Annotated in this window: 107 protein-coding genes; 45 read left to right on the plus strand and 62 right to left on the minus strand. The window is 67.5% G+C overall.

Annotation, left to right across the window (positions count from 1 at the left end; translation table 11 throughout):
- From ABS88_RS11885 to aspS, 10 genes are all read right to left on the minus strand, one after another.
- Window positions 1–398 (minus strand): MipA/OmpV family protein (locus ABS88_RS11885; RefSeq protein ID WP_286749868.1); only part of this gene is annotated, 398 nt, incomplete at its 3' end.
- Between the two features lie 71 nt (window positions 399–469).
- The gene (obgE, locus tag ABS88_RS11890) at window positions 470–1,519 is read right to left on the minus strand and encodes a GTPase ObgE (protein ID WP_003042868.1); all 1,050 of its coding nucleotides are present in this window, start codon (window positions 1,517–1,519) and stop codon (window positions 470–472) included.
- 96 nt (window positions 1,520–1,615) lie between these two features.
- On the minus strand, window positions 1,616–2,020 hold the full coding sequence (locus ABS88_RS11895; protein ID WP_058811189.1) for a hypothetical protein: 405 nt from the start codon (window positions 2,018–2,020) through the stop codon (window positions 1,616–1,618).
- Window positions 1,996–2,865 carry a DUF1295 domain-containing protein gene (locus ABS88_RS11900; RefSeq protein ID WP_286749869.1) on the minus strand — a complete coding sequence of 290 codons (870 nt, stop codon included), beginning with the start codon at window positions 2,863–2,865 and terminating at the stop codon, window positions 1,996–1,998. Before ABS88_RS11900 ends, ABS88_RS11895 begins: the two co-directional genes overlap by 25 nt.
- The gene (locus ABS88_RS11905; protein ID WP_286749870.1) at window positions 2,862–3,521 is read right to left on the minus strand and encodes a lysophospholipid acyltransferase family protein; all 660 of its coding nucleotides are present in this window, start codon (window positions 3,519–3,521) and stop codon (window positions 2,862–2,864) included. Before ABS88_RS11905 ends, ABS88_RS11900 begins: the two co-directional genes overlap by 4 nt.
- 299 nt (window positions 3,522–3,820) lie before the next feature.
- Window positions 3,821–4,606, minus strand: a complete 786-nt coding sequence (locus ABS88_RS11910; protein WP_104959759.1) for a polyphosphate kinase 2 family protein — start codon at window positions 4,604–4,606, stop codon at window positions 3,821–3,823.
- Between the two features lie 92 nt (window positions 4,607–4,698).
- Complete coding sequence (locus ABS88_RS11915) at window positions 4,699–5,577, minus strand: alpha/beta fold hydrolase (protein WP_104959760.1); 879 nt, start codon at window positions 5,575–5,577, stop codon at window positions 4,699–4,701.
- Window positions 5,574–5,960 carry a type II toxin-antitoxin system VapC family toxin gene (locus tag ABS88_RS11920; protein WP_076076091.1) on the minus strand — a complete coding sequence of 129 codons (387 nt, stop codon included), beginning with the start codon at window positions 5,958–5,960 and terminating at the stop codon, window positions 5,574–5,576. Before ABS88_RS11920 ends, ABS88_RS11915 begins: the two co-directional genes overlap by 4 nt.
- Window positions 5,957–6,310, minus strand: a complete 354-nt coding sequence (locus ABS88_RS11925; protein WP_076076094.1) for a hypothetical protein — start codon at window positions 6,308–6,310, stop codon at window positions 5,957–5,959. Before ABS88_RS11925 ends, ABS88_RS11920 begins: the two co-directional genes overlap by 4 nt.
- A 62-nt stretch (window positions 6,311–6,372) precedes the next feature.
- Entirely contained in the window at window positions 6,373–8,154 is a 1,782-nt protein-coding gene (gene aspS, locus ABS88_RS11930) for an aspartate--tRNA ligase (protein ID WP_076076096.1), read from the minus strand.
- Window positions 8,155–8,603: 449 nt separating this feature from the next.
- Here aspS and rnd point away from each other — a divergent pair, with 449 nt between their 5' ends.
- Window positions 8,604–9,788, plus strand: coding sequence for a ribonuclease D (gene rnd, locus ABS88_RS11935; RefSeq protein WP_076076099.1), 1,185 nt, complete (start codon window positions 8,604–8,606; stop codon window positions 9,786–9,788).
- A gap of 129 nt (window positions 9,789–9,917) precedes the next feature.
- Here the strand turns inward: rnd and ABS88_RS11940 are convergent, their stop codons facing one another.
- From ABS88_RS11940 to ABS88_RS11955, 4 genes are read right to left on the minus strand one after another with little or no spacing between them, the layout of a single operon-like run.
- The gene (locus tag ABS88_RS11940) at window positions 9,918–11,378 is read right to left on the minus strand and encodes a Ppx/GppA family phosphatase (protein WP_234002441.1); all 1,461 of its coding nucleotides are present in this window, start codon (window positions 11,376–11,378) and stop codon (window positions 9,918–9,920) included.
- Window positions 11,379–11,382: 4 nt separating this feature from the next.
- The gene (locus ABS88_RS11945) at window positions 11,383–13,551 is read right to left on the minus strand and encodes an RNA degradosome polyphosphate kinase (RefSeq protein ID WP_104959762.1); all 2,169 of its coding nucleotides are present in this window, start codon (window positions 13,549–13,551) and stop codon (window positions 11,383–11,385) included.
- Window positions 13,542–14,198, minus strand: a complete 657-nt coding sequence (locus ABS88_RS11950; protein ID WP_067107553.1) for an HdaA/DnaA family protein — start codon at window positions 14,196–14,198, stop codon at window positions 13,542–13,544. Before ABS88_RS11950 ends, ABS88_RS11945 begins: the two co-directional genes overlap by 10 nt.
- Window positions 14,198–15,463 carry a hypothetical protein gene (locus tag ABS88_RS11955; RefSeq protein ID WP_067184926.1) on the minus strand — a complete coding sequence of 422 codons (1,266 nt, stop codon included), beginning with the start codon at window positions 15,461–15,463 and terminating at the stop codon, window positions 14,198–14,200. Before ABS88_RS11955 ends, ABS88_RS11950 begins: the two co-directional genes overlap by 1 nt.
- Window positions 15,464–15,612: 149 nt before the next feature.
- Here ABS88_RS11955 and purM point away from each other — a divergent pair, with 149 nt between their 5' ends.
- The 3 genes from purM to cls all read left to right on the plus strand — a co-directional run bounded on the left by purM (window position 15,613) and on the right by cls (window position 19,308).
- Window positions 15,613–16,719, plus strand: a complete 1,107-nt coding sequence (gene purM / locus ABS88_RS11960; RefSeq protein ID WP_104959763.1) for a phosphoribosylformylglycinamidine cyclo-ligase — start codon at window positions 15,613–15,615, stop codon at window positions 16,717–16,719.
- Window positions 16,720–16,857: 138 nt separating this feature from the next.
- Entirely contained in the window at window positions 16,858–17,808 is a 951-nt protein-coding gene (gene purN, locus ABS88_RS11965) for a phosphoribosylglycinamide formyltransferase (RefSeq protein ID WP_104959764.1), read from the plus strand.
- 54 nt (window positions 17,809–17,862) lie between these two features.
- Complete coding sequence (gene cls / locus ABS88_RS11970; protein WP_076076110.1) at window positions 17,863–19,308, plus strand: cardiolipin synthase; 1,446 nt, start codon at window positions 17,863–17,865, stop codon at window positions 19,306–19,308.
- A 63-nt stretch (window positions 19,309–19,371) separates the two neighbouring features.
- Here cls and ndk read toward each other — a convergent pair whose 3' ends face one another.
- The 4 genes from ndk to ABS88_RS11990 form a co-directional block, all read right to left on the minus strand.
- Complete coding sequence (ndk, locus tag ABS88_RS11975; protein ID WP_067107570.1) at window positions 19,372–19,794, minus strand: nucleoside-diphosphate kinase; 423 nt, start codon at window positions 19,792–19,794, stop codon at window positions 19,372–19,374.
- Window positions 19,795–19,894: 100 nt separating this feature from the next.
- Window positions 19,895–20,437, minus strand: coding sequence for a hypothetical protein (locus tag ABS88_RS11980; protein WP_286749871.1), 543 nt, complete (start codon window positions 20,435–20,437; stop codon window positions 19,895–19,897).
- Between the two features lie 120 nt (window positions 20,438–20,557).
- On the minus strand, window positions 20,558–21,007 hold the full coding sequence (locus tag ABS88_RS11985) for a DNA polymerase III subunit chi (protein WP_076076116.1): 450 nt from the start codon (window positions 21,005–21,007) through the stop codon (window positions 20,558–20,560).
- Between the two features lie 8 nt (window positions 21,008–21,015).
- Complete coding sequence (locus ABS88_RS11990) at window positions 21,016–22,461, minus strand: leucyl aminopeptidase (RefSeq protein WP_067107579.1); 1,446 nt, start codon at window positions 22,459–22,461, stop codon at window positions 21,016–21,018.
- A gap of 131 nt (window positions 22,462–22,592) precedes the next feature.
- Here ABS88_RS11990 and ABS88_RS11995 point away from each other — a divergent pair, with 131 nt between their 5' ends.
- The 4 genes from ABS88_RS11995 (at window position 22,593) to rsmA (ending at window position 28,227) form a co-directional block, all read left to right on the plus strand.
- On the plus strand, window positions 22,593–24,893 hold the full coding sequence (locus ABS88_RS11995) for an LPS-assembly protein LptD (RefSeq protein WP_076076119.1): 2,301 nt from the start codon (window positions 22,593–22,595) through the stop codon (window positions 24,891–24,893).
- 135 nt (window positions 24,894–25,028) lie between these two features.
- On the plus strand, window positions 25,029–26,366 hold the full coding sequence (locus ABS88_RS12000; protein WP_067107585.1) for a peptidylprolyl isomerase: 1,338 nt from the start codon (window positions 25,029–25,031) through the stop codon (window positions 26,364–26,366).
- The gene (gene pdxA / locus ABS88_RS12005) at window positions 26,366–27,385 is read left to right on the plus strand and encodes a 4-hydroxythreonine-4-phosphate dehydrogenase PdxA (protein ID WP_076076122.1); all 1,020 of its coding nucleotides are present in this window, start codon (window positions 26,366–26,368) and stop codon (window positions 27,383–27,385) included. Before ABS88_RS12000 ends, pdxA begins: the two co-directional genes overlap by 1 nt.
- A complete protein-coding gene (gene rsmA, locus ABS88_RS12010) occupies window positions 27,382–28,227 on the plus strand; it encodes a 16S rRNA (adenine(1518)-N(6)/adenine(1519)-N(6))-dimethyltransferase RsmA (RefSeq protein ID WP_234002443.1) in 846 nt (281 codons plus the stop codon). The genes pdxA and rsmA overlap by 4 nt, the downstream gene beginning before the upstream one ends.
- On the opposite strand, the gene ABS88_RS12015 is transcribed toward rsmA, so the two are convergent.
- The 3 genes from ABS88_RS12015 to guaB all read right to left on the minus strand — a co-directional run bounded on the left by ABS88_RS12015 (window position 28,224) and on the right by guaB (window position 31,559).
- Window positions 28,224–28,754 (minus strand): tetratricopeptide repeat protein, encoded by a 531-nt coding sequence (locus ABS88_RS12015; RefSeq protein WP_067107588.1) that lies wholly within the window; start codon window positions 28,752–28,754, stop codon window positions 28,224–28,226. The genes rsmA and ABS88_RS12015 overlap by 4 nt on opposite strands.
- A 32-nt stretch (window positions 28,755–28,786) precedes the next feature.
- Window positions 28,787–29,977, minus strand: coding sequence for an RsmB/NOP family class I SAM-dependent RNA methyltransferase (locus tag ABS88_RS12020; protein ID WP_104959765.1), 1,191 nt, complete (start codon window positions 29,975–29,977; stop codon window positions 28,787–28,789).
- A gap of 124 nt (window positions 29,978–30,101) precedes the next feature.
- Window positions 30,102–31,559 (minus strand): IMP dehydrogenase, encoded by a 1,458-nt coding sequence (gene guaB / locus ABS88_RS12025; protein WP_076076127.1) that lies wholly within the window; start codon window positions 31,557–31,559, stop codon window positions 30,102–30,104.
- Window positions 31,560–31,628: 69 nt separating this feature from the next.
- On the opposite strand from guaB, the gene ABS88_RS12030 reads away from it, so the two are divergent.
- Window positions 31,629–33,026, plus strand: coding sequence for an MFS transporter (locus ABS88_RS12030; protein ID WP_234002444.1), 1,398 nt, complete (start codon window positions 31,629–31,631; stop codon window positions 33,024–33,026).
- A gap of 138 nt (window positions 33,027–33,164) precedes the next feature.
- Here ABS88_RS12030 and ABS88_RS12035 read toward each other — a convergent pair whose 3' ends face one another.
- The 8 genes from ABS88_RS12035 to cyoA form a co-directional block, all read right to left on the minus strand.
- The gene (locus ABS88_RS12035; protein ID WP_076076130.1) at window positions 33,165–34,349 is read right to left on the minus strand and encodes an acyl-CoA dehydrogenase family protein; all 1,185 of its coding nucleotides are present in this window, start codon (window positions 34,347–34,349) and stop codon (window positions 33,165–33,167) included.
- Between the two features lie 118 nt (window positions 34,350–34,467).
- Window positions 34,468–35,001: a response regulator transcription factor gene (locus tag ABS88_RS12040; RefSeq protein ID WP_104959766.1), complete on the minus strand. Its 534-nt coding sequence runs from the start codon at window positions 34,999–35,001 to the stop codon at window positions 34,468–34,470.
- Window positions 35,001–36,305 (minus strand): ATP-binding protein, encoded by a 1,305-nt coding sequence (locus ABS88_RS12045; RefSeq protein ID WP_067107602.1) that lies wholly within the window; start codon window positions 36,303–36,305, stop codon window positions 35,001–35,003. Before ABS88_RS12045 ends, ABS88_RS12040 begins: the two co-directional genes overlap by 1 nt.
- A complete protein-coding gene (locus ABS88_RS12050; protein ID WP_104959767.1) occupies window positions 36,305–37,009 on the minus strand; it encodes an SURF1 family protein in 705 nt (234 codons plus the stop codon). Before ABS88_RS12050 ends, ABS88_RS12045 begins: the two co-directional genes overlap by 1 nt.
- Window positions 37,006–37,386: a cytochrome o ubiquinol oxidase subunit IV gene (gene cyoD / locus ABS88_RS12055; RefSeq protein WP_104959768.1), complete on the minus strand. Its 381-nt coding sequence runs from the start codon at window positions 37,384–37,386 to the stop codon at window positions 37,006–37,008. Before cyoD ends, ABS88_RS12050 begins: the two co-directional genes overlap by 4 nt.
- Window positions 37,383–38,012: a cytochrome o ubiquinol oxidase subunit III gene (cyoC, locus tag ABS88_RS12060; protein WP_067184969.1), complete on the minus strand. Its 630-nt coding sequence runs from the start codon at window positions 38,010–38,012 to the stop codon at window positions 37,383–37,385. The genes cyoD and cyoC overlap by 4 nt, the downstream gene beginning before the upstream one ends.
- Window positions 38,013–38,016: 4 nt before the next feature.
- The gene (gene cyoB, locus ABS88_RS12065; RefSeq protein WP_076076140.1) at window positions 38,017–40,026 is read right to left on the minus strand and encodes a cytochrome o ubiquinol oxidase subunit I; all 2,010 of its coding nucleotides are present in this window, start codon (window positions 40,024–40,026) and stop codon (window positions 38,017–38,019) included.
- Window positions 40,027–40,037: 11 nt separating this feature from the next.
- A complete protein-coding gene (gene cyoA, locus ABS88_RS12070; RefSeq protein ID WP_286749873.1) occupies window positions 40,038–41,216 on the minus strand; it encodes a ubiquinol oxidase subunit II in 1,179 nt (392 codons plus the stop codon).
- Window positions 41,217–41,373: 157 nt separating this feature from the next.
- Here cyoA and ABS88_RS12075 point away from each other — a divergent pair, with 157 nt between their 5' ends.
- Window positions 41,374–42,702 carry an MFS transporter gene (locus ABS88_RS12075; RefSeq protein ID WP_076076145.1) on the plus strand — a complete coding sequence of 443 codons (1,329 nt, stop codon included), beginning with the start codon at window positions 41,374–41,376 and terminating at the stop codon, window positions 42,700–42,702.
- 12 nt (window positions 42,703–42,714) lie between these two features.
- Here ABS88_RS12075 and ABS88_RS12080 read toward each other — a convergent pair whose 3' ends face one another.
- Complete coding sequence (locus ABS88_RS12080; RefSeq protein ID WP_067107621.1) at window positions 42,715–43,179, minus strand: Lrp/AsnC family transcriptional regulator; 465 nt, start codon at window positions 43,177–43,179, stop codon at window positions 42,715–42,717.
- Window positions 43,180–43,304: 125 nt separating this feature from the next.
- Between ABS88_RS12080 and ABS88_RS12085 the strand changes: the two genes are divergently transcribed.
- Complete coding sequence (locus tag ABS88_RS12085; protein ID WP_076077995.1) at window positions 43,305–44,360, plus strand: Leu/Phe/Val dehydrogenase; 1,056 nt, start codon at window positions 43,305–43,307, stop codon at window positions 44,358–44,360.
- On the plus strand, window positions 44,361–44,642 hold the full coding sequence (locus ABS88_RS12090; protein WP_067107624.1) for an ACT-like domain-containing protein: 282 nt from the start codon (window positions 44,361–44,363) through the stop codon (window positions 44,640–44,642).
- Between the two features lie 12 nt (window positions 44,643–44,654).
- Here ABS88_RS12090 and ABS88_RS12095 read toward each other — a convergent pair whose 3' ends face one another.
- Window positions 44,655–45,899 (minus strand): glycosyltransferase family 87 protein, encoded by a 1,245-nt coding sequence (locus ABS88_RS12095; protein ID WP_158682253.1) that lies wholly within the window; start codon window positions 45,897–45,899, stop codon window positions 44,655–44,657.
- A 171-nt stretch (window positions 45,900–46,070) separates the two neighbouring features.
- Between ABS88_RS12095 and ABS88_RS12100 the strand changes: the two genes are divergently transcribed.
- The 3 genes from ABS88_RS12100 to ABS88_RS12110 are packed head-to-tail and all read left to right on the plus strand — an operon-like array spanning window position 46,071 to window position 49,065.
- A complete protein-coding gene (locus ABS88_RS12100) occupies window positions 46,071–46,988 on the plus strand; it encodes an SDR family NAD(P)-dependent oxidoreductase (protein WP_076076154.1) in 918 nt (305 codons plus the stop codon).
- Window positions 46,989–47,000: 12 nt separating this feature from the next.
- Window positions 47,001–47,852 (plus strand): HTD2 family dehydratase, encoded by an 852-nt coding sequence (locus tag ABS88_RS12105; RefSeq protein WP_076076156.1) that lies wholly within the window; start codon window positions 47,001–47,003, stop codon window positions 47,850–47,852.
- A gap of 19 nt (window positions 47,853–47,871) precedes the next feature.
- Window positions 47,872–49,065 (plus strand): acyl-CoA dehydrogenase family protein, encoded by a 1,194-nt coding sequence (locus ABS88_RS12110; RefSeq protein WP_076076159.1) that lies wholly within the window; start codon window positions 47,872–47,874, stop codon window positions 49,063–49,065.
- Here ABS88_RS12110 and ABS88_RS12115 read toward each other — a convergent pair.
- Window positions 49,059–49,796: a helix-turn-helix domain-containing protein gene (locus tag ABS88_RS12115; protein ID WP_076077998.1), complete on the minus strand. Its 738-nt coding sequence runs from the start codon at window positions 49,794–49,796 to the stop codon at window positions 49,059–49,061. The two genes, ABS88_RS12110 and ABS88_RS12115, sit on opposite strands and share 7 nt — an antisense overlap.
- A 203-nt stretch (window positions 49,797–49,999) precedes the next feature.
- On the opposite strand from ABS88_RS12115, the gene ABS88_RS12120 reads away from it, so the two are divergent.
- From ABS88_RS12120 to ABS88_RS12150, 7 genes are all read left to right on the plus strand, one after another.
- Window positions 50,000–51,169: an acyl-CoA dehydrogenase family protein gene (locus tag ABS88_RS12120; RefSeq protein ID WP_076076162.1), complete on the plus strand. Its 1,170-nt coding sequence runs from the start codon at window positions 50,000–50,002 to the stop codon at window positions 51,167–51,169.
- Window positions 51,170–51,204: 35 nt separating this feature from the next.
- Window positions 51,205–52,401 (plus strand): CoA transferase, encoded by a 1,197-nt coding sequence (locus ABS88_RS12125; RefSeq protein ID WP_104959769.1) that lies wholly within the window; start codon window positions 51,205–51,207, stop codon window positions 52,399–52,401.
- A gap of 80 nt (window positions 52,402–52,481) precedes the next feature.
- Window positions 52,482–53,696, plus strand: a complete 1,215-nt coding sequence (locus tag ABS88_RS12130) for an acetyl-CoA C-acetyltransferase (RefSeq protein ID WP_104959770.1) — start codon at window positions 52,482–52,484, stop codon at window positions 53,694–53,696.
- Window positions 53,697–53,698: 2 nt separating this feature from the next.
- Window positions 53,699–55,288, plus strand: a complete 1,590-nt coding sequence (locus ABS88_RS12135) for an acyl-CoA dehydrogenase family protein (RefSeq protein ID WP_286749876.1) — start codon at window positions 53,699–53,701, stop codon at window positions 55,286–55,288.
- Between the two features lie 539 nt (window positions 55,289–55,827).
- Complete coding sequence (locus tag ABS88_RS12140) at window positions 55,828–56,211, plus strand: DMT family transporter (RefSeq protein WP_076076173.1); 384 nt, start codon at window positions 55,828–55,830, stop codon at window positions 56,209–56,211.
- The gene (locus ABS88_RS12145) at window positions 56,208–57,458 is read left to right on the plus strand and encodes a hypothetical protein (RefSeq protein ID WP_076076175.1); all 1,251 of its coding nucleotides are present in this window, start codon (window positions 56,208–56,210) and stop codon (window positions 57,456–57,458) included. Before ABS88_RS12140 ends, ABS88_RS12145 begins: the two co-directional genes overlap by 4 nt.
- Entirely contained in the window at window positions 57,445–58,878 is a 1,434-nt protein-coding gene (locus ABS88_RS12150; RefSeq protein ID WP_067108857.1) for a UbiA family prenyltransferase, read from the plus strand. Before ABS88_RS12145 ends, ABS88_RS12150 begins: the two co-directional genes overlap by 14 nt.
- A 24-nt stretch (window positions 58,879–58,902) precedes the next feature.
- Here ABS88_RS12150 and ABS88_RS12155 read toward each other — a convergent pair whose 3' ends face one another.
- Complete coding sequence (locus ABS88_RS12155; RefSeq protein ID WP_076076178.1) at window positions 58,903–61,368, minus strand: TonB-dependent receptor; 2,466 nt, start codon at window positions 61,366–61,368, stop codon at window positions 58,903–58,905.
- 140 nt (window positions 61,369–61,508) lie between these two features.
- Here ABS88_RS12155 and ABS88_RS12160 point away from each other — a divergent pair, with 140 nt between their 5' ends.
- Both ABS88_RS12160 and ABS88_RS12165 read left to right on the plus strand, forming a co-directional pair.
- Window positions 61,509–62,258, plus strand: a complete 750-nt coding sequence (locus ABS88_RS12160; protein ID WP_067108863.1) for a helix-turn-helix transcriptional regulator — start codon at window positions 61,509–61,511, stop codon at window positions 62,256–62,258.
- A 47-nt stretch (window positions 62,259–62,305) separates the two neighbouring features.
- Complete coding sequence (locus ABS88_RS12165) at window positions 62,306–63,436, plus strand: acyl-CoA dehydrogenase family protein (protein WP_076076179.1); 1,131 nt, start codon at window positions 62,306–62,308, stop codon at window positions 63,434–63,436.
- 9 nt (window positions 63,437–63,445) lie between these two features.
- On the opposite strand, the gene ABS88_RS12170 is transcribed toward ABS88_RS12165, so the two are convergent.
- On the minus strand, window positions 63,446–64,477 hold the full coding sequence (locus ABS88_RS12170; RefSeq protein WP_286749878.1) for an acyl-CoA dehydrogenase family protein: 1,032 nt from the start codon (window positions 64,475–64,477) through the stop codon (window positions 63,446–63,448).
- A gap of 211 nt (window positions 64,478–64,688) precedes the next feature.
- On the opposite strand from ABS88_RS12170, the gene ABS88_RS12175 reads away from it, so the two are divergent.
- Entirely contained in the window at window positions 64,689–65,819 is a 1,131-nt protein-coding gene (locus ABS88_RS12175; RefSeq protein ID WP_234002445.1) for a GGDEF domain-containing protein, read from the plus strand.
- 14 nt (window positions 65,820–65,833) lie between these two features.
- Here ABS88_RS12175 and ABS88_RS12180 read toward each other — a convergent pair whose 3' ends face one another.
- From ABS88_RS12180 to coxB, 10 genes are all read right to left on the minus strand, one after another.
- Window positions 65,834–66,718 carry a class I SAM-dependent methyltransferase gene (locus ABS88_RS12180; RefSeq protein ID WP_076078003.1) on the minus strand — a complete coding sequence of 295 codons (885 nt, stop codon included), beginning with the start codon at window positions 66,716–66,718 and terminating at the stop codon, window positions 65,834–65,836.
- A 4-nt stretch (window positions 66,719–66,722) separates the two neighbouring features.
- Window positions 66,723–68,120: a threonine synthase gene (thrC, locus tag ABS88_RS12185; protein WP_076078000.1), complete on the minus strand. Its 1,398-nt coding sequence runs from the start codon at window positions 68,118–68,120 to the stop codon at window positions 66,723–66,725.
- A 28-nt stretch (window positions 68,121–68,148) separates the two neighbouring features.
- Window positions 68,149–68,790, minus strand: a complete 642-nt coding sequence (locus tag ABS88_RS12190) for an SURF1 family protein (RefSeq protein WP_067108872.1) — start codon at window positions 68,788–68,790, stop codon at window positions 68,149–68,151.
- On the minus strand, window positions 68,783–69,178 hold the full coding sequence (locus ABS88_RS12195) for a DUF983 domain-containing protein (RefSeq protein ID WP_067108877.1): 396 nt from the start codon (window positions 69,176–69,178) through the stop codon (window positions 68,783–68,785). Before ABS88_RS12195 ends, ABS88_RS12190 begins: the two co-directional genes overlap by 8 nt.
- Before the next feature lies 1 nt (window position 69,179).
- A complete protein-coding gene (locus ABS88_RS12200) occupies window positions 69,180–70,055 on the minus strand; it encodes a cytochrome c oxidase subunit 3 (RefSeq protein ID WP_067108880.1) in 876 nt (291 codons plus the stop codon).
- Window positions 70,056–70,136: 81 nt separating this feature from the next.
- On the minus strand, window positions 70,137–70,691 hold the full coding sequence (locus ABS88_RS12205) for a cytochrome c oxidase assembly protein (protein ID WP_067108881.1): 555 nt from the start codon (window positions 70,689–70,691) through the stop codon (window positions 70,137–70,139).
- Window positions 70,688–70,828: a cytochrome c oxidase system small membrane protein gene (locus ABS88_RS12210; RefSeq protein WP_169799671.1), complete on the minus strand. Its 141-nt coding sequence runs from the start codon at window positions 70,826–70,828 to the stop codon at window positions 70,688–70,690. The genes ABS88_RS12205 and ABS88_RS12210 overlap by 4 nt, the downstream gene beginning before the upstream one ends.
- Window positions 70,825–71,736 carry a heme o synthase gene (locus tag ABS88_RS12215; RefSeq protein ID WP_076078006.1) on the minus strand — a complete coding sequence of 304 codons (912 nt, stop codon included), beginning with the start codon at window positions 71,734–71,736 and terminating at the stop codon, window positions 70,825–70,827. Before ABS88_RS12215 ends, ABS88_RS12210 begins: the two co-directional genes overlap by 4 nt.
- A 207-nt stretch (window positions 71,737–71,943) precedes the next feature.
- On the minus strand, window positions 71,944–73,611 hold the full coding sequence (ctaD, locus tag ABS88_RS12220) for a cytochrome c oxidase subunit I (protein ID WP_067108883.1): 1,668 nt from the start codon (window positions 73,609–73,611) through the stop codon (window positions 71,944–71,946).
- 17 nt (window positions 73,612–73,628) lie between these two features.
- Complete coding sequence (coxB, locus tag ABS88_RS12225) at window positions 73,629–74,690, minus strand: cytochrome c oxidase subunit II (protein ID WP_076076181.1); 1,062 nt, start codon at window positions 74,688–74,690, stop codon at window positions 73,629–73,631.
- Window positions 74,691–74,920: 230 nt separating this feature from the next.
- Between coxB and pyrE the strand changes: the two genes are divergently transcribed.
- The 5 genes from pyrE to ABS88_RS12250 all read left to right on the plus strand — a co-directional run bounded on the left by pyrE (window position 74,921) and on the right by ABS88_RS12250 (window position 78,652).
- Window positions 74,921–75,505, plus strand: a complete 585-nt coding sequence (pyrE, locus tag ABS88_RS12230) for an orotate phosphoribosyltransferase (RefSeq protein WP_067108887.1) — start codon at window positions 74,921–74,923, stop codon at window positions 75,503–75,505.
- Window positions 75,502–76,245: a pyridoxine 5'-phosphate synthase gene (locus ABS88_RS12235; protein WP_076076183.1), complete on the plus strand. Its 744-nt coding sequence runs from the start codon at window positions 75,502–75,504 to the stop codon at window positions 76,243–76,245. Before pyrE ends, ABS88_RS12235 begins: the two co-directional genes overlap by 4 nt.
- A gap of 66 nt (window positions 76,246–76,311) precedes the next feature.
- Entirely contained in the window at window positions 76,312–76,719 is a 408-nt protein-coding gene (gene acpS / locus ABS88_RS12240; protein ID WP_067108890.1) for a holo-ACP synthase, read from the plus strand.
- Window positions 76,716–77,564: a signal peptidase I gene (lepB, locus tag ABS88_RS12245; protein WP_067108893.1), complete on the plus strand. Its 849-nt coding sequence runs from the start codon at window positions 76,716–76,718 to the stop codon at window positions 77,562–77,564. The genes acpS and lepB overlap by 4 nt, the downstream gene beginning before the upstream one ends.
- A gap of 5 nt (window positions 77,565–77,569) precedes the next feature.
- Complete coding sequence (locus tag ABS88_RS12250) at window positions 77,570–78,652, plus strand: AI-2E family transporter (protein ID WP_067108896.1); 1,083 nt, start codon at window positions 77,570–77,572, stop codon at window positions 78,650–78,652.
- A gap of 418 nt (window positions 78,653–79,070) precedes the next feature.
- Here the strand turns inward: ABS88_RS12250 and ABS88_RS12255 are convergent, their stop codons facing one another.
- A complete protein-coding gene (locus ABS88_RS12255; protein ID WP_104959772.1) occupies window positions 79,071–79,586 on the minus strand; it encodes an FKBP-type peptidyl-prolyl cis-trans isomerase in 516 nt (171 codons plus the stop codon).
- A 372-nt stretch (window positions 79,587–79,958) separates the two neighbouring features.
- Window positions 79,959–80,165, minus strand: a complete 207-nt coding sequence (gene rpsU / locus ABS88_RS12260) for a 30S ribosomal protein S21 (RefSeq protein ID WP_003047635.1) — start codon at window positions 80,163–80,165, stop codon at window positions 79,959–79,961.
- Between the two features lie 263 nt (window positions 80,166–80,428).
- On the opposite strand from rpsU, the gene ABS88_RS12265 reads away from it, so the two are divergent.
- From ABS88_RS12265 to ABS88_RS12280, 4 genes are all read left to right on the plus strand, one after another.
- Window positions 80,429–81,193 carry a class II aldolase/adducin family protein gene (locus tag ABS88_RS12265; RefSeq protein WP_076076186.1) on the plus strand — a complete coding sequence of 255 codons (765 nt, stop codon included), beginning with the start codon at window positions 80,429–80,431 and terminating at the stop codon, window positions 81,191–81,193.
- 27 nt (window positions 81,194–81,220) lie between these two features.
- Window positions 81,221–81,766 carry a (2Fe-2S)-binding protein gene (locus tag ABS88_RS12270; RefSeq protein ID WP_067108905.1) on the plus strand — a complete coding sequence of 182 codons (546 nt, stop codon included), beginning with the start codon at window positions 81,221–81,223 and terminating at the stop codon, window positions 81,764–81,766.
- 124 nt (window positions 81,767–81,890) lie between these two features.
- The gene (locus ABS88_RS12275; protein WP_076078008.1) at window positions 81,891–82,742 is read left to right on the plus strand and encodes an RcnB family protein; all 852 of its coding nucleotides are present in this window, start codon (window positions 81,891–81,893) and stop codon (window positions 82,740–82,742) included.
- A gap of 118 nt (window positions 82,743–82,860) precedes the next feature.
- The gene (locus tag ABS88_RS12280) at window positions 82,861–84,132 is read left to right on the plus strand and encodes a metal-dependent hydrolase family protein (RefSeq protein WP_076076187.1); all 1,272 of its coding nucleotides are present in this window, start codon (window positions 82,861–82,863) and stop codon (window positions 84,130–84,132) included.
- 7 nt (window positions 84,133–84,139) lie between these two features.
- Here ABS88_RS12280 and ABS88_RS12285 read toward each other — a convergent pair whose 3' ends face one another.
- On the minus strand, window positions 84,140–86,782 hold the full coding sequence (locus ABS88_RS12285) for an EAL domain-containing protein (RefSeq protein WP_076076189.1): 2,643 nt from the start codon (window positions 86,780–86,782) through the stop codon (window positions 84,140–84,142).
- A gap of 145 nt (window positions 86,783–86,927) precedes the next feature.
- Here ABS88_RS12285 and ABS88_RS12290 point away from each other — a divergent pair, with 145 nt between their 5' ends.
- Window positions 86,928–87,959, plus strand: coding sequence for a fatty acid desaturase family protein (locus ABS88_RS12290; protein WP_286749881.1), 1,032 nt, complete (start codon window positions 86,928–86,930; stop codon window positions 87,957–87,959).
- An 11-nt stretch (window positions 87,960–87,970) separates the two neighbouring features.
- Here the strand turns inward: ABS88_RS12290 and ABS88_RS12295 are convergent, their stop codons facing one another.
- Together ABS88_RS12295 and ABS88_RS12300 are read right to left on the minus strand one after the other, a co-directional pair.
- Window positions 87,971–88,450: an asparaginase domain-containing protein gene (locus ABS88_RS12295; RefSeq protein ID WP_076076192.1), complete on the minus strand. Its 480-nt coding sequence runs from the start codon at window positions 88,448–88,450 to the stop codon at window positions 87,971–87,973.
- 29 nt (window positions 88,451–88,479) lie between these two features.
- On the minus strand, window positions 88,480–90,096 hold the full coding sequence (locus ABS88_RS12300; RefSeq protein ID WP_076076193.1) for a lysine--tRNA ligase: 1,617 nt from the start codon (window positions 90,094–90,096) through the stop codon (window positions 88,480–88,482).
- Window positions 90,097–90,401: 305 nt separating this feature from the next.
- On the opposite strand from ABS88_RS12300, the gene ABS88_RS12305 reads away from it, so the two are divergent.
- The 4 genes from ABS88_RS12305 (at window position 90,402) to ABS88_RS12320 (ending at window position 94,694) form a co-directional block, all read left to right on the plus strand.
- On the plus strand, window positions 90,402–90,767 hold the full coding sequence (locus ABS88_RS12305; protein ID WP_076076196.1) for a PilZ domain-containing protein: 366 nt from the start codon (window positions 90,402–90,404) through the stop codon (window positions 90,765–90,767).
- 108 nt (window positions 90,768–90,875) lie between these two features.
- A complete protein-coding gene (locus ABS88_RS12310; protein ID WP_234002446.1) occupies window positions 90,876–91,274 on the plus strand; it encodes a GIY-YIG nuclease family protein in 399 nt (132 codons plus the stop codon).
- Window positions 91,275–91,329: 55 nt separating this feature from the next.
- Window positions 91,330–94,080, plus strand: coding sequence for an ATP-dependent DNA helicase (locus ABS88_RS12315; protein ID WP_104959773.1), 2,751 nt, complete (start codon window positions 91,330–91,332; stop codon window positions 94,078–94,080).
- Window positions 94,081–94,142: 62 nt separating this feature from the next.
- The gene (locus ABS88_RS12320) at window positions 94,143–94,694 is read left to right on the plus strand and encodes a SixA phosphatase family protein (RefSeq protein WP_076076202.1); all 552 of its coding nucleotides are present in this window, start codon (window positions 94,143–94,145) and stop codon (window positions 94,692–94,694) included.
- 391 nt (window positions 94,695–95,085) lie between these two features.
- Here ABS88_RS12320 and ABS88_RS12325 read toward each other — a convergent pair whose 3' ends face one another.
- The 5 genes from ABS88_RS12325 to rpmF all read right to left on the minus strand — a co-directional run bounded on the left by ABS88_RS12325 (window position 95,086) and on the right by rpmF (window position 98,137).
- A complete protein-coding gene (locus ABS88_RS12325; protein WP_067112525.1) occupies window positions 95,086–95,424 on the minus strand; it encodes a MerR family transcriptional regulator in 339 nt (112 codons plus the stop codon).
- Between the two features lie 59 nt (window positions 95,425–95,483).
- Window positions 95,484–95,777: an integration host factor subunit alpha gene (locus ABS88_RS12330; RefSeq protein WP_067112480.1), complete on the minus strand. Its 294-nt coding sequence runs from the start codon at window positions 95,775–95,777 to the stop codon at window positions 95,484–95,486.
- Window positions 95,778–95,938: 161 nt separating this feature from the next.
- Window positions 95,939–96,904, minus strand: coding sequence for a beta-ketoacyl-ACP synthase III (locus tag ABS88_RS12335; RefSeq protein WP_076076206.1), 966 nt, complete (start codon window positions 96,902–96,904; stop codon window positions 95,939–95,941).
- On the minus strand, window positions 96,901–97,935 hold the full coding sequence (plsX, locus tag ABS88_RS12340; protein ID WP_067112487.1) for a phosphate acyltransferase PlsX: 1,035 nt from the start codon (window positions 97,933–97,935) through the stop codon (window positions 96,901–96,903). The genes ABS88_RS12335 and plsX overlap by 4 nt, the downstream gene beginning before the upstream one ends.
- Window positions 97,936–97,957: 22 nt before the next feature.
- Window positions 97,958–98,137, minus strand: coding sequence for a 50S ribosomal protein L32 (gene rpmF, locus ABS88_RS12345; RefSeq protein WP_056348227.1), 180 nt, complete (start codon window positions 98,135–98,137; stop codon window positions 97,958–97,960).
- A gap of 318 nt (window positions 98,138–98,455) precedes the next feature.
- Here rpmF and ABS88_RS12350 point away from each other — a divergent pair, with 318 nt between their 5' ends.
- On the plus strand, window positions 98,456–98,893 hold the full coding sequence (locus ABS88_RS12350) for an MAPEG family protein (RefSeq protein WP_199775001.1): 438 nt from the start codon (window positions 98,456–98,458) through the stop codon (window positions 98,891–98,893).
- 278 nt (window positions 98,894–99,171) lie between these two features.
- On the opposite strand, the gene ABS88_RS12355 is transcribed toward ABS88_RS12350, so the two are convergent.
- The 4 genes from ABS88_RS12355 to ygfZ all read right to left on the minus strand — a co-directional run bounded on the left by ABS88_RS12355 (window position 99,172) and on the right by ygfZ (window position 101,964).
- Window positions 99,172–99,849, minus strand: coding sequence for an MBL fold metallo-hydrolase (locus ABS88_RS12355; protein ID WP_076076209.1), 678 nt, complete (start codon window positions 99,847–99,849; stop codon window positions 99,172–99,174).
- A gap of 115 nt (window positions 99,850–99,964) precedes the next feature.
- Window positions 99,965–100,528: a retropepsin-like aspartic protease family protein gene (locus ABS88_RS12360; protein WP_076076211.1), complete on the minus strand. Its 564-nt coding sequence runs from the start codon at window positions 100,526–100,528 to the stop codon at window positions 99,965–99,967.
- Between the two features lie 46 nt (window positions 100,529–100,574).
- A complete protein-coding gene (locus ABS88_RS12365; protein ID WP_076076213.1) occupies window positions 100,575–101,198 on the minus strand; it encodes a hypothetical protein in 624 nt (207 codons plus the stop codon).
- Between the two features lie 31 nt (window positions 101,199–101,229).
- Window positions 101,230–101,964 carry a CAF17-like 4Fe-4S cluster assembly/insertion protein YgfZ gene (gene ygfZ, locus ABS88_RS12370; RefSeq protein ID WP_104959774.1) on the minus strand — a complete coding sequence of 245 codons (735 nt, stop codon included), beginning with the start codon at window positions 101,962–101,964 and terminating at the stop codon, window positions 101,230–101,232.
- 151 nt (window positions 101,965–102,115) lie between these two features.
- On the opposite strand from ygfZ, the gene pyrC reads away from it, so the two are divergent.
- Complete coding sequence (pyrC, locus tag ABS88_RS12375) at window positions 102,116–103,138, plus strand: dihydroorotase (RefSeq protein WP_076076218.1); 1,023 nt, start codon at window positions 102,116–102,118, stop codon at window positions 103,136–103,138.
- 16 nt (window positions 103,139–103,154) lie between these two features.
- Here pyrC and rarD read toward each other — a convergent pair whose 3' ends face one another.
- Window positions 103,155–104,072, minus strand: coding sequence for an EamA family transporter RarD (gene rarD, locus ABS88_RS12380; protein ID WP_076076221.1), 918 nt, complete (start codon window positions 104,070–104,072; stop codon window positions 103,155–103,157).
- Between the two features lie 25 nt (window positions 104,073–104,097).
- Window positions 104,098–104,319: a hypothetical protein gene (locus ABS88_RS12385; RefSeq protein WP_067185099.1), complete on the minus strand. Its 222-nt coding sequence runs from the start codon at window positions 104,317–104,319 to the stop codon at window positions 104,098–104,100.
- Between the two features lie 216 nt (window positions 104,320–104,535).
- Between ABS88_RS12385 and ABS88_RS12390 the strand changes: the two genes are divergently transcribed.
- The 4 genes from ABS88_RS12390 to ABS88_RS12405 all read left to right on the plus strand — a co-directional run bounded on the left by ABS88_RS12390 (window position 104,536) and on the right by ABS88_RS12405 (window position 107,242).
- On the plus strand, window positions 104,536–104,940 hold the full coding sequence (locus ABS88_RS12390; protein ID WP_324787668.1) for a glycine zipper 2TM domain-containing protein: 405 nt from the start codon (window positions 104,536–104,538) through the stop codon (window positions 104,938–104,940).
- A gap of 425 nt (window positions 104,941–105,365) precedes the next feature.
- Window positions 105,366–105,917 carry a GNAT family N-acetyltransferase gene (locus tag ABS88_RS12395; protein ID WP_067112511.1) on the plus strand — a complete coding sequence of 184 codons (552 nt, stop codon included), beginning with the start codon at window positions 105,366–105,368 and terminating at the stop codon, window positions 105,915–105,917.
- Entirely contained in the window at window positions 105,914–106,351 is a 438-nt protein-coding gene (locus tag ABS88_RS12400; RefSeq protein WP_076076223.1) for a DUF1330 domain-containing protein, read from the plus strand. The genes ABS88_RS12395 and ABS88_RS12400 overlap by 4 nt, the downstream gene beginning before the upstream one ends.
- Window positions 106,352–106,495: 144 nt before the next feature.
- Window positions 106,496–107,242: a hypothetical protein gene (locus ABS88_RS12405; protein WP_076076226.1), complete on the plus strand. Its 747-nt coding sequence runs from the start codon at window positions 106,496–106,498 to the stop codon at window positions 107,240–107,242.
- A 96-nt stretch (window positions 107,243–107,338) separates the two neighbouring features.
- Here ABS88_RS12405 and ABS88_RS12410 read toward each other — a convergent pair whose 3' ends face one another.
- Both ABS88_RS12410 and ABS88_RS12415 read right to left on the minus strand, forming a co-directional pair.
- Window positions 107,339–107,521, minus strand: a complete 183-nt coding sequence (locus ABS88_RS12410; protein ID WP_067112520.1) for a CsbD family protein — start codon at window positions 107,519–107,521, stop codon at window positions 107,339–107,341.
- A gap of 116 nt (window positions 107,522–107,637) precedes the next feature.
- Window positions 107,638–108,372 carry a Crp/Fnr family transcriptional regulator gene (locus tag ABS88_RS12415; protein ID WP_104959775.1) on the minus strand — a complete coding sequence of 245 codons (735 nt, stop codon included), beginning with the start codon at window positions 108,370–108,372 and terminating at the stop codon, window positions 107,638–107,640.
- Window positions 108,373–108,680 lie beyond the last annotated feature (308 nt).

Below are 108,680 nucleotides of genomic sequence, written 5' to 3' on the forward strand. Positions count from 1 at the left end.
AGCCAGGCTTGGGCGAAGGCGCCCGCTTCGACCGTCAGTCCGACCTTGGGCAGGTTGCCGCCGACGGCTTCGGGCTTGCGCTTGCGGATTATGCTGGCGGTCGGGCCGAAGTCGAATTTCTTGTCGTCGACAAGGTCGAAGCCAAAGCTCTGGTCGGGGGCCTCGAAGGCGAAATCCTCGCCAGGCTTCGCGCGCGAGAGGTCGACGAAGGGGCCGAGGACGAGCTTTTTGGATCCGGGGGTTTCGGGCCAGAATTGCGGCCCGGCGAAGACGCGGGTGCGCTTGCCGGTCGTTTCGCCTTCGTCCTGCGCGGTGGCCGGGACGGCGGTGAGCGCGGTGGCCGCGGCCAGGCAGAGCGAGAGAGGCGCGCGCAGGGCGCGGGACGCGTGGGGAGGCATGACGAACTCCTTGTTGTTCCGCGATCAAATGCCCCGCGGGCGCGTTTCGTTCCGCGCCGGCCGCCGCGCCGTCAAAGCGGCGACCAAGCGCCTTCGTCGTCGGCGTCGTCGCGATGGTCGGCCGCGGGCGCAACCGGGCCGATGGCTTCGAGCAATTTGTCGAGCACCGCACCGACGCCTTCGCCGCTGGCGCCCGACAGCGCCATGACCGGATAGCCGCTTGCTTCTTCAAGCTCGGCCTTGAGCGCGGCGATCAATTCCTCGTCGAGCGTATCGACCTTGTTGAGCGCGACGACGACCGGCTTGTCGGTCAACCCCGCGCCATAGGCGTCGAGTTCGTCGCGCACGATGTGATAGCTGGTCGCGACATCGGCATCATTGGCATCGACCAGATGCAGCAGCACGCGGCAGCGTTCGATATGCCCCAGAAAACGGTCGCCGATCCCCGCGCCATCGGCGGCGCCTTCGATCAGGCCGGGAATATCGGCGATGACGAATTCGCGCCCCTTGTGGCTGACGACGCCGAGTTGCGGCCGCGTCGTCGTAAAGGCATAGGCGCCGACCTTGGCCTGCGCGTTGGAGACGGCGTTGATGAAGGTCGACTTGCCGGCATTGGGCAGCCCGACCAGACCCGCATCGGCGAGCAGCTTCAAGCGCAGCCACACCCACATTTCCTCGCCCGGCCAGCCGGGGCCGTGCTGACGCGGCGCGCGATTGGTCGAGCTTTTGTAGCTCGCATTGCCGCGCCCGCCGTCGCCGCCGCGCAGAAAGACGATGCGCTCGCCCTCCTTGGTCAGATCGGCGAGCAGGCTGCGATCTTCGTCATCGGCCAGAATCTGCGTGCCGATCGGCACCTGGATGACCAGATCGTCGCCGCCCGCGCCGGTGCGATCGCGGCCGGCCCCGGGGGTGCCGCGGCGGGCCTTGAAATGCTGGGTATAGCGAAAGTCGATCAGCGTGTTGAGTCCGCTCACCGCCTCGAACACGATGTCGCCGCCCTTGCCGCCGTTGCCGCCGTCGGGGCCGCCATATTCGACATATTTCTCACGGCGAAACGAAACGGCGCCGGGGCCGCCGTCGCCGGACTTCACGAAAATCTTTGCCTGATCGAGGAAATGCATCGGCGCTCTTTAGGGCGAAGGGGCGCATTTGGCTAGGTCGCGATGGCGTCGCTCAACATGCCGCTGCCTTTGCCGCGCGCCGCGTTATTTTCCGGCCTATCGCGACGCCCAATAATCGAACGCGATCTGTTGCTGTTCGCGGATGAAACGCGCCGCGGCGGCGCCTTCCCACGGGCCGTCGTAGCCGAGCAACAGCGCAGTGCCGCCGACCCACCAGCCTTGACCGGGCAGCCGGTCGCTCTCGCGCACCACAAGCACGGCGAGATCGGGTTCGCCATCGAGCGCGCACAGCCGGTCGACCTCGCCCAGCGTCTTGCACAGCGCGCGCATCTTGGGCCGCGTGAAGCGGAAACCCAGGTCGCCGAGTATTTCGGAATAGCTGACGCTGCGTCCGTCGCGCGCCGCGGCGGTCAGGATCGCGCGAATGCGCGGCGCATCGCCCAGCGCGCCGGCATCGGCGGCGGCCGCTTCGCCGCCTAGCCCCTGGTCTTTGGCGGCCATGGGAAAAAGCCCGAGGTGCGCTGGACATAGTCGGCATAGCCGGGACGCGTCTTGTGCAGGCCCTTTTCCAGCAGCGCCTTGCCCGACCAGCGCGTCAGGGTGAAGGTCAGGAAGATGGGACCGATAACGCTCGCGACGGCGGCCCACAGCCCGATGTCGGCAGCGATCAGCCAGATGCCCCACCAGGTCAGCGCATCGCCGAAATAATTGGGGTGCCGCGTATACCGCCACAGGCCGGTGTCGAGCACCTTGCCCTTGTTCGCCGGATTCTTGCGAAAGGCATCGAGCTGCGCGTCGCCGATGCTTTCGAAAGCGATGCCGGTGAGCGCCGCGGCAACGCCCGCCCAGCCGATGACGCCCAGCGAGGGTGGCGGAAATGCGCCGCCCATGCGGATCAAGCCAATTAGACCTTCAGCCGGCTTTGAATTCACTGCGCTGGCCCACATGCCGATCTGCGCGGGGAGGCAGGTGAGGAACAGGAGCGGCGCTTGCGTCAGAAAGACGGTGAGGAGCGCCGTCTGCGCCCAGCTCCAGCCGCGGCGTTCCATCGTCCGCGCCATGATCCGTGTGTAGCGTGGGTCTTCGCCATGCGCGCGCCAGCGCACGAAGAGATGGATCGACAGGCGCAGCCCCCACAGGGTCGTGAGCGCGAGGATCGCCGCCGCGTGCACGCCTTCGATACCGACCTGCGCCGCGCTTGCGAGTGCCAGCAGCACCATGCCGAAAGCCCAGAAGGCATCGATGAACGAGACGTCGCGGATCGCCACCGCGATACCCCAGAGGATGAGGATCGCCGCGATCAGTGCCGCGAAATTGATCGCCAGAAGCGTCACTATGTCGGTCATCGGCCCGGTGCCTCCTCGCCCTGTGCCTCCACGCCCTGCACCTCCTCGTCGCGGCCGACGATGTCGTCGATCGACCGGACGGCGCGTTCGGGTATTTTCGGAATACAGCTTTTATAGACGTCGAACACCTTCATCATGTCGGCCCGGAAATCGCCCGTCGGCCAGATCAGCGGCCCCAGGCCGCCGGTCTTGGTGCCATAATCCATCAGGCCGACGACCATCGGCACCTTCGCGGCGAGCGCAATCTGGTAAAAGCCGGTACGCCATTTCTTCGCCTTGCCCCGCGTCCCTTCGGGCGCGACGGTCAGCATGAACTCGCGCCGCCGCGCAAATTCCTGCACCATCTGCTGCACGACATTGCTGCTGTTCCGGCGATCGACGGCAATCCCGCCCATCTGCCGCATGAAGCCGCCGAGCGGCCATTTGAACAGCGACAGCTTGCCCATGAAATGGGCGCGCACGCCTAGGTCGGCGGTCAGGCCGAGATAGTTGACGAAATCCCAGTTGCTGGTGTGCGGCGCGGCGATGATGATGAAGCGGCGCGGTTCGGGCACCTCGCCCACCGCGGTCCAGCCGCGCAGCCGGTACAGCAACAGCAGCAGGCGGCGCACCGCGCGCGCGACCGGCCCGGGCTGATCGTCTTCGATCGGCGTCACGTCTCTCTCCCCATCCTTAGGGTCAGGACCCATTAATTCCGCGATCGAGGTTTGAAGCGATTTTGCTCAGGGCGAGGAGAAAAGGCGAAGGAATATGAATATATTTCAAGTCTTTTCGACGACGCCATGGGCAAAATCGGTCAAATCCCGCAGGGACGCCGAAATGGCTTCGATCTCAGGCCCGCGCGGCCTTGCGGGTAGCGATGCTACCCGCTGCATCCGCCCAAGCCCGATATCTTCGCCATTTCGACGCCTCGAACGCGGAATTAATGGATCCTGACCCTAAGGCTGCCGCCGCCTCAGTCCTTCACCTCATAGCCGAAGGCCTTGCGCGCCAGCTTGACCACCGCGGGATCGCGTTCGGGCGGCGTCATCGGCACCGCGGCCTCCAGCCGCTCGGCGACATGCGTCAGCGCGGCGATGCGCGCCGCCTTCTTGTTGTTGCCGTCGATCACCTTCCACGGCGCCCAGCGCGTGTCGGTCTGCTGGAACATCTCCTCGATCGCGGCGAGATAGTCCTGGCGCTTGGCCCGGTTGCGATAATCCTCGCCCCCCGTCTTCCACCGCTTCCACGGATCGTCGAGGCGGTCGGCGAAACGCCGGTCCTGTTCCTCCTGCGTGACGTGGACGAACAGTTTGACGAGGTTGGTCGCCGATCCGGTCAGCTGCGCCTCGAACTCGTTGATCTCGTCATAGCCCTTGCGCCACTCGGCCTCGGTCGCGAAACCCTCGACGCGTTCGACAAGGACGCGCCCGTACCAACTGCGGTCGAAGACGCAGATTTCGCGGTTTCCGGGCAGGCGCGTCCAGAAGCGCCACAGGAAATGCCGCGCCTTTTCCGCATCGTTCGGCGCGCCGATCGGCCAGACCTCGTAGAAGCGCGGGTCGAGCGAGGCGGTCATCCGCTGGATGATCCCGCCCTTGCCCGCCGCGTCCCAGCCTTCGAGCATGATGACGCTGCGCTGGCCATAGGCGATATGCGCGGCCTGGATGCGTTCGAGCCGGTCCTGCAGCGCGGCGAGGTCCTTGCCATAATCGCCCTCGTATCGGGCGCCGGTTTCATGATCGGAGAGCGAGATGGTCATGCCGCCACCCTAGCCCAGCCCGACGCGCGCGACCAAGGGGGTGATCGCATATGTCGCTATCTGATACAGCCGCGGACGCCTTTCCCGAGCGGTCAGATCAGTCCGGCGAGCAGGTCCGCGACGCGCCCGGGCACTTCCATCGGGATGAAATGGCTGTTCTGAGCCCACAGCTCGTCGCGCACCGCGCCGAGGTGCGGGCCGAGTTCGGTCCATGTCGGGCTTTGCGAGAAATCAAGCGCGCCGTCGCGCGTTCCCGCCGGGGCGCGGATCAGCGTGACAGACGCCGCGAGGGCGCCGAGCCACGCATGGGGATCGTTCCGCAGCGCATTCTGATACATCGACGCTTCCAGCGCCGGCGGGCACGCCAGCTCAAACCCCTCGCCCGAAGCGGCCGGAAGCAGCCCGTGGGCGCAATAATCGGCGAGCACCCGCGGGTCCCACCGGCTGTAGGGCAGGCGATCGGCGAAGCGCGCGCGCATCTCGTCCGCATCCGCCCACTGGTTGCGGCGGCGCGACACCGGAAATTCGGCCGGATCGGGCACCGGCGCATCGCCGCCGCCGGCATAGAGTTCCGGCGCCATGATCACTGGATCGATCAGGACGAGATGGCGAAAGGCCTCGCGCCGCTCGGCGGCAAGGCGGGTGAGGACATAGCCGCCCATGCTGTGGCCGCAGCCGACGAGCGGCCGCCCGGCAAAGCGGTCGACCAGCGGCAGCAGCGCCGCGGCATTGCCGGTCCAGTCGGACAGCGACGCCGGCCGAAAGCTGCGTCCATGGCCACGATGATCGGGCGCGACGACATGCGTGCCGGACGGCAGCGCCGCGACCACCCGGTCCCAGCACCGCGCATGAAAACCCGTCGCGTGGAGCAGGAGCAGCGTCGCCCCTTCCCCCGGCTGCCCCCATTCGAACCAGCAGATGTCGCCGTCCGGCGTGGCGAGGCTGTGCGTGGCGGGACCCTGCTCCGTCATTTCGCCGCCTCGATGCAAGGAACACCATAAAGCGCCATCTGCCGGTCGCTCGTCACGACCATCAACCGCTCCCGCTCCGCCTGCGCCAGAATCAGATGATCGAACGGGTCGCCGTGATGAAAGGCGAGCGTATCGAGCGCGCGGATATGCTCCGCCGTCACGGGCAACAAGTCGATGCGTTGATCGTCAAGCAGCTCGGCGAAATGGCTTCCCGATTGCGCCAATTTGCCGACCCACCATTTTATCGTGATTTCCCAAAGCGACACGATACTGACCAGCACGTCATTGTCCGCATCGGCGATCAACGCGCGCGACACGGGGCCGAGGTGCGGCGAATCCTCCAGCCACCAGATCAGCGCATGGGTGTCGAGCAGCAGCCTCATTTATACCAGTTGCGCGCGGCCTCGGTATCTTCGCCATAGAGGGCGTCGAGGAAGCCTTCGGGCCATTCGTCGAAATGGTCGGCGACCCCGGTCTTCCCCCGCAGCGCCCCCGGCTGCCGCGGCTTGGCGTTCCGCGGCGCGGGCTTGATCGTCGGCGGGCCGGCCGCATAAGCGGGCGCGGCGGTAAAGGGCATGGGCATTTCCCGCACTCCGGCTTCGGGCGACGGCGCATCGGCCAATTGCCGCAGATAATCCTTCACCAGCGCCGACAGCGACGTCCCCAGTTCCGCCGCGCGAATACGCGCGCGGCGATGCGTTTCGTCGTCGAGGGCGATAGTGACATTCTTCATGTGAAACTGCGTATCACAGTTTCACAACCATCGCAAGAAAAAGCCCGAACGGAGCGTGTCCGTCAGCCCTTCGGCCCGTCCACCAGCCGGATATGAAGTTCGCGAAGCTGCTTTTCGGTGACCGGCGCGGGGGCGCCCATCATCAGGTCCTCGGCCTTCTGGTTCATCGGGAAGACGACGACCTCGCGGATGTTCGGTTCGTCGGCGAGCAACATCACGATGCGGTCGACCCCCGGCGCCGACCCGCCGTGCGGCGGTGCGCCGAACTTGAAGGCGTTGATCATGCCGCTGAAATTGGCATCGACGTCGGCCTGCGAATAGCCGGCGATCTCGAACGCCTTGTACATGATGTCGGGGCGATGGTTCCGGATCGCGCCCGACGACAGTTCGACGCCGTTGCAGACGATGTCATATTGCCAGGCGAGGATATCGAGCGGGTCCTTGGTCTCCAGCGCCTCCAGCTCGCCCTGCGGCATGCTGAACGGGTTGTGGCTGAAATCGATCTTGCCCGTGTCCTCGTCGGCCTCGAACATCGGGAAATCGACGATCCAGCACAGGTCGAAGCGGTTCTGGTCGATCAGGCCCAGCTGTTCGGCGACGCGCGTGCGCGCGAGGCCCGCGAGCTTCGCCGCGACGGCTTCCTTGCCCGCCGCGAAGAACAGGCCGTCGTCGGGACCGAGGCCGAGTTCGGCGGCGAGCGCGTCCATCTTGTCCGGTCCGTGGTTCTTGGCGATCGGGCCGCCCCATTCGCCGCCCTTGCGCGTCGCATAGCCGAGCCCCGCAAAGCCTTCGCCCTGCGCCCAGGCGTTCATGTCGTCGAAGAATTTACGGCTCTTTTCCGCCGTCCCCGGCGCCGGCACCGCGCGCACCACGTCGCCCGCCGCGACGATGTCGGCGAAGCGGCCGAAGCCCGATCCGGTGAAATGCGCCGACACGTCGGTGATGATCAGCGGGTTGCGCAGGTCGGGCTTGTCATTGCCGTATTTCAGCATCGATTCGCGGTAGGGAATGCGCGGGAAGCTGCCCGCCGGGGTCACCGACCGGCCGTTCGCATATTCCTCGAACACGCCAGCAAGGACGGGTTCGATCGCATTGAAAACATCGTCCTGCGTGACGAAGCTCATCTCGAAATCGAGCTGATAGAATTCGCCGGGCGAGCGGTCGGCGCGCGCATCCTCGTCGCGGAAGCAGGGCGCGATCTGGAAATAGCGGTCGAAACCCGCGACCATCAGCAGCTGCTTGAACATCTGCGGCGCCTGCGGCAGCGCATAGAATTTGCCGGGGTGGACGCGGCTCGGCACCAGATAGTCGCGCGCGCCCTCGGGCGACGAGGCGGTGAGGATCGGGGTCTGATATTCGGTGAACCCCTGCTCGACCATGCGGCGGCGCAAGGAAGCGATAACGTTCGCGCGCAGCAGGATATTGGCGTGCAGCCGTTCGCGGCGCAGGTCGAGGAAGCGGTATTTCAGGCGGATATCCTCGGGATATTCCTGCTCGCCCGCGACCGGCAGCGGCAGTTCGGCGGCGGCCGACTGCACCGCGACGTCGCGCGCGCGCACCTCGATCTCGCCGGTGGGCAGGTTCGCATTCACCGTCTCGGCCGAGCGCGCGACGACGTCGCCGGTGATCGTGACCACGCTTTCGGCGCGCAGTCCGTCGAGCGTCGCGAAGGCCGGGTCGCTGCTGTCGGCGACGATCTGCGTCAGGCCGTAATGATCGCGCAGGTCGACGAACAACAGCCCGCCATGGTCGCGCTTGCGGTGCACCCAGCCCGACAGGCGGACCGTCTGGCCGACGTCCTGACTGCGAAGCTGGCCGCAGTTATGGGTGCGATAGGCGTGCATTTTCGTGTCTTTCAAAGGCTGGAGAGACGCGCTCCGGAAACGCGCCGACATGGCCGCGCCTAAGGCAATGCGGCGCGCCATTTGTCAAGGGCGGGCTGGGAAATGGGTTCGAGGCGAGCGGGGATAGGGGAAAGAAAAAATGCGCGCAGAGGCGCAGAGACCGCAGAGATTTCGGGTTCACGCGGAGGCGCGGAGGCGCGGAGAAAGTCAGACCGATAGGCCCTTCCTTTTCCTGACCTCGATTTCATCGCGAAGCTGGCGAGAGAAAAGCCGCTTCGCGGCAAGCGCTGCCTCTCCGCGCCTCCGCGTCTCCGCGTGAATTTCATTCTTTCCTCCTCTGCGGTCTCTGCGCCTCTGCGCGAATCTCCACTCTCCCCGCCGCAGCGCACGAACCGCACCGCCACCAATTTTTCCTGCCCGTCGCGGAAAAGTCGCGGTATAGGCGCCCCATGCAAATCCATCCGTTGATCGAGTCCAGCGCGGCGCTCCTTGAATTTGTCGACCTCATCAAAGACAGCGATTTCATCGCGGTCGATACCGAGTTCATGCGCGAGAATACCTTCTGGCCCGAACTGTGCCTGATCCAGATCGCGGACAGCAACCATGCCGCGGCGATCGACCCGATGGCGCCGGACATCGACCTGCAGCCGCTGCTCGACCTGCTCGTCGACAATGAGGACGTGCTCAAGGTCTTCCATGCCGGGGGGCAGGATGTCGAAATCATCTTCAACCTGACCGGCAAGACGCCGCATTCGATCTTCGACACGCAGATCGGCCAGATGGCGCTCGGTCAGGCCGAGCAGGTCGGCTATTCGAACCTGGTCGAGGCGTGGCTGGGGGTGCAACTCGACAAGGGCGCGCGTTTCACCGACTGGAGCCGCCGGCCGCTCGACAAGCGCCAGATCGACTATGCGATCGGCGACGTCACCCATCTCGCCAAGATCTTCCCGATGATGCTGAAGAAGCTGGTGAAGACCGGCCGCGGGCACTGGCTCGACGAAGAGATGGAAAAGCTCGCCGACCCGGCACACTACAGCGTCGATCCGGACAAGGCGTGGCTGCGGATCAAGGCGCCGACGCGCAAACCCGAGGTGCTCGGCCGGCTCAAGGCGCTGGCGGCGTGGCGCGAACGCGAGGCGCGGAACAAGAATTTGCCGCGCGGCCGCATCGTCAAGGACGAGACGCTCGCCGACCTCGCCGCGCACCCGCCGAAGGATCAGGATGGGCTGGGCCGAGTGCGCGGCCTGTCGGCGACGTGGAAATCGAACGATATCGGCGGGCGGCTGATGGAAGCGCTCGCCGGTGCGCAGCCGCTGGCGAAGGAAGACATGCCCGACCGCGCCCCGCGCGGGCCGGGGCTGGGCAAGGAGGGCGCGCTCGTCGCCGACCTGCTCAAGCTGCTGCTCAAGATCCGCTCGCGCGAACTCAATGTCGCGGCGCGGCTGATCGCGCGCAGCGACGATCTGGAAGCGCTCGCCGCCGGGCGCCGCGACGGCATCGCGATGATGCAGGGCTGGCGCTACGAGGTGTTCGGCCAGGCGGCGCTCGATCTGGTCGAGGGACGGATGGGTTTCGCCGTCCGGGGCGGTAAGCTGGTGATGAGCGAGATCGAGCCGGCGGCGGCCGACGCCTGACGACCGAGTTTGTTCCCCGGCGAAAGCCGGGGTCCAGAAAGTGCAGCGCTACCTCGCATGGACCCCGGCTTTCGCCGGGGAACAGTTCGTCGACGTGGCATAGTTGCCAACCTTAAGCGGCGATGCGCGCTAAAGCAGCACCAGTTCGGGCTTGGCGCCCAGCGCCTGGCCCAGCGCGCGCAGGCGGCGATCGACCGCCTCGCCCGCCAGATGATGCCAGCCGGGATCGAGGCTGAGTTGCAGCTTGCCATCGACGAGCGCGAGCGCGCTGGCCTTCAGCGGCGCTTCGACCCCACCCGTCAGGCGCTGCGCAAGCCGGATCGCAAGACCCCATTGCCGCGCGCGCTCGACCCGCTCCGCCGCGACCAGGCTGTCCATCGGGGGGAAATCCTCGTCGGCGCCGCCGAATCCGGCATGGAGCGCGCGCGCGAGCAGGATGCGGCCCGGAATATCGATGCTGCGCCAGTTGCCATGCAGGCCGATCTCGGTGCTCCGTTCGGCGCGGAAATCGGGGTTCGCCGACCAGGCGACGTCGCTCAGCAGGCTCGCGGCGAGCCGGATGCGGGCGTCGGCGGGGGTTTCGCTCGCGAACAGCGGCGCGATCCAGTCGGCGATCGTCCGGCCGTGCGATCCGAAGCGCGCGAGGCGGCGCCCCTCGAATTCGGCGGCGGCGATCAGCGGGTCCTGCGCGCGCGTCGCGGGATCGAGCGCCTGATAGAGCAGGCCCTCGCGCAGCCCCGATGAGGAGACCGTCATCTGCGGCGCGTCGATGATATCGACGAGCGTCGCCAGCAGCATCGTCGCGTCGGGCAGCGCCGCGGCGCGGTTCGACGCCATGCCCGGGATCGCGCGCAATTCCTCGAAGCTCATCCGCTTCGTCGCGCGGATCAGGCGGCGCAGCGCCGTGCGCGGGATCACGTGATGATCGAGCACGGGCAGCGGATAGCGCGTCAGTTCGAAATCCAGACGCGCCAGCGCGCGCCACGAACCGCCGACCAGATAGAGCGGCAGCCCGGCCATGTCGCCCGGCCAGCCCGCCGCTTTCAGCAGCTGGCGCACCGCGCGGTCGAACGCCTGCTGCCCCTGCCCGCGCAGCGCCGGCAGGCGCAGCACGCCGAGCGGAAAGGAGGCGCGGCGCCCGACCGCGCCGTCGGCGACCTCGGCCAGTTCCAAGCTGCCGCCGCCGAGGTCGACCGCGATGCCGTGCGCATCGGGAATGGCCGCCAGCACGCCGCAGCCCGCCGCCTCCGCTTCCTCGGCACCCGACAGCAGGCGGATTTCGAGCCCGGCCTCGGCCGCGCCGGCCATGAAGTCCGCGCCGTTGGTCGCGTCGCGCACCGCGGCGGTCGCGACGCATTGCAGGTCGCCCACCTCCATCTGGCGCGCGAGCAGCGCGTAGCGGCGCAGCGCGGCGAGACCTCGCTCCGCATCCTCGGGCGCGATCGCGCCGTCGATCGCCAGGCCGCGCCCGAGCCCGGCCGGTACCTTTTCGTTGAAGATCACCGCGGGCGCGCGCGCCGCCCCTTCGTAGACGACGAGACGGACCGAGTTCGAACCGATGTCGATGACCGCAGAGCGGAGGACGGGCAAGAGGTCAGTCCCCGCGCAGATGGACGTCGAGCGTCGGGACGTCGTGGCGCTTGTGGAGCGCGGTGCCGCGTCCCGAAAGCGACGGGTTGTTCATGAAATAATGATGCAGGTTGAACGGCTTGTCGCCCGGAACCAGACGCACATAGGTGCCGTCGGGCTGAAGCACCCAGCTTTGTTCGTTGTCGATCAGGTTCGCGACCAGCACCTGGTCGAGGATCTGGTCGTGCACGGTCGGATTCTCGATCGGGATCATATATTCGACGCGCCGGTCGAAGTTGCGCGGCATCCAGTCGGCGCTGGAAATATAGAGCTTCGCGCCGCTGTGCGGCAGGCGCGCGCCATTGGCGAAGGCCCAGATGCGGCTGTGTTCGAGGAAGCGGCCGACCACCGACTTGACGCGAATCCTCTCCGACAGGCCGGGCACGCCGGGACGCAGACAGCAGATGCCGCGCACGACGAGCTCGATCGGCGCGCCCGCCGCGCTCGCTTCGTAAAGCTTGTCGATGATGTCGGGGTCGACGAGGCTGTTCATCTTCGCCCACAGGCCCGACGGGCGCCCCGCTTTCGCCGCCGCGATTTCCGCGTCGATCAGCTCGCTGAGGTGCCGGCGCATGTTGAGCGGCGACATCGTCACCATTTCCAGCCGCCCGGGTTCGACGTAGCCGGTGATGTAATTGAACAGCTGCGCGGCATCGCGACCGGCGCGCGGATCGGCGGTGAAGAAGCTGAGGTCGGTGTAGATGCGCGCGGTGACCGGATGATAATTGCCGGTGCCGAAGTGGCAATAGGTGCGATACCCCTGCCCTTCGCGGCGTACGACCATCGAAATCTTGGCGTGGGTCTTCCACTCGATGAAGCCGTAGACGACCTGCACCCCGGCGCGTTCGAGCTGGTTCGCCCACAGCAGGTTCTGCTCTTCGTCGAAGCGGGCCTTCAACTCGACGATCGCCGTCACCGACTTACCCGCCTCCGCCGCCTCGATCAGGGCGCGGATGACCGGCGACTGGTTGCCGGCGCGGTAGAGCGTCTGCTTGATCGCGACGACGTCGGGGTCCGCCGCCGCCTGGCGCAGGAAGGACAGGACGACGTCGAAGCTTTCATAGGGATGGTGGACGACGATGTCCTTGCTGCGGATCGCAGCGAAGCAGTCGCCGCCATGTTCGCGGATGCGTTCGGGAAAGCGCGGCGAATAGGCCGGGAACTTGAGGTCGGGCCGGTCGATCTCGACCAGCGCGGACAGCGCCGCGAGGCCGACGAAGCCGCCGATCTTGGCGATCGTCGCCTCGTGCCCCTGAATGCCGTCGCCGAGCACCGCCGCCAGTTCCTCGGTCATGTCGGCGCCGAATTCGAGCAGGATCACGCGGCCGCGGCGACGGCGACGGATCGCGGTGCGGAACAGGCGGACGAGGTCCTCCGCCTCTTCCTCTATCTCGATATCGCTGTCGCGAATGATGCGGAACACCCCGCGCGAGCGGACGGTGAAGCCGGGGAACAGCAGGTCGGCGAAGATCTTGACCAGATATTCGACCGGCACGACGGCGCTCGCCTCGCCCGGGAGCGACACGAAACGCGGCAGCGACGGCGGAATCATCACCAGTTCGCGCACCGTCTCGCCATCCGCCTTGCGCTGGAGATCGAAGATCACGCCCAGCCCGCGATTGGGAATGAAGGGAAAAGGATGCGCCGGGTCGAGCACCTGCGGGGTCAGGATCGGGAAGATCTGGTCGATGAAATAGGGGCGCAGCGCAGCGCGCAGCGCCTCCGGGTCCGAATCGGAACCGTGGACGACGATCCCCTGTTCGGCCAGCAGCCGATGGAGAAGCTGCCATTCGCTCTGCTGCTGATCGACGAGGCGCTTCACCTCGGCCTCGATTTCGGCGAGTTGCTGCCCCGGCGAGCGGCCGTCGGCGGACGGGTCGTCGATCCCCTGAAGCTGCTGCCCCTTCAGCCCCGCGACGCGGACCATGAAGAATTCGTCGAGGTTGCTGCCGGAGATCGACAGGAAGCGCAGGCGTTCGAGCAGCGGATGCGCGGGGTTGCGCGCCTCCTCCATCACCCGCCGGTTGAAGGCGAGCCACGACAGTTCGCGGTTGAAGAAGCGTTCGGGGCCGAAGCGGGGCGGCGCCGGATCGGCGTCATTTTCGGCGCGAAGAGGGCCTGCAGCTATCGACATGTGGCGTCATCCTGCCTTTCGAGCAAATCGGGATCGATCAGCCCCTGTGACAGTAATGTTTCACGCGTAAGACGAATGCCGATGCGGCGTCTTTTTTCGAGCGAGGCCGCGTCCAGCGCGGCGACGATGCGGTGGATCATCGCATAGCTGCGCTCCATCCGCGGTACGATGTAGGAGGGAACCTCGGGCGCGATCGCCAGTCCGCGCCGCGCGAACAGGGCCTCGATCAGGTCGCGCGCCAGGCAGTCGTCGGGCTCGCCGATCGTCAGCACCGGCACCGCGCGCAGCCGCGACGCGAGGTCGGGAAGCGCGATCCCCCAGTCGGCCGGCAACGCATCGGCGATGATCAGCAGCGGCGTCCCCGACGCCTGCGCCGCGTTCCAGGCGTGGAACAGCGCCTCTTCCGAAACGCTGTCGTGCCCGTCGATGACGCGGCCGCCGGTCTCGCGTGCGAACAGGCGCCCCATCAGGCTGCGGCCCGAACCGCGCGGCCCGGTGAGCACGGCGGTCCGCACCGGCCAGGTCGCGACGTGGCGCAGGTAGCGCACCGCGTCGGCATTGCTCGTCCCGACGATCAGCGGGCCGTCGTTGGCGCCGCCAGCGCTCCAGTCGAGCGGCAGCGCGATCTGTCCCGTGGATACCGCCATCAGCGGCTGATCCTGAGCTGCCCGCCGCCTTCCTGCACCTTGAAGCCGCGCGCGGCGAGCGCCGCCTTGAGCGTGCCGAGGTCGCCGCGGAAGGTCACGCGCATCACCGACGTGCCGCCGAGCGCGAGGCTGGTGGTCGAGGCCGACTGGACCCCGGCGATGGCGCCGACCGCGCGCTCGGTCGCCGAAACCGATTCGACATCGGGCGACACATATTGGACGGTGAAGCTCTGGACGCCCGCGGGCGGCGTCGCCGAAACGCTGGCGTCGGTTTCGACGGGCAGCGTGTCGTCGCCGGCCGCATCCTCCGGCAGGTCGACCTTCTCGACCGGCTTTTCGAGGACCAGATAGGTGTCGGTCCGCAGGACGCCGGCGGCCAGCGCATTGGTATAGATGGCATCCATGCGCGCGACCGCCTTTTCCATCATGTCGGGCAGCGCGGCGGGGCTCGGCCCCGTCATGGTGAAGCTGTCGATCAGCTTGTCGTCGGGGCCGAAGCGCGCGGTGAAATAGCCTTTGATCGGTCCGCCGGGATAGCTGTATTCGACGCGTGCGATCGGCATCAGCACGTCGGCGGCGCCATATTGGTCGAGGATCACCCGCCACCAGACGCGCCCCCGCCGCCCCGTCTGCCCGGCGTTGAGCAGCAGCGTATCGGCGCCGGTGCCCGCGGTGCGGACATAGTCGATCGCGCTCTGCCCCGTATTATATTCGGCCCAGGCGCGCTGCCACGCGCTGCGCTGTTCGAACACCTGCGCGATGCCGTCGACCGAATAGACGGGGATGACGAGCAGCGGCGGCGAGCGCAGCGTCCGGCCGCTGACACCCAATATCTGCCCCGCGCGCACGCGATCGAACTGGATGCCCAGCGTGGCGACATAGCGGCGCGGCCCGATCTGTTCCTTTTCGACGACGATCGCGGTGACGATGCCGTCGAGCACCGAATCGCCGAGCGCGGGACCGTCGCTGCCGTTGATCCGGCGATAAAGCTGTTGCCACCCCTTGCGCTGTGCCTCGCGCCATCCTTTTTCGCGCGCCTCGTCGGCATTGGCGCCGACGACGTCGACGGTGATTCCGCTGGCGAGGAAATCGCCGCTGCTGTTGATCGGGGTGATGCCGCGATTGCCGCGACTGATCTGCCCCTCGACGAGGCCGGCGACCAGAATCGCCAGCAACAGCGCGGCGAACGCGGCCCAGCGCCAGTCGCGCGGCCAGGAAATCGATCGCGAAAAGCGAGGGAACGGGAGGGAAGCGGCGGAAATCATCTCTACTCTTGGTTCAACCCTCGAAGCCGTTCCGTCCTACCGCCACCACGGCGCCGCAACGGTGATTCCAGCATGCCCTACGCGAAAGCCATGGCCAGCGACAAGGAAATCATGGCATTTGTCGCCGGGAAGAGTTAGGCGCGCGTGCCATGGATTCCAAGCATAACCAACCCGCCTCCTATACCTATGCCCAGGCCGGGGTATCGATCGAGACCGGCAATGCGCTGGTCCGTGCCATCGCTCCGCTCGCCCGTGCGACGCGCCGCCCCGGCGCCGATGCCGATCTGGGCGGCTTCGGCGGCTTTTTCGACCTCAAGGCCGCAGGTTTCAGCGATCCGCTGCTCGTCGCGGCGAACGACGGGGTGGGCACCAAGCTCAAGCTCGCGATCGAATCGGGGCGGCACGAAGGCGTCGGCATCGACCTTGTCGCGATGTGCGCGAACGACCTGATCGTGCAGGGTGCCGAGCCGCTGTTCTTTCTCGACTATTATGCGACCGGCAAGCTCGACAACGATGTCGCGACCGCGGTCGTCGCGAGCATCGCCGAAGGATGCCGGCAGGCAGGATGCGCGCTGATCGGCGGCGAGACCGCCGAGATGCCCGGCATGTATGCCGAAGGCGATTACGATCTCGCGGGTTTCTGCGTCGGCGCGGTCGAGCGCGACCAGGTGCTGACCGCCGACAAGGTCGCGGCGGGCGACGTGATCCTCGGCCTTGCGTCCTCGGGCGTGCATTCGAACGGATTTTCGCTCGTCCGCCGCCTCGCCGCCGACAAGGGATGGAAGCTGGGACGCCCGGCGCTGTTCGATCATGACGTGCTGCTGATCGACGCGCTGATGGCGCCGACGCGCATCTATGTGAAGAGCCTGCTGCCGCTGGTGAAGAGCGGCAAGGTCCACGCGCTCGCGCACATTACCGGCGGCGGGCTGCTCGAGAATATCCCGCGCGTGCTGCCGAAGACGCTGCATGCGCATGTCGATGCCGATGCGTGGGACCAGCCGCGGCTGATGGCTTTCCTGCAGGCACAGGGGAATATTGAGCCCGAGGAAATGGCGCGCACTTTCAACTGCGGGATCGGCATGGCGGTGGTGGTGGCGGAAGCCGACGCCGCCGACGTGACCGCGGCGCTCGAAGCCGCGGGCGAGACGGTGCACCGGATCGGGCATATCGCTGAGGGCGAAAAGGGCTGCACCGTGTCGGGCGGGTCGGAGACGTGGAGCGCGATGGCGGCATGGTCGGCGACGCATCATGGCTGAAATCCTCCCCACGCGTGGGGAGGTGGCAGCCGCGCAGCGGCTGACGGAGGGGGCCATCGTGGCCCGCCTGCGTGGCTTGGGGACGCGAGCCCCCTCCACCGCTTCGCGGTCCCCCTCCCCGCAAGCGGGGAGGATTTGATGACGAAAGCCCGCGTCGCCGTTCTGATCTCCGGCACCGGCACCAACATGGCGGCGCTGCTCTATGCCGCCAAGGCCGACAGTTGCCCGTTCGAGATCGTCCTCGTCGCGAGCAACAATCCCGACGCGCCGGGCCTGACGCTCGCGGCCGCCGAGGGCATCGCGACCTGGGCGCAGTCGCACAAGGGCATGGGCCGCGATGCCTTCGACGCGCTCGTCGATGCGCAGCTTCGCGCCGCGGGGACCGACTATGTCGCGCTCGCGGGCTATATGCGCATCCTGAGCGCCGATTTCGTCGCGCGCTGGGAGGGACGGATGCTCAATATCCATCCCAGCCTGCTTCCCAAATACAAGGGCCTCCATACGCACCAGCAGGCGATCGACGCCGGCGACAGATTCGGCGGATGCAGCGTCCATGTCGTGACCGCGGCGCTCGACGACGGGCCGGTGCTGGCGCAGACACCGGTCGCGATCCTGCCCGGCGATACCGCCGACAGCCTCGCCGCGCGGGTGCTGATCGCCGAGCATCAGCTCTATGCCCCGACCCTCGCCGCCTTCGTGATGCGCGAGGCGACGCCCGACTATTGGCTTGCCCGCGTGCGCGAACTGGCGATGGCGATGCCCGAGGCCGAAGAGACGCTGTCGCACGGCATGCCCTGCTTCGGAATCGTCAAGGGCAAGAAATTCGCCTGGTTCAGCCACGATCACCACGGCGACGGACGCACCGCATTGCTCGTCAAGATCAGCGGCGCCGAGGAGCAGGCGCTACTGATCGAGCAGGACGCGGAGCGGCATTTCCGCCCCGCCTATTTCGGCGATGGCTGGATCGGCATCCGGCTCGATACCGGCGACAACGACTGGGACGACCTCGGCGCCCGGATCGCGCGAAGCTGGCGCGCGGTCGCGCCGAAGAAGCTCGCCGGGCTGATGGCGGTCGCGGACGAATTCTGACGCCGGGCGGATTGCCGCTGGCCTTTTCGGCAAAAGCGGGGTGAATGAAGGGCGATGCGGTCCGACATCGCCTTCGTCCTGACGATCCTGTGGATCGCGGTCTATGCGACCGTGATCGCGCGCATCCTGCTGCGCCCGCAACGCGAGCCCGCCTCGCGCCTCGCCTGGCTGATCGCCGCGATCGCGGTCCCGGTGGTCGGCGTCGTCGCCTATCTGCTGCTCGGCGAAGCACGGATCAGCGCGAAACGGCGCGCGCGATACCGGCAGATCGAGGCGCATCTGCCGCATCCGAGCGAAAAGGCGGCAGCGCGCAGAAAGCTGGCGAAGACGCCTTATGCCGCGCCCTTCGCGCTCGCCGAGACGGTGAACGCCCTGCCCCCGACGCTGGGCAATCGCGCGCATCTGGCCGCCGACGGCAATGCCGCGATCCGCGAGATGGTCGCCGACATCGACGCGGCGAAATCGACCGTTCACCTGTGTTTCTATATCTGGCTCGCCGACAACAACGGCTTTCGCATCAAGGATGCGCTGATCCGCGCCGCGCAGCGCGGGGTGAAGGTGCGCGTGCTGGCCGATGCACTCGGGTCGCGCGGTTTCATCCGATCGGCGCACTGGATCGCGCTGCGCAACGCCGGGGTCGACGCGCGGATCGCGCTGCCGATCGGCGGGCTGGTCTGGACGCTGATCCGCGGCCGCTTCGACCTGCGCAACCACCGCAAGCAGCTTATCGTCGATAACCGCATCGCCTGGTGCGGCAGCCAGAACCTCGCCGATCCCGAGTTCCGCATCAAGTCGCGCTATGCGCCCTGGGTCGACATCATGACGCGATGGGAAGGACCGGTCGTGCGCGACTGCCAGTTCGTCTTCGCCGCCGACTGGGAATCGGAGCATGGCGACGACATCGGCGACCTGCTGGGCGATGCGGCCGAGCCACCCCCCGCCGCCGATCCCGGGATCGCGGCGCAGGTGATCGGCACCGGCCCCAACCTGCCCTATCCCGCGATGACCGCCTGCTTCACCTCGCTGATCCACGCCGCGCGGCGCGAACTGGTGATCACCACCCCCTATTTCGTGCCCGACGAACAGCTGATCTGCGCGCTGCTCGACACCGCGCGGCGCGGCGTCGCGACGACGATGATCCTGCCCCGCCGCAACGACAGCCGGATCGTCGCCAATACCAGCCGGAGCTATTACGAGCCGCTGATCGCGGCGGGCGTGCGCCTTTACGAATTCGGTCCGGGCCTGCTCCACGCCAAGACGATGGTCGTCGATGGCGAGGTGGCGCTGATCGGGTCGGCGAATCTCGACCGGCGCAGCTTCGAACTCAACTTCGAGAATAATATCCTGTTCGCCGACCAGCGTTTCGCCGCCGATATCCGCGCCCGGCAGGATGCCTATCTGGCGCAGTCGACCCCGGTCACGGCGGAGACCATCGCGAATGTCGGCACGGTGCGCCGCCTGTGGCAGAATCTGGTCGCGACGCTCAGCCCGCTGCTGTGACGCGTAAGGAAAAGGCCACCGGATCGCTCCGGCGGCCTTGTCGAATATCGCCGAAGGCCTCGCTCAGCCGACGATTTCTTCGGGCTTGAAGAAGAAGGCGATCTCGATCGCCGCATTCTCGTCGCTGTCGCTGCCGTGGACCGAGTTCGCCTCGATGCTCTCGGCAAAGCTCTTGCGGATCGTACCTTCGGCGGCGTCGGCCGGGTTGGTCGCGCCCATGATGTCGCGGTTGCGCTTCACGGCGTCCTCGCCCTCGAGCACCTGCACGACGACGGGACCAGAGGTCATGAAGGCGACCAGATCGCCGAAGAAGGGGCGTTCCTTGTGGACCGCGTAGAAGCCCTCGGCCTGCTCGCGGGTCATGTGGATGCGCTTCGATGCGACGACGCGCAGCCCGGCGTCTTCGAGCGCCTTGGTGACGGCGCCGGTCAGGTTGCGACGCGTCGCGTCGGGCTTGATGATCGAAAAGGTGCGGGTGACCGCCATGGGGAAAGCTCCTGCCTTGCTGTGTCTGGAATGCGCGCGCCTCTAGCCGCGCTTTTGCCGCACCGCAAGAAAAGAGCGAAAGCCGCGCGAGCCGCGGCGATCAGCCGCCGGTGCTATAGGTGACGGTGCCGTTGACCATATCGCCCGCCTGGGTCGCCGTGACCTGGATCCCCGTCTTGTCCGCGCCTTCCTTTTCGGCGCCCAGCATCAGCGTGTCGCCCGCCTTGACCTCGGTCGTCACCTTCATGCCGGCACCCTCGGCCTGCTTGCGGAAATGGGCGATGACGTCGGCCGCCTTCGCCTTCGCCTCGAAGCTCGCCATGCCGCCGTCGCCGTCCTTGCCCGAGGCGGCGAAGCCCCCGGTCATCTTCGCACCCGGAAAGGGCGCGATGCCCGCCGGCAGCTTCGCATTGGCGGCGCCGCCGCCGAAACGCATCTCGCCGTCCTCGGTCCTGATGCTGATATTGCCCTCTTCGCCGTCGGCGCTGCTGGTGATCTTGTAATCAGTCTTTTCGCCGGTGTCGGGATCGGTGACGGTACCGCTAGCGACCTCGGTCTCGGATTTCGATCCGCAACCCGCCACGAGCAACGCAGCGGCAGCCGCGACACCGAGGGGAAGCGAAGAGAAAAGGCGCGTCGTCATCATGATCCTCCTGCTGGCCGGCAGGCTATCGGACGGATTCCCGCCTGTCACCCCCGGTCGATCGTGACAGACCCTGACGAGCGCGGCGCAGCGTGTCGGTGATGGCCGTCACACGACGGGTCAGGGTCCCTCGGACCAGCGCCCGCGCTCGTCCTGCTTCCAGAAATGAAGCTCCACGCCATCGGCCTTGCCCAGCGCGCGCCACGTCGCGCGGGTATCGTCGATCCGGCTGTTGTCGAACAGCAGGAACACGCGGTCGAAGCCGAGCGCCTCGTCGCGCCACGCGCCATCGGCAAGCGCGACGAGCCGCGCCCCGTTCGCGGGCGCCGTATCGAGCGTCCCCGCCAGCAGGATCGGCTCGATCGCCTCGTCGGGCGATCCGGCGGCGCCGTGCGGCAGGAAACTTGCTGGCTGGAGCGTCCACAGCGCTTCGTCGATCGCCTGCCGCTGCATCGCCGACGCGGCGACCACCAGCAGCCGGTCGCCGCCGTCCAGGATGCGCGCCGCGATCGCGGGAAGCACCCGCTCGACCGGATCGCGGGTCAGCCGATAGAAATCGACGCGGGCCACCTCGGGCTTCAGCCCTCGTGATTGTCGGCGATATAGCGGTCGAGCAACCGCACGCCGTAGCCGGTCGCGCCCTTCGCCCACACCGGGCCGTCCTTGTCGGCCCACGCCATGCCCGCGATATCGAGATGCGCCCAGGCGACGCCTTCGCCGACGAAGCGCTTGAGGAATTGCGCCGCGGTGATCGACCCGGCCTCGCGCGGGCCGATGTTCTTCATGTCGGCGATCGGGCTGTCGAGCAGCTTGTCGTAGGCCGGCGACAGCGGGAAGCGCCACAGCTTGTTGCCGCTCGCTTCGCCCGCTTCGATCAGTTTCGCCGCCAGATCGTCGTCGTTCGCGAACATCCCGGCATATTCATGGCCGAGCGCGATCACCATCGCACCGGTCAGCGTCGCGAGGTCGACGATCACCTTGGGCGAACAGGCCTGCTGGACCCAGGCGATCGCGTCGCACAGCACGAGGCGGCCTTCGGCGTCGGTGTTGAGAACCTCGACCGTCTGGCCCGACAGGGTGGTGACGATATCGCCGGGCCGCTGCGCGTTGCCGTCGGGCATATTTTCGACCAGTCCGATGACGCCGACGACATTCGCCTTCGCCTTGCGCCCGGCGATCGCCTTCATCGCGCCCGCGACCGCGCCGCCGCCGCCCATGTCCCATTTCATCATGTCCATGCCGGGGCCCGGCTTCAGGCTGATGCCGCCGGTGTCGAAGGTGACGCCCTTGCCGACGAAGGCGACCGGCGCATCGCCGGAATTGCCGCCGTTCCAGCGCATCACCAGGAGCCGCGGCGGACGCGTCGAGCCCTGCGCGACGCCGAGCAGCGCGCCCATGCCGAGCGCCTTCATCTGCCGTTCGTCGAGCACCTCGATCTCGACGCCGAGGTCGGAGAGATGCCGGCAGCGCTCGACGAAGCTTTCGGGATAGAGGATGTTCGGCGGCTCGGCGACGAGCGTCTGGGTCAGCGCGACGCCGTCGGCGACCGCCGACTGGCGCCCCCAGCGCGCAGACAGGTCGCCGGCGGGCGACGCGATGACAACCTTCTGCAGGCTGGGCTTCGCGGTGTCGGCCAGCCGGGTACGATAGGTGTCGATCCGCCAGTTGCGCAGCTTCACGCCCATCGCAAAGGCGAGAATGTCCTCCTCGTCGCTCTGCCCGGCGCTCGCGAAATCGACATGCACCGTCCCGACGCCGCTCGTCTGCAACCGTGCGGTGAGCGCCGCGCCGCCGCGTTCGAGGTCGTGCGTCGTTCCCTCGCCGATCCCGACGAGCAGCAGCCGCCTTGCCTGATCGCCGTCGATCGCCGCGGTCTCCGCCACCGTGCCCGCCGCGCCGTCGAACCGCGTCTGAGCCGCGAGCGCCCCGAGCAGCGCGCCGAGCGCGGAAGCGCCCCCTTTGCGGACCGGAAAGGCGACAACGTCGGCGGACGCAGCGATTTGCGCGACAAACTGAATGTCCATGGACCTACTTTCTTATGCGACGATTGATTGGAACGTGCCGGACCGATAGGGGTTTCGCCTGCGAGTTGCAAAAACAAAGCAGCCGATCCAGTCCGGGCGGACGCTAGCGAGATGTGGGACAAAGGGATTCGATGAACTGGGCTTTGTTCCGACCGACGACGGGTGTGCGGGCCTTCGGGCTGGCGACCGCGAGCGGCCTTGCCCTGTTCGCAAGCCAGGCGTTCGCGCAGCAGGCGCGCGAAGCACCGTCCGCCGCCGCGCAGGACGAACCCGACCTCCAGACTCTCGCGGCGTCGCCCGTCACGACCGACGCGCCCGCTCCGGCGGATGAGCAGCAGATCGGCTTTGCCGCCGACAATCTGAACTACGACACCGACAGCGAAATCGTCGTCGCCGAGGGCAATGTCGCGATGAACCGCGACACCATATCGATGCGCGCCGACAAGGTGACGTGGAACCGCAAGACCGGCGAGGTCGTCGCCGAGGGCGACGTGGCGATCAAGAATCCCGAAGGCGACACCGCCTATGGCGACCGCATCGTCCTGACCGACAGCCTGCGCGACGGGGTGGTCGAGAATCTGCTGGTCGTGCTCGACAACGGCGCGCGGCTTGCAGCGGTGAAGGGCACCCGCTTCGACAACGGCAATATCGAGCTGGAAAACGCCGCCTATACGCCCTGCCCGGTCGAAGACGCGGCCGGTTGCCCGAAAAAGCCGAGCTGGCAGATTCGCGCCGTGCGCGTGCTGTACGACCGCACGAAGAACAAGGTGCGCTACAAGGGCGCGCGGGTCGAGATCTTCGGCCTGCCGCTGATCCCCCTGCCCGGATTGAGCCATCCGGCGAACAGCGAGGCGGGCAGCGGCATCCTGGTCCCCGAGGTGCGGGTCGACCGGACCAACGGGTTCGAATTCGCCCTGCCCTATTACCTGCGCCTCGCGCCCGACCGCGACCTGACGATCACGCCGCACCTCTATACCGGCGCCGCGCCGATGCTGGAGGGCGAGTTCCGCGCGCTGACCGATATCGGCTCGTTCCGCATCAACGGCTATGCGACCCACAGTTCGGTGGTACCGCTCGTCGGCGCGCCGACGCGTTCGACCAAGGAATTCCGCGGCTATCTGGAAAGCGCGGGCAAGTTCCAGTTCGACCCGCGCTGGAGCCTCACCTATTCGGGCCGCATCGCGAGCGACCGCACCTTCATGCGGCGCTATGACATCAGCCGCGACGACCGGCTGCGCTCGACCTTCGAGGTCGAACGGATCGGCGGGCAAAGCTATCTGTCGATCGCGGGCTGGGCGACGCAGACGCTGCGCGTCAACGACGTGCAAGGGCAGCAGCCGGTCGCGCTGCCGATCATCGACTATCGCCAGCGGCTCGACGATCCGTGGCTCGGCGGGCAGTTCGAGCTGCAACTGAACACGCTGGCGATCGGGCGGACGGCCGGACAGGACACGCAGCGCGCCTTCGCCGGCGCGCGCTGGGATCTGCGCGGCCTGACGGGGCTGGGGCAGGAAATCGCGCTGACCGCCATGGTGCGCGGCGATATCTATCACAGCGACGAGAATCTGCTCACCGCCATTCCCGGCTATCGCGGCAAGTCGGGCTGGCAGGGGCGCGGCATCGCCGCGATCGCCGCCGACATGCGCTGGCCCTTCATCGGCGAGCTGCTGGGCGGTACGCAGACGCTGACCCCGCGCATACAGGTCGTGGCGACCCCGCCGCTCAAGAACCTCGACATCCCGAACGAGGATTCGCGCGCCTTCGACCTGGAGGACAGCAATCTCTTCGCGATCAACCGCTTCAACGGCTACGACCGGTTCGAGGACGGCGCGCGCATCACCTATGGCTTCGAATGGAACTACAGCCGCCCCGGTTTCAACATCAACACGGTGATCGGCCAGAGCTATCGCCTTTCGGACAAGCCCAGCCTGTTCCCGAACGGCACCGGCCTGACCAACCGCACCTCGGACATCGTCGGGCGGACGACCGTCGCCTATCGGGATTTCCTGCGCCTCACGCATCGCTTCCGGCTCGACAAGGACAATCTGGCGGTGCGGCGCAACGAGTTCGACGCGACGATCGGCAGCCAGTCGACCTATGCCGTGCTCGGCTATTCGCGGCTGAACCGCGACATCCTGCTGCTCGGCGAGGATCTGCAGGACCGCGAGGAGGTGCGTGCCGGCGGCCGCGTCGCGGTCGCCCGCAACTGGTCGCTCTTCGGTTCGGCGATCGTCGACCTTACCGGCAAGAAAGACGACCCGAGCGCCACTTCCGACGGGTGGGAGCCGATTCGACACCGGCTCGGCATCGCCTATGACGACGATTGCCTGTCGATCGCGCTGACCTGGCGCCGCGACTATATCGACACCGGCGACGCGCGCCGCGGCAACAGCTTTTCCTTCCGTATCGCGTTCCGCAACCTCGGTTTCTAGGCGCGGCCCGCTCAGCTTGCGTTCAGCGACGCGCGCCTATCCGAAGGACGAACGGGTCCGAACGGCCGATTGCGCTGGACCAGCAGGCATTCCGGCTGATACGGAGCGTCGCGATATTTCTCGAATAGGGTGAAGATGACCAGATTTTCGACCATGATCGGCCTGCTTGCCGTCGCGGCCGCGGGTATGACGCCGGTGCTGGCGCAGACCGTTTCGGACGATGAGACGCCGACCACCAGCCTCAACATCCCCGGCAACGTCCAGCTCTATGGCGATGCCAAGCCCAACGTCTATCGTCCCTCGGCGACAGTGAACGGCGAGATCATCACATCGACCGACATCGAGCAGCGGCTGGCGCTGATCCGCATCGCCAACAGCGACATGGTGCTGCCGCCCGAGGAAGAGCAGCGGCTGCGTCAGCAGATATTCAGCAACCTGATCGATGAAAAGCTTCAGATTCAGGAAGCGCGCGCCGCCGATATCACGATCGACGAGGCGATGATCGATCAGCAGTTCGCCCAGCTCGCGGCGCGCTTCCGGCAGACGCCCGATCAGTTCGCCGAATATCTGAAGTCCAAGGGATCGTCGGCGAGCGCGGTGAAGCAGCAGATCCGGGGCGAGTTCGCCTGGGACCGGTTGCTCGCGCGCAACGTCCAGTCGACGACCAACGTGTCGACCGAAGAGGTCGAAGCGGTGGTCAAGCGGCTCAACGAGGCCAAGGGACAGGACGAATTCCACCTTGGCGAAATCTATCTGTCGGCGACGCCCGAGAATGCCGCGGCGGTCGCAGATAATGCGCGCAAGATCATGGAGGCGCTGCGCAGCGGAGGGTCGTTCGCGGCCTATGCGCGGCAATTCTCCGAAGCATCGACCGCCGTCGTCGGGGGCGATCTCGGCTGGGTGCGGCCGGGCCAGCTTCCTCCCTCGATGGCGCAGGCCGCGGCGCAGATGGAGCCCGGACAGTTCGTCGGCCCGATCGAGGTGCCCGGCGGCATGTCGATCCTGCTGATGGTCGACCGGCGCCAGGTGCTGACCGCCGATCCGCGCGATGCGGTGCTCAGCCTCAAGCAGATTTCGCTCAACTTCGCGCCGGGCACGACGCCGGCGCAGGCAAGCGAACTGGCCGGCAAGTTCACCGAAGCGACGAAGACCATCGCCGGCTGCGGCGCCGCCGATGCCGTGGCACAGAGCCTTGGCGCCTCGGTGGTGGCGCGCGACATCCTGATGCGCCAGCTTCCGGCACCGCTGCAGGCGACGATGATGGACCTGCAGGTCGGCCAGACCTCTCAACCATTCGGCGCGGTCGACGAGGGGATCAGCGTCCTCGTGCTGTGCGGGCGCGATATGCCGCAAAGCGCGTCGGCCCCCGATCTGCAGCAGATCGAGCAGCGTCTGCTCGACGAAAAAGTGAACAAGCGCGCCCAGCGCTATCTGCGCGACCTGCGCCGGGATGCCGTGATCGAATATAGCTGATGACCGTCGTCCCTCATCGACCGCCGATCGCCGTCACCATGGGTGATCCGGCGGGCGTCGGTCCTGAAGTCGTGGCGCGCGCCTGGGTGGCGCGCCGCGAGCATAGCCTGCCCCCCTTCGTCGCCATCGGCGATGCGGCCGCGATCGCCGCCGTGTGGGACGGCCCCGTCGCGCGCGTCGGCGACATGGCAGAAGTGGTCGCCGCCTTCGCCGAGGCGTTGCCTGTCTGGCACCTCGAGGACAGCGGCGCGCTGACCCCCGGCGAACCGACCGCGGCGGGCGCCACCTGCGCACTCCATGCGCTCGAAACCGGCATCGGGTTGACCCGGACCCCGGCCGCATCGGCGCTCGTCACCGGTCCCGTGTCCAAACATGCGCTGCAAAGCATCGGCTACACCCACCCCGGCCAGACCGAGTTCATCGCCGAACGTTGCGGCGTCACCGCGACCAACGCGGTGATGATGCTGGCGGGCCCGGCGTTGCGCGTCGTGCCGCTGACCGTGCATATCCCGCTCGCCGAGGTGCCCGAACGGCTGACGAGCGATCTGATCGTCGCCAAGGCGCGGATCGTCGCGCGCGGGCTGAAGCGCGACTTCGGGATCGCGCACCCGCGCCTCGCCATCGCCGGCGTCAATCCGCATGCGGGCGAAAGCGGCCGGCTCGGCGACGAGGAGACCCGGATCATCGTGCCCGCATTGGCGGCACTGGCCGAGGATGGGCTGGCCATCGACGGACCGCTCGCCGCCGACGCGCTGTTCGCACCCGGCATCCGCGACCGCTATGACGCGCTGCTGTGCGCCTATCACGACCAGGCGCTGGCGCCATTCAAGGCGCTGCATTTCCACGACGGCGTCAACCTGACGCTGGGGTTGCCGATCGTGCGCACCTCGCCCGACCATGGCACCGCCTTCAACATCGCCGGAACCGGCCAGGCCGATCCGGGACCGACGATCGCCGCAATCGCGATGGCGGCGCGCATGGCCGCGATGCGCGAGGCCGGTTGCGCAGCCGCGAAGTGACGCAAGACCCGTCGCGTCCGCTGCCGCCGCTGCGCGAGACGGTCCGCGCGCACGGCCTGTCGGCGAGCAAGGCGCTGGGGCAGAATTTCCTGTTCGATGAGCAGTTGCTCGACCGGATCGCGGCGCTGCCCGGCGACCTCGCGGACGCCACGGTGTTCGAGGTCGGTCCCGGCCCCGGCGGCCTGACGCGCGCGCTGCTGCGCGCCGGCGCGCGCGTGATCGCGGTCGAGCGCGACGCGCGCTGCCTGCCGCTGCTCGGCGAATTGTCCGAAGCTTTCAACGGGCGCCTGACGGTGATTTCGGACGATGCGATGGCGATCGACGCCGACGCGCTGGCGGGCGGCCCATACCATATCGTCGCCAACCTGCCGTATAACGTCGGGACCGCGCTGTTCACTCGCTGGCTGGAGCCGCCCGCGTGGCCGCCGCTGTGGCGATCGCTGACGCTGATGTTCCAACTGGAAGTCGCCGAGCGCATCGTCGCGCCGGTCGGCACCGGCGCCTATGGCCGCCTAGCCGTTCTCTCCCAGTGGCGATCGAACGCGCGGATCGCGATGAAGGTCCACCGATCGGCCTTCACCCCGCCGCCCAAGGTGATGTCGGCGATCGTCCACCTCACCCCCAGCGACCAACCCGAGGGCGTCGACCCGGCGCTGCTGTCGAAACTGACCGAAAAAGGCTTCGGCCAGCGCCGCAAGATGCTGCGGCAGAGCCTCAAAGGCCTGCCGGGCGCGGTCGAGGCACTCGAACGCATCGGGATCGATCCGACGCGGCGCGCCGAAACGGTGAGTGTCGCCGAATGGGTTGTGCTGGCGCGGGTGCTGGGCGGACGGTCGACCTAATTCTGTCCGCTCGGCGGGTTCGCCGTCGTCACCACCGGCTTGGGTGCGATCGCTTCGGCCGCGACGACGCGCTTCGACGCGCCAGCGTCGATCGCCTTTTCGAGCGCTGCGACCTGCGGGCATGCGTCCGAACAGACGCGGCGCGCGTCGGCAAGTTTCTCGCGCGCCAGTTCGAGCGCGCCCTTGTCGGCAAGCGCCTCGCCCTGCCCGGCCAGCGCGACGACATCATTGGGTTCGAGCAGCAACGCCTCGCGATACAGGGCGATCGCCTTGCCCGGCAGCCCCTGCGCGCGCGCCACCTGCGCGAGCGCGATGATCGCCGAGCGGTTGCGCGGATCGGCGGCGAGCGCCGATTCATAATAGTCGATCGCGCCGTCGAGATTGCCCGCGCGCTGCGCATTCTCGCCCTCATGCTGAAGGGCGACCGAGCGCGGGAGAATGTCATTGTCGGCGCGTTGCGCGTCGGATGCGGTGGGCAGGCTGGCCAGTACAAGCCCGGCGCCGAGAGCCAGAAAACTGACGCGCATTGCATTCTCCCATCTTCGCATCCGCGGCGAGCCTAACATGGCGCCGTCAGCCGTGCGAGGAAAAAGCCGTCGCAGCAGTCGTGCGCCGGCGTAAGCAGGAACCCCCTACCCGCAGCGCGCCCGATGCCCGCGGGCAGATAGCCACCGTCGGCTGTCCAGCCGGGATGCCGGTCGAGAAATTCGTCCACCTGGGCCCGCCCCTCGCGCGCGATGATCGAGCAGACAGCATAAAGAAGTTTGCCCCCCGGCGCCACAAGTTCGGCGCCGAGCGCGATCAGTTTCGCCTGGTCGGTCAGATGACGGTCGAGCCGCGAGGGGGTGAGGCGCCAGCGCAATTCAGGGCTGCGGCGCCATGTACCGCTGCCCGAACAGGGTGCATCGACGAAGACGCGGTCGGCCCGGCCGCGCCAGTCGGCGAGCACGTCGATCTCCTTGCCCGGGTCGAGCAGCCGCGTTTCGATCCGCGTCGCCCCCGCGCGCTCGGCGCGCGGGGCAAGCTGGCGCAGCCGCGCGCGATTGGTGTCGCAGGCAAGGATATCGGCCGCGTCGCCGGTACAGGAAGCAATGGCGAGCGTCTTGCCGCCGCCCCCCGCGCACAGGTCAACGATCCGCATCCCCGCCGCGGCATCGAGCGCCGCCGCGGCATATTGGCTGGCGGCGTCCTGCACCTCGAACAGCCCTTCGCCATAGGCGGGATGCTGCGCGGCGGCGGTTTCGGGGGGCAGGCGCCAGCCGTCGGGCGCGCCCACGATCGGCTCGCCCTCAGGAAAGAGTTTGGCCAGCCCGTCGCGCGTCGCCTTGAGGCGATTGACCCGCAAGTCGAGCGCGGCGCGTTCGAGCATCGCTCCGCCTTCCCCTGCGCCGACGAGCGGATCGAACAGGTCGATCAGCGCCGGCGCCGCCAGGCCGGTTTCGGCGCGCGGATCGGCATCGGAGATCGGTTTGGGGCCATAGGGCGAGCCGTCGAACAGCGCCGCAAGCTCGGGATCGCTGTCGGCAAGCGCCAGCATCGCGGCACGCCCCGATGGCGGCGCCGAACGCACCGCGCGGATCGCGTCGTAAACGAGGGCACGGATCGCGCGGCGGTCCTTCGATCCCGCATAGCGCCGCGCGCGCATCGCCTCGGCAATCAGGGCATCGGCGGGCGGGCCGCCGTCGCGCGCCGATGCCGCGATGGCGTCGAGAATCTCGATCGCGGTCTGGAGGCGGGCTGCGGGAGTCATGGCGTCAACCTTCCCTCGTCATTGCAACCCGGCGAAAGTCGGGGAAAGCAATCTCCAGCTGGCGGTATGGTATGACGGTGGCCGGAGATTGCTTCGTCGCCACGCTCCTCGCAATGACGACCTCTCAGCCTGCCGGATAGTTGGGCGCCTCGCGGGTGATCGAAACGTCGTGGACATGGCTTTCGCGAAGGCCGGCGTTGGTGATGCGCACGAATTTCGCGCGCTCACGCAGATCCTTGAGGGTGCGGCTGCCGGTATAGCCCATCGCGGCCTTCACCCCGCCGACGAGCTGGTGGATCACATCCTTCGCGGGACCCTTGAACGGCACCTGACCCTCGATGCCTTCGGGGACCAGCTTCATCTGGTCCTTGATATCCTGCTGGAAATAGCGGTCGGCCGAACCGCGCGCCATCGCACCGACGCTGCCCATGCCGCGATAGCTCTTGTAGGTGCGCCCCTGGTACAGGAACGTTTCGCCCGGCGCCTCGGCCGTGCCGGCGAGCAGCGATCCGACCATCACGCTCGACGCCCCCGCCGCCAGCGCCTTGGCGATGTCGCCCGAGGTGCGCAGGCCACCGTCGGCGATGACCGGAACATCGTGCTTCGCCGCTTCCTCGACACTGTCGAGGATCGCGGTCAATTGCGGCACGCCGACGCCGGCGACGATCCGCGTCGTGCAGATCGAGCCCGGGCCGATGCCGACCTTGACCCCGTCGGCGCCGGCATCGATCAGCGCGCGGGTCGCGTCGCCGGTCGCGACATTGCCCGCAAGAATCTGCACCCGGTTCGACAGTTTCTTGATCTTCTCGACCGTCGCGCCGACCATGCGGCTGTGGCCGTGCGCCGTGTCGACGACGATCAGGTCGCATTCGGCGTCGATCAGCGCCGCGGCGCGCTCGACCCCCGAATCGCCGGTGTTGGTGGCCGCCGCGACGCGCAGCCGGCCAGCGGCATCCTTGGTCGCGTCGGGGAAGGTCACCGCCTTTTCCATGTCCTTGACGGTGATCAGCCCGATGCAGCGATAGTCGCCATCGACGACGAGCAGTTTTTCTATGCGGCGCTGGTGAAGCAACTTGCGTGCTTCCTCCTGGCTGACGCCCGGACGCACGGTGGCGAGGTTGTCGGCGGTCATCAGTTCGCGCACCGGCTGGCCGGGGTTGTCGGCGAAGCGCACGTCGCGGTGGGTCAGGATGCCGACGAGCTTGCCGCCCGGTTCGACCACCGGAATGCCCGAGATGCGGTGCTGTTCCATCAGCGCGATCGCATAGGACAGCGGCGCGTCGGGGGTGATGGTGATCGGGTTGACGATCATCCCGCTTTCATAGCGCTTGACCTGGCGGACGGCCGCCGCCTGTTCCTCGACCGTCAGGTTGCGGTGGAGCACGCCGATGCCGCCGATCTGCGCCATCAGGATCGCCATGTCGGCTTCGGTCACCGTGTCCATCGCCGAGGAGAGGATCGGGATGTTGAGCCCGATGTCGCGGGTGAGCCGGGTCGAGAGATTGGCTTCGGACGGCAACATGTCCGAGGGGCCGGGGACCAGCAACACGTCGTCGAAGGTCAGGCCGGTGATGATTTCCATGGGTTGCCACTTTCTGGTGCGGGCGGCGTCTGCCCCCCGGGCCGGGAAGCGGCGCGCGCGATTCGTTCGGTGGCGGCCCATGTAACCAGTCGGGCCGATCCGCGCCAGTGGGGGGCGCACGAATATTTCAAGGGCGCGTCGAATGCGCGGACGGCGCGCCGCACCGGCGCGGGCTTGCGGGGCTTTCGCGGCGCGGCTAGGCGGGTCGGCGTGATCGACGCTGGCTCCCCCGCTCCTTCCCGTTCTCCCTCGTCCTCCGCGCTCGCTCCGTTCCGGTTTCCCGCCTTCCGCGCGATCTGGATCGCCAACCTCGCGTCGAACATGGGGTCGATGATCCAGTCGGTCGCCGCCGCCTGGCTGATGACCGAGCTGACGCCGTCGCATCAGTTCGTCGCGCTGGTGCAGGCGAGCGCGTCGATCCCGATCATGCTGCTCGGCATCTTCGCGGGCGCGATCGCCGACAATTTCGACCGCCGCCGCGTGATGCTCGCGGCGCAGAGCGCGATGCTGATCGTCTCGGCGGCGCTGACCGTGACGACATGGATCGGTGCGATGAGCCCGGTGCTGCTGCTGTGCTTCACCCTCGCGGTCGGCTGCGGCACCGCGCTCAACGCGCCGGCGTGGCAGGCCTCTGTCCGGCTTCAGGTCGGGCACGAGCATCTGCCGCAGGCGATCGCGCTCAACACCATCGCCTTCAACCTCGCGCGCAGTGTCGGGCCGGCGCTCGGCGGCCTGCTGATCTCGCTGACCGGCCCCGCCCCCGCCTTCGCGCTCAACGCGCTCAGCTATGTCGCGCTGATCCTGGTGCTGCTGCGCTGGCGCCCGACCATCACCCCGCCCAAGCGCACGCCGATCCTCGCCGCGATCGCCACCGGCATGCGCTTCTGCGCGCAGTCGGACCCGCTGCGCCGCATATTGGCGCGCGGACTCGTCTTCGGGCTGGGCGCGGCGAGTTTCCAGGCGCTGCTGCCGTCGCTGGTGCGCGACCGGCTGCACGGGACGGAGATCGTCTATGGCCTGTGCCTCGCCGCCTTCGGCGCGGGGTCGATCTGCGCCGCGCTGGGGATCGGCGCGATGCGGCGGCGCTGGGGGAGCGAGACGGTGGTCGGCGCCTCGGCACTGATCTTCGCCGCCGCGCTGATCCCGGTCGCGGTGACGCGCAGCCTGCCGCTCATCCTCCTCGCCTCGTTCGTCACGGGGGCGATGTGGGTATCGACGCTGACGACGCTCAACGTCGCGATGCAGCTTCGCTCGCCCGAATCGATCCTCGGGCGCTGCCTGTCGATCTATCAGGCGGTGACGTTCGGCGGGATGGCGCTGGGCGCCTATCTGCTCGGGCTGGTCGCCGACCTGTGGTCGCTGCCGGTGGCGCTGTTCGCCGCGGCGGCATGGCTTGCGCTGTCGGCGCCGGCGTTGCGCATCTTCGCGCCGATGCCGGGGCGCGACGAGGGACGGGTGCTGCCTTGAGGCAGGGAGCCATTCAGGGCACCGAACCCTTATCTTCCCGTTCGTGTCGAGCGAAGTCGAGACACCCCTCCGCATAGCGCAAGGTCGATGGGTGTCTCGACTTTGTCGACTTACGCAAACCGCCGCAGCGGTGCCTCCCTACCCCTGCGCGGCCTTCCAGTCGCGCTTGATCTTCTTGGCGAGGCTCCATTTGTGGACCTCGGTCGGACCGTCGTAGATGCGGAAGGCGCGGACCTCGCGGAACACCTGCTCGACGATCGTCTTGTCGGTGACGCCGGTGCCGCCCATCACCTGGACGCAGCGGTCGGCGATGCGCATCAGCGCCTCCGACACCGCGACCTTCGCCATCGAGCTTTCGGTCGTGCCGAGCGAGCCGGTGTCGAGCACTTCGGCGCACCAGCGGATCATCAGTTCGGCCTGCTTGAGGTCGATCAGATTCTCTGCGAGCATGAAGCCGACCCCCTCATGCTCGATCAGCGGCTTGCCGAAGGCCATGCGGCGATTGGCATAGTCGCTCGCGATCTCGTGCGCGCGCTGGCAGGCGCCGTGCCAGCGCATGCAGTGCGACAGGCGCGCCGGCGACAGGCGGACCTGCGCATATTTGAACCCCTCGCCCGCCTCGCCCAGCATCTGGTCGGCGGGAACGCGCAGATTGTCGATCGTCACCGTCGCGTGGCCGCCGGGCATCGAGCTGTCGATCGTGTTCGGCACATGGTCGATGCGGATCGCCGGGTCGGGCAGATCGACGAGGAACATGCACGCGCCGCCGCCCTGCGCGACATCCTCCGCCTTTGCCATCACGATGCCGACCTTCGCGCCGTCGGCGCCGGTGATGAACGCCTTGCGGCCGTTGATCACCCAATGATTGCCGTCCATCCGGCAGGTCGTCTTCATCATCGAGGGATCAGACCCCGCGCCGCCCTCGTCGGCCGGTTCGGTCATGAAGAAGGCCGAGCGCGCGCGGCCTTCGACCAGCGGTTTCAGGAAGCGTTCCTTGAGTTCGGGACTGCCGACCTTGCCGAGCAGATACATGTTGCCTTCGTCGGGCGCGCCGGTGTTGCACGCCAGCGGGCCGAGCGGCGACAGGCCGGTCTTTTGCAGCACCCACGCCGTCTCGACCTGCGTCAGATGGTCGCCGTCGGCCAGGATATGCGGCGTGAGCACGCCCGCGGCGCGCGCCTTTTCCTTGAGTTCCGCGACCAGTTCGTCGGTCGGCGCACCGTGATGATCGCGCCGCGCGTCGCTTTCATAGGGGGCGACGACGTCGCGAACGAACGCCTCCACCCGCTCACCGATCTCCCGCGCTCGTTCCGATACGCCCATCACCTGCTCTCCTGATCAAATCCTGCGCTGCCCATGCGCGATCGGGCCCGGCATGGCAATCGGTCGCGGGGCCCATATGGTTAGAATACTAACTTTTACCGCCCGAGGCCGGCCGCGCCTATCGTATCTGCCGCTTCTCCAGCTTCCGGGCGAGCGTGCGGCGGTGCATGCCGAGCCGCCGCGCGGTTTCGGAGATGTTGAAGCCGGTCTCGACGAGCGTCTGGTGGATATGCTCCCACTCGACGGTCTTGATCGACGACGGACGCGCGTCGAGCGGCGCGTCGACATTGCCCTCCGCACGGTCGAACGCCGCCTCGATGTCGTCGGTGTTCGACGGCTTGGCGAGATAGTAGGAGGCGCCGAGCTTGATCGCCTCGACCGCGGTCGCGATGCTCGCGAAGCCGGTGAGCACGACGATCCGCATCGCCGCGTCCGACGCGCGCAGCGTCTGCACGCAGGCGAGGCCGGACGCGTTGCCGAGCTTGAGGTCGACGACGGCATAGCCCGGGCGAAAGCGTCCGAGCAGATCGGCGAGTTCATCCGGATCGTGCGCGACCTCGACCCGGTAACCGCGCCGTTCGAACGAGCGCCGGAGCGTGCGCGCAAAGGGCTCGTCGTCCTCGACGATCACCAGCATTCTCTGATCGGCCATCATGGCTCTCCTTCGGGGGGCGCGAGCGCGGACAGCGGCAGGAAGATGCGCACCCGCGCGCCGCCCGCCGCGCGGTTCGTCACGCTGGCGCCGCCGCCCAGCTTGCGCACGACATTGACAAGCAGGAACAGCCCGAGCCCGCCGCCCGGCCTGCCCTTGGTCGAGCGATAGGGCTGTCCGAAATGTTCGAGCATTTCGTCGCTGAAGCCGGGGCCGCGGTCGACGATCTCGATCACCGCCATGTCGCCATCGCGCGACGCGGTGATGCCGATCCAGTCGGACGACACCTCGGCGGCGTTGTCGACGACATTGCCGATGACCTGGCGCAAGGCGGGGTCGGACACGATCGCGACGTCGGCGCCGAACAGGTCGTTGAACGCGACCGTCCCAGGCATGCGCGCGGCGCGCGAATCCTCGACGATCTCGGTCAGGAAACGGCGCATCGTCGTGAGCTGCGGCGCCTCGCCGCGCGCCTCGCCCGCCGACATCAATATGCCGCCGACGATCGTCTTGCAGCGCTGGACCGCCGCATCCATGTCGGCGAGGTCCTCCTGCAATTCGGCATCGGCCGCGAAGCGCGGCGCCCCTTTCCAGTCGCCGATCAGCACCGACAGCGTCGACAACGGCGTCCCGAGTTCGTGCGCGGCGCCCGAGGCGAGCAGTCCCATGCGGACGATATGATCCTCTTCGGCCGCCCGCTGGCGCGCGGCGGCGAGCGCCGCGTCGCGGTCGCGCAGGTTGCGGCTGATCCGCGTGACGAAGGCGACGAGCAGCACCGCGATCAGCACGAAGCAGACGAAGCTGCCCTTGAGATAGAGGCCGAGCGGATCGCCGGCATAGCGCGGCGGCAGCACCAGCGGCGTCGGCCCGATGCGCAGCGCCGCGAGCGCGGCGAGCGTCGCGGCGACGATGGCCCACGATGAGCGCGGCGTGAGCAGGATGGCGCCGATCACGACCTGGAGCAGGAACAGCGAGGCGAAGGGGTTGGCGAGGCCGCCGCTGTGATGAAGCTGCCACGCCAGCGCCGCGACGTCGAACAGCAGCGCGGCGGTCAGCTCGCCATTGGTCACGGCGCCGCCGCGATGCAGCCGCACGCGGCTCGCCACGTTGATCGAGGCGAGCAGCACGATGGTGGCGAGCAGCGGGACGAGCGGCAGGGTGATGCCCATCAGGCCGGTCGCGATCGCGATCGTCGCAAGCTGTCCCCCGACCGCGAGCCAGCGGAGCTGGATCAGCAGCGTCAGGTTGCGGCGCCCGGCGTCGGCCTCGGGCAGCGCCAGCGATGGGTCGGGCATGGTGGTCATCAGGCCTCTTTATAGGGCCGCCACAACCGCCACGCAAAATAGAGGCTGATGAACGCGAGGCCGAACCAGGTCAGCGCATAGACCAGATGGTTGTCGGCGAATTTCACCACCGTCAACCCGCCGACCGGATAGCCGCCGGCGTTGGGCGCCGCGTCGGCGTCGAGGAAATAGGGCGCGACGCGCCCCAGCCCCCGTGCCTGCGCGATCGCGGCGACATCGCGCGAATACCAGCGGTTCGCGGCGGGATCGTTCGATCGCAGGAAGGCGCCGCCCGGCTCGGTGACGCGCAGCAGGCCGGTCACGGTGACGGGGCCGGCGGGATTCCCCGCGGCGCGCGCCCGCGGATCGCGCTTGCCCGGCGGCACGAAGCCGCGGTTGACGAGCAGGGTGAAGCCCGGCGTTTCGAGCGGGGTGAGCACCCAATAGCCGCCGCCGCGCGCCGTCACCGCCTGCACCAGCGTCTCGCGGTCGTGGCGAAAGGTGCCGCGCGCGCGGATGCGGCGATAGGCGTGGGTGTCGGCGCGGATCGCCGGCCACGCCGGTCCGGGCGCGGCGACGGGATCGGCATGGAGGCGCGTTTCGACCGCGGCGATCAGCGCATGCTTCCAGACGCGCCGTTCGAGCTGCCACACGCCGAGCGCGAGCAGGCAGGCGGTCACGAGCAGCGCCGCCGCGGCGAGGACCGCGCGGCGGGTCGCTGTCACGGAAGCTGGCTCATGTCGTGCGGCATCGGCATCATGTTGGTGTTGAGGTGATGCATCACCCACAGCGACCCCGCCAGCGCGATGGCGAGGATGATGATCGTGAACACGAGCGAGGTCAGCGACCAGCCGCCCTCCGCCTTCGGCGTCATGTGCAGGAAATAGACCATGTGGACGATGATCTGCGCGACCGCGAAGACCATGATGATCGCCGCGGTCGCGCCGGCCTCCAGCGGCCGCGTCATCACCAGCCAGAAGGGGATGGCGGTGAGCACCACCGACAGCAGGAAGCCGATCGCATAGTCGCGCATCGACGCGTGCGGCATCTCGATCTCGGCGTGCCCGCCGGCGGCTTGCTCGCCATGGGGGTCGGGGGTCATCGCAGCACTCCCAGCAGGTAGACGATCGTAAAGACGCCGATCCAGATGACGTCGAGGAAATGCCAGAACATCGACAGGCACATGACGCGGCGGCGGTTGGCGGCGATCAGCCCGTGGCGGCCGAGCTGGACCATCAGCGTGACCAGCCAGACGATGCCGAAGGTGACGTGCAGCCCGTGCGTGCCGACCAGCGTGAAGAAGCTCGACAGGAAGGCGCTGCGCTGCGGCGTCGCGCCGATCTCGATCAGGTGATGGAACTCGTACAGCTCGATCCCCAGGAAGGCGGCGCCGAACAGCGCGGTCACCGCCAGCCAGAGCTGCGTCCCCCGGACACGCCCCTGCTGCATCTGGAGCACGGCAAAGCCGTAGGTGATCGACGAGAAGAGCAGCATCGCGGTGTTGAGCGCGACGAGCGGTAGGTCGAACAAATCCTTCGGCGCCGGCCCCGCGGCATAGCTGCCGCCGAGCACCGCATAGCAGGCGAAGAGGATCGAGAAGATGAGGCAGTCGCTCATCAGATAGATCCAGAAGCCCAGCATCGTGCTGTGCCCCTCGGGATGCGCATGCTCCTCGAGCTGGTAGAAGGACACCGGCTCGGCGGCGGCGGACGGCGTGGGATGGCTCATGCGATCAGGCTCCGGCCGCCGCGAGCTGACGGGTACGCGCCTCTTCCACCTCGGCCACGGTCGCGGCGGGGATGTCGAAGTCGCGCTTGTAGTTGAAACTATGGGCGATCGCACCGCCGATCAGCCCGGCGAAGCTCAGCCCCACAAGCCACCAGATGTGCCAGACCAGCGCGAAGCCCATCACCAGGCTGATCGCCGCCAGGATGATCCCGGCGCCGGTGTTGCCCGGCATGTGGATCGCCCGGAAGCCCGCGACCGGCCGCTGATGCCCGCGCCGCTTCATGTCGTGCCACGCATCGAGGTCGTGGATCAGCGGCGTGAAGGCGAAATTATAGTCGGGCGGCGGTGAGCTCGTCGCCCATTCGAGCGTGCGGCCGTCCCATGGGTCGCCGCTTTCGTCGCGCAGATCGTGGCGCCGCCAGATGCTGACCCCGAACTGGATCAGCATCGCGACGATCCCCATCGCGATCAGCGCGGCGCCCACCCCGGCGACGACGAACCAGATCTGCAGGCTCGGGTCGTCGAATACGCGCATCCGCCGCGTAACCCCCATCAGGCCGAGGATATAGAGCGGCATGAAGGCGACCCAGAAACCGACGACCCAGCACCAGAAGCTGACCTTGCCCCAGAACACGTCGAGCTTGAAGCCGAGCGCCTTGGGCCACCAGTAGTTGATCGCCGCGAACACGCCGAACACGACGCCGCCGATGATGACGTTATGGAAATGCGCGATCAGGAACAGCGAGTTGTGCAGCACGAAGTCGGCGGGCGGCACCGCGAGCAGCACCCCGGTCATGCCGCCGATCACGAAGGTCAGCATGAAGGCGACCGTCCACATCATCGGCAGTTCGAAGCGGATGCGGCCGCGATACATGGTGAACAGCCAGTTGAACAGCTTTGCCCCCGTCGGGATCGAGATCACCATCGTCGTGATGCCGAAGAAGCTGTTGACGCTGGCGCCCGACCCCATGGTGAAGAAATGGTGCAGCCAGACGAGGTACGACAGGATTGTGATGCACACCGTCGCATAGACCATCGACGTGTAGCCGAAGAGCTTCTTGCCAGAGAAGGTCGCGGTGACTTCGGAATAGACGCCGAACAGCGGCAGGATCAGGATATAGACCTCCGGGTGACCCCAGATCCAGATCAGGTTCACGTACATCATCGGCGAGCCGCCGAAATCGTTGGTGAAGAAATTGGTGCCGACATAGCGGTCGAGGCTGAGCAGCGCGAGCGTCGCGGTCAGCACCGGAAAGGTCGCGACGATCAGGATGTTCGTGCACAGGCTGGTCCAGGTGAAGATCGGCATCTTCATCATCCGCATCCCCGGCGCGCGCAGCTTCAGGATGGTGACGATCAGGTTGATCCCCGACAGGGTCGTCCCGACCCCGGCGATCTGGAGCGACCAGATATAATAATCGACCCCGACGTTGGGACTGTAGGCCAGCCCCGACAGCGGCGGATAGGCGAGCCAGCCGGTCTGCGCGAACTCGCCGATGAACAGCGAGACCATGCACAATACCGCGCCCGCGGTCGTCATCCAGAAGCTGAAATTGTTGAGGAAGGGAAAGGAGACGTCGCGCGCGCCGATCTGGAGCGGGACGATATAGTTCATCAGCCCGGTGATGAAGGGCATCGCGACGAAGAAGATCATGATCACGCCGTGCGCGGTGAAGATCTGGTCGTAATGGTGCGCGGGCAGATAGCCCTCCGACCCACCGAAGGCCATCGCCTGCTGAAGCCGCATCATCACCGCATCGGCGAAGCCGCGCAGGAACATGATCAGGCCCAGGATCATGTACATGATCCCGATCCGCTTGTGATCGACGGTCGTGAACCACTCGGTCCACAGATAGCCCCAGAGGCGATAGCGGGTGATGAGCCCGAGCAGCACGAGGCCGCCGACGGCGACGCCGAGAAAAGTGAAGATCAGGATCGGTTCGTGCAGCGGAATCGCGTCGAGCGACAGGCGGCCGAAGATCGGATCGGTGGCGGGAGGGGAAGAGGGGGTCATGGCGATCTCGGTCAGGACATCGGGCGGGTGGCGGGAGCATTGAGCGCGGTGCGCCCCGGACCGTCGCCGGGAACGGGCAGCCCCTCGCCCTTCAGCCGTTCGGGATTCACCGGCGTGGCATCGGGCCGCTCGCCGCGCATCAGCGGCGAACTGCACAGCGCCGCGACATAGCGCAGGCTCCAGCGCGCGATGTCGGTGCTGCCGCGCGCGGCGAACTTGTCATAGGCAATGTCGCGGACGTTGTGGATGCCGGCGATCCCCGCCCCGCCCTTCGCGTCGATCGACATCATGTCGTGCATGCACATCTTGCCGGGTTCGACGCACATGTTGACCACCGCGTCGAAAAGCTGCGTCTCGACCGCGGCGAACCGGCGCACCGGTTCCTTTTCGCTCGGCCGTTCGAGCCGCAGATAGGTCAGCCGGTCGAGCGTCCCGCCCTCCGAAGCCTTGGTCTGCGCCACCCACCGGTCGAAGGCCGCGGGCGGCAGGCTTTTCACCGCGAAGCGCATGTTGGAAAAGCCGGCGCCCGAGTAATTGGCCGAAAAGCCGGTGAAATTGCCGGTTTCGTTGAAGACTCCGTGCAGCTTGGTCTCCATTCCCGGCATCGCATAGATCTGCCCCGCGAGCGCCGGGACATAGAAGCTGTTCATCACCGAAGAGGCCGAGATGCGAAACCGCAGCGGGCGATGCGCGGGCACCGCGAGTTCGTTGACCGTCGCGACGCCCTGTTCGGGATAGATGAACAGCCATTTCCAGTCGAGCGCGACGACCTGGACGTCGAGCGGCTGCACCTCTGCCGCCACCGCCTGTCCCGGCCCGGTGCGCGCGAGCGGACGATAGGGATCGAGCAGGTGCGTCGCGACCCAGGTGATCGCGCCGAGGCAGATGATGATCAGCAGCGGCGCCGACCAGATCACCAGTTCGAGCTGGGTCGAATGGTCCCAATCGGGCTTGTAGGTCGCTTCCTTGTTGCTAGCGCGATAGCGCCACGCGAAGAAGATGGTCAGCAACATCACCGGAACGATGATCAGCAGCATCAGCCCGGTCGAGATCAGGATCAGGTCGCCCTGCTGTTTCGCGACGTCGCCGGCCGGATCGAGCACGACCAGGCCGCATCCGGCGAGCAGGGGCAGCGCGGCGAGCGGCAGCAACCGCTTCCACGCGGCCGAACGAGGGAGATGACTGGGCATGACGCGCGCCTAGGCCTCCTTTGTTGCACAGCCCATAGGACATTTTGTCCAATCCCGCGAGCGGCGACGATCGCGCAGGGGCGATTTCATAACGGGCGCTTTTGCCCTATGATCGACTCGCGCCGCGCCAGCGACGCCCAGAAGCAGGACGTCTGCCATGTCTGCCGAAAACGCGCCTTCCACCACCCAGGCCGAACGCGATGCGCGCGCGCTTTACGATGTTGGCCATCGCATCTCTCCCGGCGAAATCGCCATCGGAGTGATCATAGGCCGGACGTCGGAGTTTTTCGACTTTTTCGTCTACGCGATCGCGTCGGTGCTGGTGTTCCCGAAGCTGGTCTTTCCGCATCTCGACCCGGTCGACGGCACGCTGTGGTCGTTCGCGATCTTCTCGCTCGCCTTTTTCGCGCGGCCGGTCGGGACCGTCCTCTTCACCTGGATCGACCGCACCTATGGCCGCGGCGCCAAGCTGACCAACGCGCTGTTCCTGCTCGGCGGATCGACCGCCGCGATCGCCTTCCTGCCCGGTTACGCAACGATCGGCATCGGGTCGGCGCTGCTGCTCGCGCTGTTCCGCATGGGTCAGGGTGTCGCGCTCGGCGGATCGTGGGACGGGCTCGCCTCGCTGCTCGCGATCAACGCGCCGGAGGGCAAGCGCGGCTGGTACGCGATGATCCCGCAGCTCGGCGCGCCGCTCGGCCTGATCGTTGCCAGCCTGCTGTTCATGTTCCTGATCGCGGCGCTGCCCGCGCAGGATTTCCTCGACTGGGGCTGGCGTTATCCCTTCTTCGTCGCCTTCGCGATCAACGTCGTGGCGCTGTTCGCGCGGCTGCGCATCGTCGTCACCCCCGAATATGCCGCGCTGTTCGAGGACAAGGAACTCGAACCCGCGCCGCTGACCGAGACGCTGCGGTCCGAATGGAAGGTGATCGCGGTGGGCGCTTTCGCGCCGCTGTGCAGCTTCGCGCTCTTTCACATGGTGACGGTGTTTCCGCTGTCGTGGGTGTTCCTGTTCACCGAGGAAACGCCCGCGCGCTTCCTGGCGATCGAGGCGATCGCGGCGGTGGTCGGCGTGTTCGCGATCATCGCCTCGGGCTATCTCGCCGACCGGGTCGGGCGGCGCACCGTGCTGGGCGTCACCGCCGCCGCGATCGCGGCGTTCAGCGGCTTCGCACCGCAACTGCTGGGCGCCGGAGAGATGGGCGAGGCGGTGTTCATGATCCTCGGCTTCCTGCTCCTCGGGCTGGCTTTCGGCCAGTCTTCGGGCGCGCTGTCGTCGAACTTCGACCAGCGCCACCGCTATACCGGATCGGCCTTCACCTCCGACCTCGCCTGGCTGTTCGGCGCCGGCTTCGCGCCGCTGGTCGCGCTGTGGCTGTCGAGCGTATTCGGCCTGATCGCGGCGGGCGCCTATCTGTTGTCGGGTGCGATCGGCACGCTCGTCGCGCTGTGGCTGAACCGCGAACTGGCGCAAACCATCGGCTGAGACGCGGGCGGGTCAGCCGAGCGGCAATTCGGTCGTCGACTTGATTTCCGATAGCGCGACGGTCGAGTTGATTTCCTGCACCCCCGGCAGCTTGCTGAGCTGGTCGAAGAAGAAGCGCTCATAGGCGTCGATGTCCTTCGCGACGACGCGCAGCATGAAGTCCATCGACCCCATCAGCACATAGGCGTCGAGCACTTCCGGAAAGGACCGGATCGCCGCGCTGAATTCGTCGAGGTTGGCGCGGCCGTGCGCGTTGAGCTTCACCTGCGCGAAAACATGCGCGTTGAGCCCGACCCGGCGCCGGTCGACGATCGCGACGCGCTTGCGGATGAAGCCGTCGCGTTCGAGCCGGTCGATGCGGCGCCAGCAGGGCGACACCGACAGCCCGACGCGCTCGGCGATCTCGGCCGTCGTCTGGTTGGCATCGCGCTGCAATTCGCGGAGGATTTTTATCTCGAATGGGTCAAGGTCGGTCATTTATTCCTCATAAACAGATTTATCCGGCAATAATATCCCATAATCGTACCAGCGCCCTTGAAAAGCGAGCAAGATTGTTCGCCTCGCGGATGCGATGATCGGGCATCATTTCGAGGAGCAAGATGATGGTTGCCCGCCCTGCCCGCCTGACGCCCCCGGTCGAATGCGTTCGCCTGTACGATGCCGAAGCGCAGCTCGACGGCGTGATCGCCATCCATTCGACCGCGCTCGGGCCGGGTGCCGGAGGCTGCCGCTTCTGGAGCTATCCCGACGCCGACAGCGCACTCGCCGACGCGCTGCGCCTCGCCGAGGGGATGAGCTACAAGAATGCGCTCGCCGATCTGCCCTTCGGCGGCGCCAAGGCGGTGCTACGGAAACCCGCGGGCGATTACGACCGCGCGGCGCTGTTCCGCGCCTTCGGCCGCGTGGTCGAGGGACTGGGCGGGCTCTATGTCACCGCCGAGGATGTCGGGACCACGGTCGCCGACATGCAGGAGATCGCGGGCGTGACGCGCCATGTCGCGGGGCTGCCGCCCGCGAAGGGACGCGCCGGTGGCGATCCGTCGCCATGGACCGCGCGCGGCGTGTTCGAATCGATGCAGGCGGCGGCGGGCTTCGCGCTGGGGCGCGACCTGGCCGGGCTGACCGTCGCGGTGCAGGGCACCGGCCATGTCGGCGCCGAGCTCTGTCGCCACCTGGCCGATGCGGGCGCGAAGCTGGTCATCGCCGATCCCGACCCGGTGCGGCGCGACCGGCTGCGCGCGATCCTCGATGCGCAAGTGGTCGGGGTCGACGAGATCGCGACGGTCGAGGCCGACGTCTTCGCGCCCTGCGCGCTCGGCGGCGCGCTGGCCCGCGACACGGTCGCGGCGCTCAAGGCGCGGCTGGTGTGCGGCGCCGCGAACAATCAGCTGGCGACGCCCGATGTCGCGGACCTGCTGCACGAACGCGGCGTCGCCTATGTTCCCGACTATGTCGCCAATGCGGGCGGGATCATCAGCGTGTCGGCCGAATATCTGGGCGAAGGCCCGGCCGAGGTCGCCGAACGCGTCGCCGCCATCGCCCCGCGCGTCGCGGCGCTGCTCGAACGCGCGGCGCGCGAGGCGCGTTCGCCCGCGCTCGTCGCCGACGAAATGGCCGAAGAGGTGATCGCCGACGCGCAGCGGCGGGCGGCGGCCTGAATGCACCGCTTTCGGATCGAGGCGCTCGCCGACCCGCAGTCGCTGCCGCGCGTCGCCGGTTTCTTCGCGCAGCGCGCGATCGTGCCGACCAGCCTGTCGGCCTCGCTCGATCGCGGCTGGATGCGGATCGAGGTGGCGGTGGCGAACCTTGCCGCGCAGCAGGCGGCGATCCTCGCCGCCAAGCTGGGCGAGACGGCGGCGATCGCGGCGGTGGAACTGGAGGATTCGGGCGGCGCGATGCCGGCGATTCCGGTCGGCGCGCCGGCGTCGGTCGCCGTTTAACGGTCGGGTGCGTCAGGCCGGACGCGCGGCCTTGCCCTCCCGGCCCAGCTGGCGCCAGCTGATCGCCAGCAGCACGAGCGCGGCGACCGCATAGCGCGCGTAGAAGAGCTGCGCCGCCCAGCCGGGCAGCATCTCTGCGATCGCCAGCCGGTGATAGCCCGGCGGGAGCAGCGCCAGATAGCAGAGCCCGATCGCGACGGCTTCGCCCCACCCCTCGCCGGCCTCGATGCGGGCGAGCGACACGCGGCAGAGCTGGACGAACAGCGGAAACAGCAGGACATAGGTGTGTCCCCACCCCAGCGGCGCGACGAGGCAGGCGATGGCGGGCGCCCAGCTCGCGACGGTCAGGGCCGGCGCGCCGGTTCTCCGCACCCGCAGCATGATCGCCGTCATCGCCCCCAGCATCGCCAGGACGACACCGCCGCGCAGCCAGCCCGGCAGCGGCGCGGTCTGGTAGGACAGAGAATAGACTTCGAGCGGAAGATCGAGCCGCGTGACGATGGCGGCGATCGACTGGTTGTCGATATGGACGATCGCGCGGCCCGACATGGCAGGAAGCTGGGTCTGGAAATAGTCCAGATAGAGGGCGGGCGGCACCTTGACGAGCGCCACGAGCGGAATGCCGACGGCGGCGATGACGAACCCGGTCAGCATCGGGCGCCACTGCGGCCGGCAGAAAAGCCAGAACAGCATCAGAACCGGATAAATCTTGATCCAGCAGCCGGCGGCGATCAGCGCGCCGGCCAGCTTCGGCCAGCCGCGGCTGTCGAGCCAGACCGCCGCGACGCACAGGAACAGGATGATCGTGCCGACCTGTCCCTGCCGAACGGCGAGCATCGCGCCGGTCGAGGTGGCCAGCGCCACGATCACGAGCGCCGCGAGCCAATCGCGCCGCAGGCCCAGCGCCTCGCGCGTCAGGCTCAGCCACATCAGGCAGGACAGCACGCCGCATCCGACGATCACGGCGCTGGCGATCGCAAAGCCCTGTTCGACCGACCCGAGGAGCAGCGGCAGGAACAGCAGGGCGGCGGGCGGCGGATACAGATAGCCCTGCAGGCTCTCCCGCGCGTCGGGCGCATACAGGGTCGCGGGATCGGCGAGCAGCCGCCGCACGCTGTCGTAGAAAATCCGGTAATCGCTGCCGACATGCCCGTGCAGGCTCATCGCTTCGACGCCGTGAAGCAGCAGCAGAAGCGGCAGAAGCGCGGCGAGCGCCCATCGCAATCGAAGCGAAGAACGGGAATCGCTGGAAACCATGGTCCTGACGCTCCTGGGCTGCATTCCCGTAACCGATTGGCGCCAGTTCCTAGGCGACAAGTCTTGCGATATCCTTGATCGCCCTTCGCGCGCGGCGCGATCACGCGCTCTGGTCCCGGCGCCGAAAATCGCTATCAAGCGGCGCAACGCGGATTCACGGGGAGAGACGAAGTGAGCGGATGCCTCGAAGGGAAAGTCGTCGCGATCACCGGCGCGGGGCGCGGGATCGGCCGCGAGCTGGCGCTGCACTGCGCGGCGCAGGGCGCGGCCGTCGTCGTCAACGACCCCGGAGTCGCGCAGGCGGGCGACGGCGGCGACGCCGCCCCGGCCGAAACCACCGCCAACGATATCATAGCGTCGGGCGGCAAGGCGGCGGCCAATTTCGGCAACGTTGCCGACCCGAAGGAGGCCGCGAGCATCGTCGAGGATGCCGTCGCGCGCTTCGGCCGCATCGACGCGGTCGTGAACAATGCCGGCATCCTGCGCGACACCATCTGGCACAAGATGAGCTATGAGGACTGGAAAAGCGTCATCGACGTCAACCTGACCGGCGTCTTCAACGTTTCGAAGGCCGCGACGCCCCATTTTCGCGAGCAGCAGTCGGGCAGCTTCATCCATTTCACCTCGACCAGCGGCCTGATCGGCAACATCGGCCAGGCCAATTATTCGGCGGCGAAGCTGGGCGTCGTCGCGCTGTCGCAGTCGATCGCGCTCGACATGGCGCGCGTCGGCGTACGGTCGAACTGCATCGCGCCCTTCGCGTGGAGCCGGATGACATCGTCGATCCCCGCCGAAACCCCCGAGCAGCAGGAGCGCGTCCGGCGGATGCAGGAAATGTCGGCGGACAAGATTGCCCCGCTCGTCGCCTACCTTGCCTCCGATCTGTCGCGCGATGTCACCAATCAGATCTTCAGCGTGCGCAAGAACGAGATCCTCCTGTTTTCGAAGCCGCGCCCGGTGCGCTCGATGGTGAAGCTCGATGGCTGGACGGCGGAAACGATCGCCGACGAACTGATCCCCGCCTTTCGTCCCGCCTTCGCGCGCGCCGACGAGGTGTCGGCGCATGTCTTTCCCTATGACCCGGTCTGACGGAGGCGCCGCATGAGCGAATGGCAGGGCTGGATCGGGCGCGAGGAAGAACGGCGCGACCGGGTCGACGCGTCGGCGCTGGCGCGGTGGCTCGCGACGCTCGACCGCGGGCCGACGTCCGACGGCGCGGTGCCGCAGGGGTTCCACTGGTGCCTCGGCCTGCCCGATGCGCCGACCGCGCAGCTCGGCAATGACGGCCATCCGCGACGCGACGAGAGCGAAGACAGCTTCATGCCGCCCGCGCCGCTGCCGCGCCGCATGTGGGCGTCGAGCGAGGTCGAATTCCTGCGCCCGCTGCGCGTCGGAGAGACGATTGCGCGCCGCTCGCGCATCGCCGCGATCGCCGAAAAGCAGGGCGGATCGGGCAAGCTGCTGTTCGTCACGATCGAACATCGGACGCACGCCGGCAATACGCTCGCGCTGCGCGAGACGCAATCGATCGTGTTTCGCGAAGCGGCGTCCCCCGATGCGCCGCTGTCCCCGCCCGCGCCCTGCGCGGCGGGCTTCGACCCGGCAGCATGGGATGCCCATCGCCCGATGACCCCGAACGAGCCGCTGCTTTTCCGCTATTCTGCGCTGACCTTCAACAGCCACCGCATCCATTACGATCTGCCCTATGCGCGCGATGCGGAGCGTTATCGCGGGCTGGTCGTCCACGGCCCGCTCACCGCGACTTTGCTCCTCGACCTCGCGCAGCGCCAGTTCGGCGACAATGCCCTGACCCGCTTCGCCTTTCGCGGCCTGTCGCCGGCGATCTGCGGCGAGCCGCTGCACCTCGTGCTGCGCGGCGGCGGCGACGCGATCGAGCTGGGCGCCTTTGCCGGCGACGGCCGACAGATCATGAGCGGCACCGCCGCGACCTGACCCAGCGATAGGACCGATCATGCACTTCAGCCCCTATGATGCCGAGCATTTTCCCGAAATCCGCGAGGGCGTGCGCCGCCTGTGCGCCGAGTTTCCGGGCGAATATTGGCGCGAACTCGATGCGAAGCGCGAATATCCGACGGCGTTCGTCAAGGCGCTGACCGACGCGGGCTATCTGTCGGTCCTGATCCCGGAGGAATATGGCGGATCGGGACTGGGCCTGTCGGCGGCGGTCGCGATCCTCGAGACGATTCAGGCCGAAGGCTGCAACGGCGGCGCCTGCCACGCGCAGATGTATACGATGGGGACGATCCTGCGCCACGGCTCCGAAGAGCAGAAGCGTACCTATCTGCCGAAGATCGCGACCGGCGAACTGCGCCTGCAGGCCTTCGGCGTCACCGAGCCGACGAGCGGCACCGACACCACCGCCCTGCGCACCGTGGCGGTCCGTGAGCCTGCCCCGTCGAAGGACGGGGGCGACGATTATGTCGTCAACGGCCAGAAGATTTGGACCAGCCGCGCCGAGCACAGCGACCTGATGCTGCTGCTCGCACGCACCACGCCCCGCGACCGGGCCGCGAAGAAAACCGACGGCCTTTCGACCTTCATCGTCGACATGAAGGCGGCGCTCGCCGACGGTTCGCTGACGATCCGGCCGATCCGCACGATGATGAACCATGCGACGACCGAGATTTTCTTCGACAACATGCGCATCCCGGCGGCCAACCTGCTGGGAGAAGAGGGGAAAGGCTTTCGCTACATCCTGTCGGGCATGAATGCCGAGCGCGTGCTGATCGCCGCCGAATGCGTCGGCGACGCCAAATGGTTCACGAAGAAATCGGCCGATTATGCGAACGAACGCCACGTCTTCGGCCGCGCCATCGGCCAGAATCAGGGCATCGCCTTCCCGATCGCGCGTGCCTATGCCAACATGCGCGCGGCCGAACTGATGGTGCACGAAGCGGCCCGGCTCTACGAAGCCGGACAGCCGAACGGCGCCGAGGCGAACATGGCGAAGATGCTCGCCGCCGATGCGTCGAGCGAGGCGGGCAATGTCTGCATCCAGACGCACGGCGGCTTCGGTTTCGCCGAGGAATATGACGTCGAGCGCAAGTTCCGCGAGACGCGCCTCTATCAGGTCGCGCCGATCTCGACCAACCTGATCCTCTCCTTCCTCGCCGAGCATGTCCTCGGCCTGCCGCGGAGCTATTGATCGGCGACGAGCCGCGCGCGAAGCTGCCCAAGCGCGGCGGCGAGCTGCGCGACCTCCGCCTCCCCGTGTGACCCCGCAACGATCGAGGCCGACAGGCAGAAGCCGGGCGCCACGTCGGCGATGCCGACCGCGACCGTCCATATCCCGCGATGCGCGAAACCGCGGTCGATCGCATAGCCCCGCGCCGCCGCCTCGCGCACCTGCGCGGCATAGACATCGAACGGCAGATCGGCCTGCCAGCGCACGGGCGCATAGCGGCGCGCGAGTTCGGTATCGTCGACGCGCTGCGCCGCCGCCAGCGCCCGGCCCGCCGCGCCGCCGCCGAGCGGCTGGCGCTGCGCATCGGCGAACCGCAGCCGCATGACGGCGTCGCTTTCGGCGTGCGCGACGAGTTGCAGCCGCTCGCGCGAGGCCATTTTCCACAGCCCGACCGCGGCGTCGCCCTGCTGCGCCAATCTTGCCATCAGCGGCCGCGCGCGATCGATCAACGAGCGTCCCGCCCGGTCGCGCAATCCCTCGAAACCGTCCCATGGCCCCGCCAGCCGATAGCGCTTGCCGCCGGCGCCGCGCACGATGGCCCCTTCGGCCACCAGCGTGTTCAGCAGGTTGAAACAGCTCGACGGGCTGAGGTCGAGCGCGCGCCCGATCTCCGACAGCGTCAGGCCATCGCCATCGGCGAGCAGCCGCAGGATGGCAAAGGCTTGTGCGACGGACCGGACCGGCTGGCTCATCCCTCCTTCATATTTTTCCTGATGATGAAAAGCAAATTCCATTTATTGAAAAATGCCGAGGAACATCCTAGCCCACGCTCGAAGCGATTCGGCCCGCAACGCGCGGCGCCGAGGTGCGAAAAATCATTGCCATCGCGCGGTGGGCGGACAAGGATCGATCAGGACTTTTCCGCAAACGCGGGCGACAAGAAGGGACCGAAGGGATGCAGAACCTCGGAATGGACGCCGACGTCTTCGAACAGTTCATCGAACAGCTCGACCGCTATGTCCGCGAGCGCCTTCTCCCCGCCGAGAGGGAGATCATCGAGACCGACTGCATCCCCGACGACATCCTATCCGAAATGCGCGACATGGGGTTGTTCGGCCTGACCATCCCCGAGGAGTTCGGCGGTGCGGGGATGAATGTCAGCCAGTATATCCGCACCATCCATACGCTGTCCTATGCGATGCCGGCGTTCCGTTCGATCATCTCGATCAACATCGGCATGTTCACCTCGGCGCTCAAGAATGGCGGGACCGACGCGCAGAAGGCCGAATGGCTGCCGCGCGTCGCATCGGGCGAAATCGCCTGCTTCGGCCTGACCGAACCGGGATCGGGATCGGACTCGGCGGGGCTCCAGACCAGCGCTGCGCAGACCGACAACGGCTGGGTGCTGAATGGCACCAAGCGGTACATCACGAATTCGCCCTTTGCGACGGTCGGGCTGATCATGGCGCGGACGAGCAAGGAGAATCTGCCCAAGAACGCCCATGTCTCCGCCTTCATCGTGCCGATGGACGCGCCGGGCGTGTCGATCGGCAAGTCGGACAAGAAGATGGGCCAGGCGGGCAGCCATATCGCCGACATCGTGATGGACGACGTCCGCGTCGGCGGCGAGGCGCTGCTTGGCGGCGAACTCGGCAAGGGCTTTGCCTATGCGATGATGAGCCTCGACAACGGCCGCATGTCGGTCGGCGCCGCCGCCACCGCCTATGCCCGCCGCGCGCTCGACAGCGCGGTCCGCTATGCGACCGAGCGCAAGGCGTTCGGCGAGCCGATCGCGAACTTCCAGCTCATCCAGCAGATGCTCGCGCAGAGCGAGATCGACATCTATGCCGCCGAATGCATGATGGAGGACGTCACCCGCCGCGCCGACGCGGGCGAGAATGTCCTGCGCAAGGCCGCGGCGTTCAAGGTCTTTGCCAGCGAGATGTGCGGCCGCGTCGTCGACGCCTGCGTCCAGGTCTATGGCGGGGCGGGCTATCTGGCCGAATATGACGCCGAGCGCTTCTTCCGCGACGCGCGCATCTATCGCATCTACGAAGGGACGACGCAGATCCTTCAGCTTCAGATCGCCAAGCATATGCTGCGCGAGTTCCATGCGAATGGATAAGCCCGCCACGATCGAGGCCCCGGAGGGAGCGGCCCATGTATAACCTCCTCCCCGGCCTCTCCGTCATCGAGGCGTCGTCCTTCGTCGCCTCGCCCACCGCGGGCCTGTATCTCGCCCAGTTCGGGGCCGAGGTGATCCGCGTCGACCAGATCGGCGGCGGTCCCGATTTCCGGCGCTGGCCGGTCACGGAAAACAACGATTCGCTCTATTGGGAAAATCTCAATCGCGCGAAGAAGTCGGTCGCGCTCGACCTCGGCCGGCCCGAGGGGCGCGAACTGCTGCAGGCGCTGGTGCGCGCGACGGGGCAGTTCGTCACCAATTTCCCGGTCAAGGGCTTCCTGTCGCACGACCTGCTGGCCGAAGGGCGTCCCGACCTCATCACCATCCGTGTGATGGGCTGGGCCGACGGGTCGCCCGCGCTCGACTATACGGTGAACAACAGCGTCGGCTATCCGATGCTCACCGGTGCGGGGCCGGAGCCGGTCAACCATGTCCTGCCCGCGTGGGACCTGCTCACGGGCGCCTATGCCGCCTTCGCGCTGCTCGCCGCGGTCCAGCGGCGCGCCGCAACCGGCGACGGCGGCGAGGTGCGCCTGCCGCTGTCCGACGTCGCGATCGGCACCGTCGCCAACATGGGCGGCATCGCCGAGGTGCTCTATAGCGGAGCGAACCGGCCGCGGCTGGGCAACGCCGTCTATGGCCTGTTTGGCCGCGATTTCACGACACGCGACGGGCAGCGGACGATGATCGTCGTCGTCACGCCGCGCCAATGGGCGAATCTGATCGCGGCGCTCGACCTCGGCGATGCCGTCGCGGCGGTCGAGGCGGTGCGCGGCGTGTCCTTCGCGAAGGATGACGGGCTGCGCTTCACGCACCGCGACGCGCTCTATCCGCTGTTCGAGCGGGCGATCGCGCGCCGCGACCACGCCGACCTCGCCGCCGCCTTCGACGCGGGCGGGATCGTCCATTCGCCCTATCGCACGATGCTCGACGCCGCGAACGACCCGGCGCTGGTGGCGGACAACCCGATCTTCGCGGACGCGGCCAATCCGAGCGGCTTCGCCTATCCCGCCGCGGGCGCCTTCGCGACCATCCCGCAGGCCGACCGCCAGCCGCCCCGCCCCGCCCCGCGCAACGGCGAGCATTCGGAAGAGGTGCTGGCCGCCCGCCTGTCGCTGTCGTCGGGCGAGATCGCCCGGCTAATCGACGCCAGGATTGTCGGCATTGGTTGAGATATCCCTTTCTTCCGTCACCCCGGACTTGATCCGGGGTGACGATCCAATTCAATACCAGAAACATACCGGAGAATGACATGACCCTGCGCCGCGCCGCCATCGTCGCCCCGATCCGCACCGCCGTCGGCAAGTTCGGCGGCAGTCTGTCGTCGGTTACCGCCGGAGAGCTGGGCGCCGTCATCCTGAAGGCGCTGATCGACCGCACGAAGATCGACCCCGCACGCGTCGACGATGTCGTCTTTTCGCAGGGCTATGGCAATGGCGAGGCGCCGAGCATCGGGCATTGGTCGTGGCTTGCCGCGGGCCTGCCGCTCGAAGTGCCGGGCTATCAGCTCGACCGCCGCTGCGGCTCGGGCCTGCAGGCGGTCGTCAACGCCGCGATGATGGTGCAGACGGGCATGTCCGACATCGTCGTCGCGGGCGGCGTCGAATCGATGTCGAACGTCGAGCATTACACGACCGACATTCGCAAGGGCGTACGCGCGGGCAATCTGACGCTGCACGACCGGCTGACGCGCGGGCGCGTGATGTCGCAGCCGGTCGAGCGCTTCGGCGTCATCACCGGAATGATCGAGACCGCCGAGAATCTGGCAAAGGATTACAACATCACCCGCGAGCAGGCCGACGCCTACGCCGTGCGCAGCCACCAGCGCGCCGCGGCGGCGTGGGACAAGGGTCTGTTCGACGACGAACTCGTCCCGGTCAGCGTGCCGCAGAAGAAGGGCGACCCGGTCGTCTTCGCGCACGACGAAGGCTATCGCGCCGACGCGAGCATGGAGACGCTGGGCAAGCTGCGCGCGCTGGAAGGCGGCGTCGTCACCGCGGGCAACGCCAGCCAGCAGAATGATGCCGCCGCCGCATGCCTCGTCGTCGCCGAAGACAAGCTGGACGAACTCGGCCTCGAACCCATTGCCTGGTTCCATAGCTGGGCGGCGGCGGGATGCGACCCGAGCCGCATGGGCATCGGACCGGTGCCCGCGGTCGAGCGGCTGTTCGCGCGCAATGGGCTCGGCTGGGACGACATCGACCTCGTCGAACTCAACGAAGCCTTCGCGCCGCAGGTGCTCGCGGTGCTCAAGGGCTGGGGCTGGTCCGACGACGACAGCCGCAACGAGATACTCAACGTCAACGGATCGGGCATCTCGCTCGGCCACCCGATCGGCGCGACCGGCGGGCGCATCCTCGCCAATCTGACGCGCGAACTGGTGCGCCGCGACGGCCGTTACGGGCTGGAGACGATGTGCATCGGCGGCGGCCAGGGCATCGCTGCGATCTTCGAGCGCGCGGCCTGACCATGGAGCTCCGCCCGGCTCTGGCGGCGGCGCAAGCCTATCGCGCGACGGCGCAAGGGGCGCTGGCCGCACGGCTGGCGGCAAACCCGATCGACGCCGAGCAGCGCGCAGCGCACGGCTTCGCATGGGTCGCGACGACGGTCGCCGCGCTGGAAGCCGTGCTCGACTGGCTCGAGGCCGGAAGGGGCGACAACCCGCTCGACGCGCAGGTCGCGACGCTGGCCTTCGCCGAAAGCATCGGCCAGCTCGCCGGCGGGCTGCCGATGGGGCAGAATGAAATCTTCCGCCCGGCCGACCTCGGAATCGGCGCGGCCGCCCGGACGCTCGCCGATGCCTGCGCCGATCTGCTCGACGCCGACCATGCCGCAATGCGCGCCGCTGTCGCTGCCGCGCTCGCCGAGGGTCACTGGCCGAGCGAGACGCTGCACGACGCCGACCTCGACGCGATCCGCGACCAGTATCGCCGCTTTACCGAAACGGAGATCATCCCCCACGCGCATGGCTGGCACCTCGCCAACGCCCTGATCCCCGACGCCACGGTTCAGGCGATGGCAGACCTCGGCACCTTTGGCGTTTGCATAGCGGAAGAATTCGGCGGCCTCGGCCTCGGCAAGCTCGTCATGTGCATCATCACCGAGGAGCTGTCGCGCGGCTGGATCGGCGCGGGGTCGCTCGGCACGCGGTCGGAGATCGCGGGCGAACTGATCGCGATGGGCGGCACCGACGCGCAAAAGGCCGAATGGCTGCCGAAGATCGCCAGCGGCGAGATACTGCCGACGGCGGTGTTCACCGAACCCGACACCGGCTCCGACCTCGGCGCGCTCCAGACGCGCGCGCGGCGGGTCGGCGACGGCTGGGTGATCGACGGCGCGAAAAACTGGATCACCCACGCCGCGCGCTCGGACCTGATGACGCTGCTCGCGCGCACCGTTCCCGACGCCAAGGGCTATGCGGGCCTGTCGATGCTGCTGGTTCCCAAGCCGCGCGGGACCGAGGCCGATCCCTTTCCGGCCGAAGGGATGAGCGGCAGCGAGATCGAGGTGCTCGGCTATCGCGGGATGCGTGAATATGCGCTGCAGTTCGACGCGATGCAGGCCCCCGCCGACGCGCTGCTCGGCGGCGAGGAAGGGCAAGGCTTCAAGCAGCTCATGCGCACCTTCGAGGGCGCGCGCATCCAGACCGCGGCGCGCGCGGTCGGGGTGGCGCGACGCGCGCTCGAACTCGGGCTCGCCTATGCGCTCGCCCGCAAGCAGTTCGGCAGGGCGATCGTCCATTTTCCGCGCGTCGCCGACAAGCTGGCGATGAGCCTCGTCGATTTCGTCGCCGCGCGCGAGTTGAGCTACGCCGCCGCACGCGCCAAGGACTCGGGCAAGCGCTGCGACATCGAGGCGGGAATGGCAAAGCTGCTCGGCGCGCGCGCCGCCTGGTCGAACGCCGACGCGGCGCTGCAAATCCACGGCGGCAACGGCTACGCGCTCGAATATGAGATCAGCCGCGTGCTGTGCGACGCGCGCATCCTCAATATCTTCGAGGGTGCGGCCGAGATTCAGGCGCAGGTCATCGCGCGCGGGCTGACCGCCGGGCGGAACTAGATCGCATTCGTTTTCAGAGCATGGTGATTTTGGATAGACCCGCTTCGTCATTGCGAGCGGAGCGAAGCCATCCAGGGCGGTCTGCGCACGCTCTGGATTGCCGCGCGGCTTCGCCGCTCGCAATGACGATCATTCGATGTCACGCTCTAAATGAACCTCGATACTCCCGCGAAGGCGGGAGTCCAGAGCGGCGAAAAGCCCGCGTCGGCATATGAACGCTCGGGGTCCCCGCCTGCGCGGGGACACAAGAACATTCAAACGGCATATTTCGGCTTCCTCGTCACCCGGACTTGATCGGCATATATAGCCTTCAGGCAAGTCAGGAGCTGCTCCCCGGCGAAAGCCGGGGGCCAGATGGCACAGCGCTGCTTCGCATGGACCCCGGCTTTCGCCGGGGAACGGTGACTTGGCGAAAAGGTATAATTGCCGACTTGATCCGGGGTGACGATACAGGAACACGCGCCATCGCCCCGTCGCACATCGTCATGGATTACCGCGATTTAAGGGTAATTTTACAGCTCGCGGGCTAGAGGGGCGCGATGAATGCCACCCTCTCCCCTCCGCTGCTGCTGCTCATCCTGACCAGCGTCGGCATGTCGGCGCTCGCCCAGATGCTGCTCAAGCTGGGGGTGCAGGGCGCACGAGCCACGCGGACCCTGTCCGAAACCATGCTGGCCTATGCCAGTTCGCCCTATCTGATCGCGGGCTTCGCGCTCTATGGCCTCGGCGCGGTGCTGTGGCTGTTCGTCCTCGCGCGCCTGCCGCTGAGCGTCGCCTATCCCTTCGTGGGGCTGGGTTTCATCTTCACGATGCTGATCGGTGCGATGGCCTTTCACGAACATCTGTCGCTCACGCGCATCGCCGGTACGCTGTTGATCGCGCTCGGCTGCGTCCTCGTCGCGCAGAGCGCTGGCGGTTCATGATCGGGGCGGCCGCCGCCTGGATCGAAGCCCATTATCGCGGACTGGTCGCAACGCTGATCGCCGCGACGGTCGGCGTGCGCCTGCTCGCCTGGTTCGCGATCGGCGAGCCGCTCGGCAACGACGGTCTCGCCTATTTCCGCATGGCGGAAGCGATGGCGGGCGGGCATTGGCCGGTCGATCAATGGGGGCAGCACGCCTTCTATTCGATCGGCTATCCGGCGGTGCTGACTCCTTTCTTCGCGCTGTTCGGCGCGAGCGTCGGGACCGCGATCGCCGCGAATCTGGCGCTAGCGGCGGTGAGCGCGGCGCTGCTGGTGCTGCTCGCGCGCGAAATCGCGATGCGGCCGCCCTTGATCCTCCTGCTCCTGCTGGTTCATGCCCTGTGGATCCCCGGCATCTGGAACAGCGCGATGCTGGCGCGCGAGAATCTGTCGACGCCGCTCTTCCTGCTCGTCCTGCTCGCGTCTTGGCGGATGCTACGCGGCGGCGGCAGCAAGACCGCGCTGCTCGCGGGCGTCGCCTATGGCGCGGCGATTCTGACCGGGGGGTCCGCACTGCCGCTGATTGTCGCGCCGCTGCTCGCGCTGCTGTGGACGGGGGAGCAGCGGATACGTCGCGGCCTGCTGGTCGGGGCCGGCGCGCTGGCCCTGCTCATCCCCTGGGCCGCCGCCGCCACGGCCATGGTCGGCGCACCGACGCTCAACACCAACGGCGGCTTCAACCTCTATCTCGGCAACAATCCCGCGGCGACGGGCGCCTTCGTCAGCATCGCGGACACCCCGGCAGGCCCCGAGTGGGGGGAGATGCGCCAGCGGCTCGGCGAGCGCGGGGCGAGCGCCGAACTCGGCGCGCGCGCCATCGCCTATGCCGGCGCGCATCCCGCGCGAACCGCGAGTCTCGGCCTCACCAAGCTCGCGCTGTTCTGGGCGCCGAACGTCCCCGACGCCGCCGATTTCGCACAGTCGCGCGCGGTGGCGACGGCGCGCTTCGTCGAGGTCGCGCAATATCTGCTTATCCTCGGCTTTGCGCTGTTCGGCCTGCTCGCCGGCGGAGGAACACCGCGGCAGCGCTGGATCGTCGCGGCGGCGATCGCCGGTTTCTGGGCGCTGCACGCCACCACCTATGTCATCACCCGCTATCGCGACCCGGCGATCCCCGCGCTGATGCTGTTCGCGGTCGTCGGCTGGGGCATCGCCTGGGACCGGCTGCGCGCCCGCCCGAAGGAGGCGCTCGATGCCGCCGCATGATCCCGCCGAGCCGGCCAAGGTCGCCCTGATCGTCGATCTCGACCGGACGCTGACCCGCGCCGATGTCGCAGTCGAATCGCTCGTGCGCCTGATGCGGCGCAGCCCGATGCTGTTCTGGCAATTGCTGCTCGCGCTGCTGTGGGGCCGCGCCGCACTCAAGACGCGCCTCGCCCGGCTCGATCCGGTCGATCCGGCGCTGTTGCCGCTGCGCGCCGAGGTCGTCGACCTGATCGGCGAAGCGCGCCGCGACGGCCGCCCGGTCATCCTCGCCAGCGCCGCGCACCGACGCAATGTCGGCCGCGTCGCGCGCCATCTGGGACTGTTCGACCGCTATCTGGGATCGAGCCGCCGCCGCAACCTGAAGAGCGCCGGAAAGCTGCGCGCGATCCGCGCCGCGATCGGCGACGCACCCTTCGACTATGTCGGCGATTCGACCGCCGACCGCGCGATCTGGCGCGAGGCGCGGCACGCCTACACGGTGGGCGTGCCGACCCGCTCGGCGAACGAGCAGCGCGTCGGCCCGCCCCCCAGGAGCCCGTTTCGCGCGCTGGTGAAGGCGATCCGCCCGCATCAATGGGCGAAGAATGCGCTGGTCTTCGTGCCGCTCGCTACCTCGGGCCATATTCTCGATTTCGTCGCGCTGGGGCAGGCGGCGCTCGCCTTCGTCAGCCTGTCGGTGATCGCGTCGAGCGTCTATCTGCTCAACGACCTGCTCGACATCGACGCCGACCGGCGTCACACACGCAAGCGCTCGCGCCCCCTCGCGGCGGGCGATCTCGGCATTCCACTGGCGCTCGCGATCAGCGGCGCGGCCGCGATCCTGGGCCTTGCCATCGGCTGGTTTCTGCTCGGCCCCGCGACCTTCGCCGCGCTCGCGGCCTATTTCGCGCTGACGCTCGCCTACAGCTTCCGGCTCAAGTCGGCGATGATCGCCGACGTGCTCGCGCTCGCCTCGCTCTACACGATCCGCATGATCGTCGGCGCCGCCGCGATCGCGGTCGCCCCGTCGATGTGGCTGCTGATCTTCTCGATCTTCTTCTTCCTCAGCCTCGGCTATCTCAAGCGCTATGTCGAGCTCGACGAAAGCCGCAACGAGCGGCACCAGCTGTTGTCGGGACGCGGCTATGTGCCGTCGGACAAGATGTTCGTCGCGATGGGCGGCGTCGCGTCGGGCATGGTGTCGCTGCTCGTCCTGCTGCTGTTCGCCGCCGAAAAGGGCGAAGGCGGCGAATATGCGCATCCGGCACTGCTGTGGCTGCTCGTCATCCCGCTGCTCTATTGGCTCAACCGCATCTGGATGATGGCGGGGCGCGGCCAGGTCGACGGCGATCCCGTCGCCTTCGCGCTGCGCGACCGGCGCAGCATCGTCGTCGGCGCGCTGCTCGCGGTCATCGTCGTCGCCGCCAAATATGGCGGCTGACGACGACCCTCGCTTCACACTTTCCTAGAAATCATACCCCAGCGTCAGGCCGAAGGTTCGCGGCTGGTTAGCGAAGCGCACGACCACATTGGCGTTGCTGGCGACCGCCGACCAGTAATATTTGTTGAACAGATTCTTCGACCACAGCGACAGCGACCAGCCGGCCTGCGACTTCAGGCCGAGGCTGGCATTGACGACGGCATAGGAATCGACCTTGTAGAGCGGATCGTCCTCGAAGATCGTGTTCGCCTTGCCCTGATAGCGCAGGCTGACCGCGCCATTGGCGCTCAGCGTGTCGGTCACCGGCGTATCGTAGGCCGCGACGATGCTGCCCTGGAAGCGCGGGCTGTAGATAAACTCCGCCCCGTCGAAATTCTCCGGCTGGCCGGCGGCGTTGGTGCCGACATAGTCGATCACGCGGGTCTTCAGCCACAGGCCGTTGGCGGCGATCGTCACGCCCTGCGCGGGACGCAGCGTCAGTTCGCCCTCGAAGCCATAGGCCCTCGATTTGGGCACATTGTCGAGGCGCGACAACGCGGTGTAGATCGGATCGGCGAAATAGGTGCTGATCTGCTTGTCCTTGTAATCGTAGTAGAAGGCGGCGAAATTGGCCTGCAGCAGACGGTCGGCCAGCGTCGCCTTCAGCCCCAATTCGTAGGCCGTCAGCTTTTCCTGCGTCACCGGCGCGTTCTGCCGCGCCTTGCTCGCCGCGTTGACCGGCGAGGTGCCCGACTTGTAGCCGCGGGATACCGACGCATAGACCAGCGTGTCGTCGTTCGGCGACCAGTCGAGCACGACGCGCCAGGCGAGGTTGTTCTCGTCCAGCGTCGACACCACCGGACCGAAGCTGTTGGTCGCATCGTCGAAGGTGTTGCACTGCCCCTCCACGATCGGCGCCGGGATGGGCAGCGTGCCCCCCGCCGAGAAGAGGAAGCGGTTCACGATGTTGACGTTCGGCAGCATGCTGCCCTTGTAGTCGCGCGAGCAGCCCACATAGTCCTGCTTGTCCTCGGTATAGCGAAGGCCGACGGTCAGTTTGAGCTGCTCGGTCAGCTCGGCGTCGGCATTTCCGAAGATGCTCCACGTCCTGGTGTTCATCGTGCCGATGTCTTCATAGGTGCGGAAGGCCGTCGCCATGTCGGCGGCGGTGTATCCGCCGGAATTGAACGGCGTGTCGAGCAGGTTGACGCCGGGAACGAGGATATAGGGCACCGCGCGGATGAAGCGCGAGTTCGCATTGTCGCCGAGCATCGTGCGGTTGCTGTCGACGATCTTGTCATGGCCGTAATAGGCGCCGACCAGCCAGTTCAGCGTGCCGGCCTCGCCTTCGAAATGAATTTCCTGCGCAAAGCTCTTGATGCGGCCGTCGGCCTTCTGCAGCAGGATTTCATAGGGCGCGCCGCTCCAGTCGGACAGCGCCTTGCGCTGGAAATCATTGTAGCTGGTCAGGCTGACGAATTTCACCGCATCAGCGACATCCTGATCGACGCGCAGTTTCAGGCCCCAGAAGCGATTGTCTTCGGCCAGGTCGCCGGGCAATCCGGCGCCGCGGCCGACGTCGGCCGATCGCCCCGCCTCGGGCGCCCAGTCCGCCTGGCTCGCCCGGGTCGGGAAATTGCCGGCGATATAATCCGCCAGCCCCGGCGCGTTGAAGAGGTGCGATGCGCTGGTTCCCGTCACCGGGTCGGTCGCCGGGGTGAAGCCGATGCCCTGCCCGGCGACCGTGTCCGACTTGTTCTGCCACCAGGTCACCGACAGGTCGATGCTGGTGCCGGGGCCGGGGTCGATCGCCAGCGAGCCCCGGATGCCCAGCTTGTCGACCTTGCCGAGCCGTTCGCCGGGGCGCGAATTGCTGACCTGCCAGCCCTTGTCGCTGTTCTCGCTGCGCACCGCGATCCGCGCCGCAACCCCTTCGCCGAGCGGCCCCGAGACGTGGCCCGCGAAATTATAGGTCCGGTAGTTCCCGAGTTCGGCGGTGACGCCCGCGTCGAAATGATCGGTCGGCTTGGCGGTGATGAAGTTGATCAGCCCGGCCGTCGTGTTGCGGCCATAGAGCGTGCCCTGCGGCCCCTTCAGCACCTCGACGCGCTCGAGGTCCATGATCGGGCCGGTGTTCATGATCGGATAGGCATAGGCGACCTCGTCGACATAGGTGCCGACGGTCGAGGTCGCAGACAGGTTGATCGTGTTGAAGCCGATGCCGCGCAGCGTATAGGTGGGCACGCCCTGATAGCTTTGCGACACGGTAAAGCTCGGCGCCACCGCGGTCAGGTCGCGCACGTCGGTGACGCGCAGGCTTTCCAGCGTCGCGGCGTCGACCGCCTGCACGGCCATGCCGATGTCGTTCAGCGATTCGGCGCGGCGCTGTGCGGTGACGATGATCTCGCCGTCGGTCCGCGCCGCCGTTTCCGCTTCGTCAGCCAGCGCCGGCGGCGCAACGGACAGGCCGGCGGCGGTGCCGGCGAGCAGGAACAGTCGATAGGCCTTCATTCGTCATCTCCCTCAAACGGCTGGCCGATGCGGCTCGTCTTTGCGCGAGCGCCGGCGCGGCCGGACCCTGTCAGAGGATATAATTGCGGCCCCGCTCACAAGCTGGCATCTGTGTCAGTATCGAACCGGGGGGAGGACATGTGACGGACAAACGGGCGCTTTGCTGGTCGGAACTTCCCGCGCTGATCGCCGACGTGCAGGCGATCGGCGACGCGACCGGCCTTTCCTATATCGCCGCGCAGGCCGACCTCGGCGATCCCGAACCGATGGCCGACGAGCACGGCCGCCCCTATGCGGAGACCAGCTTCCGCTGGATCGATCCGGCCTATGCCTATTGGCGCGACCGCAAGCTGGCGCTGCACGTCGCCTTCCTGACCGCGGCGCGGCTGATCGCCGAGCCTTTCTATTACAGCGACGGGCGGCTCGGCAGCTGGCGCGCGACCGCGCTGCTCGACGCGGTCGATTGCCAGCAGGCGAAGGAGACCCCCAATTTCGGCGAGGCGATCATCGCGCCGGTCCATCTGCCGCGCGGGCTGGTCGGCGCCGTCTTCTGGTGCTCGCGCGAGCCTGTCGGGGTCGAGGCGCTGTTCCGCGCGCATGCCGGCACGATGCACAACCTCGCGCTGCGCCTCGTCGCGACGCACAACGAGGCGCGGGGCCGGCCGCGCAACGCCACCGTGCCGCAGACGCTGACCCGGCGCGAGGTGCAGTGCCTGCGCTGGGCCGCCGCGGGCAAGACCGATGGCGAGATCGGCATCATCCTGTCGCTGTCGGTGTCGACGGTGCGCTTTCACCTGCGCAACGCAGCCGCCAAGCTGGGCGCCACCGGGCGCGCGCAGTCGATTCAGATCGCCGCCGGGCTGGGCTTCGTCGGCGCGCAGGCCGCCTGACGCATCCGCCAGCTTGGCCGGGTCGCCGCGCCGTTTAGGAACAGGGCATGGACATCGCACTCGAACCCGATCTTCACGCGTTCCGCGACATGGTGCGCGCCTTCCTGGCCGAGCATCTGACCGAGGAACTGCGCCGCGCCGCCGAGCGCGCGACCAGCGTCTTTATCGATCCCGCCATATCGCTGCCGTGGCAGCGCATCCTGCATGCGCGCGGCTGGGCGGCGCCCGACTGGCCCGAACGGTTCGGGGGACCGGGCTGGAGCGAGATCGAGCGCTATGTCTTCGCCGCCGAATGCGTCGCGGCGGGCGCACCGAATCTCGCGCCGATGGGGCTGAAGATGGTCGCCCCGGTGATCATGCATTATGGCTCGCCCGATCAGCAGGCGCATTACCTGCCGCGCATCCTGTCGGGCGAGGATTATTGGTGCCAGGGCTTTTCGGAACCCGGCGCCGGCTCCGACCTCGGCCGGCTTCAGCTTCGCGCGGTCCGCGACGGCGCCGACTATGTCCTCAACGGGTCGAAGATCTGGACGACGCACGCCCATTTCGCGAACCGCATGTTCTGCCTCGTGCGCACGTCGAACGAAGGCAAGCCGCAGGCCGGGATCAGCTTCCTGCTGCTCGACATGCAGTCGCCGGGCATCGGCGTCGAGCCGATCCGCACCCTCGCCGGCGAGCATGAACTGAACCAGGTCTTCTTCGACGACGTCCGCGTCCCCGTCACCAACCGGCTGGGCGAGGAGAATGACGGCTGGTCGGTCGCCAAGCATCTGCTCACCTTCGAACGCGGCGGCAAATATGCGCCGGCCCTGATGGGACAGCTTCGCCGCCTGCGCGGCCACGACGTGCCCGATCCGGTGATCCGGGCGCGGCTCGACCGCGAGGCAGTGACGCTGCGCGCGTTGCAGGCGCTGGAGATGAAGGCGATGCGCGGTCTCGGCGGCGGCGCGGCGCTCTATGCCTCTGCGCTCAAGCTGCTCGGCACCGAAGCGGCGCAGCGCATCGACACGCTGGCGTGCGAAATCGCCGGTCCGGCGGCGTGGAGCGAAGCCGACGGCCAGACGCCGGCGAGCCTTGCGGTCGCGGTGCCGCGCTATCTGAACGGGCGCGCGGCCACCATCTATGCGGGATCGAACGAAATTCAGCGCGACCTGATCGCGCGCCAGATTCTCGGCTGACCGCCGCCTTCAGGCCGCCGCCTCGGCAAAGCGCGCGAGATGCGTGGCCTGCGGCCCCATCGCCGCCGCGATTCCCAGCGCACGCTTGAAACGGCTGCCGAGCGCCAGTTCCTCGGTCAGCCCCATCGCGCCATGGATCTGCACCGCGCCCTCGCCGACGATCCGCACCGCGTCCTGCACCTCAACGCAGGCCGCACCGACCGCGGCGGCGCGCGCCGCCTCGTCACCGTCCACCGACAGCACCGCCAGTTCGGTGAGCGCGGCCGCCTTCATCAGTGCGAGCTGCATGTCGGCGCAGCGATGGCGCAGCGCCTGAAACGAGCCGATGGGCACCCCGAATTGCCGGCGCTGCCCCATATAGGCGGCGGTGTCGTCGATCATGCGCCGCATCAGCCCGACGGCCTCGCCACACCGCCCCGCCAGCACCATATCGGTGACGATCTCGGTCGCCGCGCGCGCCGCTTCCCCCTCGGCAAGCGCCTCGACTTCGGCGGGACCGGACGCAAAACCCAGGTCGGCGGTGACGCTGCCGTCGAGCATGATCCGGTGGCGCTGTTCGACGCGGTCGGGGTCGGCGGCGACGAGCAGGACCGCCTGCGGATCGGCGACGACGAACAGGTCGGCCTCGGCCGCGCCGGCGACCAGCGTCGCCAGTCCGCGCAGCCGCCATCCCCCGTCCGCCGCCTCGACGATCGGCATAGCGGCGGCCGTCGCCGGACAGACCAGCGCCGCCCGCTGCCGCCCTTCAGCCAGCGCCCCCAGCGCAGCGTGACCCGGCGCCAGACGCCCGACGAGCCAGGTCGCCGCCGCGTGCGAGAGCCAGTCGGCGCCCGCCAGCGCCGGTCCCAGCTCCGCCATCAGCAGCGCCGTCTCGACCGCGCCGCCACCGAAGCCGCCCGCCGCCTCGGGGATCGTGACGCCGCCAAGGCCGAGCGCAGTCAGGTCGGCCCACCCCACCCGCTCCTTGTCGGCAAGGAAGCGCTGCACGCTGTCGCGCAACATCTGGCGTCCGGCGTCGAGCGGAAGGTCGAGGCCCGCCATCGTCACCCGGCCCGTGCCGCGACGAAATCATATCGGCATGCCGTCATCGTCGTCTCTCCAATCGCTTCCATGCCGGCGCGGCGCATGCGGCCGCCCTTTCCCATTGAGATCATGCCGCTTTGGTCCACGATGCTCTAGCTGGCGAGCGTGTCAGGTCGCGCCGTGGCTAATCGCGGCTTAATCATCGCAACAAGCGCTCGTTAATGGCCATATGACCACTTACGCAACATCATCGAACGAGCCGGTCGGGCGGCTCCTTGGCTGGCTGGGGCTCAAATCCGCGCGGGGGCACGACGATGCCGCCGGTGCGGTGGCGGCCCAAATGGGTGAGGCGCGCGACCGCCCCCATGAAGTGCGAAGTCAACTCGCCCATTCGATCATGTCCTTCCTTCTCGACAACGACCTCGATATTTCGCCCGCCAACCTCGTCCTGGCGCATGGCGCCTTTTCCGGAACCAACCCCAAGCTTGCGCGCCAGTTCGCGGCGCGATCGCAATCGGCAGAGGGGATCACCCAGCCCTGGCTCGACGAGCTGGTCGCGCACGAACCCGAGCAGCAGGGACGCGCCGACCTCGACCGGCTGATGGCCAAGCTCGAAACCGATCTCGACAGTTTCCAGGCGAGCACCCGGCAGGCGCGCAGCGTCACCAGCGATTATGGCGTCGAACTGGCGCAGCATGTGTCCGACCTCGAACAGGTCGAGAAGACGGGGCGGATCGTCTCCAACCTCGCCGTGCTGGCGCGCACGATGCTCGAACGCACCCGCAAGGCCGAGGACGACATGCACCGGAGCGAGGAGGAGGCGAAGGCGCTTCGTCGCAGCCTCGCCCGCGCCAAGCGCGATGCCGAGATCGACTATCTGACCGGCCTGCCGAACCGCCGTGCCTTCGAGGCGCTGCTCGATCGCCACCATGGCGAAGCGCGCGCGGCGTGCGAGGCGCTGAGCGTCGCCTTTTGCGACATCGACGAATTCAAGAAGATCAACGATGTGCACGGGCACGACGCCGGCGACCGGGTGATCAAGATGATCGCCGACACGCTCGCGCACATCTCGAATGACCATTGCCATGTCGCGCGCCATGGCGGCGAGGAATTCGTGATGCTGTTCCGCGGCCTGACGCCGAGCGAGGCAGCGAAGCAGCTCGACGACGCGCGTGAGCGGCTGTCTGCGCGCCGCCTGATCAACCGCAAGACCGACGAGCCGTTCGGGCAGATCACCTTTTCCGGCGGGGTGGCCGACGTCTTCGGCTATGCCGATCCGCGCGCGGCGCTGAAAGCCGCCGACGAAGCGCTCTACCGCGCCAAGGAAAGCGGGCGGAACCGCATCGAGATCGCCGCCTAACGAGCCCAGAGCCGTCAGCCGTGGCGGCTCCAGCGCGCGAAGATCGCAGTGGGCAGCAGCAGTCCGCGCGCCTCCTCGCGCACCGCGAGTTCGCCGCATTCGACCTTGCCGGGCAGGTCGGCGAAAAGCTGCGCCAGCAGCTCGCCGATCGCCAGCGCCGACATCCGCACCGCATAGACGGTGAGGAACAGCGCGCGGCTGTCGGCGTCGAGCAGGTGGCGGCAATCGGCGAGCAGCGGCGCCAGCCCCTCCTCGATCTGCCAGCGCTCGCCGTTCGGGCCGCGCCCGAACTTGGGCGGGTCGAGCAGGATGGCGTCGTAGCGCCGTCCGCGCCGCACCTCGCGCGCCGCGAACTTGCCGGCGTCGTCGACGATCCAGCGGATCGGCCGCTCGGCCATGTCGGCGAGCGCGGCATTCTCGCGCGCCTGCGCGACCGATTTCTTCGAGGCGTCGACATGCGTGACCGCCGCACCGGCGGCCGCGAGCGCCTGGCTGCCCACCCCGGTATAGCCGAACAGGTTGAGGAAGGCCGGATCGGTCTTGTCCGCGACCTGTTCGCGCAGCCAGTCCCAGACCGGCGCCATGTCGGGAAAGAAGCCCAGGTGGCGAAAGGGCGTGCAGCTTGCGGTGAAGCGCGCCTCGCGCCAGCCGAGCGGCCAGCCTTCGGCGGGCACGGGGCGGTGATAATACCAGCGCCCGCCGCCATCCTCGTCCGACGCGGGGATGAACTCGCCATCGGCCTTGTCCCATTCGGCCTGCGGCAGCGCGGGCTGCCACATCGCCTGCGGTTCGGGGCGGATGAAGCGATAGCGGCCATAGCGTTCGAGCTTGCGCCCGCCGCCGCTGTCGACCAGCCCATAATCCTCCCACGCGTCCCCGACGAGCGTCGCCAGGGGCAGCAGGTCAGCCACGGGCGGCTTCCGCCAGGATATGCGCCTTCACCGCGTCATAGTCGCCGGGCAGCTTGCTGTAGCGCTCCTCGCGCTCGAACAGGTTGCCGAGCCGCGGCGGCAGCGCCGGACGCACCCCGGTCGCGCGTTCGACCGCGTCGCGGAACTTCGCGGGATGCGCGGTCGCCAGCGTGACGACGGGTACGTCGCCGTCGATCTCCAGCGCGCGCGCAGCCGCCAGGCCGACGGCGCTGTGCGGGTCGATGATCTGCCCGCCCCGTTCCTGCGCCCAGCGCAGCGCCAGCGTCATACCGTCGGCATCGATCCGCGCGCTGGAGAACAGCGCCTGCGCGCCGGCGCGCATGTCGGCGGGGATCGTCATCGCGCGGCTGCGGTCGAATTCGGCCATCATCCCGGCGATCGCCGCGCCGTCGCGCCCCGACAGGTCGAACAGCAGCCGCTCGAAATTGCTGCTGACCTGGATGTCCATGCTCGGCGTCGCGGTCGGGGTGACGGTGCCCGCGCTGTAATCGCCGCTGGTCAGCGCCCGGTGGAGAATGTCGTTGACGTTGGTCGCGACGACAAGCCGCGCGATCGGCAGCCCCATCTGCGCCGCGACATAGCCCGCGAAGACGTCGCCGAAATTGCCGGTCGGCACGCTGAACGCCACCGGCCGCTCGGGCGCCCCGAGCCGCACGGCGGCATAGAAATAATAGACGACCTGCGCCATCAGCCGCGCCCAATTGATGCTGTTCACCGCCGACAACGTCAGCCGGCTCCGCGCCTCGGCATCGCCGAACAACCGCTTCACCATCGCCTGCGCATCGTCGAAACTGCCGTCGATCGCGATATTATGGACGTTGGGCGCGAGCACGGTGGTCATCTGCCGCCGCTGCACGTCGCTGACCCGGCCTTCGGGGTGGAGCATGAAGATGCGGATATGGTCGCGTCCCGCGACCGCCTCGATCGCCGCCGATCCGGTGTCGCCCGAGGTGGCGCCGACGATCGTCAGTTCGGTCTCGCCGCCGCGCAGGAAGGTTTCGAAAAGCTGGCCGAGCAGTTGCAGCGCCACGTCCTTGAACGCCAGCGTCGGGCCGTGGAAGAGTTCGAGCAGCCAGTGGCGATGGTCGAGCTGGACGAGCGGCGTCACCGCATCGTGCCCGAAGCGGCCGTATGCGGCCTTGCACAGCCCGCGCAGTTCGTCCTCGCTCAGCACGCCGGCGACGAAGGGCGCCATCACCCGCACCGCCGTCTCGACATAATCGAGCCCAGCGAGCGCACGAATCTCGTCGGCCGTCATTTGCGGCCAGCGCGCGGGCACATAGAGGCCGCCGTCGTCGGCGAGGCCGGCAAGTGTGGCGGCACGAAAGTCGAGGGTCGGCGCGGAGCCGCGGGTGCTGATATAATCCATCACGGCCATGCGCCCTAACGGCGCGCCGTCATCGCTGCAAGCGGCGGCGTAGCGCGAGGACGTAAATCGCCACCGCCATCGCGGCGAACAGGAACCATTGCACGGCATAGGCAAGGTGGTTGTTCGGCACGTCGGCGCCCGATGGCACCGCGCTCGCGCGCAGGCCCGGCGCGGGCTGGTCGGCGACGAGCATCGCCCGCGCCGGCACCGCCCTGCCCGTCAAATGCTCGATCAGCCCCGGCTGGTCGGGACCAGGGACGATCGTGCCGGCCACGACGCCGCCCTTCCACGCAGGCGGCGTGAAATCGTCGGCGATGCCGACGTCGACGAGAACGCCCGGCCCCTCGGCGCCGGTTCGGCAGTCGGCGATCATGCGGATGCCGGTCCGGCCGCGGCGGTCGGTGCCGCTGCGCGGGTCCCAGCGGACGGGTTCGAGGCAGACCACGCTGCTCTTGCGGAACAGCAGCGCGTCGGGAACGGGCGGAAGCTCGGGATAGGCGACGCTCGACGCCATCGCCCCGTTGCGCTCGTAGAGCGCGATCAGCGCCTCCTTCTCCCCCTTGCGCTGGAGCTGCCAGACGCCGAGCGCGATCATCACCGCCACCGCCGCCGCGACCAGCAGCGTCGGGATCAGCGGCCAGCGCCGCGCCGGAGTCGCGGGGTCAGTCATCACCGTCCTCGGCGCGGCGCCCTTCGGCCGCCTGGCGCTGGTGCTCGCTGGCGAGCAGCGCCGCCTTGCCGACGCGCAGGCCATAGAGGACCGCGGCGGCGGTCAGCGGCACCCACAGGACGATATGCACCCACAGCGGCGGCTCGAAGGCGAAATCGAGGCTGAGCGCCGCGGCGATCAGCAGCGCGCCGATGATCAGCGTCAGGAAGGCCGCCGGCCCGTCGCCGACGTTGTAGCGGCCGTAATCGAGCCCGCAGGCGCGGCATCGCGGCCGGAAGCGCGCCGGCCCCTCGAACAGTCCCGACGCCCCGCATTCGGGGCAGAGACCGAAAAGGGCAGCGCGCCAGAGCGGCGGCTGCCCTTGCTGTTTCGGAGCTTCGCCGGGCAAATCAGTGCGCAGCGACCGGAGCGCCCCAGCCGCCCCAGACATAGACGATGATGAACAGGAACAGCCACACGACGTCGACGAAGTGCCAGTACCAGGCCGCGGCCTCGAAACCGAAATGCTGCTGCGGGGTGAAATCGCCCTTGTAGGTGCGGACGAGGCAGACGATCAGGAAAATCGTCCCGACGAGCACGTGGAAACCGTGGAAGCCGGTCGCCATGTAGAAGGCCGAGCTGTAGTTGATCTCGCCGAAGGCAAAGGGCGCCGCCGAATATTCATAGGCCTGGATCGTCGAGAAGATCGCGCCGAGGATGATCGTCAGCCACAGCCCCTTCTTCAGCCCTTCGCGATCGCCGTGGATCAGCGAATGGTGCGCCCAGGTGATCGTCGTGCCCGAGCAGAGCAGGATCAGCGTGTTGAGCAGCGGCAGCGAGAAGGCGTCGATGACGTGGATGCCCTTCGGCGGCCACTGGGTGATCGCCGCCGCGCCGTCCTGGCCGAACAGCGAGCTGACCGCACCGTCCACGATCTCGACCGGCACCGGGAAGAGCGCGAAATCGAACCATGCCCAGAACCAGCCGACGAAAAACATGACTTCCGACGCGATGAACAGGATCATGCCGTAGCGCAGGTGAAGCTGGACGACGGGGGTATGATGCCCCTCGTGCGCTTCCTCGATCACCTTGCTCCACCAGCTGAAGAAGGTGACGATGATGCCGAGAATGCCGAGCCAGAACACCCACTTGCCGGACCCGCCGAAATAATCGGTGTGCATCCACATCACGGCGCCGAAGAACATGACGAGCGCCGCCAGCGAGCCGATCATCGGCCAGACGCTGGGATTGACGAGATGATAATCGTGATGTTTGGCACCAGCCATGTCGCAGTTCCCGTTTATTGCCCCAGCATCGCGATTCCCCATCGCACCGCCGGTCTGGTTATTAGACTCTCGATCGCGGCCTTAGCTCGCCTTTTTGCCCTCGTCCACAGGGTAGAAGGTATAGCTCAGCGTGATTTCCTGAATGTCGCGCGCGTCGACATCGTCCTTGATCTTCGGATCGACGAAGAACAGCACCGGCATGCGAATCCGCTCGCCCGGCTGCAGCACCTGCTCGGTGAAGCAGAAGCACTGGATCTTCGTGAAATACTTGCCCGCCTGGTCGGGCGTGACGTTGAAGGTCGCGGTGCCGGTGATCGGATGCGGCGAATTATTCTCTGCGATGAAGATCGCCATGTCGCGCGCGCCGATGCTCACCGTGTCGCGCGGCCGTTCGGGATGGAATTTCCACGGCAGCTTCGGCGAGACGTTGGCGTCGAAGCGCACCGAGATGGTGTCGCTGAGCACCTGCGGCTCCTCGGCAGCGGCGGCGGGGTCATAACGCTGCGTCGTGCCGTTGAAGCCGGTGACGCGGCAGAAGAGATTGTAGAGCGGCACCGCGGCGAAGCCGAGCCCGATCATCATGACCGCGACCAGTCCCGCGAGCATCGCGGTCCGCAGATTCTTGCTGTCCGTCATCCCATTCGCGCCATCGTGATGAAGAAGAAGAGCAGCGCCAGTCCGCCCAGGATCCAGCCGGTCAGATTGGCCCGGCTGCGCTGGCGGCGGCGATACTCGGCCTCGTCGAAAGGCTCTTGCGTCGGTTCGTCTGTCATAGCGGCCACATATGGTCGACGACGATCGCGCCGAACAGGATGAAAAGATAGGCGACGGAAAAAGCGAAGAGCCGCTTTTCGGGCTGCATCCGGTCGTTCTCGGCCGAACGGCGCAATCCGACCTGCGCCGACAGCAACACGAACAGCGCCGACAGGACCGCCGCCGTCCAGCCATAGAGCGCGCCGGCATAGCCGAGCGGCCACGGCGCGACCGCCGCGACGGCCATGATGATCGCATAGAACAGGATCTGCCGCCGCGTCGACGTCTCGCCCGCGACCACCGGCATCATCGGAATGCCCGCCGCGGCATAGTCCGATCGCACGAACAGCGCGAGCGCCCAGAAATGCGGCGGCGTCCACAGGAAGATGAGCAGGAAGAGCAGCACCGGCAGCGGCGCGACATGGCCCGTCGCGGCGACCCAGCCGATCAGCGGCGGAAAGGCGCCCGCCGCCCCGCCGATCACGATATTCTGCGGCGTCCGCGGCTTGAGCCACATCGTATAGACGATGACGTAGAAGAGGATCGACACGGTGAGCAGCGCCGCCGCCTGCCAGTTGGCGGCGAACAGCATCAGGAACACCGAAAAGGCGGCAAGCCCGACGCCGAACTGCAGCGCCGTCTGCGGATCGAGCCGGCCCGCGGGCAGCGGGCGTCCGGCGGTGCGCTTCATCTTCGCGTCGAGTGCCGCCTCATACCATTGATTGAGTGCCCCCGACGCCCCCGCCCCCAGCGCGATCGCGAGGATCGACGCGAAGGCGAGCACCGGATGGACATGCCCCGGCGCCGCGAGCAGCCCGCACGCCGCCGTGAAGACGACGAGCGACATGACGCGCGGCTTGGTCAGCGCGAACAGGTCGCGCCAGTCGGCGGGAAGCGCCGTGCCGGCATGGGTCAGGCTGTGCGTCATATCGGACATGCTAACCTTTTCGGTCCGTCATTGCGACCCCGGCGAAAACCGAGGGTCGGCGATCCAGAGTAGCGAAAACTCGCTCTGGACTGCTCCACCCGGATCGGGTCCGGGGCTGCGATGACGACTTCGATACGCTCACACATTCCAAAAACCGGCCTTGAAAGAGACGCCCCCTGCCAAGTGTCGGCAGGGGGCAGAACCCGATCAGGCGATACGCGGCAGTTCGTTGAACTGGTGGAAGGGCGGCGGGCTCGACAGCGTCCATTCGAGCGTCGTCGCGCCTTCACCCCACGGATTGGCGGCGGCCTTCTTGCCCGCGACATAGGCATAGACGATGTTCGCGAAGAAGAAGAGCATCCCGACGGCCATGATCGCATAGCCGATCGACGAGATGTGGTGCCAATAGGTGAAGGCTTCCGCATAGTCGGGATAGCGGCGCGGCATGCCCTGCTGCCCCAGGAAGTGCTGCGGGAAGAACAGGACGTTCACGCCGATGAAGAAGATCCAGAAATGGAGCTGCCCCAGCACTTCGCTGTACATCCGGCCCGACATCTTCGGGAACCAGTAATAGAAGCCCGCGAAGAGCGAGAAGACCGCGCCCAGCGACAGCACATAGTGGAAGTGCGCGACGACATAATAGGTGTCGTGCAGGTTGGTGTCGACACCGCCGTTGGCGAGGACGACGCCGGTCACGCCGCCGACGGTGAACATGAAGATGAAGCCCAGCGCCCAGAGCATCGGCGTCTTGAAGCTCAGCGAGCCGCCCCACATGGTGGCGATCCAGCTGAAGATCTTGATGCCGGTCGGGACCGCGATGACCATCGTCGCCGCGGTGAAATACATCTTCAGGTTGACGCTCATGCCGACGGTGAACATGTGGTGCGCCCACACGATGAAGCCGACGACGCCGATCGCGACCATGGCATAGGCCATGCCGAGATAGCCGAACACCGGCTTGCGGCTGAAGGTCGAGATGACCTGGCTGATGATGCCGAAGCCCGGCAGCACCATGATGTAGACCTCCGGGTGGCCGAAGAACCAGAACAGGTGCTGGTAGAGCACCGGATCGCCGCCGCCCGTCGCGTCATAGAAGGTGGTGCCGAAATTGCGGTCGGTCAGCAGCATGGTGATCGCCGCGGCGAGGACCGGCAGCGACAGCAGCAGCAGGAAGGCGGTGACGAGCACCGACCAGACGAACAGCGGCATCTTGTGGAGCGTCATGCCCGGTGCGCGCATGTTGAAGATGGTGGTGATGAAGTTGATCGCGCCGAGGATCGACGCCGCACCCGCGAGGTGGACCGAGAAGATCACCATGTCGACCGCCGGGCCGACCGATCCGCTGGTCGACAGCGGCGCATAGAGCGTCCAGCCCGTGCCTGCGCCGAGCCCGCTGCCGCCGGGGACGAACATCGACCCGACGAGCAGGACGAACGCCACCGTGGTCAGCCAGTAGCTGACGTTGTTCATGCGCGGGAAGGCCATGTCGGGCGCGCCGATCATCAGCGGCACGAACCAGTTGCCGAATCCGCCGATAATCGCCGGCATCACCATGAAGAAGATCATGATCAGCCCGTGCGCGGTGATCAGCACGTTCCAGAAATGCTTCGCCTGCGTATCACCCGCGGCCGGATCGAAGAACTGCGCCCAGCCGTGGAGATACTGGATGCCCGGCTCCGCAAGCTCGAGGCGCATCATCCCCGACATCACGCCGCCGATGATGCCCGCGAAGATCGCGAAGATCAGGTAGAGCGTCCCGATGTCCTTGTGGTTCGTCGAGAGGAACCAGCGGGTGAAGAAACCAGGCACATGATCATGCTCGTCATGCGCATGATCGTGGCCGTGGACGGGTGCAGTCGCTGCGATATCGGTCATCTGTCGGACCCCTTGTCTTAATTCTTGGCTGCCGGAACGGCGGCGGGCGCCGCCGCCGGCGCGGCTTCGGTGGTGGCGGGGACCGGACCGGTCGGCGCCGGCGCGGCCGCGGCGGGCGCCGCGGCTTCAGCGCCGTCGGGGTTGCCACCGCGCGAGCGGACCCACGCCTTCCACTTGTCCATCGGCAGCGCTTCGACCGCGATCGGCATATAGCCGTGATCGACACCGCACAGTTCCGAGCACTGGCCGTAATAGACGCCCGGCTTGGTCACGGTGAAGGTCGTTTCGTTGGCGCGGCCCGGCACCGCGTCCATCTTGATCCAGAAGGACGGCACCGCGAAGCTGTGGATCACGTCAGCGCCGGTGATGATCAGCTTCACCTGCTGCCCGACGGGAACGACCATGCGGTTGTCGACCGCCAGATGATAGGGTTCGCCCGCGGCCGTCGCCTGCTCGGGCGTCAGCATCTTCGACACATATTCGCCGATGCCCTGGTCGGGATAGGCATAGCCCCAATACCATTGATAGCCGGTGACCTTGACCGTCAGCGCATCCTTCTTCGGCGGTTCGTACTGCGCCGCGAGCAGGCGGATCGACGGCACCGCGATCACCGCGAGGATCAGCACGGGAACCGCGGTCCAGATCACTTCGATGATCGTGTTGTGCGAAGTCTTCGAAGGTTCGGGATTGGCGCTGGCGCGATAGCGGACGACCACCCAGAGCAGCAGGCCGAGCACCAGCAGCGAAATGGCGGTGATGACCGGGAGCAGGATGTGGTGGCTGAGGCCATAGGCCTTCTGGCCGAGCACGCTGGCCTGCGGCTGGAAGTTCAGCCCGCCGTCGACCGGCTGCCCGACGCCCGGGACGGGCTTCATCGGCACATAGGTCGCGTCGCCGGCCGGCACCGCGGCCGCGTCCGTCGCGGGCGCCGCCGCGTCGGTCACGGCGGGCGCCGGAGTCGCGACCGGCGTCGCCGCCGGCGCCTCGACCGGTGCGGCGGCGGGAGCCTGCGCCTGCACCACGCCCATGGTGCCGAACGATAAAGCCGCTGCAATTACAAGGGTTTTCAAACTCTTCATAAGAATGGTGCCGCCCGTTGCCTATATTGTTCCCGATATCCAGCCTCGTCCCATCCGACCGCGGATCGCGGATCGCCGATGCCAACGAACGGGCTGAATCTCGCGGGCGCTATAGACCCGCTTGCCGCTTGCCTCAAGCATCTCTAACACTATTTTGCGGCTCGCAAATCTTGGCGACCCCAACCCGCTTCGAAAAAAGCGGGACAACAGGAAGAAAAGACCGTTCTCCCATGACAGACGACGAAATACTGGCCGAGTTCCGCGCTGCCGACGCGCTGTTGCAGGGGCATTTCCTCCTCTCCTCCGGCCGCCACAGCGAATATTATCTGCAATGCGCCCGCGTCCTGATGAATAGCGAGCGCGCCGGGCGGCTTGCCTCCGCGCTCGCGGCCAAGCTGCCGCGCGAGCTGCGGCAGGCGACCGACCTCGTCGTGTCGCCGGCGATGGGCGGCGTCATCATCGGCCACGAGATGGGCCGCGCGCTGGGCAAGCCCGCGATCTTCGTCGAGCGTCCGACCGGCACCTTCGAACTGCGCCGCGGCTTCGCCATCGCCCCCGGCACGAAGGTGCTGATGGTCGAGGACGTGGTCACCACCGGCCTGTCGTCGCGCGAGGCGATGGAGGCGGTGCGCGCGGCGGGCGGCGAAGTGCTGGCCGAAGCGGCGCTGGTCGACCGCTCGGCGGGAAGCAACATCGACCTCGGCGTTCCCTTCTATCCGCTCGTCGCGATCAATTTCCCGACCTATGCCGCCGACGACCTGCCGCCCGAACTGGCGGAAACGCCGGCGATCAAGCCGGGGAGCCGCGCGAATTGAGCGCGTCCCGGTCCGGCCGCCTGCGTCTCGGCGTCAACATCGACCATGTCGCGACGATCCGCAACGCACGCGGCGGCGACCATCCCGATCCGGTGCGCGCGGCGCAGATCGTCGCGGCGGTCGGCGGCGACGGCATCACCGCGCATCTGCGCGAGGACCGGCGCCACATCCGCGACGACGACCTCGCACGCATCCAGACCGCGACCGACCTGCCGCTCAATCTCGAAATGGCCGCGACCGAGGAGATGCTCGCCATCGCGCTGCGCCACGCGCCGCACGCCGCCTGCATCGTTCCCGAAAAGCGCGAGGAGCGCACGACCGAGGGCGGGCTAGACGCGGCGGGGCAGCATAATCATCTCGCGCCGATCGTCGCGCGGCTGGGCGACGCGGGGATTCGCGTCAGCCTGTTCATCGAACCCGACGCGCGCCAGATCGAGGCGGCGATGCGGCTCAGGGCGCCGGTGGTCGAATTCCACACCGGCCGCTATGCCCATGCCGAGGGCGAGGCGCGCGCCATCGAGCTTCGCCGCCTCGCCGACGCCGCGGCGCTCGCGTGGAAGAACGGCATCGAACCGCACGCGGGCCACGGCCTGACCTATGACAATGTCGTCCCCGTCGCCGCGATCCCGCAGATCGCCGAACTCAACATCGGGCACTATCTGATCGGCGAGGCGATCTTCACCGGGCTCGAAAGCGCGGTGCGCCGGATGCGCGAACTGATGGACGAGGCACGGGGATAGGATGATGACCACCGTCATTGCCGCGTCGCCTTCGGCTCCTCGTAATGACGGCCCGCCGGGGTCGTCATGATCATCGGCCTCGGCTCCGACCTGTGCAGCATAGAACGCATCCAGGCGTCGCTCGACCGCTTCGGCGAGCGCTTCGAAAGGCGCGTCTTCACCGACATCGAGCGCGCCAAGGCGGCGCGCCGTCCCTTCACCCGCGCCGGCACCTATGCCAAGCGCTTCGCGGCCAAGGAGGCTTTCTCGAAAGCCGTCGGCACCGGCTTCAAGCGCGGCGTGTTCATGAAGGACATCGGCGTCGTCAACGCGGCGTCGGGCGCGCCGACGCTGGCGCTCACCGGCGGCGCGGCGGCGCGGCTCGCCGAAATGGTGCCGCCGGGGCATGACGTGCATATCCACCTGACGCTGACCGACGACCATCCCTGGGCGCAGGCCTTCGTCATCATCGAGGCGATCAAGGACCGAGCATGACGAAAGCGCATAGCAAGGACGAAGGAAGCTGGGGCAAGCTGGTCCGCGACATCGCGGTGATCCTGCTGCTCGTGCTCGGCATCCACAGCTGCGTCGCCAAGCCTTTCTATATCCCGTCCGATTCGATGATGCCGGTGCTGCGCAATGGCGACCGCCTGATCGTCAGCAAATATCCCTATGGCTGGTCCTACGCCTCGGCCAGCTTCCACCTCGCCCCCCGGACAGAGGGCCGCTGGTTCGCGGCCCTGCCCGCGCGCGGCGACATCGTCGTCCTCGAGCATCCCGAGACGCGGATCGACTATATCAAGCGGGTCATCGGCCTGCCCGGCGACACGATCGAACTGCGCGGCGGTGCGCTGATCATCAACGGCAAGCCGGTGAAGCGCGAAATCCAGCCGATGCTGTCGATCGCGGTCGACCCCAACCTGCCCGGCCCCGACAGCGGCCTCGGCCGTTTCGCGGCGCGCGATGCGGCGGGCCGGCCGGTGCTCGAACTGCCGATCGTGCGCGAAACGCTGCCCGGCGGCGCCACCTTCGACACGATCGACATGGGCCCCGGCTATGTCACCGACGATTTCGGGCCGATCAAGGTGCCGGCCGACCATCTGTTCCTGATGGGCGACAATCGCGACGGCAGCGCCGACAGCCGCGTGCCGAGCAGCATGAAGGGCCTCGGCGGCCCGGTGCCGTTCGAAACGATCGCCGGCCGCGCCGAGATCATCAGCTTTTCGACCGACGGCACCGCGAAATGGTATAATCCGCTGAGCTGGTTCACCGCGCTTCGATCGGGGCGCGCCGGAACCAACCTGCGGCCCGAGCGTGACGGCAGCGCAAACAGGGAGTGACGGGCATGGCGGACAGCAAGACTCGGGGCGAAGCCCCCGGCCCCACCGATATCCGCAACCAGCTTGTCCGCACCGAAATGCTCAAGGCCAGCGTCTGGCTCGGTCTCGCCCTGCTGATCGGCGCCTGCATCATCCTGATCCAGCCGATCCTGCTGATCTTCGCGGGGATCGTGATGGCATCGATGCTAGACGGCGGCGCGCGCCTGCTCGGCCGCGTGCTGCCGATCGCGCGCGGCTGGCGACTGCTGATCGTCTGCCTCGGCATCGTCGCCTTCATGGCGTGGGCGATCCTGTTCGCAGGCTCGCAGATCGCCGACCAGGCCGCCGCGTTGCAGCAGGTGGTGATGGCGCAGATCGACCGCGTCGCTGCCTGGGCGAGCGAGCACGGCATGGGCAATCTGGAGATCGACACCAAGACGGTCACCGACAATCTGGCCGGAACCGTCGGGCGCGTCACCGCGGCGCTAGGCACCGTCTTCGGCGCGCTCACCAGCCTGGTGATGATCATGGTGCTCGGCATCTTCCTCGCGATCGAGCCGCGGCTCTACGAACGCGGTGTGGCGTGGATGCTGCCGATGAAGGCGCGCGAGGATTTCTACATCACCACCGCACGCATGGGTTTCACCCTGCGCCGGCTGATGGCGGGGCGGCTGCTCGGCATGGTGGTCGAAGGGATCGGGACATGGCTCGCCTGCCTGGCGGTCGGCATTCCGATGGCGGTCCTGATGGGTCTGCTGACCGGCTTGCTCGCCTTCATTCCCAACATCGGCGCGATTGTCTCGGGCGTGCTGCTCGTCCTCGTCGGCTTTTCGGCGGGCGTCGATACCGGGCTGTGGGCGATCGCCATCTATTTTTTCGTCCAGACGGTCGACGGCTATCTGATCGTCCCGATGGTCGCGAAACAGACGGTCGACCTCGCGCCCGCGCTGGTGCTGGCGGCGCAGATCCTGCTCGGCACGCTGCTCGGCATCCTCGGCCTGTTCCTCGCCGACCCGATCGTCGCGATGATCAAGGTCGCGCTCGAACGCGAGGCGGAGCGCAATGCCGGCTCGCAGGCCGGTAACAAGAAGGCGGCGACGGGCTCCTGAAGCGCGAGTCTATGGGAATGAATAGCCATCGCTCCCGCGGACGCGGGGCGCGAAACGTCACACGACGCCGACGCACTTTCGTTACCGGGGACAGCGTGGCCAAATCCGCAATCGCTGAAATGGCCTTGGGGATGGATTCCACACACTTCCATCTTGTCATCCCCGCGAAAGCGGGGATCCAGAGCGGACGTCGGCTTACCTTTCCCTGGGTTCCCGCTTTCGCGGGAACGACGAAGTAAGAAACGAGAATGGTGAAATCCGGTCGGCATCAGACGACCGAATCGATCCACGCCGCCCGGAGCCGGATTGTCCGGGGGGTACGTAGCGTGACCTTTGTATACTTTGGAATAATATTACACGCTCGCTAAGCCCGCCCCGGCGGTGCGCATTCGCCGTCCCGAACGGGCCCGGCCGCGCCTTACTGCTGCGGCGCGGGGGCCGGGGCGCCGGGGGCACCGCCCTGCTGCATCATCTGTTGCTGCTGCATCATCTGCTGCATCGCGCGCACTTCGGCCTCGGTGCGGAAGTCGATCAGTTCAACGTCGAAATGCAGTGTGCTGTTCGCGGGAATCGGCCCGACGGCGCGGTCGCCGTACCCGAGCGCGGGCGGGATGCTGATCTTGTACTTGCCGCCCTTCTGCATGCGGGTCAGCGCCTCGGAAAAGCCGGGGACGACCTGCGCCACCTGCATCGGCGCCTGCTCGTTCGAATCGAAGACGGTTCCGTCGTCGAGCTTGCCCTCATATTTGACGAGCACGACATCGCTGATCGTCGGGCTGGGGCCGGTGCCCGCCTTCACCACCTCGAAGCCGATGCGCGGCGTCGTGGAGAAGGCGAAGGCCGTGCCGACCGCGAGCAGCACCGCCAGCCCGATCCACAACAGCCAGAGCCCGCCCTTGCTCACCGGGCGCAATGGAACCGCAGTCACGCTCATCGTTTCGTCCTTCCCCTGCCCCGGTGTCGGGGCGAAAATATCGCGTCGCCTATAGGCGGAGCGACGCGGAAGGGTCCAGAGGCAATATGCGTCGCTTATGCACCGGCCATGCTGACAAGTTGGCGTATATGCCCTCGGACAAGCGCGGGCTTGCACCCCGGCGAAAGCCGGGGTCCAGATGGCGTCGTGCAACCTCGCGTGGACCCCGGCTTTCGCCGGGGAACGGCTATGTGTTGGAAAGGAATGATCACCGGACAAGTTCAGGAGGCAACACAGGCTCGTGCGCCCATCGCATGTCGCGCCCAACGAAAAAGGGCGCCGCGTTGCCGCAGCGCCCTTTTCTCGAATCAGGATCCCGGACGGGAAACGGACTTACTTGATGCCGTCGCGTTCCATCCGCTTGCGCTCCATCTTGCGGGCGCGGCGGACGGCGGCGGCGCGTTCGCGCGCGCGCTTCTCGCTGGGCTTTTCATAGTGACGGCGCAGCTTCATCTCGCGATACACACCCTCCCGCTGCAGCTTCTTCTTGAGCGCGCGAAGGGCCTGGTCGACATTATTGTCGCGAACGATGATCTGCATACGCCGTGTCGTCTCCTGTTCGTCCAAACGGTTCTGGCGCCGGATAGAATGCCGGTATGCCGTGACCGCCGATATTCGGGCAATAAAAAGAGCGCCGCGACACCGCGACGTTCGGATGCAGCGCCCCTAAAGAGATTCGCGCCGAAATGCAAGCCCCGACGCGGCGGACCGGCCGCGGTTCGCGCGCAGCCGGGATTGTGCCCCGCCCCGCGCCTGTGGCATAGGTAGCAGGACGAAACCCAAAGCAGAAAGAGGATCAGGCCATGGCGACCCAGCTCAAGCGCAACAGCAAGTACAGCGAAGCCGAGTGGACGGCGCGGCAGGAACTCGCCGCCTGTTACCGCATCTTCGCGATGATGGGCTGGGACGAGATGATCTTCAACCACATCACGGTGAAGCTGCCCGACGAGGACGGCAGCTATCTGATCAACCCCTATGGCATGCATTTCAGCGAGGTCACCGCGTCGAGCCTGATCAAGATCGACATCGACGGCAACAAGGTCGACGCCGACAATCCGTGGCACGTCAACAAGGCGGGTTTCGTCCAGCACAGCCTGTTCCACCGCGCGCTGCCCGACGCGCATGCGATCATCCACACCCACACCACCGCGACGATGGCGGTCTGCTCGCTCGAAGGCGGACTGCAGCCGACCAATTTCTATGCCTGCAACTATATGGGCCAGATCGCCTATCACGACTTCGAGGGCATCACGGTGCGCGAGGAGGAGGGCGAGCGCCTGCTCGAGCATCTGGGCGACAAGCGCATCCTGATGCTGAAGAATCACGGCCCCGTCGTGATGGGCCGCAGCCTGCCCGAGGCGTTCATCAAATATTGGGCGCTCCAGCGCGCGTGCGAAATCCAGCTCGCGACGATGAGCATGGGCCAGCCGGTGCTGATCGGCGACGATGTCGTGAAGGTCCACCAGCGCGACCTTTACCAGGCGCAGATTCCGGGCGGCGCCGGCAAGGCCGAATTCGACGCGATGGTGCGCAAGGTCGACAGGATCGACACGAGCTGGCGTGACTAATCCGCACCTTTCGCTATTGCGGATCGCATGACGAAATTCTCGGTCAACGACCGTCCGGTCGAATATCGCATGGACCCCGAAACGCCCCTGCTGTGGGCGCTGCGCGATGCGTCGAACCTGACCGGGACCAAATATGGCTGCGGCACCGGTGATTGCGGCGCCTGCACCGTCGACATCGACGGCGAGGCGATCCGCAGCTGCCTGGTCACCATCGCCGAATGCGAAGGGCGCTTCGTCACCACCATCGAAGGCCTGTCGCGCGATCGCAGCCACCCGGTCCAGCAGGCCTGGGTCGCCGAGCAGGTGCCGCAATGCGGCTTTTGCCAGTCGGGAATGATCATGACCGCCGCGGCGCTGCTCCGCAAGAACAGCAACCCCGGCGATGCGGAGATCGACGCGGCGATGACCAACATCTGCCGCTGCGGCACCTATCCGCGCATCCGCGCCGCGATCCGCCTCGCCGGACGGGTGCTGCGCGGGGAGGAACGGATCGCCGCGGCGCCGCCCCCCGGCATCCGGCCCGAGGATGCGGCGCGCGCCGTTCCCGCGCTGCGTCCTCCGCCGGGACGCTGACCCGCAAGCTGAACCGCAGGCAACATCACGGTTCAGCGGTGACTCATCTTGTCCGCGGTAACTTTCGATTCATCTTCCCGGCTGGCCCCTCCAGCATGCGGGACATGAATTGGAGAATGGCGAGATGAAGAATTGGATCGGAGGGTTGCTGATCGCCGCGACGATGCTGACCCCCATCGCCCCCGCAGCCGCGCAGGCGCGCGACGGCCATCAGTGGAGCCAGCGCGGTAGCGGCGGCGATCGCGGCGCGCGTAGTGCCGGTCCCCGCAGCGAAGCGCGCGGCCAGCGTCAGCAGGCCCCGCGCCCGCAGATGCGCCAGCAACAGCCGGTTCAGCCGCGCGCCGAGCGTAGCCAGCGCTGGAACGGGCAACAGCAACGTCCGCAGCAGCAGCAACGCCAGCAATGGCAGCGCCCGCAGCAGCGCACCGAAACACCGCGGAGCGACACGCAGCGTCAGCGCGGCACCACCTATGACCGGAGCCGTGACAGCCGCACCGATCGCCAGTGGGACCGCAACCGCAACGGGCAGGTCGACCGTCGCTCGGACCGCAATCGCAGCGGCACTGTCGACCGCCGTTGGGACCGCCGTAACGACAATCGCATCGACCGGCGGAACGACCGCAATCGCGTCGCCGACCGCCGCTACCGCGACAACCGGTCCGGCAACAACTGGAACCGCAGCTGGCGCGACGATCGCCGCTACGACTGGCGCAGCTATCGCGATCGCAACCGCAGCTATTACCGGATGCCGCGCTATTACAATCCGTATCGCGGACGCAGCTACACCCGGTTCAGCATCGGCTTCACGCTCGGATCGCTGTTCTACGGCCAGCGCTACTGGATCAACGATCCCGGCTATTATCGCCTGCCGCCCGCCTACGGCCCCTACCGCTGGGTCCGCTATTATGACGACGCGCTGCTCGTCGATACCTATTCGGGCGAAGTGGTCGACGTCATCTACGACTTCTTCTGGTAATATTCCTTTCGGTTACCGGAAGCTCCCTGAAGGGCCGGCTCTTGCGCCGGCCCTTCTTTTATGCGCATTCCCCATTATCGCGCCGCGTCGTCACGGCCGGAAAGACAGGGGAAACACTATGCGCAAACTGGGCCTGGTCGCCGCAGCGACATGCGCGCTGATGAGCAGCGCCGCCATCGCCAAGACCACCTTCATCTATGCCGGCCATGTCATCACCGACGTCACCCAGCCGGCGCAGGGACCGTCGACCGTCATCGTCACCGACGACCACATCACCTCGATCGCGCCCGGCCGCGTCGACGCGCCCGCGGGTGCCGAGATCGTCGACCTCGGCGACAAGACCTTGCTTCCCGGCCTGATCGACCTGCACGTCCACCTGACCGGCGATCCCGGCGGCGATTATCGCTCGGAAGCCGTCGAGCCTGACGAATGGGGCGTCGTGGTCGGCGAAAAGAATGCGCGGATCACGCTGCGCGCCGGCTTCACCACCGTCCGCGAGGCGGGATCGGCGCAATATACCGCCTTCGCGCTGCGCCGCGGCACCGCCGAAGGCCTGATCGAGGGGCCGCGTATCGTCGCCGCCGGTCCGGCGCTCGCGATCATCGGCGGACATGGCGACGTCACCGGCTTCCGCGAGGATATCCACGCGGTGCTCGACCAGGGCTACACCTGCACCGGCGCGGTCGAGTGCGCCGAAAAGGTCCGCAAGGCGTCGCGAGCGGGCGCCGATGTCATCAAGATCACCGCGACGGGCGGCGTGCTGTCGCAGCAGGGCCGCGGGCTCGGCGCGCATTTCTCGAATGCCGAGATGGAGAGCATCGCCGAAACGGCGCATTCGCTCGGATTGAAGGTGATGGCGCATGCGCACGGCGCGCGCGGCATCGAATCGGCGGCCGCCGCGGGAATCGACAGCATCGAGCACGGCACCTTCGCCGACGAGGCGGCGCTGAAGGTCATGAAGGCGAAGGGCACCTATATGGTCCCGACGCTGATGGCGTTCGAGGGTATCCGCGAGCGGCTCGGCAAGGGCATCTATACGCCGACGGTCGAAGCGAAGGTGCGGATGACGCTGAACGACGTCGGCAAGGCGATGGCGCGCGCGAAAGCGCTGGGCGTTCCGATCGCCTTCGGCACCGACGCCGGCGTTTTCGAGCATGGACGCAATACCCACGAGTTCGCGCTGCTCGTCGAGCATGGCCTGACGCCGCGCGAGGCGCTGGCAAGCGCGACCACCGTCGCCGCGCGCCTGTTGTCGATGGAGAATGAGATCGGCCGCCTCGCCCCCGGCATGTCGGCCGACATGATCGCCGTGTCGGGCGATCCGCTGAGCGACGTGACGACGCTCGAAAAGGTCGATTGGGTGATGACGCGCGGGCGGATCGCCGGCTGACCGGCGGTCAGGCCGCGCGCTCGATCCGTCCCGATCCGTCACTCGCCGGGCGCGGCTGACCGATCAACCGCGCGGTCTCGACCGCTTCGGCGAAGCGGACGCCGACGCGATTCGCATCCGACCAGCGCGCTTCGGCCTCGATCGTCAGGTCGGGGCCGAATTCGAGGGTCAGCGGCGTTCCTTCGGGTACGTTCCACAGTCCCTCGACCAGCGCGCCGCGTGACGAGACATTGCGGACGATGGCGTCGTAATCATGGCCGCCGCTGTGGACGCGAATGGTGCGGAAGGTCCGCAGCCGCGTCTCCCGCACGCTCTTGAACCCCTGCGCGACGACCTGTCCGCCTCCGGCATCGAGAAGTGCGAGCACCTCGTCGACATCCATCGGCTTGCCATAGATATAGCCTTGGACATGGCTGCATCCGAGGCCGCGGATCAGCGCGAGGTCATCGTGCGTCTCGACGCCCTCCGCGGTCGTTTCCATGCCCAGCGCATCGGCGAGGCTGACGATCGACGCGATGATCGCCGCATTCATGCTGCTCTTGTCGGCGGCGCCGAGCACGAAGCTCTGGTCGATCTTGATCTTGTCGAACGGCGCTTTCTTCAGATAGCCGAGCGCCGAATAGCCGGTGCCGAAATCATCGAGCGCAAGGCGCACGCCGGTGCGCTTGAGCCGCTGGAACATCTCCAGATTCTCGGGGCTTTCGTCGAGGAATATCCCCTCGGTGATTTCCAGTTCGAGCTGTTCGGGGCGAATGCCAGATGCCGACAGCGCGCTCATCACCGTCGCGGGCAGCTTTTCATTGGCGAATTGCCGCGGCGATACGTTGACCGCAACGCGATAATCGGGGCCAAGGCGCGCGATCGTGTCGCATGCGGTGCGGATGATCCATTCGCCGATCGGGACGATCAGGTTCGAATCCTCGGCGATGGGGATGAATTTCGACGGGCTGACGACATTTCCCGTGTCGCGGCGCCAGCGGATCAGCGCCTCGAAGCCCGAGATGCGCTCGCTCTTCACGTCGACGATCGGCTGATAGAACAGCGCCAGTTCGTCGCGCGCCAGCGCCTCGCGCAGCGAATCCTCGATCGCTTTCCGCTCGCTCGCCTGATCGTGCATCGCGTCGGCATAGAAACGATAGACGCCGCGCCCCGCGTCCTTCGCGGCATAGAGCGCAAGGTCGGCGTTGCGGACGAGCGACGAGGCGGAAATGCCCCGCCCTTCCGACACCGCGATGCCGATCGACGATCCGATGCGCACCTGCTCACCCTCGATGGCGAAGGGCTTGGCGAGGCTGAGGATGATCGCGTTGGCGATGCCGGCGAGCTTTTCGGGCTGGACCATCTGCGGCAGCACGATCTGGAACTCGTCGCCGCCCAGACGGCCGACCTGCCCCCTGTCGCCGACGATCTGGGTCAGCCGCCCCGCCACCTGCTGCAGAAGCTGATCGCCGACCGGATGGCCCAGCGTGTCGTTGACCGCCTTGAAACGATCGAGGTCCATCAGCAGCAGCGCGCAGGGCTGAGGCTGGCCAACGTGATTGCGGAGCGCGCGTTCGAGCAGGTCGGCGATATGCCGCCGGTTGGCTAGCCCGGTGAGCGTATCGTAGCGCGCGAGCTGGTTGATCTCGCGCTCCGACCGCTTCATCTCGGTCAGGTCGGTACCGCTGCCGCGGAATCCCTGGAAATTGCCGAGTTCGTTGCTGATCGGATTGCCCGAGATCGACCACCAGCGCTCCTCGCCCGGCACCGCCGCCTGCACCGTCAGTTCCTTGAACGGCGTGCGCGACGACAGGCTGAAGCCTAGCGTGCGTTCTTCGCTTTCATCGTTGCCGAGCCGGCGGCGGATGATGTCGGTGAAGGGCCGGCCGAGCAGGTCGCCGAGCGGCCGGCCGAGCTTCGCCGCGACCGTCGGCGAGATATAGACGAGCTGGCCGTGGCGGTCGGTTTCCCAGAACCAGCCGCGCCCCGCCCTTTCGAAATCGCGCACGAGGCCCAGCGCGCGCTGCTGTTCGCTGACCGCCAGACGGGCTGCCCGCGTCGCGCGGCGCTGGTGCCGGATATCCTCGCGCATCATCACGATGAGCAGGCCGAGAAAGACGAGGCCCGCGACCGCGAAGGGCCACGACGCGGCGCCGAGCGCGCCGCCGAGCGCGCTGGCGCCGGCGAAGGCGAAGAAGGCGGGCCGCGCGATCGCCGCGGCCGAGGCGGCGACGAGGATCGAGCCCGCCTGGATCGCCAGGACGGCGTCGAACCAGCCGGCGCGATCGGGCGCCGCAATCTCGGCAAAAGTCGATGCGGAGGTGAGCAGGCTTCCTGCGGCAAGCAGGCCCAGACACAGCGGGACGGTCAGCCGCGGGTCGGGCAGCGCCGCGACCCGGCGGCCGCGTGCGACCTGACCGATCACCGTCAACGCAAGGTCGCACAGCAATCCCGCTGCCATCGGCGCCCAATGCAGCGGCGACGCCAGAAAGGGCGACGGGCCGGGAAAGAAAGCGAAGGCAAAGAAGCCGAGCGAACGCGCGATCAGCACATAGTGCCAGAGCTGCGCGACCCGCATCAGCCGCGCCACGAAGTCGGGCGAATCGAACAGCGACACATCCCCGGACGCTTCGCCGATGGCCGGCCGTGTGATGATGCGTTTCGCCCCCAAGATCGTATCATTCCTGCTGGAAGGGATCACCGCCCCTCTTTCAGAAAGGGGTTTCCAAATCCTTAGTCCTACCCGGCGAAACTCCTGATTTTGTGCCAGAATGGACGATGTTCCGTTTCATGGCGAAACTTGTTAGGATCGGCCCATGCCTGCCGTCCGCCTGCTGCCGCCCGACCGCTTTTTCGACCGCGCGCAATGGTCCGCCATCACGCGCGTTTCGGCGTGGCGGGGGCCGTGGCTCGTCGCGCATGCGTGGATCGTCAGCATCGCCGCAGTGGGGCTTGCCGCCTGGGCACAGAACCCGGTCGGCTGGCTGCTGGCGATCATCCTCGTCGGTGGACGCCAGCTCGGCCTCGCGATCCTGATGCACGAGGCGGCGCACGGACTGCTCCACCCGAAGCGCAAGGTGAACAATTTCCTTGGTCAGTGGCTGACCGGTGCCGCGACCGGATCGGACCTGTTCGCCTATCGCACCTACCACCTCCAGCATCACAAGTTCACCCAGCAGCCCGAGGACCCCGACCTGTCGCTGTCGAAGCCGTTTCCGACGACGCGCGCCAGCCTGTGGCGCAAGGTGGTCCGCGACCTGACCGGGCAGACCTTCCTCAAGCAGCGCACTGCGCAGTTCCGCTTTGCGCTCGTCGGGCTCAGGGCGATGCTGCGCGGCGAAGGCGGCGCGAAAGGACTTGGCGGAACGCGCGCCGGAACGCCCTTCAACCGGCAGTCCGACGACGGCATGACGGCGCCGACGATCGACGCCGCCGGCGCGATGGCGGTGACGCGCGCGGTCGGCCGGTTCCTGCTCGTGCAGGCGGTACTGCTCGCCGCGTCGCTGATCCTCTATGGCTGGACCCCATGGCTGCTGTGGACGCTGAGCCTCGCGACGACCTTCCAGCTTTACCTGCGCATCCGCAACATCGCCGAACATGCCTGCACGACGACGGGCAGCGACGATCCCTTCACGCATGCGCGCACCACCCATGCCGGCTGGATCGCGCGCGCCACCGTGGCGCCCTATTGGGTCAATTATCACGCCGAGCACCACCTGTTCATGGGCGTGCCCTGCGATCGCCTGCCCGCCGTCCATGCGATGCTGGGCGAAGCCGGGCGGCACGAGGCGATGACGATCGCGCCTCATTACCGCGCGGTGCTGCGTCAGATCACCGCGAAAGGCTGACCCGGCGCCCCCTATTGCCGGACGAAGCGCTGGCCGGCGCGGTCCTTCACGGTCGTCGCGGGGTCGAAGATCATGCCGTTCATCGCGATATAGACGCCCGGCGACAGCGTCTGCACCGCGGCGAGCGCGAAGCCGACGTTGAATTCGGCATCGCTCGCGCGCACCGAGGCGGGCTGCATCGCGCCGGTCATCACAATCGTCTTGCCGGGGATTCCCGCCAGCACCCGCCCGGTCAGGACCATGGTGTCGGTGCCGTGGGTGACGAGGATGCGCGCCGCGTCGCTCGCCGCCACCGCGGCGCGGATCGCCTCGCGGTCGGCATCGTCCAGTTCGAGACTGTCCTTGCGCATCAGCTGCGTGACGCGATGCGGGACATGGACGTTATTCTCGCGCAGCATGTCGGGGATCGCCGCAGGCCCGATCTGGAATTCGGATAAGGCATCGAAATAGACCTTGTCGATCGTTCCGCCGGTGGTGAAGATGTCGATCATATAAGGCCCGCCTCAAAAACAAGGGTCGATTACGCCAAAGCCTCCGCGATCAGCCGCCGCGTGTTGGCGATGCCAAACAGCGCGATGAAGCTACCCATGCGCGGCCCGGCGCTCGACCCGAGCAGCGTCTCGTAGAGCGCCTTGAACCATTCGCGCAGGTTTTCAAAGCCATAGGCCTCGTCCTTGCCAATCTCGTAGACAATGTTCTGGATGTCGTCCGCGGCGGTATCGGCGGGCAGCGCGGCGAGCCGCGCGTCGAGTTCCGCGAGCGCCGCCACCTCGCCGCCGCGCGGCTTGCGGCGCTGGAGCGTCGGCGCGACATAGTCGCGGTTGTAGGCCATCGCATTGTCGATCAGCCGGTCGAGCTCGGGCCAGGTCGCCGCGTCCGCCCCCGCGACATATTGGCCGAGGTAGCGCCAGATCTGCTCCTTCGACGCATCGGCGCCCATCACCCCGACGAGGTTTAGGAGCAGGCCGAAGCTCACCGGCAGTTCGGTCGCGGGCACCGCCTCGCCGCGCGCGGCGTGGACGTGATGCACCGGATTGCCGAGCTTCTTGTCCGGTTCCTGCGCCGAGTAATTGCCGCGCATCTGGAGATATTCGTCGATCGCCTTGGGGATCACGCCGATATGAAGCTGTTTCGCCGCCTTGGGTTCGCGATAGGCATAGAAAGCGAGGCTTTCCTCGCTGCCATAGGTCAGCCACTGCTCGATCGACAGGCCGTTGCCCTTCGATTTCGAGATTTTTTCGCCCTTTTCGTCGAGGAACATCTCGTAGATCAGCCCCTCAGGCTTGCGGCCGCCGAGTGCGCGCGCGATCTTGCCCGACTGGACGCCGCTGTCGGTCAGGTCCTTGCCGTACATCTCGTAATCGACGCCGAGCGCGACCCAGCGCATCGCCCAGTCGACCTTCCATTGCAGCTTGGCACCCCCCGACAGGATGCTGTGAGTGATCACAGTCCCATCGTCCTCGAACGACACCAGCCCCGCGTCGGCGTCGACCACCGTCACCGGAACCTGGAGCACGATGCCCGAGGTCGGGCTGATCGGCAGCACCGGCGAATAGGTCGCCGCACGCTCGGCGCGCAGCGTCGGCAGCATGATCGCCATGATCGCGTCATAGTGGCGCAGGACATTCTTCAGCGCGTCGTCGAACGCCCCCGACCGATAGCGTTCGGTCGAGCTGACGAATTCGTAATCGAAGCCGAAACGATCGAGAAAATCGCGCAGCATCGCATTGTTATGATGCGCGAAACTTTCATATTTGCCGAACGGGTCGGGAATGGCGGTGAGCGGCTTGCCCAGATGTTCGCGCAGCATTTCCTGCTGCGGGACATTGTCGGGCACCTTGCGCAGGCCGTCCATGTCGTCGCTGAACGCCACCAGCCGGGTCGGCGCAGGCACTCCGGATTCATTGGCGGTCAGCGTCTGATAGGCGCGGCGGACCATCGTCGTGCGCAGCACCTCGTTGAAGGTGCCGATATGCGGCAACCCCGACGGGCCATAGCCGGTTTCGAAGACGACGGGCTGCCCCCCCGGCTTGCCGTCTGGATAGCGTTTGACCAGCTTGCGCGCTTCCTCGAACGGCCAGGCCTTTGAGGTTAGCGCGGGTTCGCGCAGCGACGGATGGAGATGAAAGTCGGTCATGGCGCGCCCATAGCGGCAACGGGCGCCCAAGGGAAGAAGGGCGGATTTCCGCGCAACTTCACAGTGGAAACGCATGGGTGACCGCGCCGATCATCGCTTAAAGCCACAAAAGCCCCGCTCGCGCAGTGCATTTTTGTGGCCTTTATGGCTTTAGGCAGCGCCTCTCCTGCCGAAGGGCAAATGGCGAATGGGGGCGCATCTCCCAGCATGAAGCACGGCGGCGCAATGTGGACAGAGCGTTTTTTGCGTTTTGCGCCCGATGAGCGTTACCGGAATATTTACCATCACCGGCCTAGCCTTTCGGCATGACCAGCACCCCGCCCCGCCCCCGCGCGCACAAGCGCACCCCGGTTTCCATCGAGGTGATCGTCAACGGCGTTCTCAACCATGTCGAGGGGCGGATCGTCGACCTGTCCGAAGGCGGCGCGCGGATCGACGGCGCCAGCCTGCTCGAACGATCACGCTGCGAAATCCATTATGCGGGACAGGTCGTCTATGCGGTGGTGATGTGGTCGGAATGGGACCGCATGGGCGTGCGCTTTCCCTACGAACTGACGCAGGGCCCGCTCCATGCCGCGCTCGAACGCGCGCGTGGCGCGGCCGCGATCCCGGCGACGCCGGTCTTCCTGAGCAACCGCGCGATCGGTTTCGGGCGACGCGGGGTGAGTTGAGGCCTGCAGAGGCCGCCGGGAGCATTTTTCTTTCTTCCGGCACCGCGAGAAAGAAGAACGGTGCTTCGACAAGTTCAGCACGAACGGGGTTGGGTGAAGATGTCGCCTATGGCGCGAACCCCGGCCCTTCCTTTCCCTCCGTTTGCCCTGAGCTTGTCGAAGGGCCGTTCTTTCCTCTACATCAAGGCGATGAGCTTCTGGACCTATATGCTGCATTGCCGGGGCGGAGCCTTCTACGTCGGGCACACGGATAATTTGCAGCGACGTGTCGGCGAGCATGAATCGGGGCTTATCCCCGGCTTCACGGCAGACAAGCGTCCCGTCGTGCTGGTGTGGAGCGAAGAGTTCCCGACGCGTATCGAAGCCCTGGCGTCCGAACGCCGGATAAAGGGCTGGAGTCGTGCCAAGAAGATGGCCTTGATCCGCGGCGACTGGCCGCGGATTTCTGCCTTGGCAAAAGGCAAGAGCGGTGCTTCGACAAGCTCAGCACGAACGGCGCAAGGGTAGGTTCAGCGTAACACCGCCCCTTGCCGCGTTCCTCTTTTGTCCTTAGCTTGGCGCGATGGCGCCCGCCTCCCTCTCCCTGCCCGCGATCCATGCGAGCCATGTCGGAATCTGGCTGTCCGATGCTGCGGGGCGGGTGCAGCGCGTCGGGCGCGGCGAGGCGATGGCGGCGGTGGCGGGGACGCCGCACCTGCTGCTTGGCGCGACGCTGACCGGCGACCGGCTCGGCTATCCCGAACTGTCGGGGCTCGACCTGCTCGAACTGTTCGCTTTTCTTCACCCCGCGCGCTTCGCTGTGCCGACGCCGGCGGGAATCGCCGCCGCGCTCGGCCTGTCCGCGGCGCAGCGCGAGGATGAGGTCGCGGCCTTTCTGCCGCAGGCGGCGGCGGCGATGCTGGCCTGCCTCGACGATCCCAACTGGCCCGAGCGTGAGGGCGCATGGCACGCCCTGCAAGCGCTGACGCGCCAGCGCTGGCCGTGGGCGCCGCTGATCCAGCCGCGCCTCGCCGCACCCGACCGCGCCGACCGCTGGCTGTTCGCCCGCCTGCCCGAATGGGAGGAGCAGCCGCCGCGCGCTCAGCCGCGACAGGTGGTGCTCGATCCGGCGAACGTCGCGGCGCGGCTCGACCGGCTGACCGGCGACGGCGCCGAGAGACGGCCAGGGCAGCAGGATTATGCACGCGCGGCGACGGCGATCTTCGCCCCGCGCGAACGCCGCGACACGCCGCAGATGCTGGTGGCCGAGGCGGGTACCGGGATCGGCAAGACGCTGGGCTATCTCGCCCCCGCAAAGCAGTGGATCGACGAGTCGGCGGGCAGCGTCTGCATCTCGACCTACACCAAGGCGCTGCAACGCCAGCTCGCGCGCGAGACCGAGAAACTCTATCCCGACACGCGCGCGCACCGCGAGAAGGTGGTGGTGCGCAAGGGGCGCGAGAATTACCTCTGCCTGCTCAATCTGGAGGACGCGCTGCAAGGCGGTTTTTCGGGGCGCGCGGCGGTGCTGGCGCAACTCGTCGCACGTTGGGCCGCCTATACGCGCGACGGCGACATGATCGGCGGCGACCTGCCCGGCTGGCTTCCCGCGCTGTTCCGCCGCAACGGCGCGACCGCGCTTACCGACCGGCGCGGCGAATGCATCTATGCCGGGTGCCCGCATTTCCGCAAATGCTTCATCGAGCGCTCGACTCGCGCGGCGGCGCAGGCCGACATCGTGATCGCCAACCACGCGTTGACCATGGTGCAGGCGGCGCGGCCGCGCGACGTTTCGCGCGAAGGGGGGGGCGCCCCGGCGACGCGGTTGATCTTCGACGAGGGCCATCATCTGTGGGATGCCGCCGATTCGATGTTCGCGGTCGCGCTGACCGGGCAGGAGGCTATCGAAATCCGCCGCTGGATCATGGGCCCCGAAGGCAAGGCGCGCGGCCGCCGGCGCGGGCTCGCCGCGCGGCTCGCCGATGTCGCGAGCTATGACGAGGCCGGCGAGCGCGCGATCCAGGCGGCAATCGCGGCCGCCGCCGAACTGCCCGGCGACGGCTGGCTCGCGCGGCTGGCGGAGAACGCCCCTTGGGGGGCGATCGAACGGCTGCTCGCCGCGGTGCGCGGACAGGTCTATGCGCGCGGCGCCGATCCGAAGCAGGCCGACAGCGGCTATGGGCTCGAAACCGAGCTTGCCGACCCCGATCCCGAGCTGGTGACGGCCGCCGCCGCCGCGAGCGACGCGGTCGAGGCATTGCTGCGCCCGCTGATGGCGCTCGGCAAGCGGCTCGACGCGCTGGTCGAGGACCCGCCCGACTGGCTCGACGGACAGGCGCGGGCGCGTGTCGACGGGGCGCGGCACAGCCTGGGGACGCGGATCGACACGCTCGGCGCGTGGCTGGCGCTGCTCGGGCGCGTCGGCGGCCCCGCCGACCCCGATTTCGTCGACTGGCTCGCGGTCGAGCGGTTCGACGGGCGCGAATATGACTGCGGGCTGCATCGCCACTGGCTCGACCCCGCGAGGCCGGTCGCGGAAATCGTCTATCGCCCCGCGCAGGGCGTGCTCGTCACGTCGGCGACGCTGCGCGGCGACGGCCACGCGGCGGACGACTGGAGCGACGCCGACATCCGCACCGGCGCACGCCATCTGGACGGAGGCGTGACGCATTTCGCGGTTCCCAGCCCGTTCGACTATGCACGCCAGTCGGAGGTGCTGATCGCCACCGACATCGCGCGCGGCGACCTGCCCGCGCTCGCCGGCGCCTATAGCCGGCTGATCGAGGCGGCGGGCGGCGGTGCGCTGGGGCTGTTCAGCGCGATCCGGCGGCTGCGTATCGTTCATGCGCGCATCGCCGACCGGCTGGCGCGCGCCGGGCTGCCGCTGTTCGCGCAGCATGTCGATCCGCTCGACACCGGAACGCTGGTCGATATCTTTCGCGCCGACCCGCACGCCTCGCTGCTCGGCACCGACGCTCTGCGCGATGGGGTCGACGTGCCCGGCGATTCGCTGCGGCTGGTGGTCATGGAAGGCGTACCCTGGCCGCGCCCGACGATCCTGCACGCCGCCCGCCGCGCGGCGCAGGGCGGCAGCGCCTATGACGACCGGGTGATCCGCGCGCGCATCGCGCAGGCCTTTGGCCGGCTCATCCGCCGCAGTGACGATTTCGGCCAGTTCGTGATGCTGTCGCCGAGCTTCCCTTCGCGACTGCTGAGCGCCTTTCCCGACGGGACGCCGATCCGCCGCCTGCCGCTCGACGAGGTGGTCAATCGCGTCGCCGCCGCGAATGTCGAGCGGCGAAAAAGCGCCTATGCCGCCTTTTCACCGTCCTGAGTTTGCGGCACAAGGCGGCGGATTCGCGGGGGACAGGCGCCCGAGCGTCCGGGGGAGAGATTTTGAAGAGTTTGACCATCCTGCGCCACGCCAAATCGGGCTGGGACGCCGCCGTCGAGCGCGACTTCGACCGTCCGATCAACGCCCGCGGCGCGCGCGGGGCCGAACTGATCGGCCAATATGCGAAGCGGCAGGCATGGCCGATCGACCGGATCGTCGCCTCCCCCGCGGTGCGCGTCGCCGAAACGCTCGCCATCTTTCAGCCCGCCGCGGGGCTCGACCGAATCGAGCCGCACTGGGACCGGCGCATCTACCTCGCCTCGGCGGCGACGCTGATCGACGTGCTGCGCGATACCGGCGGCGATGCGCAGCACCTGCTGATCAGCGGACACAATCCGGGGCTGGAGGACCTGATCCTGATGCTCGTCCCCGAAACCCCCGACGTCGCGCAGCGCGCGCTGGTCGAGGAGAAGTTCCCGACCTGCGCCCTTGCGCGGCTGGACCTCGACATCACCGACTGGAGCGACCTCGACGTCAATCAGGCGCGCCTGGCCGCGCTCATCCGCCCACGCGACCTCGACCCCGCGCTGGCACCGGCGATGGACGACGACTGAGGCCCACTGGCCGCGCCAGGGTGGATTCTGGAATGTCCGGCTTCGCGCATAAAATGCCGTGAACGGGCGTGCGAAGATAACTCACGCAACAGATATGGCTTCTATTTGCCCCTTCCAACCTTCGTCATCCCGGACTTGATCCGGAATCCATTCTCTCGGTGCTGCGTGAATGGACCCCGGATCGAGTCGGCAATTATCCCCTTTCGACAAGTAGCAGTTCCCCGGCGAAAGCCGGGGTCCACGCGGGGCAGTGCTGTGCCATCTGGACCCCGGCTTTCGCCGGGGAACAGCCGCTTACTTGGCTGTAGGACATATGGGCCGATCGAGTCCGGGGTGACAAGGAAAGACAGGCTGCGCGACCGAATAGTCTTCGCGGGGGCGACAATGGTTTCTAGCGCAGCGCCGCCGCGAGGCGCTGGCGCAGCGCCACCAGCGCTTCGACTGGAACCCGGCCCGTCGCGGGCGTCGCAGCCGTCGGCTCGGCGGCGTCCCCGTCCGGCGGCGCGGCGCCATCGGATTCGGACAACGCCTTGCGCGCGCCTTCGACCGTGAAGCCCTGCACGTGCAGCAGATGGTGGATGCGCTCGGCGAGCGCGATGTCGGCCGGGCGATAATAGCGGCGGCGCCCCGACCGCTGGAGCGGCTTCAACTGCGGAAAGCGGGTTTCCCAATAGCGCAGCACATGGGTCGGCACTCCGATCCGGTCGGCGAGTTCGCCGATCGCGAGCATCGCGCCCGCCACCTTGCCGCCCGCCGCCTCGTCAGATTCCGCCACGGCCGACGCCCCGTTCAGCTATCGGCGACGCGGGCACGCATCGCCTGGCTGGCGCGGAAGGTCATCACGCGGCGCGGCAGGATCGGCACTTCGATGCCGGTCTTGGGATTGCGGCCGATGCGCTGCGCCTTGTCGCGCAACACGAAGGTGCCGAAGCCCGAAATCTTCACATTCTGGCCGGCGGCGAGCGCGTCCGACATATGCGCGAGAATCGATTCGACGATTGCCGCCGATTCGTTGCGCGACAGGCCGATCTGCTGGTTGATCCGCGCCGCGATGTCCGCGCGCGTGAGCGTCCCTGCTACCATCTTCTTCCCTTCCCCTCCTGAAAGCTGGTGCTCGGGAAGGCCCCCACCGTCACGAGTCCCACACGCATGTGTAACAAAAGCGAAGAAATCCGCCAAACTGAAAAGGATGGAGCGAGAAGTTGATGCGGTGAGCCATGCGGGGCCGACTCAGTGCGCGGCGGTCATATCCGCAGGACGGCCGCGCCCCAGGTGAAGCCGCCGCCCATCGCCTCGAGCACGACGAGGTCGCCGCGCCGGATGCGCCCGTCGCGCACCGCGAGGTCGAGCGCCAGCGGCACCGACGCCGCCGAGGTGTTGGCGTGCTGATCGACGGTGAGCACGACGCGCTCCGCAGGCAGCCCCAGCTTCTTCGCGGTCGCGTCGATGATGCGCTTGTTCGCCTGATGCGGCACAACCCAGTCGATGTCGGCGGCCGAGAGGCCGACGTCCGCCAGCACCTCGCCCAGCACGGCAGCGAGGTTGGTGACGGCATGGCGGAACACCTCGCGCCCCTGCATGCGGACGTGGCCGACCGTTCCCGTCGTCGACGGGCCGCCGTCGACATAGAGCATGTCGCCATATTGCCCCTCGGCATGCAAGCGGGTCGCCAGGATGCCGCGATCGTCCGCGACCTCCTCCGCCGACAGCACCACCGCGCCCGCGCCGTCGCCGAACAGGACGCAGGTCCCGCGATCTTCCCAGTCGAGGATGCGGCTGAAGGTCTCGCTGCCGATGACGAGCGCATGCTTCGCGGCGCCGGTACGCAGCATCGAATCGGCGACAGAGAGCGCGTAGAGGAAGCCCGAACACACCGCCGCGACGTCGAAGGCGATGCAGTCGGGCGCGCCGATCAGCGCCTGCACCTTGGTCGCGGTCGCCGGGAAGGTATTGTCGGGGGTCGCGGTCGCGACGATGATCAGGCCGATGTCGGCGGGCGCCAGACCCGCCGCCGCGAGCGCGTGCCGCGCCGCGTCGGCGGCCAGCGTTCCCGTCGTCTCGTCGGCCTCGGCGATGTGGCGAAAGCGGATGCCGGTGCGCTCGACGATCCATTCGTCGCTGGTATCGACGCGCTTCGCGAGTTCGTCGTTCGAGACGCGCGTGCGCGGCAGCGCCGAACCGGTGCCGACCAGGATCGAACGGCGCGTCACGCCGCGTCCTCGCGGCGGAAATTGGCGAGATCGTCCGTCACCTGACGCGTGATGTCCTTTTCGATGAGTTCGGCGCACAGGTGCACCGCATTGGCGACGCCCTTGGCATCGGCGCTGCCGTGGCTTTTCAGCACGACGCCGTTGAGGCCGAGGAACACCGCCCCATTGTGGTTGTTGGGATCGAGATGGTGGCGCAGTAACTCGGTCGCGGGGCGCGAGATGAGGAAGCCGATCTTCGAGCGCAGCGAACTGGTGAAGGCACGGCGCAGCAGGTCGGTGACGAAGCGCGCCGTCCCTTCGATCGTCTTGAGCGCGATATTGCCCGAAAAGCCGTCGTGGACGATCACGTCGACCCGGCCGCGCGACAGCTTGTCGCCCTCGATGAAGCCGGCGAATTCCATCGGCAGGCCCTGCGTTTCGCGCAGGATCGCGGCGGCGTCGCGAATCTCGTCGGTGCCCTTGAGTTCTTCGGTGCCGATGTTGAGCAGCGCGACGCGCGGGCGTTCGAGCCCCATCGCGGTGCGCGCATAGGCGGCGCCCATCACCGCGAACTGGACGAGGTTGGTCGCGTCGCACTCGGTATTGGCGCCGAGGTCGAGCATCACCACGTCGTTGTCGCCGAGCGTCGGCAGCAGCGCGGCGAGCGCCGGCCGGTCGATTCCCGGCATAGTGCGCAGCGCGAGCTTCGCCATCGCCATCAGCGCGCCGGTATTGCCCGCCGACACGGCGCCGCCGGCGTCGCCGCGCTTCACCGCGTCGATCGCGAGCCCCATCGAGCTGCCGCGGCCGTTGCGCAGCGCCTGGCTCGGCCGATCCTCACCCGACACCACCTTGTCGGTGTGGACGATCTCCGACGCCGCGCGCAGGTTCGGATGGTTTTCGAGCGCGGTCTTGATCCGCGTTTCGTCGCCGACGAGCAGAAAGCGGAGGCCGTCGTGCTGATGACGCGCCATGGCCGCGCCGGCGCACATCACGCGCACGCCGACATCACCGCCCATCGCATCGATTGCGATTCGCGGTGTCAGGCTCATGGAAGCGGCCTCCGATTAATGGTCAGGCGCCGACCGACACCACTTCACGGCCATTGTAGTGGCCGCAGGCGTTGCACAGGTTATGCGGGCGCTTGAGCTCGCCGCAGTTCGGGCATTCCTGATAGGCTTCGACCTTCAGGCTGTCGTGGCTGCGACGCATGCCGCGCTTCGAGGGCGAGGTTTTTCGCTTGGGGACGGCCATGATATATCCTGCATTCTTAACTGTTTAACCGAATCGGCGAACCCGGACTTGTCGCCCACCGCCAAGGATGGAAAACGACTGGCCCGCCCGCCGTGCCGAAGGCTGCCCCGCCATGAATCGCGGGAAAATCTTCCGCCGGAAGGTGCCTCAACGCCTGATGGTGTCGGGTGCCGGATCGGGCGCGGCTATAGCGTTTTTGCCCGCAAAGGCAAGCCCCGAGCGCGAACGGGACGACGCTTGCCGATTGCCCGCGACGATGCCACACCCTTGCGGCGCCGGACAGCAGGAAAGAGCCGGGCCACAGACGGGGGAAGCGACATGATCATATTGCCGATCAGCCTGACGATCGCGGCGGGCGCCGCACTGCTCAACATCTGGATCGCGATGCGCGTCGGCCGCGTGCGCGGCGAGGCGAAGGTCTCGATCGGCGACGGCGGCGACGAACGGCTGATCCGCCGGATGCGCGCGCACAGCAACTATGTCGAGAACACGCCTTTCGTGCTGATCCTGCTCGCGCTCGTCGAGTTGAGCACCGGCTCGTCGATCTGGCTGTGGGCGGTCGGCGCCCTGTATCTGGTCGCGCGCATCCTGCACGCGATCGGCATGGACGGGCTGGGCTGGGCGCGCGGTGCCGGCATCACCGTCACCATGCTGATCCAGCTCGGTCTCGCGGTCGCGGCGCTGCTCACCGTCTATCTGACCCCGACCAGCATCAGCTCGACCCTGACCGATACGGTGGCGGTGGAATCGGAATAGCGGTTGAACCGGGCCCGGCGGGACCAGCAAGGACTCGTCATTGCGAGCGGCGAAGCCGCGCGGCAATCCAGAGTGGGCATAGACCGCCCTCGATTGCTTCGCTCCGCTCGCAATGACGGGAGCGGACCGATGAGTCGGGCGACCTGGAGCGGCGTGCCATAAACCCGCAACGCCCCTTATCCGTTCGTGTCGAGCGAAGTCGAGACACCCATCAGCGTGGCGCAAGGCCGATGCGTGTCTCGACTTGGGACGATGGGTCAGATTTAAGGCTCGATGATCTAGGCCCCCTGGGTCGCCCCCATCGCCATGTCGCCGACATAGGGATTGGTGCGCCGTTCCTGCGCGAAGTTGCTGTGCGGTCCGTGGCCGGGCAGGAAGATGGTATCGTCGCCGAGCGGCCACAGCTTCTGCGTGATCGAATCGAGCAGTTGCTGGTGATCGCCGCGCGGGAAATCGGTGCGGCCGATCGATCCCTGGAACAGCACGTCGCCGACGATTGCGAGCTTCGACGGGCGATGATGGAAGACGACGTGGCCCGGGGTGTGGCCGGGACAATGGATGACGTCGAGGACGAGGTTACCCACCGTCACCGTGTCCCCGTCCTTCAGCCAGCGGTCGGGCTCGAACACCTCGCCCGCCATGCCGTAGCGCGCGCCGTCCTCGCCCAGCCGCTCGATCCAGAAGCGGTCGTCCTCGTGCGGCCCTTCGACCGGGACGCCGAGTTCCTTCGCCAGCACGCCCGCCTGTCCGCAATGGTCCATGTGGCCGTGGGTGACGAGGATCTTCTCGACCTCCACCCCTGTCTGGCGGATCGCCTCGCGCAGCTTCGGCAGATCGCCGCCGGGATCGACCAGCGCCGCCTTGTTGGTTTCGGTGCACCAGAGCAGGGTGCAGTTCTGCTGAAAGGCGGTGACCGGGACGATCGCGGCCTTGAGCGGGGGATTGGGAGCGTTCATGCGCTTCGATGTGGGGAAATGCGGCGGGGTTGGCAAGGGCGGAGGGACTTGTAGTCGCGCCCTCCTCCCCTCCCGCTTGCGGGAGGGACAGGCGCACTTTCCGATGGTACCGGAATCAGCGCAGCGTCATCGTGTCGCCTTCGATATTCACCGCGTCGAGCCGCGACAGGAAGCTCTGGCCGAGCAGCGACACGCCCATGTCGGCATCGACGACCGCCGCCTGGACGCCGCGAACCTCGATCCCGTCCACCTCGACGCTGTCTAGCATCACCAGGCGCATCGGCACCGCACCGCCCGCGGTGTTCGCCATGCCCGCGACCGGCAGGCGATCGACGTCGATCCCGATCGCCTCCGCATCGCGGCGCGTCAGCGCGACGATCGAGGCGCCGCTGTCGACCATCATGCGGATATTCGCGCCGTCGACATCGGCGTCGGCATAGAAATGCGAATCGCCCGCGCGGCCGATCCGCACCTCCCCCGACCCGCCGCGCGCGGCGGCAGGTGCCGAAGACCAGCCATGACGGCGCTTCGCGGTGGTCCAGTTGCCGTTCGTGTCGTCCTTGCCCGCATCGGCGGCGACTCCGGCATTGCCGATCGACGCCGTCCGGCTGGCGATTCCCGCCATCCCGACCGACACCGCCGCGACCACCGCGGCCAGACCCAGCATACGCCCCAACATGGCAGCGATTGTCGCAGGTCGGGGTTGGGGAATCGTTAAGCCGCGGTCAGAATCCGGTGGGCGGCGTTTCGATGAAGGCGCGCCATTGCGGCGATCCCTCGCGCAGCGAATAAGCGATGCGCGCGCAGCCATAGGGGCGGTCGGGCGCATTGTCGGCTTCGGCTGCGGTGCGCGGCCAGACGGCTTCGGCCGGCGGGTGGGCGCTCCAGCAGACGAGCGCCTCGGCCTCGGGCCGCGCCGCGATCTCGGCGCGCTCGGTAGCGGAATAGGAGGCAGGGACGCTCCATCCCAGAATGCGGCGCGTCGGCGGCGTCTCGCCCGCGAACAGCGGCGCGAAGGCGCCGCACGGGTCGGCCAGCAGCGCTTCCACCGCGCGGGCATCAGCCGCGCCCAGCCATGGCCCGCCGAGCAGGGGTTGCCAGCGCGCGACATCGCCCGAGCGCAACGCCGCCAGCAACGCGTCGGCGGCCGCCGCGAAACGCGGCAGCCACGGCGAATCGCCGGCAAGGTCCGAAAGCGGCGTCGGGGTCCGCGGCGCATCGTCCTCATAGCCGGGGACGAGCGGCGCCTCCGCGAGCGGTTCGGCGGACGGAACAGGCGGTACGCAGCGGCTCTGCGCGGCGGCGGGCGTCGCGGCGGCCAACAGGCAAAGAGTCAGGATCGCGCGCATGCCGCCATCATAGCGCCACGGGCTGCACGCGTCATGAACCGTCCGACGCCAGCGCCTCGCGCATCCATGCGGGCGCCTTTGCAGCGTCGATCGCCTCGACGCGGCGATGCTCGACCGACCAGCCGAGTTCAGGATAGGTCACCACCTGACGCCTGGCATCGGTGTCGGCGATCGGCACGACGACCAGCCGCCGGTTGACCTTCTGCCGCCAGTTCATCCGCGCGGTGTTCTCCTGCCCGACATAGCAGCCCTTGGTGAAGCTGACGCCGTGCAGTTCCGCGGCATTGCATTCGAGCCACAGCGTCGTGCCGTCGCCCAGCTCGGCCCGCCCCTCGGTGACGCCGAGCGACAGGCGGTGCGCGTGCCACGCCGCGGCGGCGCCCTCCCCTTCGCCGTCATCGGCCGGGCCGAGCCAGCGCTGGCCGAGGTCGGGAAGGCGCGGATCGGGCTCGCCGAGGTCGCCGTAAGGCGCCCAGTGCACGGACAGGCCGGGCTCGGGCGCGATGGTGATCGCGCGGCGCAGGCGGTAGAGGGTCAGCCGCTTGACCAGCGCCTCGCTTGCTGCGCGCTCGCAGTCGATGAGGATGTCGTCGCGGTCGCCCCAGATCAGGAAATCGAACAGCACCTTGCCCTGCGGCGTCAGCAGCGCCGCCCAGACCGGTAGGTTGCCCGACACGTCATTTGTGACGAGTCCCTGCAGGAAGCCGCGGACATCCTCGCCCGACAGGCGGACGAGGGCACGATCGTCGAGGGTATTGTTGGCCATGGATAGCGAAATAGGACGACACGACGGCGACTTAAAGCCCCCTCCCGCCTGCACGAGGGGTTTGGGGTGGGCCTGAACCTCGACTTGGGCTAATCGCGCAACGGACTGCCCACCCCCGACCCCTCCCGCAAGCGGGAGGGGGGAGACGAAAATGACCGACCGCCTGATCCTTCGCCGCCCCGACGACTGGCACGTTCATCTGCGCGACGGCGCGATGCTGGCGCATGTCGCGCCGTGGACCGCGCGCCAGTTCGCGCGCGCGATCGTCATGCCCAACCTGTCGCCGCCGGTGACGACGGTCGCCGAAGGCGTCGCCTATCGCGAGCGCATCCGCGCCGCGGTGCCCGCCGGGCTCGATTTCACGCCGCTGATCGTCGCCTATCTCACCGACCGCACCGATCCCGGCGAAATGGCGCGCGGCCATGCCGAAGGCGTGTTCACCGCCGCAAAGCTCTATCCAGCGCACGCGACCACCGGCAGCGCGCACGGCGTCACCGACATCGCCAACATCATGCCGGTACTCGAGACGATGCAGGCGATCGGCATGCCGCTGCTGATCCACGGCGAGGTCACCGACGCGGACGTCGACATCTTCGACCGCGAGGCGGTGTTCATCGATCGCACGCTCGCCCCGCTGGTCACACGCTTTCCGGCGCTCAGGATCGTCTTCGAGCATATCACGACGGCCGAGGCCGCGCAGTTCGTCGCCGACGCCCCCGCTACCGTCGCCGCGACGATCACCCCGCAGCATCTCCACATCAACCGCAACGCGATGCTCGTCGGCGGCATCCGCCCGCACGCCTATTGCCTGCCGGTCGCCAAGCGCGAGCATCACCGTCTGGCGGTGCGCGCGGCGGCAACCTCGGGTTCCCCCAAATTCTTCCTGGGCACCGACAGTGCGCCGCACGCGGTGCATACCAAGGAAGCCGCCTGCGGCTGCGCGGGCATCTTCAACGCGCCCTTCGCGCTCGAAAGCTATGCGACCGCGTTCGACGAGGACGGGGCACTCGACAAGCTCGAAGGCTTCGCGAGCGAGCACGGGCCGCGCTTCTATGGCCTGCCGCTCAACGAAGGCACGGTGACGCTCGAACGCGGCGCGGTGACGGTCCCCGACCGCATCGGCGAGGTCGTGCCCTTCCACGCCGGCGAAACATTGGGCTGGCGGCTGGCGTAGGGTCAGTTCCCGCCAGTCAGGGCGTCGGCGCGACCCGCGCCCCGCGCGATTTCGCCCAGATATCGAAGCTGAACAGCGCGATGCTGATCCAGATCAGCAGGAAGCAGACAAGCTGCGCCGGTTTCAGCGGTTCGTCGAACAGGAAGAGGCCGAGCAGGAAGACGATGCTCGGCGCGAGATACTGGCAGAAGCCGAGCACGGCGAAGCTCATCCGCCGCGCCGCGGTCGCGAAGAACAGCAGCGGGATCGCGGTGATCGCCCCCGCCGAAACCAGCAACAGCGTGATGTCGCGGTCGGAGCCGAATCCCACCCCGTCACCGGCCGCGACATAATAGACCGCGACGACGAGTGCGGGCACGAACAGCAGCGTCGTCTCGATCGCCAGACCCGGCAGCGATCCGACCGGCGCCACCTTGCGCAGCAGGCCATAGAAGCCGAAGCTGAAGGCGAGCGTCAGGCTGATCCACAGCGTTTCGAGCGCACCGCCGAGCAGCAGCGCGACCCCGAGCGCGGCGATCGCGACCGCCATCATCTGGAGCCGTGAGAGCCGTTCGCCGAGGAAGATCATTCCCAGCATCACATTGACCAGCGGGTTGAGATAATAGCCGAGGCTGGTCGCCAGCACATGGTCCGTCACGATCGCATAGATGTAGACGAGCCAGTTGAGCGCTATCAGGATCGAACTCACGAGCAGGATGCGCAGCGTCCGCCAATCCCTGAGCGCCGCCAGATAGGCGCCGATCTGACGGCGGAAGACCATGATCGCGAAGCAGAGCGGCAGCGACCAGAGGATGCGCTGCGCCAGCACCTCGACCGGCGGCACGCTGACCAGCAGCTTGAAGAAGATCGGGACGAAGCCCCAGATGCCATAGGCGGCGAGCGCATAGGGCAGCCCGCCCTGATCGCTCCCCTGCGCGGCAGTGGCTCGGTTCATCGCACGGGTTCGCCCGGCCGGCTGGTCAGAGGATGCCGCCGCCGAGCATCAGGCGTATCACGCCGACGACGATCACGACGATGTTGAGGTTGCGGCCGCTCGTCCGTCCCGACATCGCGCCCAGCGCCAGCCCGACGATGGCGATCGGCACGATCACCCAGTTCGCCCAGCCGAGCAGCGGGATGAAAGCCGGGATGGCCAGAACCAGCGCGAAAACGCCGATGACAAGCGAAAGGAGGTTGAGCATGGCTCTATGTCGCACGGTCGCCTGCGCCCTTCAAGCCTCTTCGGCGGTCGCACGGCGATAGCCGCGATGCGAGAATTATCTCGGTTCATCTATCGAAATACTCGCTTCGTCTTGTTGCCCAGGGTTCATGCAACGCAGTCCAGACGAGGCTCGTTCTCCCCATCGAAGCGTCCGCCGTCCGTGCGGCGGTCAGGGCGCCAGACCAGGAAAGGATTCATGATGCAGAATTTCACCAAAGGCCTGATCGGCGCTTTCGTCGCGGCAGGCGTCGTCGGCAGCGCCCCGGCCTACGCCGGTCTGTCGAGCGCGGTTGCCGCTCCGGGCTATCACAAGGCGGAGGCTTCGGCCGATTATTACAAGAAGCGCAAGCACCGCCGCAATTATGCCTCGCGCGACGAGCGGATCAATTCGAACACCCGCATCTGGCGCGATAGCGACGGGCGCTATCGCTGCAAGAAGGACAATGGCACGACCGGCCTGCTGATCGGCGGTGCGGTCGGCGGCCTCGCCGGGCATGAGATTGCCGGCGGCGGCGACAAGCTGCTGGGCACGGTGCTCGGCGCGGCCGGCGGCGCGCTGCTCGGTCGCGAGATCGACCGCGACAAGTATCGCTGCCGCTGATCCAGCGGATTCCAATGCGGGGTGCGGGTCCGAGACCCCTCCATCCGCTCCCCGCATGGAAGAGGGCGTCGGCCTAGCGGCCGGCGCCCTCGTTCGTTGGGGCCATTGTCGTTCGGGTAAGGACCTGTTCCCCGGCGAAAGCCGGGGTCCACGCGGGGCGGCAGCTCATGCCATCTGGACCCCGGCTTTCGCCGGGGGAACGGTTAGCTGTCGAAAAAGAGAGGGTTGCCAACCTGTTTGGGAATCCATGGTCTGCGCTGTCCATTGGCGCGGCGCCGAAGGAGACGGCGGGCCATGGATGCTGAAACGCGTTCAGCATGACGAAGGAAGGAAGAAAGGGTGTCAGCGGGCTTGCCCCTCGCCCCGCCTTGTCGCACAACCGGTCGCCCCGGCGCTTGCCGAAACGCCCTTCGGAAAGGATCGCCATGCTCAACGGCCCGCTGCTCGTCACCGAACGGCTGATCCTGCGCCCGCCGGCCACCGAGGATTTCGATGCCTTCGCCGCCATGTGCGCCGAAGAGGAGACGATGCGCTTCATCGGCGGCACCTGTCCGCGTTCGTCCGCATGGCGGCATTGGTGCACGCTCGCGGGCGCGTGGCATATCCGGGGTTTTTCGATGTTCTCGGTGATCGAGCGCGCAACGGGCGAATGGGTCGGGCGGCTGGGGCCCTGGGAGCCCGACGGATGGCCGGCGCCCGAGATCGGCTATGGCGTGCGCGCCCGCTTCGCCGGCAAGGGCTATGCCTTCGAGGGCGCGGTCGCGGCATGCGATTTCGCGGTCGAATTTCTGAAATGGCCCGAACTGATGCACAGCATCGACCCCGCGAACGGCCGCTCGCAGGCACTGGCGCGGCGGCTGGGCGCCACCAATGCGGGCCCGACCCGCCTGCCCCCGCCCTTTGAGCACGCCCCCGTCGACGCCTGGACGCAAAGCGCGGAGGCATGGCGGGCCAAACGCAAGGAATTCCGTCCATGACCAATCGCCATGTCGACCCCGAACGCGCGCAGTTCGACGCCTTCAAGGCGCTGCCGCGCGATACGCCGATCCATATGCTGAACCTCGTGCGCTTCCGGGCCGAGGCCGCCTACCCGGCCGAACACCCGCTCGCGGGCAAGGGGCTGAGCGGCGCGGAGGCCTATGCCCATTACGGGCGGGACAGCGGCCCGGTGTTCGAACGGCTCGGCGGCCGGGTCGTCTGGCGCGGCACGATGGAGGCGATGGTGATCGGCCCGGCGGATGAAAGATGGGATGCGGTGTTCGTCGCGCAATATCCGGACAGCGGCGCCTTCATGGCGATGGTGACCGACCCCGTCTATCGCGAGGCGGTGGTTCACCGGCAGGCGGCGGTCGAGACCTCGCGGCTGATCCGCTGCGCGCCGGGAACGGCGGAAACGAAGGGTTTCGCATAGGGCGCGCGGTGCGGAGAGCGGAATAGCGTCTCGCTCCGGCACAGTTTTCGGCTAACAAATCCTTGCCTGTTAACGCTTTTTCCTCACATCTTCTTAACCAGCTTCCGGCAAGCCCGAGGCCAAGAGATTAAGGGAGTGTTAGCAATGATCGTGCGGGGAAAATGGCTGGTTGCCGGCTTGCTGGTGGCGACGGCGGGGCTCGCCGGCTGCCGGGACAATCCCGCCGCCAAGGCGGAGTTGAAGCCGCTCGACGACGGGCTGACCAACGCCGACCCGACGGTGAAGGGCGCGCTCGAAGACAAGATCATGGTCGATCCGAAGCTGACCGGCCAAGCGAACCGCAACGCGGTCGGACCGGGCAACCGGCCGGTCGACGGCGGCGTTCCCGGCATCGGCGCCGGCAAGGCGGCGACCGCGGCCGAAGCCGCGGCGGCGATGAAGGCGGGCAAATTGCTCGCCGCGCCCAAGGCGCTGCCGTTCGAGGCGAATTGCGACGGGTGCGAGGCGAAGCGCCCCGTCACCATCGGCGCGCTCGCCCGCGAGCAGGCGAAGGGAAGCTGCGATGCGAAGCTGACCTATGGCAACCAGTGGGCCGACCGCCTGCCCGCCGCCTTCCCCGTCTATCCGCGCGCGACGCTGCGCGAGGCGGCCGGAGTCGCCGGCGGCCAGTGCAACATCCGCGTCGTCAATTTCCAGACCGCCGCCTCGCTGCAGGGCGTTCTCGACTATTATCACACGATGGCGATCCGTGCCGGCTATACCAGCGACCATCGGATCAACGGCAACGAGCATATGCTGGGCGGCACACGCGGCGACCTTGCCTATGTCGTCTTCGCGCGCCGCGACGGCGGCATGACCGACGTCGACCTGGTGGCGTCGGGCGGAAAATAGCAGGGTCGGAAAATAGCGGGCAGGCTTCGACGATATGAAAATGCCCCGGAGAGAGGGGAGCTCCGGGGCATTTTCCATGTGCGGTGAAGGCTATCGTCAGACCTTGTCGCCGAGCGCGCCCTTCACCTTGCCGCTGAGATTCTGCGCTTCGCCCTTGCGTTCCTGAAGCTCGCCCTCGGCGCGCAGGCGCTCGTTGTCGGTCGCCTTGCCGACCGCCTGCTTCGCATTGCCGATCGCTTCGTTCGCGAGGCCCTTGGCCTTGTCTTTCATTTCACCCACGGGGGAATCTCCTTGTTGATCGAGGCCGCATCGCCTCATGCCCGATCAACGCACCGACCGGGCCCATGTTCCACGGGCGCGGTAAAACGCGCGGTCCGCGAGGCGGCCCGGGTGGATCAATCCCCCGCCGCGGCGATCCCGTCGAGCGCCAGCGGATCGCGGATCGTGATGCGATTGTAATCGGTCGCGATCAGCCCCGCCTCCTCGAAGCCACGCAGCAGCCGGTTGACGCTCTGGCGCGTCACGCCCAGCATCGCGCCGAGCTGTTCCTGCGGCAGGCGGAGGCCGAGTTCGGTACCATCCTCGCCCGCGATGCCATGGATGCGCGCGAGCCCGACGAGCGTCGCCGCCATCCGCTGCTCGAGCGAGCCGAGCTGCTGGTCGTTGAGCAACCGCAGGCTGTCGCCCTGGCGCGCGCACATGAACAGCGCGATGTCGCGCCACAGCGCCGGTTCCGCATCGAGGATCGCGATCAACGCGTCGGCGGGCAGGTGGAGCAGGATGCTGTCGGCATGCGCGCGATAGGCGAAATGGATGGGCTGGCGGTCGAGCAGGCGCACGAGGCCGACCACATCGCGCGGACCGGCGAGGCCGAGCACGAATTTCTTGCCCGCCGCCGACACGCGACTGATCTCGATTCCGCCCGAGACGACGACGAAAGCCTCGCGCCGCCGGGGATCGCGCGGATAGATTTCGGTGCCGCGCGGATAATGTCCGGCCCGCGCGATCGCCGCGAGATCGGCGAGCCGCGCCGCGGGCCAGGCGCCGAAAAGATGACAGGACCGCAGCATCTCCAGCCGCTCCTCGCGGCTCCAGCGGTGCTCGCCCTGCTTCGCCTGCCCCCTCGCCATATCCAACCGGCCTCCCGCCCGTCGTTCTAGTTACCTGAATCTGAAGTTCGCCACATCGATTCCGTCACCCCGGGCTTGGCCCGGAATCCCGCTTCCTTTCGCGCACGGACGGAGGAAAGGCGGGACCCCGGGTCAAGCCCGGGGTGACGATGAGGACAAGAACCTTGATTCCACCATACTAAGGCGTGTGGGGATTCATCTTGCAACTGTCCTTTATCGTGTGTCCCCGCGAAGGCGGGGACCCATCTGCGGTGGTTTCGAGATGGAACCGGCCGAAGATGGACCCCCGCCTTCCGCCTATGGCGGAA

The sequence above is a fragment of the Sphingopyxis sp. SCN 67-31 genome (genome assembly GCF_001725095.1).

What these genes read in the sequence shown, in the direction of transcription:
- cls (WP_076076110.1), top strand. Translation starts at nt 17,863, where the DNA reads ATGCGGTCCGACATCGCCTTCGTCCTGACGATCCTGTGGATCGCGGTC.
- ABS88_RS12075 (WP_076076145.1), top strand. Translation starts at nt 41,374, where the DNA reads ATGTCTGCCGAAAACGCGCCTTCCACCACCCAGGCCGAACGCGATGCG.
- acpS (WP_067108890.1), top strand. Translation starts at nt 76,312, where the DNA reads ATGATCATCGGCCTCGGCTCCGACCTGTGCAGCATAGAACGCATCCAG.
- ABS88_RS12385 (WP_067185099.1), bottom strand. Translation starts at nt 104,319, where the DNA reads ATGCTCAACCTCCTTTCGCTTGTCATCGGCGTTTTCGCGCTGGTTCTG.
- ABS88_RS12020 (WP_104959765.1), bottom strand. Translation starts at nt 29,977, where the DNA reads ATGACTCCCGCAGCCCGCCTCCAGACCGCGATCGAGATTCTCGACGCC.
- ABS88_RS12115 (WP_076077998.1), bottom strand. Translation starts at nt 49,796, where the DNA reads ATGAGCCAGCCGGTCCGGTCCGTCGCACAAGCCTTTGCCATCCTGCGG.
- ABS88_RS12395 (WP_067112511.1), top strand. Translation starts at nt 105,366, where the DNA reads ATGCTCAACGGCCCGCTGCTCGTCACCGAACGGCTGATCCTGCGCCCG.
- cyoD (WP_104959768.1), bottom strand. Translation starts at nt 37,386, where the DNA reads ATGACCCCCGACCCCCATGGCGAGCAAGCCGCCGGCGGGCACGCCGAG.
- ABS88_RS12170 (WP_286749878.1), bottom strand. Translation starts at nt 64,477, where the DNA reads ATGGCGGGCCTCGACCTTCCGCTCGACGCCGGACGCCAGATGTTGCGC.
- ABS88_RS12215 (WP_076078006.1), bottom strand. Translation starts at nt 71,736, where the DNA reads ATGACGCACAGCCTGACCCATGCCGGCACGGCGCTTCCCGCCGACTGG.
- ABS88_RS12145 (WP_076076175.1), top strand. Translation starts at nt 56,208, where the DNA reads ATGATCGGGGCGGCCGCCGCCTGGATCGAAGCCCATTATCGCGGACTG.
- plsX (WP_067112487.1), bottom strand. Translation starts at nt 97,935, where the DNA reads ATGAGCCTGACACCGCGAATCGCAATCGATGCGATGGGCGGTGATGTC.
- ABS88_RS11995 (WP_076076119.1), top strand. Translation starts at nt 22,593, where the DNA reads ATGAACTGGGCTTTGTTCCGACCGACGACGGGTGTGCGGGCCTTCGGG.
- ABS88_RS12290 (WP_286749881.1), top strand. Translation starts at nt 86,928, where the DNA reads ATGCCTGCCGTCCGCCTGCTGCCGCCCGACCGCTTTTTCGACCGCGCG.
- ABS88_RS11955 (WP_067184926.1), bottom strand. Translation starts at nt 15,463, where the DNA reads ATGATTTCCGCCGCTTCCCTCCCGTTCCCTCGCTTTTCGCGATCGATT.
- ABS88_RS12325 (WP_067112525.1), bottom strand. Translation starts at nt 95,424, where the DNA reads ATGCTCGCGATCGGCGAACTCGCCGACCGGATCGGAGTGCCGACCCAT.
- lepB (WP_067108893.1), top strand. Translation starts at nt 76,716, where the DNA reads ATGACGAAAGCGCATAGCAAGGACGAAGGAAGCTGGGGCAAGCTGGTC.
- coxB (WP_076076181.1), bottom strand. Translation starts at nt 74,690, where the DNA reads ATGAAGAGTTTGAAAACCCTTGTAATTGCAGCGGCTTTATCGTTCGGC.
- ABS88_RS12360 (WP_076076211.1), bottom strand. Translation starts at nt 100,528, where the DNA reads ATGTTGGGGCGTATGCTGGGTCTGGCCGCGGTGGTCGCGGCGGTGTCG.
- pyrE (WP_067108887.1), top strand. Translation starts at nt 74,921, where the DNA reads ATGACAGACGACGAAATACTGGCCGAGTTCCGCGCTGCCGACGCGCTG.
- ABS88_RS12415 (WP_104959775.1), bottom strand. Translation starts at nt 108,372, where the DNA reads ATGGCGAGGGGGCAGGCGAAGCAGGGCGAGCACCGCTGGAGCCGCGAG.
- purM (WP_104959763.1), top strand. Translation starts at nt 15,613, where the DNA reads ATGGATTCCAAGCATAACCAACCCGCCTCCTATACCTATGCCCAGGCC.
- ABS88_RS12255 (WP_104959772.1), bottom strand. Translation starts at nt 79,586, where the DNA reads ATGAGCGTGACTGCGGTTCCATTGCGCCCGGTGAGCAAGGGCGGGCTC.
- ABS88_RS12080 (WP_067107621.1), bottom strand. Translation starts at nt 43,179, where the DNA reads ATGACCGACCTTGACCCATTCGAGATAAAAATCCTCCGCGAATTGCAG.
- ABS88_RS12200 (WP_067108880.1), bottom strand. Translation starts at nt 70,055, where the DNA reads ATGGCTGGTGCCAAACATCACGATTATCATCTCGTCAATCCCAGCGTC.
- ABS88_RS11980 (WP_286749871.1), bottom strand. Translation starts at nt 20,437, where the DNA reads ATGACGACGCGCCTTTTCTCTTCGCTTCCCCTCGGTGTCGCGGCTGCC.
- ABS88_RS12045 (WP_067107602.1), bottom strand. Translation starts at nt 36,305, where the DNA reads ATGACCACCATGCCCGACCCATCGCTGGCGCTGCCCGAGGCCGACGCC.
- ABS88_RS12040 (WP_104959766.1), bottom strand. Translation starts at nt 35,001, where the DNA reads ATGGCCGATCAGAGAATGCTGGTGATCGTCGAGGACGACGAGCCCTTT.
- aspS (WP_076076096.1), bottom strand. Translation starts at nt 8,154, where the DNA reads ATGCACGCCTATCGCACCCATAACTGCGGCCAGCTTCGCAGTCAGGAC.
- ABS88_RS12300 (WP_076076193.1), bottom strand. Translation starts at nt 90,096, where the DNA reads ATGACCGACTTTCATCTCCATCCGTCGCTGCGCGAACCCGCGCTAACC.
- ndk (WP_067107570.1), bottom strand. Translation starts at nt 19,794, where the DNA reads ATGGCGGTCACCCGCACCTTTTCGATCATCAAGCCCGACGCGACGCGT.
- ABS88_RS12095 (WP_158682253.1), bottom strand. Translation starts at nt 45,899, where the DNA reads ATGGTTTCCAGCGATTCCCGTTCTTCGCTTCGATTGCGATGGGCGCTC.
- rpmF (WP_056348227.1), bottom strand. Translation starts at nt 98,137, where the DNA reads ATGGCCGTCCCCAAGCGAAAAACCTCGCCCTCGAAGCGCGGCATGCGT.
- ABS88_RS12210 (WP_169799671.1), bottom strand. Translation starts at nt 70,828, where the DNA reads ATGACAGACGAACCGACGCAAGAGCCTTTCGACGAGGCCGAGTATCGC.
- ABS88_RS12175 (WP_234002445.1), top strand. Translation starts at nt 64,689, where the DNA reads ATGACCACTTACGCAACATCATCGAACGAGCCGGTCGGGCGGCTCCTT.
- ABS88_RS11925 (WP_076076094.1), bottom strand. Translation starts at nt 6,310, where the DNA reads ATGAAGAATGTCACTATCGCCCTCGACGACGAAACGCATCGCCGCGCG.
- rarD (WP_076076221.1), bottom strand. Translation starts at nt 104,072, where the DNA reads ATGAACCGAGCCACTGCCGCGCAGGGGAGCGATCAGGGCGGGCTGCCC.
- ABS88_RS12135 (WP_286749876.1), top strand. Translation starts at nt 53,699, where the DNA reads ATGGAGCTCCGCCCGGCTCTGGCGGCGGCGCAAGCCTATCGCGCGACG.
- pdxA (WP_076076122.1), top strand. Translation starts at nt 26,366, where the DNA reads ATGACCGTCGTCCCTCATCGACCGCCGATCGCCGTCACCATGGGTGAT.
- ABS88_RS12155 (WP_076076178.1), bottom strand. Translation starts at nt 61,368, where the DNA reads ATGAAGGCCTATCGACTGTTCCTGCTCGCCGGCACCGCCGCCGGCCTG.
- ABS88_RS12305 (WP_076076196.1), top strand. Translation starts at nt 90,402, where the DNA reads ATGACCAGCACCCCGCCCCGCCCCCGCGCGCACAAGCGCACCCCGGTT.
- ABS88_RS11910 (WP_104959759.1), bottom strand. Translation starts at nt 4,606, where the DNA reads ATGACCATCTCGCTCTCCGATCATGAAACCGGCGCCCGATACGAGGGC.
- ABS88_RS12405 (WP_076076226.1), top strand. Translation starts at nt 106,496, where the DNA reads ATGATCGTGCGGGGAAAATGGCTGGTTGCCGGCTTGCTGGTGGCGACG.
- ABS88_RS12310 (WP_234002446.1), top strand. Translation starts at nt 90,876, where the DNA reads ATGGCGCGAACCCCGGCCCTTCCTTTCCCTCCGTTTGCCCTGAGCTTG.
- ABS88_RS12165 (WP_076076179.1), top strand. Translation starts at nt 62,306, where the DNA reads ATGGACATCGCACTCGAACCCGATCTTCACGCGTTCCGCGACATGGTG.
- ABS88_RS12130 (WP_104959770.1), top strand. Translation starts at nt 52,482, where the DNA reads ATGACCCTGCGCCGCGCCGCCATCGTCGCCCCGATCCGCACCGCCGTC.
- ABS88_RS12250 (WP_067108896.1), top strand. Translation starts at nt 77,570, where the DNA reads ATGGCGGACAGCAAGACTCGGGGCGAAGCCCCCGGCCCCACCGATATC.
- cyoB (WP_076076140.1), bottom strand. Translation starts at nt 40,026, where the DNA reads ATGACCCCCTCTTCCCCTCCCGCCACCGATCCGATCTTCGGCCGCCTG.
- ABS88_RS12105 (WP_076076156.1), top strand. Translation starts at nt 47,001, where the DNA reads ATGAGCGAATGGCAGGGCTGGATCGGGCGCGAGGAAGAACGGCGCGAC.
- ABS88_RS11895 (WP_058811189.1), bottom strand. Translation starts at nt 2,020, where the DNA reads ATGGCCGCCAAAGACCAGGGGCTAGGCGGCGAAGCGGCCGCCGCCGAT.
- ABS88_RS12275 (WP_076078008.1), top strand. Translation starts at nt 81,891, where the DNA reads ATGAAGAATTGGATCGGAGGGTTGCTGATCGCCGCGACGATGCTGACC.
- ABS88_RS12280 (WP_076076187.1), top strand. Translation starts at nt 82,861, where the DNA reads ATGCGCAAACTGGGCCTGGTCGCCGCAGCGACATGCGCGCTGATGAGC.
- guaB (WP_076076127.1), bottom strand. Translation starts at nt 31,559, where the DNA reads ATGGAAATCATCACCGGCCTGACCTTCGACGACGTGTTGCTGGTCCCC.
- ABS88_RS12120 (WP_076076162.1), top strand. Translation starts at nt 50,000, where the DNA reads ATGCAGAACCTCGGAATGGACGCCGACGTCTTCGAACAGTTCATCGAA.
- ABS88_RS11900 (WP_286749869.1), bottom strand. Translation starts at nt 2,865, where the DNA reads ATGACCGACATAGTGACGCTTCTGGCGATCAATTTCGCGGCACTGATC.
- ABS88_RS12265 (WP_076076186.1), top strand. Translation starts at nt 80,429, where the DNA reads ATGGCGACCCAGCTCAAGCGCAACAGCAAGTACAGCGAAGCCGAGTGG.
- ctaD (WP_067108883.1), bottom strand. Translation starts at nt 73,611, where the DNA reads ATGACCGATATCGCAGCGACTGCACCCGTCCACGGCCACGATCATGCG.
- ABS88_RS12390 (WP_324787668.1), top strand. Translation starts at nt 104,536, where the DNA reads ATGATGCAGAATTTCACCAAAGGCCTGATCGGCGCTTTCGTCGCGGCA.
- ABS88_RS12000 (WP_067107585.1), top strand. Translation starts at nt 25,029, where the DNA reads ATGACCAGATTTTCGACCATGATCGGCCTGCTTGCCGTCGCGGCCGCG.
- ABS88_RS12315 (WP_104959773.1), top strand. Translation starts at nt 91,330, where the DNA reads ATGGCGCCCGCCTCCCTCTCCCTGCCCGCGATCCATGCGAGCCATGTC.
- cyoA (WP_286749873.1), bottom strand. Translation starts at nt 41,216, where the DNA reads ATGCCCAGTCATCTCCCTCGTTCGGCCGCGTGGAAGCGGTTGCTGCCG.
- ABS88_RS11920 (WP_076076091.1), bottom strand. Translation starts at nt 5,960, where the DNA reads ATGAGGCTGCTGCTCGACACCCATGCGCTGATCTGGTGGCTGGAGGAT.
- ABS88_RS12190 (WP_067108872.1), bottom strand. Translation starts at nt 68,790, where the DNA reads ATGACTGACCCCGCGACTCCGGCGCGGCGCTGGCCGCTGATCCCGACG.
- ABS88_RS12090 (WP_067107624.1), top strand. Translation starts at nt 44,361, where the DNA reads ATGCACCGCTTTCGGATCGAGGCGCTCGCCGACCCGCAGTCGCTGCCG.
- rpsU (WP_003047635.1), bottom strand. Translation starts at nt 80,165, where the DNA reads ATGCAGATCATCGTTCGCGACAATAATGTCGACCAGGCCCTTCGCGCG.
- cyoC (WP_067184969.1), bottom strand. Translation starts at nt 38,012, where the DNA reads ATGAGCCATCCCACGCCGTCCGCCGCCGCCGAGCCGGTGTCCTTCTAC.
- ABS88_RS12035 (WP_076076130.1), bottom strand. Translation starts at nt 34,349, where the DNA reads ATGGGCGTATCGGAACGAGCGCGGGAGATCGGTGAGCGGGTGGAGGCG.
- ABS88_RS12295 (WP_076076192.1), bottom strand. Translation starts at nt 88,450, where the DNA reads ATGATCGACATCTTCACCACCGGCGGAACGATCGACAAGGTCTATTTC.
- ABS88_RS12085 (WP_076077995.1), top strand. Translation starts at nt 43,305, where the DNA reads ATGGTTGCCCGCCCTGCCCGCCTGACGCCCCCGGTCGAATGCGTTCGC.
- obgE (WP_003042868.1), bottom strand. Translation starts at nt 1,519, where the DNA reads ATGCATTTCCTCGATCAGGCAAAGATTTTCGTGAAGTCCGGCGACGGC.
- ABS88_RS11990 (WP_067107579.1), bottom strand. Translation starts at nt 22,461, where the DNA reads ATGGACATTCAGTTTGTCGCGCAAATCGCTGCGTCCGCCGACGTTGTC.
- ABS88_RS12330 (WP_067112480.1), bottom strand. Translation starts at nt 95,777, where the DNA reads ATGGTAGCAGGGACGCTCACGCGCGCGGACATCGCGGCGCGGATCAAC.
- pyrC (WP_076076218.1), top strand. Translation starts at nt 102,116, where the DNA reads ATGACCGACCGCCTGATCCTTCGCCGCCCCGACGACTGGCACGTTCAT.
- purN (WP_104959764.1), top strand. Translation starts at nt 16,858, where the DNA reads ATGACGAAAGCCCGCGTCGCCGTTCTGATCTCCGGCACCGGCACCAAC.
- ABS88_RS11915 (WP_104959760.1), bottom strand. Translation starts at nt 5,577, where the DNA reads ATGACGGAGCAGGGTCCCGCCACGCACAGCCTCGCCACGCCGGACGGC.
- ABS88_RS12140 (WP_076076173.1), top strand. Translation starts at nt 55,828, where the DNA reads ATGAATGCCACCCTCTCCCCTCCGCTGCTGCTGCTCATCCTGACCAGC.
- ABS88_RS12400 (WP_076076223.1), top strand. Translation starts at nt 105,914, where the DNA reads ATGACCAATCGCCATGTCGACCCCGAACGCGCGCAGTTCGACGCCTTC.
- ABS88_RS12205 (WP_067108881.1), bottom strand. Translation starts at nt 70,691, where the DNA reads ATGACGGACAGCAAGAATCTGCGGACCGCGATGCTCGCGGGACTGGTC.
- ABS88_RS12270 (WP_067108905.1), top strand. Translation starts at nt 81,221, where the DNA reads ATGACGAAATTCTCGGTCAACGACCGTCCGGTCGAATATCGCATGGAC.
- ygfZ (WP_104959774.1), bottom strand. Translation starts at nt 101,964, where the DNA reads ATGGCCAACAATACCCTCGACGATCGTGCCCTCGTCCGCCTGTCGGGC.
- ABS88_RS12110 (WP_076076159.1), top strand. Translation starts at nt 47,872, where the DNA reads ATGCACTTCAGCCCCTATGATGCCGAGCATTTTCCCGAAATCCGCGAG.
- ABS88_RS12015 (WP_067107588.1), bottom strand. Translation starts at nt 28,754, where the DNA reads ATGCGCGTCAGTTTTCTGGCTCTCGGCGCCGGGCTTGTACTGGCCAGC.
- ABS88_RS12150 (WP_067108857.1), top strand. Translation starts at nt 57,445, where the DNA reads ATGCCGCCGCATGATCCCGCCGAGCCGGCCAAGGTCGCCCTGATCGTC.
- ABS88_RS12365 (WP_076076213.1), bottom strand. Translation starts at nt 101,198, where the DNA reads ATGCGCGCGATCCTGACTCTTTGCCTGTTGGCCGCCGCGACGCCCGCC.
- ABS88_RS11945 (WP_104959762.1), bottom strand. Translation starts at nt 13,551, where the DNA reads ATGTCGATAGCTGCAGGCCCTCTTCGCGCCGAAAATGACGCCGATCCG.
- ABS88_RS12355 (WP_076076209.1), bottom strand. Translation starts at nt 99,849, where the DNA reads ATGAACGCTCCCAATCCCCCGCTCAAGGCCGCGATCGTCCCGGTCACC.
- thrC (WP_076078000.1), bottom strand. Translation starts at nt 68,120, where the DNA reads ATGGATTATATCAGCACCCGCGGCTCCGCGCCGACCCTCGACTTTCGT.
- ABS88_RS11950 (WP_067107553.1), bottom strand. Translation starts at nt 14,198, where the DNA reads ATGGCGGTATCCACGGGACAGATCGCGCTGCCGCTCGACTGGAGCGCT.
- ABS88_RS12350 (WP_199775001.1), top strand. Translation starts at nt 98,456, where the DNA reads ATGATCATATTGCCGATCAGCCTGACGATCGCGGCGGGCGCCGCACTG.
- rnd (WP_076076099.1), top strand. Translation starts at nt 8,604, where the DNA reads ATGCAAATCCATCCGTTGATCGAGTCCAGCGCGGCGCTCCTTGAATTT.
- ABS88_RS12125 (WP_104959769.1), top strand. Translation starts at nt 51,205, where the DNA reads ATGTATAACCTCCTCCCCGGCCTCTCCGTCATCGAGGCGTCGTCCTTC.